The sequence below is a fragment of the Psychrobacillus sp. FSL W7-1493 genome, from assembly GCF_038004905.1.
GTDB lineage: Bacteria > Bacillota > Bacilli > Bacillales_A > Planococcaceae > Psychrobacillus.
Genome location: NZ_JBBOSB010000001.1, coordinates 2,326,615 through 2,441,957, shown reverse-complemented (window position 1 = coordinate 2,441,957; position 115,343 = coordinate 2,326,615). Strand labels below are relative to the sequence as shown.

The following is a 115,343-nucleotide window of genomic DNA, read 5'->3' as shown; positions in this document are numbered from 1 at the left end:
AGATGACAGTACCGAGCCTGTATTATCTTCTGGTAGATACTACTCTGATGAGGCAAAGGTGCCGGGTGTCGAAAGTGAATTTTTAGATGAAGGACATATCATTGCGGATTCTCTCGGAGGGGTATCCAATGCATATAATATTACCCCACAAGAAAGTACGCTCAACCGACATGGTGATCAAGCATATATGGAAGATGCCATTCGTAAAGCGGGTGGAGCTACTAATTTTGAAGCAATTATCACTTATCCAAACACAGAAACGCAGATTCCCTCAAGCTATCAGTATACCTATACGATAATGGGTAACAAAATCGTTGATACATTTGACAACGTTAACCCTGATGAAGTAAATGCATCCCTCGGTTTAACGGGTAATAAGCCTCCTGCTCCTACTAGTTCAAACACTAACGAAGATATTTCCAGTGTGGATACAAACGGTAATGGACAGGTGACGATTAAAGAAGCTAAAGCAGCAGGTTTTAGTATGCCAATCACGAGTGATCATTGGTTATACCCATACATGCATGATAATGATAAGGACGGTATGGTAGGTGAGTAACGCTATACGCCAATTAACTTATTGTTTTTGTTTTCCAGAGAGATACCCTTTATTAGGAATCCGTTAATTTGGGCTATCTTTTATGAGGTAGTTTTGAGCTGCAATCTGGTAACATTCAGGTTTGCAATATAAGCATTATAGTGAAACTTTAATAATAATTAGCCATCTATCTAAAAAAGGTAGATGGCTATTTGTCGAGCATATAAGGCTTATGTAAAATTCCAAAATAGTTCGATATTTTTGATCCGGCCTAACTAGAATCAGTTTAGTTTATAAGTTATTAGATACTTGCTATTGAAATATCTATTATCAAGCTTCCTTTTGGAAACATGTAGATTTTTAAATACCTTTGTTATCTCGAAGTTCTATAATAGTTCCTTCTGGAGCTTTTAGTTTGCATAAGCTACCATTCTCGACATGGTATATGTAATCATTGTTCTTTAACAAAAATTCGGTGCCTATTTCCCTTAGACGAGAGACTTCTGCATGCAAATCTTCAACCCATAAACAAAAATGAACTAGACCTTGTGAATTGGTGTTTCCATCACTAAGTATTTCATCTTGCTTTCCAGTTTGCAGTTCAATATAAAAATTTCCTAATTGTATCCAAGTGTTAAAGCTACGCCCAAGAAAATTGGGTGATTCTTGTACTAGCTTGAAACCTAGCCCTTCCGTATAAAACTTTAATGTTTCTTCATATGTATTCGTTTGTATGCACAAATGATGAACAAAACGTTCTGCCATGAAAACACCCTCTTTCCAATAAGCTATTTCCTTTAACTAATTGTACCAATTAAATCATTAAAATAAATACACATTAAATGACTTAAACCAATGCTAGTAAAGGATTTTTCCTAGGACGTGTCACTAGATTTTGTGACACTATAGAATCAAAAAATAACCTCTTAAAAAGAGGTTATAGCAAGCCTTTCATTCATTAACAGTCGTATGATTTCTGCTGCTTCTTCTAGGTTATCAATTAAAGTGACAGTATTATATGTTAGGTTAGTAATCTCAAACGTATTTGTATTTTCTAAGCAACGAACTTTCGCTACTTGTTTTGATTTTGAACTAAACGTCTGTGTAATTTGAACTTTATTGAACTCACAAAGAGTTTTCAGTGTTGTTATTAGAGTTTCATCTGACATATAAATGTCTCCTTCCTTATAGTGGAAGTGACTAATAGAAGTCGAATGGTTTCCAAGATGAATTTTAGTGAGTTTCAAGACTAACACAGTATGAAGCGAAATTACATTAATATGTTTTACATAAAAGTGTCGTTTCATTGGTTTCATAAATAAAAATAGTAAGAGACTGGGGTACTATCTCTTACTTCGCTCAATTTTATCTAACTTTCTTGTTAATTCATTAAGTTGTTTTTGCATTTGCTCAAGTTGTGCTGATTGACTGTTTTAATCGGTTGAATTTTGGCTTTTTGACTTTTCCAATTCTTGAAGAGCGATACCTGCTGCTAATGCTGCTATGCCATCACCTTTCGTAGTAAGGGTCGCCCCAAAAAGAGCTAGTTTGGCTACTAAAACATCTACGGGTACTTGATTTTGATTATTTTGCTCGTTATTTTTCATAAATATGCATCCTTGTCTATATAGTGGTTCACATTTTCTTCGATCTATCAAAAATGAGGATAAGAGCTACAGAACTCTATATCATATTATTCATTTTTTTAAAACAGGTAAGGGCGATTACCCTGGCATGGAAAAATTATTAAAAAGTACCCTCTTATATAGATGTCTAAAACAGACGATAAACTAAATGACAGGGTTTAGACAATAGTAATAAAACTATTTGTTCACCACCTTTTATTCGAGTGTTATTTTCTAGTGAAAGAATTTTAAGTATATTAGACGAAATTAAAATAATTGAGTGTGTTAGTTTGATAAAAACAGAGTTAAAAGTTTAAAAGTATGAGGTGTTAAAAATGAAGTTCCATCTGTTAGGTGAAAAAACTAAAGTAGAAATAGATGTCTTGACTCGTGAATATCCAAATAGTTCAAGTTATTGGGATGTAAACTGGGTTATTTCAAATGTGAAAGTCGAAATTCCAGGGTATTATGTCAATTTTACAGCCAGTTTAAGAACAGATGAAATAAGGGATTTTGTTAATGAATTGAAATCAATGAATCGATATTTAACAGGTAAAGCGATACTGAAAAATTTAGATAGTTTTATACATTTTGAAGGTGAAATGGATAAGTTAGGTCACATAGTCTGGTCTGGAGAGACTTGTTATCCAGCAGGAAGTGGTGCAGTACTAAGCTTCGAATTTGTATCAGATCAATCACATTTAATAAATTTAATAAAAGAATTAGAGAATATAATCTATGTATTTCCAGTAATAGGTTAATTATAATTATTTTTAAAATAGGGTGCAATTTTATCGAGAATTGTGTGTTTTCTTATCTTTAGGTCTATAGAATACAGGTGAGTAATAAATTATGTAATATATGGTAAAATGTAACTTAAAGTAAAGGGGGGCTAATAATGTTTAAAGAAATCTTTAACGAGATAATTACAATTACCAATCATGATTATGCTGGATGTGTGGATAAGGAAGGCTGGGATCGACCTGATAAGTATTTAAACAAAATAGAACTCTTAGAAAAAGAAAATACACTAGATGATATGACATTTAGTCAATTGGTTAATGAATACTTATTAGATTTCAATGATAAACATATTTATTTTACTGTCAATCAAGCGTATACATCACATAATAAAACATGTGGTTTTCGAGTAAAATGGTATGATGATGCATTATATGTAATTACAAATATAGAAGAAAAAAGTTTGAAAATAGGCGATAAAATTATTTCAATTGATGGTAAAACAATCAAAGAAACAAGTGAATCTGAAGAAAAAATTCTTCGAGGGTCCATTAAAGAACGCCAACAATGGGAAACTCTATTAAATTATGCTAAATCTATAGAATATGTAAATGGTCAAAATGAAATTAAAACTTTTACATTAGAAAAATATGATATTCAAAAAACAGAAGCAATTTTTGAAAACTATCTAATGGAAGAAAATATATACTATATAAAAATTTCTAATTTAACGGAACAGCAAAAAGTAGAAAATTTATTAAAAGGTTCAATCGAAGATATTAAAAAAAACAAAAATTTAATCGTAGATTTACGGGGGAATGGAGGGGGAAATGCCACCTTGTTGTCTCCTCTAGAACCCATTATGTTTGCGGTTGGTGAAAAACCAAATACAGAATTGCAACCAAGACTTTTCAATTGTACCGAACGAAATGCTGATCTATTTCTTAAAATTTGTAATCAAGTTCGTCATTTAGAAGTGGATTCTAACACAAAAAAGATGCTTGATTTTGCAGAAAATATTTTTAAACATAATACAGGCAAAGGTTTTGTAGAAGTGGACTTTTCTCAAATCCTTGAAACTTTGCAAAAGGACTTTAAGGGAACTTCTAAACCTGAGAAAGTGATTATATTAATGGACGAATATACGGCTAGTGCTGCAGAATCTTTTATTGAAGTATGTGCTGAGTCGTCAAAAGTTACCACAGTTGGCCGATCTACTATGGGGATTAATGATTATAGTGATTTAGTAATGATGGAATGGGAAAATAAATATGCACTTTCATATCCGATATCTAAATTAAAAAGCCAGTCGACTTATCACTCAACTTTTGGTACAGGTATAAAACCCGATATTTATATCAAATGGACACCCGAATTTGTTCTAAAAGATAAGGATATAGAAAAAGCTTTGGAATTAATTCAACAAAAAGTGAATTCATAAAAATTAACAGAAATAAAAAAAGCCTTGTAAGATAGACTCTTTAAAAGTTTATCTTATTTTTTTAGATGATCTAGAAAGTTCATAAAATTAAAGCACTTGATTGTATATAAATATCCATAAATGAAGCTTTACGTCAGATTACACAGTTTTTAGAACAAGCCAAGAAATAATGAAAGCAATGTATATATAGTTTTTGATTAATCTGATGTGTTTCGCCCACGCATCAAGCACTGTCCATTAAGCTGGTGTAAATAACAAACTATTTCAAGAAATATTTAACGGGATGTTAAATAAGTAATAAATGAAAGAACAAATGGTGTATCAAAAATTATTTATAAAATGGATTAGAGGTGTAATTTAGATGGCAGTAGGTATATTAGTAGATTGTTTTTATTACGAATTAGGGCAAAGCGATTTTGTACATACCTTCTTTTCGACAATCTCATATAATCTAGAGAAAGATGGATGGGGAACGAAATACCCATTATTGATGAATGATTTATATCATAACAAATTAAGTTGGAATGATGTCAAGGTTGCAAGAACTAATTTAATTGAAATTGAAAAGCAATTATCAAAGCTCTCGCCAGAACATATTGTATGGGATATTGTTGATATATCAAAAAAACCGCCATGGGGCGAGACAATAAGTCCAAAAGTAACTAATCTAGCTAATTATTTTGCAACAGCTGATGGGGAAACGTTTATTAAAGTAATATTCAAATCGATGGGTGTAGCAGTAGAAGATAAATATGATATGAAACTTAAGAAAATATAACTAAGTTTAAAACATGGGGGAACTTTCTCATGGTTTTTATGATAGGATGGTCGACTAAACAACTACATATTGAATCAAGTCTAGTTACTATTATTATCGAGTGTTATATATCTTTAATATAGAGAGAGTTAGATTGTGGGTCAGAAATCTTCTAGAGAGGGTAAAGTATGAAAACTGATATAAAAGAAATTACTATTCTATTAGAATCACACCGACTTTGGATTGAAACTCTTGGAGAACAGGGAGAGAAACTGGGTATTGATAAAATTGATTTACGGAAATTGAATTTGTCCCATTACCCGCTAGACCAAGCAAATATAACAGATTGCATCTTTGATGGCATGGATTTAAATAACAAGAATCTCTCATCATCTTTATTATGTTCATCAACTTTTATATCTGCAAATTTAGAGGGAGCAGATTTTGGTAAATCTAATGTCTCGTATGTAGATTTCACAAATGCCAATATTAAGGCTTCTAGACTTGCGGATAGTGAATGTATTCAAACAGTATTTATTAAAGCTGATCTATCAGACGCTAATTTGGTAGCTGGACTTTTTGACGAAACTGATTTTCGTAATGCAGTTTTTTTAAACGCGGATATACGATTAGCAACATTTGAAAGTGTATTGTTAAACGGAGCAATATTAACTGGAATTCGTGGAATAGAAGAGGCTTTTATAAAAAGTATCAATATAGGAAGCCCAGAACATCCAATAATTCTAACGGATGAAGAAGCTAGGATATGGTTGCGAAATAAAAGTATGAACAATGAGTAAAATTTAAGGAAAGCAATATGTGCGGAGCAGGAATTGACACTTATTGTCCAACTTACCGCTAGTCTAACAAGGCTATTACAAAGTCCAACTCTGTAATTATTTATAATAATATAACGGGCATTATTATTTGCTACTTTATTTTTATACTACCATATAATCCTTCTACTCAAATTAATATAATATATTTTACTTTGCTAATTCCTGTGGGGATTTTTGAATATTATAGAGAACTTAAAAAGCAAGAATAACATCATTCGTTAATAGGGGGCCACTGTTTTATGATAACATTGGAAAATTATTCGAAGTGGGAGTCGTACATTATAATCGAGCATAACAATTATTCAATCATCGAAGATCAGGATAGACATAGAGAAAGACAGGGTGTAGGAGGGGTAAGTGAGGATGGTCAGGTGGTTGGTATATATGCAGAAAATGAAGAGTTAAATTTTTTCTATAATAATCATTCATTTTTGACTCGTCCTGACAACATAGTCTGTAAAAATGAATATGTTTCTAGTTTAGAAAGATGTTTTAATGTAACTATAGAAGGTAAAGAGATTTGTAACATAATTTATAAACCTTATATTGATCCAGGTATGATTTATTATGATGCTGATCCAGAAGAATTTGATGTTTTGTTATACTTGAGTAGACTGATGAAGGATAAAGAGTCTTTAAAAGAATTTATGAATGGAATGAAATTAATTAAAGACCGAAAGAATCCTACAAATAATTAGGCTATACGGTGCAATTAAGAAGAGATATTTACTTACAGGGTTATACAAATATTAGTGGACTTAAGCTAATGATAGAAGAGAAACACCATCTTAATACTAAGTGGTACTTGAGTGGCGATTGAAAAATACGTCAACAAGACTTGGGAGATGGGAGAATAGGTATTTGGGTTTCTATTCAAAAATTCAATGTTTGTTTTACGATGATAATGTATGATTTTATTGAATGGTGCTAGGTATTGGATATAGATTTAGAGTTTGATTTAACTTGGAAAAATCATAGAGGGTATTCATAATATAAAATCAAACCTATTTTTCTAATGAGATTCCATTCTCTTGGAGAGGTATGATAGTATTGCATCAAAGTAAACACAGAAGTGCCTAGAAGGATTTTCTCTCTATTTTGACGAATTGTGGAGGGAAGAGGGAGGGTTTTTAAATGTTTGATTATATTCTTAGTGTAAAAAATGATAAAGAGTGGGAAATTATTTCAAGTATTCAAACTAACTTATTTGATATGAAAGACCATTGTTTTGTGATTAATGATAATGAAAAAAACATATTGTTAGATTATAAAAATAAGCCTCTTCGTTTAACTACATTAATTACAGATACACAAAACCAGGAAGTTTACGGTTATGACGTAAAGGAATTCGCTATTTGGACTATAACTGCTAATAGGGTTTACTGTTTAAATCCTAATACAAACTACAAAGAATTTAGATTACCACTTAATGAAAATTAATATCAAAAACTGCACATCCATGTGGATGTGTTTTTATTTATATAAAAAGGATACACAAAAAATGTATCCAGAAATGAGGAAATAAAATGAATGATATTTTTGTTAAATCACTTTATGAGTCTATCATTAAAGAAAATCTTGAAATATACAAAGACTTGTATGAAACTACGAATGTTACTTCTAAAACAGATGATTATTGGAAAAAAGCTATTGGTTTTTACGATAGTTTAAATGACGAAAATAAAGTTACATTAATGAAGATAATTGAACAAACTATGATTGATACTATTTCAAACATGCTAGGAGTAATTGATGGAAGTTCGACTTTAAAAGATTGTTCGATAGAACCTAAATTACTTCTCGATTCTATTGATACAGAAGGAGAACTGCAAGATTCGTTTTTAGAATTCATAGAAGAAAGAGATAGTAACAGCTAATTGTTTTTTTATTTGTATATCGCAACCCAATAGGGAACCATTTGTTAACTGAGCTATTGAGCCACTTAAAAATTAATTATGCGGACAAAAGAATAAACAGGTGGTCAGTATTACTCGTTGGATAAAACAGGTTGCTACAGTACGGTAATAACTAATGGTTAAAGATGGCTTATTGCTTAAATACTTAGAATGGGCTTCCTAAAACTACACTCTCTATGCCTATAACGATATATATTCATTAGACCCGACATCTTAAGTAGAAAGTACCCTCAATCAAAGAAGATTTAGTAATGAAATGTTATATTCGCCACTAGCTATTCAACCGTTTATTTTCTTGGTCAGTAGTAAAAGAGTATCAGGGGGTTTTATACATACTAATACGTAAGGTTTATTTTTATGGTTATTGTAGATAATCTCTTTACCTCTTCGTGTAAAAATGGAATATTATAACTATTGGTAGTTTGCTAGAGGGGGAGAAGAATGTTCACCTATGGGGCATTATTGTATACTAAAGGTTATAGTGAAATGAGTTTTTCTAAACATGTGATGAGGACAATCCTATGAAGGTATTGGATGTAGATTTATTACAAGATGGGCTTCAGCGAAACATTACAATGTTAGAAAGATTAAATACTGAAATACAAACAATCCAACGAGGAGTCGAAGGACTAGTTCAGATGGAGGAACAATTAAAAGGAGAAGGAGGAGGTGCCATTCGCTCCTTTTATGAGGAATGTCATTTGCCATTTCTTCAGTTTTTTCAATTGTTTTCCTACGATGCTCAACAAGTGCTTTATCAAATTGGCAAAGCGCTTAACTCTCTCGAACCAGACCTATCAGGTTACATATTAGAAGAGTTTTTAGAGGGCGAACTGGAGCAGGGATTGACACTTATTGGCCAACTTACCGCTAGTCTAACAGACGAAACAAATAGCATCATGGATCAGGTGAGTGACATTGTAGCACTGCCCCATCTAGATGATAGTGCAGTGCAGGAGGGGGTTATTAGTTCTAAGAGAAAACGTGATGATACCCTCTCGCAGCTGTATGAATTTGATGCAACACAGACGACTGCTTTAAACACCATGGAACAGGATATTCGGACAATGGAAACATGGCTCTCTGATATAGAAGGGATGTTTAAAAGTGGGCTAACGGATGTTCATTTCCAAGCAGATAACTGGGGAGCATTGACAGCTAAAAATCAGTTGACGACAGAATTGGCATCTCGTACATCTCCTGTTGCTGTACTTTCTTCCATAGTGAATAGAGAAAATCAGTTGACGACTATGCTCCAGGCATTTATAGCTGGTAATGGTCCCATACGATTTGGCTATGGTGGTTTGATTGAGATACACAATCCTTTTGTGGGTACAGATATGCTTGTCTTATCCTGTCTTAAACCTGAGCTAAATGGAACGGAACAAGAAGATATTGATCAAAACATATTTGTGAAATCCTTCCATAGTTTCAAAGGAATTGCTCAAGACTTTTGGGATGGTGTACGGATACGCCGTGAAAAAGCACTAGATTCTCCGTATGATTTTATTAACTATTGGACTTTTGGTATTTCAGATGGAATTGTGTCAGGATCCAATGATAGAAGTGCCAGGATGTTTGACTCAAAATTAGACTTTTTAAATTATGCTACATTTGGTTTGAGTGGAATGGTTAAAGAAGCAATCTTACCAGATGATCCTTTGTCCAAAGAACATTGGCAAAATAGCTTTGAATTTGTAGGAAGCATAATTGGACTTAGATTGGCAGCAACTACGTCACCGGTTAAGAAACCTGGGAATGCTGCGGGGGATAGTAAAGTAATAGATGATGGGAAAAATATTAATGAAAGTATAAGGAATACTGATGAAGGAACATATAAGGGCACGAATAATGCTGGACAGCAACCCAGTGGAGCTACTTCTAAAGTAATTGAAGAACTTAAAGGTCCTGTTATAGATGGAAAACGAGTTGGAAGTGGTAAAAAGATTGATAAAGTAAACCCAGTTTGGGGAAGAGACGAAAAAGGAAAACCCTTTATAGAAAAAGAGTTCCCTCATGTAGTAAAGGAACATGGTTTTGCTGATGTTGTTGATAATTATTCGGGATTTGCGGAGGAGTTTTCATTAGTAGGAGGGGACGATATTAAAAGAGATTTATATCAAATAACAGGTAGTAATAATGGCAAAAAAGGAGTTTTTGAATGGATTATTGAGCCAAATGGTGATGTGAGCCACAGGAGGTTCATTGAAAACGGTATTATAACGGGTAAACCAAATCAAATTCCAAAAAAGTAGGACGTGAATAATATGAACTTAAAAGATTTAAAAAATAAACATATTAATTATGATTGGAAAACTATTTTTGTAGGTGTCAAAGAAAATTATTTTAGTAAAGACGTTATATCAGACTATGCTATAGAGTTGATGGAAAATGGTGATGAAACTATGATTGTCAGTGAACTAGCATGGGGAGTATCTGATGAAGATTTAGATAAAGTAATGGTAGAAATAAAAACTAATTATTTTCCCCATTTAGATGGAGAAAGCACACTATTATTAGAGGAGAATAGAAAACTCAGATTTATTTGTTTATCTGAAATAAAGGAAAGATGTAAAGAAGAAAACGAATTACTAAATAAAATTGCAGAGTTTTATGGAAATCATCACTATCCAGAAGATATGGTGAGTTTCGTGAATTATATGCCTCAAGATGTCCCGACTACGACGCAAGATTTAGTAAATAGGTTTGATAAATTTTTAGAGTTAGAGAGAGTGAGATTTTGTTAGACATTTTACTTGACTCTAAGAGCAGAGCTGTTCAGTCACAGTTGGCTTTAAGATATTAGTTAGAAGGTCTTTAGGACTGGAACATATTGTGATTGGTGTTGTTGGCTTATCCCCTGGAGAATTTATATATGGAATACATTCTTCGGAAGTTGGTGGGTTGAAAATTTATATGTCTAAAGACTATTTCCTTATAGTAAGTTATCATACTAAGTTATTGAAGCTCAAAGATATTGCGAGTTGGGGAGAAATTTCTTGCGATAATAGTCACCCATTATTAAAAGATTTAGAATTAGGAATTGGAGCAACAGGTTCATATTAGGATGCAGCAAAATTTGAAGAGATTTCCTTATATTATTCAATTTGCAATTACGATAAAGCTTATATGTTGATTGGAACTTAATTTTTACTAACAGCATAGGATTTGTTGGTGTAGTTCTCGGTGTTAAAGGGACAAGCATAGGTCAAATTATATTAAATAATAAGCAATATAATAGAGAAAACACTTGCCCAGCAGGTAGCATCTTTTTTGGGAATTGATAAAACCATTTACAATGAGCAAGCGACAGATTTGTTTAACACAGTACTAGCAATTCTAGGGTTACTTGGTATTGTTTCTGACCCTACTACTGAAGGTGTGTCAGATAGAAAGCAAGCTATGTTTTTCAATAAACCACGTGATTCTTAATTGTATTATATGCTGATATTTTTCACATCTTGGTTTACAATAAACTATTCATATAGAATCCGTTGGAACGAGTGTCACTTGTTCCAATGGGATTCTGTTTTTCTATAATACAATACACACTATGGAACTTTCCATTGATGAATATCTAAAGCAACTTGATAAAGCAGAAGAGATGTATGAATCCTTTAGAAAATCCAAAACTGATGTGCAGTCTCAAGGTAGGAGATGAGTTTTTGCCACCAGGAAAAGGAGGAGGCTTTAACTATAATACTGGGGAACTGGTATTGAAAAGTAACCCCACACAATATGAAGTTTGGCATGAATTGTCACACTATATCCAATATAAACAAATTGGGAAAGAGGCTTATTCAAAGTTGCCTCGTACAAGCGGATCAGTTCCAATAAATGATTTAACAAGATTCAATGCTCCTAAGCAATTTGTTTATGATATGTTATCAAATAACCCCAAAAGATAGAATTATTTAAACGAAGCTGAGCAACTACATGCAAACTTGTATATAACACAATATGGAGGTATTCGATAATGAAGTTATCTAGAGAAAGAGCAGAACAACTTGCACTTGAATATGTAAATAAAGATAAGAATCACAACTTCAAGTTAGAACTAATTGAAGTTGAAGTTTCTAAAATTTCCCCAAAATATTGGGCCGCCACTTTTGAAGTTAGAACGTCAGAAGGCGATATTTTAGAGGGTCCTTTACTTATACTTGTAGATGACGATTTTGAAAAAGCAATGAGTTTAGATGAGGCTGTTGAATCTCACATGGCTGATAGAGAATAAGTGAAGTATCCTTTTCAAATCCAAATTGAATGAACCTTGATTGGCTTTATGCCTTTCAAGGTTTTTACTTTTTTTTTAAAGAGGGCTGATAATTGATTGTGACAATAAAAAAATGAATTGTTTGAGAATCGAGAGCTCAAGATGGTAGTTACCCTTACGGAATATCATGTTAATGCCTGGTTTGGTGGAGTGGAACGATAATTAGGCGAGTGCTTACTTCAATAAGGAGAAGTCTATTTTTCATATTGAGCTAACGGACAGGTTAGTTGGAACAAGGACTAATTAGCTTCTCTATTGAATGAATTATAAGGAAAAGAATGTAGCATTAATCGTAACATTATTATTATGGAGAACTATTCCTTAAACTTAATTTGTTGGAGGAGAACTAATGAAAGACTGGGAGTATAATGAATTATTTGATGCAATTCAAGAGACGTATGAAGAATTGTTAGATGAAAATAGGGGAAATAGGTATGCTATCGCAAAATTAGCAGATGAATTTGATAACTTAGGTAAGATAGAAGATCTTATAGTTGATACCGCTATTGGAGAAATTACAATTAGCCATGATAAAGCTTTTATTGGACATATTGAAGGAATAACAAAAAGGTTAAGCATGTTCAATCAACAAGAAGTAGTAGGTTCATTAACATTAGAAGAAATTAAAGACTTACAAGATCGAATAAATAAAGTGGTTGAGGGACTAAAAAATATAGAGGTTGAATATAATCCTTCAGCAGAATAACGATATCTATAAAGGATTGGTTACAACAGTGCATAATATAAGAATTAAAACATTCTGATGGTTCTAATATTAAAATAAAAGAAAACTTCAGAACGGTTTTGGATAGGGGGGATTTTTTAACTGGTTTTAATTCTCTCTAAACAAACCAAAAGTATTCAAACTAACTTATTTGATATGAAAGACCATTGTTTTGTGATTAATGATAATGAAAAAAACATATTGTTAGATTATAAAAATAAGCCTCTTCGTTTAACTACATTAAAGCTGTAGGTTATCATCATGAAAGTATGATGGGTGGAAAAATACTCGAGATAACGGACCCTCCTAATAAATATGCGGTATACCGTGCAATAGTTGAAATTGAAGGGAAAAATAAAAAGGTGCCTTCAACACTTTTTCCGAGTGATTGGAATAGAGTTCAAGTTACAGATGCGATAAAACAGGCTTACAGTAATAGAAGAGTGATAAAGGATAATTTATATGAAGGTATTTTACCTAATGGTATGAAAATCCAAATGAGGTTAGACCCTGAAGGAAAAATTAAAACTGCTTACCCAATCTATTAAGGAAGTGTACAAATATGAAATATGAAATCAAGTTTAGGGAAAACGAAAGAGGTATTGAAGTGGAGGTTCCAGATGCTATTTCCGCAGTAGCAATACTTCTAATGGGCGATGTTCAAAGCAACAGTCAACCATGGTTAAAATTAATAAACAAAGTAATAAGAGGCGAGTCAAATTATGAGGAATGTACAGGAAATAATTGTACATTGGAGATTAATCAAGATATAACAAAAATACTTGATAACTATAGTGAGGAAGAAGATGAATGTGTAATTGAAACAAATGAGTTAAAGAAGATAATAGAATTGTGGGCAGAAAAGATAAATAGTACTGTTGAGTAAATGATAAAAAACCTTGAATGGCATTATGCTAGCAAGGTTTCTTTTTTTTGAGGGGCTACCCAGTGCCGAATAACTTCGATTTATTAAGAGAAAAAGTAATAACACGGTTACGTCATCCGCTTTAATTGCAGAGATTGGTGACATTCATCGGTTCGCAAACTCTGATAAACTCGCAAGATATGCGGGAATAGCCCCTATCAGAATGGGATCGGGCGGTAAAGAGAAGATGAAGAAAACAAAGCAAGGTAATCGAAAGCTATATGACATCTTTTACAACCTAGCTGTCCAACAAGTTCAAGTATGTCAAGGAAGTAAAGTTCCAGTGAAGGAACTAAGAGGGAAATTATCGAGTAAATATAAGAAGTCTGGTAATTTTGCTCTTGCAGAGGTGGAAGTTAATAGTTTAAATATAAAGGAGTTTTTTGCTTCAAGTAAAATAGATGAATTTAAAGGAGATTTAGAAGAAAAAGTTCCTGAAATTTCATTAAAACCAAATGAGCCAATTTTTGAGGCATCTTTAGCACCTGGTAAAGATGGAAAACCTTTTATGCGAGATTCTGATACTGAATATAAGATTTTGAATGAAATTGCTTTAAAACTGGGTGATAATGTAAATGCTACTGGTAAAGTTAAGTTATTCACAGAACTAGATACGTGTGACAGTTGTAGCAAAGTAATAGCTGAATTTGCTAATAAATATAAGAATATCGAATTAGAAATTATTCACAATAACGATGAAAGACTTAAACCATAAAAGAGGAGTGATATCTTGGAAGACTGGGAATATAATGAAATATTTGAGGCTATTAATGAAGACTACAATGATTATTTAAAATTAAATAGAGGACATGAGTATGCAATAGCAAGAACTGTTAATGATTATATAAATCTTGGAAAAATAGAAGACTTTATTGTTGATACTGCTATAGGTGAAATATTGTTAACTAAAAACAAGGTCTTTAGTGGTTATGTTGAAGGGATAACAAAGAGATTGAGTAGGTTTGAAGATTTAGAAGCTATAAGTGAACTGACACATGAAGAAATAGCAGACTTGACTAATAGGATAGAGAAAGTACTAGATGGTCTTAGTAAGGTTGAGATAGATTATAACCCATACTCCGAGTAGTAATTTGCGAAGTTTGATGATGAAATTATTTATAAGCACTTGATGTCCTTTTAGGGCATTAGGTGCTTTTTTTGTGAAATTTATGCTTTGCACAAAATGAAAATGTCTTACATAGCTCATAAAGTTTGTGTCGTCTAGGCGTTCTGTTTTAATGCTTGATTTGTCAAAATAATAATGATAAATAGGTGAAATGAAATTTGATGTTTTGATTCACATAAACAATCCTTTTGTGGGTGCAGATATGCTTGTCTTATCCTGTGCAAGACCAGAGAGCAGTGGGATTGTACAAAAAAAATAAATATCCAAAAGAACAGCAATATTTTTCAAGACTTCTATGATCTAGGAATAGGTACGTTAAAATCTGTAGCAGCAATAAATCCATTCGATGATAAGTCATTCGGAGAAGCTATGCTAGAAAGAGCGAATGATGTTGGTCAAAGACAGACGGACGATTTTGTCAAGGTACAGCGATTTACCCATCGGACAGCTAATACATCTCTTTTAGGTCTACCTTCAGAATTGCACAAGGCTGGAACAGGAGAGGAGCATTTTTCAGAGACTGAACGTGAGTTCGGTGAAGGGGGAGGAACTGATCTTATAGCTGATTCCCTAGGCTATTTAATACCCGGTGTTGGTGCTGTTAAAGCTATTAGAGGTACATCTTTAGGTGCGAGAGGACTTACAACCGGGATCTCTGCACGCAATTTAGGGCAATTCGCTAAAGAGGGTGCATCCATTGGTGGTATTGTGTCCATTGGAGAAATTGGAGGTCGGGAGTTACTAAATCCAGAAGACACTAACTGGAAACAGAATGCATCAGAGTTAGGTCTAAATATTGCTGCAGGGGCTACTGGATCCCTTATTTTCATTGGCAGTACCTTTTGCTAATTCTGTAAAGAAGATGGTAAATGAGAAATCAATTGTAGCAGCTGGTAATCCACCATCGAAAACTGGTGAAGTGATACCAAAGGGTATGGGGAAAGTATATCCTACTAGACAAATTGATTCAGGAGCAGAAGCATATATAATTGATAGAGTGAAGGAGTTAAGAGGGAATTTGACCAGTGGGTATAAAAAATCTGGAAACTTCGCTTTAGCAGAAGTTGATGTTAATGGTATTGATAAATCAGAGTTTTTTGCTCAAAGCAGCATAGATCAGCTTACAGATAGTATAAAAGAAAGAGTTCCTAATATCTCTTTACAACCCCAAAATCCCACGTTTAAGGCCATAGAAGCACCAGACCGAAAAGGAAGTATGTATTTAAGAGATTCTGATACTGAGTATAAAATATTAAATGATATTGCTTCTCAGCTTGGAGATAATACCGAGGCGACAGGAAGGATTAAGCTATTTACAGAGCTAGATACGTGCGTTAGTTGTAACCATGTAATAGGAGAGTTTGCAAAAAAGTATAATAACATTGAATTAGAGGTAATCCATAATAACGGAGAAAGACTAAAACCAAATTAATAAGTAATGGGGAGATTTTAAATGGAAGATTGGACATACAACGAGTTATTTGAAACAATTGAAGAGGTATATAAAGAGTTTTTATCTCAAAATAGAGGACATAGACATGCAATAGCACGAATTGTAGACGATTTCAATAACTTAGGTAAAATAGAGAATATTATTGTAGATGTTGCTATAGGAGAAATTTTAATTAATCATGATAAAGTTTTCATTGGTTATGTTGAAGGTATAACAAAGAGTTTAAGTGAGTTTAACCTAAAAGAAGCGGAAAATGAACTTACATTAGATGAAATAAAAGACTTATCGAGACGAATAAATACAGTAATAGAAGGACTAAAAAATACAGAAGTTGATTATAATACTTCAGCAGAATAGTGATATTTTGTGGAGGATGAAAAAAAGCTGACGATATTAAGCGGCTTTGCTGAATTCGAACGAGATATGATCGTGGAGAAGTTGGCGGAAGGCAAGGCGATAGCAAAGCAGAAGGAAGGCTCCCGAGAAGGACGCAAACCAACGTACTCAAAGAAGCAACTCGACCATGCTATGTCGTTACTAGAGACGAATAGCTACTCGGAAGTTGAGCGTATGACTGGCACAAGTAAAGCGACGTTGACTCGATATAAACGTAAGACGAAGGCATGACCGGTGATAGTCGTGTCTTTTTTAGTTCGCGCTTTTTTAACCCCCCGGGCATGGCGAAAAACACGCGCGCTTTCCAGGGGGCTCAAACTTGCGAGCAAAAATTTTTCACTTTAATATTTAAAAAAGTTATTATCCAAATTTTGCATTAATGTTATTTGAAACAACTTCATCCTCTGACAAAATAAACTTACTTACTTTATCATTATACCTCTGTTCATCAAAATCACTGGAAATGAATTTTATAAAATCAAGCCCATAAGTCGTTAACTTCTATGAAGGTATTGGATGTTGATTTCAGTCCCGTTTTTCCCATCATCTATTACTTTACCATCCACTGCAGCATTACCAGAAAAGAATTACTTATTGTAAACGACGGAAAAATTACCCGAGTATTTGGAGAGGAGAAATAAATGCATTACGAATTGTTTTTAAAATCTGATTTAAGTTGTAAATCCCTGGCCGAAATTATTCAAAGTATAATAGTTGAATCTATGAACGAAGAGATAACTGTTCACATTAGTGAAGAAGAGATAGTTATTGGGATAAAGTTTTTTTCATTAGCTTTAGAAATTGAGGATATATCTGACATAGCTTTTATTAGAAGGCATTACGATATAGATGTAAATGTAAGCATTAGGGTTCAATTATTTGGTAACACTTTCTATCAAGGAATAGAAGTTTTGTTTAAAGTTATTGGAAATCTTATGAGACAAGTTGGCGGAAATCTATTGTTTTTAGAAAACGGTTCGGATCAATTACTTAGAAAAGAGAATGGTCAGTTAATTATCAATAGTGATTTAGATCAATACCAGTTAAAATATATAACCAAGGGTTTGCTTAGTTTTCTTGAACATTCTTACATTAAAGAAAAATTGCCGAACTAGGCATTTGGTTATTATGAACGAATAAATCATTATAATTATAGAAGAAGTTAACATAACATTATGGGTGAAAGAATGTTAAATAGTACTTCGAAATTTACTGGTACTAACGGAATAAAACATTTATAGAAGAATTTATTTAGAAAAAATTAGTTATCTCTATTACATGAGTTTAGAAAAAATAGGTACTGGGGGATGTGGGTTTAGGTTGCTTTTAGGAGATTATATTGAAGAAATTGTGGATAAATCTTATGAATATATTGGAAGATATTAGAAATTACAACAATGAAATTGCTAAATTGTATAAAAAGATATCTTATAAATTGTATAAGATTAGTAAGGGGAAAAATGAAGAACTTATAAATGAACTCTATTTATTAATTTCTATTTTACTTGAAAAAGAAAAAACGTTCTGGAAATATATTTTAAATATTAAATTTAGAGGCTATACTTATGCGGAATAAATTAACAATTCCTGTTATTTATACTATTTTTATTTTAATGTATTTACAAACATTATCTCCTCTTGTTTTTATACAAGGGGAGCTTTTCAAATATAAAGACTATTTTTATATTGTTTTAGGAAGTTGTATTTTGATTAGTGTATTTTTTTCCCTTCACAAAAAAAGTTCTCCTTGAAAACTTAAACGTAAAGGATGCATTTAAACTTAAAAATATTCTAATTTCAATAATAACATTATTAATATTATTTTTTTCTATGGAATCAATTATATTACTAGCCCCGTTTACTAACGATAATGTAAAGAATAATATAAGGTTTAATTTTACTACAAATTATTCACTAATTTTAATTCTAGCGTAGATTTCAATTGGGTAAATATGGGAAGAAGTATATTTTAGAGGTATATCAGGTGAGTGACATTGTAGCACTGCCCCATCTAGATGATAGCTCAGTGCAGGAGGGGGTTATTAGTTCTAAGAGAAAACGTGATGATGCTCTCTCGCATCTGTATGAATTTGATGCAACACAGACGACTGCTTTAAACACCATGGAGCAGGATATTCGGACAATGGAAACATGGCTTTCTGATATTGAAGGAATGTTTAAAAGTGGGCTAACGGATGTTCATTTCCAAGCAGATAACTGGGGAGCATTGAATGCTAAAAATAATTTGAAGACAGAATTGGCGACTCGTACATCTCCTGTTGCTGTACTTTCCTCCATAGTGAATAGAGAAAATCAGTTAATGACTATGCTGGAAGTATTCATAGCTGGTAACGGTTCTATACGATTTAGCTATGGGGGTTTGATTGGGATACACAATCCTTTTGTGGGTACAGATATGCTTGTCTTATCCTGTGCAAGACCAGAGAGCGGTGGGATTGAACAAGAAAAAATAAATATCCAAGAGAACAGCAATATTTTTCAAGACTTCTATGATCTAGGAATAGGTGCTTTAAAATCTGTAGCAACAATAAACCCATTCGATGATAAGTCATTCGGTGAAGCTATGCTAGAAAGAGCGAATGATGTTGGTCAAAGACAGACGGACGATTTTGTCGAGGTACAGCGATTTACCCATCGGACAGCTAATACATCTCTTTTAGGTTTACCTTCAGAATTGCACAAGGCTGGAACAGGAGACGAGCATTTATTTTATACTACACGGGGGAGTTTGGTGAAGGCGGAGGTACTGACCTTATAGCTGATATGCTGGGCTATGGAGTCCCTGGGCTTGGTTCTGTTAAAGCTATTAGAGGTACATCTTTAGGAGCGAAAGGACTTACAACCGGGATCTCTGCACGCAATTTAGGACAATTTGCTAAAGAGGGTGCAGCCGTTGGTAGTATCATGTCAGCAGGAGAAATTGGCAGTCGGGAATTACTAAATCCAGAGGACACTAACTGGAAACAGAATGCATCAGAGTTAGGTCTAAATATTGCTGCAGGGGCTACATTGGATCCCTTATTTTTAATGGCAGTACCTATTGCTAAGTCTGTACAAAAGATGGTAAATGAGAAAGCAATTGTAGAAGCTGTTAATTCACCATCGAAAATTGGTGAAAGGATACCTAAGGGTACGGTTAAGATTGAAGGAATGCCTCCTCTTGTTCAGTCTAGAGTAAACTTAAGAAATGGAAGTGCAGCAGAAGGAGCAGGTTTTAATCATGTATTAGATAGGCATTTTAATCCTTCAAAGAATGCTTCCCAATTCTCAATTACACCTGACGTGCTTAAGGGAGTTCTTCAAAGTAAAGAAGTTGTGAACACTCCAGTTTCAAAAGTTTTATACTCAGATATAAAGTTAGCAGATGGGACAATCGAGAAGCAGGCTAGATATGTAAGGGAAGTTACATTAGACTCAAACATAGGTATTGATAAGTTTAGTGGTTCTCCTACAAATATTATGACAGTACTAACCGATAAGTATGGAAATCTAGTTACTACTACACCAGGGGTGATAAAATGAAACTAAACGGAAGCAAACAGGAACAGGATTTCAGAAAGGAGTTAGAAGGTTCGAACATTGTTACGGCTCAAGATGGTAAAGCAGAAGCAATATTGAATGTGTTAAGAACTACTTTTGGAGAAGTAAAAAGTGCATATATTTTAAATTGGACACCTGACCAAAGCGAAGACATATTCACTATTTTAGTTGACCTTGATAGAATTGCTAAAATTGAAATTAGTAGAGTCAATCATTCGGAAGTTCCTATAATTGAAACTTTTAATCTGAAGGATTTTCAAAGAGGGTTAAGTAAAATTTTTCAAATTAAATTAGCCGTAGCGATTGATTTAGCGAAAAAGGAACATCAAAACGGTTAAATCAGTATTGTGAAACCTTGATTGGCTATATGCCTTTCAAGGTTTTTTACTTTAAGATCTTTACGGTTAAAAGCAAGATGACTTTTGAATCAAAAACTCAGATTGAGGCAGGAGTTGATCCAAAAACTGCCCGTAAAGCAAGGGGAGATGAATTCTCGAACCAGCGCCCCCCCACCTTGTCGAATTTGTAAATAGTAATGATAATAGTAATGAAATGTAATATTTTCCACTAGCTATTTAATTGTTGTTTTTCTGTGACAGTAGTGAAAGAGTATCAGGAGTTTTTATGCATACTAATACGTAAGGTTTATTTTAAAGGTTATTGTAGTTAATCCCTTTACCTCTTCGGGTGAAAATGGAATATTATAACTATTGATAGTTTGCTAGAGGGGGAGAAGGATGTTCACCTATGGGGCATTATTGTATACTAAAGGATATAGTGAAATGAGTTTTTCTAAACATGTGATGAGGACAAGCCTATGAAGGTATTGGATGTAGATTTATTTCAAGAAGGGTTGCAGCGCAACATTATTATGTTAGACAGGCTGAGCAGTGAAATGGAAGCTATCAACGATGCAGTGAAGGGTCTAGTTCAGATGGAGGATCAATTAAAGGGAGCAGGAGGTAATGCCATACGCTCTTTTTATCAGGAATGCCATTTACCACTTCTTTATTTTTTCCAGTCGTTTTCTGAACAGTTTAAACAAGTCCTTAGCCAGATGGAGGCAGCACTTCATTCATTGGAACCTGATTCCTCTGGTTACATACTCGAAACTTTCCTAGATGGAGAGCTAGAACAGGGACTTACGCTTATTGGCAAAATCACTGCTAGATTAACAGATGAGGCAAATAGTATCATGGATCAAGTCAGTGATATTGTTGCCCTGCCTCATTTAGACGATAGCGGAGTGCAGGAGGGAGTTATTAGTTCTAAGAGAAAACGTGATGATACTTTAAACCAACTTTATGAATTCGATGCTACCCAGACATACGCACTGAATCCAATTGAACAAGGTTTACAAATGATGGACACGTGGTTGACAGAAATCTATGGACTATTCCAATCAGGGGTCAAGGATATAAACTTCTTGCCGAGCCAGTGGAATGTCCTTACGTTTAGAAGTGAGATAAGAACAGCATTGTTCCCAAAAATATACTTAAATCCAAATGACTTATGGATAAAAGAACAGGAACAACTGATGGGTACAGAAATTACTCCGGGAACTTTTCGGGCACTCGAGGGTAAAAAGACCAAAACAATCAAGAGAGGTACTTATGGAAGCTTTACCCTCTTAAAATTCCACCTGTACGAAAATGGTCTGATCGTCAAAGAATACCAGCTTGGGACAAGAAAGCCAATTCAATATGAAGTGGTAAACAAAGTAGAAGAGGAATTCGATGATGGTGGTTTCCGCGAGCTCGATGGGTACTTTGAGGGTACAAAACTTGCATTTGTTGATTATTTAAGACCGCACGCGATTGTCAAAAAAGGGGTCAAACTCGCTTTTTCCTCGGGGTCCAAACTATTTAAATATAAAGGCGATCTATCTGTAAAGAAAACTCCTACGGTTGAAAACAAGTCACCTAAGTATAGTGTGAATGGTAGTCAAGAGGCTGGAAACCCTAATAATGGTATGGTTAAAGATGTACCTTCTTATGGAAAGAATTCAGTACCTATCGGACCTTATAGAGAAGTCAATGGATTCCCTGTTAAAGTAAAGCCAGGTGCTCAAGAAAAGCATATTCCTAATACGCCAAATTTCAAACAAGAAATAGCAAATGGAAAAAACAAGAGTATTTTCTATGGCGATAATAAAACAGCACAAGAATTGCTTGATAAGTTTGCAGGGAAAGGTCAACTACTGCCAAACGGTAAAAAAGAAAGAGTAGACTTTGGTAAAACTATTGGGAATTACTATGATCGAAATACCGGTGAATATCTTGATACTACTAATGGATTGATACATTATGGGAAAGATGGAGCTCATATAGTACCGTCAAGGCCGTAAAAACAAAAGAAAAGAGGATGAATATGGGGTATGACTCTTTAATAGGAACATTAATAAAATATGAACATAGTGACATGATACTAGAATGGGAAAATGGATTAAGGATTGTTGGTGTACTAGATACAGTTTTTGAAACAGATAATGGGTTAGATGACGACGATGTAAATTATACCGAATTTGATGCAGCTGTTTTTCAAGTAAATGATATTTTAGCGCATCCTACTAATGAGGAAAGTTGTTTATATAAATGGTTAATACAAAAGAAAGGTTCATTAGTTGAAATTTCACTTTATGATGATCCGCCAAGTGCAGTTTTTTTAACTGAAGGAGAAAGTGTATGGAAAAGGGATAGTAAAAAATAAAAACGTTACTTTAAACATAACCTTGATGGGCTAAAATGCCTTTTAAGGTTTTTTTACTTTAATTTATATTAAGTCTGCTGATATTAGTGAGAATCAAATTGAAAATGATTAGATTGTAAGGATGTTTCTAGTAATGGCGGAGAAGTCCATCATATACCAGTTTATTCTGTTAGTCCGAAAAGTAGAGGTAACAGTCCTGGTGTAAGAATGAAACCATAGACCATAGACAAACAGCGAGTGGGGGTAAAATCTTTAATAGAACAAGGGAAATTAAATGAGGCTCAAAATATGGACATTAATGATTTAAGAAATAAGTTTGGTAACAAATATCATGAAGGTATTAGACAAATGTTAGAATATACTAAAAGATTAAACAAATCTGGGTGGGGTAAAAAATGAATGAACTTATAATAACTCCTAATAAGGGAGTAGGTCCAATTAGTTTTGGCATGACAAGAGAGGAGGTTAGAAATGTTTTAGGAGGAAATGTAGTAGAATATAAAAAAATGCCTATGTCTGATACTTTTACAGATGCATTTAATGATCATGGAATACACATATATTACGATAGTAACGATACGTGTGAAGCAATTGAAATGGCACTACCAGCAGACCCAAAATTTTCACATAAACACATGATTGGAAGGCCTTTTAGCGAACTGAAGTCAACTATTATTTCACAAGATAGTGATGTTGAATTGGATGGGGTGGGAATACTAACTCTATATTTATGAAGCACAACTGAAAATAGAAGAGTATATGAATTTGAAATAGATGGTAAGAAAAAAATATATCATAGAGCACCGAGTGGATAAATTCGGGAGAGGTCCTCACTTTCATGGTGCTGACGATTTGAAGGGAAGTCAATGGAAAAAGGAAGATATAATCAGTATCCTGGACATTCTCCAGAAGATTTTGTTGGTTAGAAAAAGAATGGTCGACCATGGAAAGGTGCTTAATTTGAGTGACGAAAGAAAAACAAAAATGGAGCTGTTAAAAAGAAAAAGTAGAAGAAAGAATCTATTAAAAGAAATAAACTTCATGAATCTTTCAGAGGAACCTTTTTTAAATATCGAAGATAATGATTTATTTTGTAAGAATGTGTTTTCCCTACTTAACAGAAAGGAAAATAAGATTCAATTGCAAGGAGAAAGCTATAAAGAACATATTCAAAAATCAATACAATTACTAAATGATACTATTGATAATATGGAAGTAATACCAAAGCAAGGAAGACTATTGTTTTTTAGAGAAAATGAAATAGAAGCAGTGTTGGTTAATGTTAATGAAGTATTTAGTCACTTAAATAAAATGATTGAGTTAACAAAGTTTTCAGTTGGATATGGAGATTTTATTCTAGTTGCAGAAGATTTTAATTTTGGTTTGTGTATTGAACGAACGGAATATTTTTATGAGTTAAGTGTTTGGGGACTATCATAAGGAAAAATTTAAGAACCTTGATTGGCTAGATGCCTTTCAAGGTTTTTTACTTTAATTTGTTTTAAACTAAAAGAAATCCCAGACTTTATATATGATAACTTGGCTATTTATATTAATAAAAAGAAATTTGACAATGCTACTAATAACGAACCGGGATCTCTGCACGCAATTTAGGACAATTTGCTAAAGAGGGTGCAGCCGTTGGTAGTATCATGTCAGCAGGAGAAATTGGCGGTCGGGAAATACTTAATCCAGAAGACACTAACTGGAAACAGAATGCTTTAGATTTAGGTCTAAATATTGGTGCAGGTGCTACATTGGATCCCTTATTTTCAATGGCAGTACCTATAGCTAAGTCTGTACAAAAGATGGTAAATGAGAAATCAATTGTAGCAGCTGGTAATCCACCATCGATAAATGGTGGAGGAATGCCTAAGGGTACGGGTAATTCTATACAATATGCTGAAACTGGTGGAAGAAATATATCCCGAGAGCAGTTCTTTAAGGAAGAAGCTATTGCAGAAGAAATGTATGAAAAATTTAGAAATATAGGAACAGAAGATGTGAATGCAATTGCTAAAAATACAGGCTTTTCTGTTGCTAGAATACAAAAGATTAAAGATCATGTTTTTAATAATTCTCATATAAAGGATCATGGAGTTGGAAGATTTGATCCGGACTACGAACTAGCTCAAGCATGGCAAAGATTGATAGATGGGAAACAAGTAGATTCTGATATACAATTATTACATCACGAGATTTTCGAGTCAAAATTTGAGGGTATATTCCAGACTAATTATAGAACAGCTCATGAAAAAACTATAGAATCTGGAAGACCATGGAATTGGGAGAAAAACTTTGAGGAGTGAAGATTTATGGCAGTTTTTGTTTTAATGTTGAAGGAATTTGAGGATGAAGAGAGGGTGGTTTATCAATATGGACCGAATGAAGATTTAATGGGACGAATTGAATATGATAAAATAAATGGAGTTATCAACCAACTAGCGCAAATTGATTCACAAGAGTTCGCTGATGAATTCTTCTTTAAGAGAGCAGGAAGACGACTTTCAAGAATGATTATTAAAGAAAATCAAAATTTTGTTGATCGAACAACTATTGAATCTTAATTGCCTGCTTATGATTTTATAAATTTTTATTAGATATAGGTATTTAAGAGATATAGCACAATATAAGGACCTTGATTGGCTAAATGCCTCTCAAGGTTTTTTACTTTAATTTATATTAAAACAGTTGATAATTGAGTGAGATAATAAGAAAATGTTTTGCTTGAGAATCGAGAGCTCATGATGGTAGTACCCTCATGGAGTTTGGTTTGATTCTCGGATAGAGTGACAAGTACGATAAATAGGTGAGATGACATTTTTACAAGGCAGGGGTAGTTATTATATGGAGTGGGTATGTAACGGGAGGGTGAAAAGTTGAACGTTGTTGGGTATATACGAGTCTCAACTTAAGGGCAGGCAAGAGATGGATATAGCTTGAAATATCAAGAAAAGGAAATTAAAGCATAATGTAAGGAACAAGGCTTAAACTTGATACATATTTTTAGAAATGAAGGAATTAGTGGCGCAAAACTAAATAAATGAATGAACTTATAATAACTCCTAATAAGGGAGTAGGTCCAAAGAAGCGACGCTTATTGGCCAACTTACCGCTAGTCTAACAGACGAAACAAATAGCATCATGGATCAGGTGAGTGACATTGTAGCACTGCCCCATCTAGATGATAGTGCAGTGCAGGAGGGGGTTATTAGTTCTAAGAGAAAACGTGATGATACCCTCTCGCAACTGTATGAATTTGATGCAACACAGACGACTGCTTTAAACACCATGGAACAGGATATTCGGACAATGGAAACATGGCTCTCTGATATCGAAGGGATATTTAAAAGTGGGCTAATGGATGTTCATTTCCAAGCAGATAACTGGGGAGCATTGACTGCTAAAAATAAGTTGAAGACAGAATTGGCATCTCGTACATCTCCTATTGCCGTACTTTCCTCCATAGTGAATAGAGAAAATCAGTTGACGACTATGCTCCAGGCATTTATAGCTGGTAATGGTCCTATACGATTTGGCTATGGTGGTTTGATTCACATAAACAATCCTTTTGTGGGTACAGATATGCTTGTCTTATCCTGTGCAAGACCAGAGAACGTTGGAATTGAACAAGAAAAAATGAATATCCAAAAGAACAGCAATATTTTTCAAGACTTCTATGATCTAGGAATAGGTGCGTTAAAATCTGTAGCAACAATAAACCCATTCGATGAAAAGTCATTCGGTGAAGCTATGCTAGAAAGAGCGAATGATGAAGGTCAAAGACAGACGGATGATTTTGTCGAGGTACAGCGATTTACCCATCGGACATCTAATACATCTCTTTTAGGTTTACCTTCAGAATTGCACAAGGCTGGAACAGGAGATGAGCATTTATTTTATACTACACGGGAGTTTGGTGAAGGCGGTGGTACTGACCTTGTAGCTGATATGCTGGGCTATGGAGTACCTGGGCTTGGGGCTGCTAAAGCTATTAGAGGTACATCTTTAGGAGCAAAAGGACTAACAACCGGTATCTCTGCACGCAATTTAGGGCAATTTGCCAAAGAGGGTGCATCGATTGGTGGTATTATGTCCATCGGAGAAATTGGAGGTCGGGAGTTACTAAATCCAGAAGACACTAACTGGAAGCAAAATGCTTTAGATTTAGGTCTTAATATTGGAGCAGGTGCTACATTGGATCCCTTATTATCAATGGCAGTACCTATTGCTAAGTCTGTAAAGAAGATGGTAAGTGACGGATCTATTGTAGAAGCAGGTAATACACCGTTGAAAAATGGTGAAGGAATGCCTAAGGATACGGTTTTACTTAAGCATCCAATTTTAGATAGTCCACGAGTAGGTAGTGCACTAAAAGATGATTTTTATCATAACTTCAATGATATAATTGATAATTATGCAAAGGATGCTCAAAGATTTGATTTGCCAAATAAAAAAGGACATATGGATTCACTGTATCAGATAGAAGGTTCAGTGGTTAAGTATGAATCGAAGTATGTAAAGGTTAAGAATAATGCCCCTGAACTATTACAGACGAAAGAAACAAAAGATGGAGTGTTTGAATGGGTGGTAGATCCTACAGCTAACACAGTAACCCATAGAACATTTATACCTGGTGGCAAAGTTACAGGAAAAATAAATCAGTGGGGGAAATAGTAAATGTATAAAATTGAATTAGTTGAGAAATATGGATTTGACTGTAATTGGAAGACTTTGTTTATTGGTAGACAGTTTAAATTAATATCTTCCTTAGAAGTAACAAATTACGCTATTGAATATCTAAAAAATAATCCTCACGTAAATAATGAGTTCATCCTTGAATTAGCATGGGAACAAGTAGAAGATAAAGTAGATGATATACTTGACAGAATAATCGCTGACAGTTCTTCGGAAGACATGACTAAAGAGTATCATAAGTGGTTATACAGCATTATAAGAGAGGTATATAATAATTCTTCAGATGAAAATATCTTTGAAGAAATTGAAAATATTTTTTCAATGTTTGATACTCCCCCAAATATGTATGACTTTTTTAGAGAAGTATCGAATGCATTTTATTATCCAGCTGATTCAAAACTAACAATTAAAGAACTTGTTGAGGATTTTTTGGAAGCAGAGAAGCGACTAATATTCAAATAACTAGAGTGTTTAAAGAGAACGATGTACTAAAATGCCATCGTTCTTTTTTAAGTAGAGCTCGACACTCAAGAAAGACGAGTCTCTTAAATATAGAGTTACAAACAAAAGGTCTACAGCTTGAAACCATGCCAGGAATTTATACAGTTACTTCAATTGGTAACGTTCATGGGTTCCCTAACTCTGACAAACTAGCATTATATGCAGAAAGTTGGCCTATTAGAATGTGGTCGAGGTGGTAAAGAGTCATCGAAGAAAACAAAACCGTAATAGAAAGCTATATGATATTTTTTGAAACTTAGCCGTCAAACAAGTGAAGTTAATAGATTCTCTCTTAAAGTAAAGACAGGCGCTCATGAAAAGCATATTCTTAATACGCCAAATTTCAAAAAAGAAATAGCAAATGGAAAAAACAAAAGTATTTTCAATTGCAGGATAAGTTTGCAGGGAAAGGTCAACTACTGCCAAACGGTAAAAAAGAAAGAGTAGACTTTGGTAAAACTATTGGGAAGTACTATGATCGAAATATCGGTGAATATCTTGAGACTACTAATGGATTGATACATTATGGCAAAGATGGAGCTCATATAGTAACTAAGTTTAAACCATGGGGAAATTTTCTCATATAGTGTGGAGGATGAATATGGATACTGTAAATAAAATGAGAGTTATATTAAATAAAAGGAAGAAATTAAATATAAATGATGACTATGGGATACAAAGTAGTTGGGATGAAATAGTACAAGTTCTCGGAGAGAACGAGGAAAATACTTTAAACTATTTAGATAATTGTAGTGCTGAAGATTTGTATTGGATAAGTGAAGTTTTTGAGGATATAGCAGAAATAATACAAAGTAAAGAACTAATTAATTGCCTAAGAAATTTAGATGAAAAATTTCCGGAATTAGAGATGACAAATGATATAGATATAGCAGAAAGTTTTATAGAAAATCCTTAAAAGCATCTCTTTCAGAGGTGCTTTTTTCTTACTAAAATTTTCAACTTGTAAAATAGATATTTATTCGTGTCTAAAAACCATTAGAGAAGAAAAAGTACCTGGATAGTTTGGTAAAGATGCTGATGAACCAGCACCAAAAATAAACGATGTAGTGATTGATATAGAAGCAGAGCGTAGGAGAGAGGATGTTAACATGAACTATATCAGCTTTGAGAAACTAGGTGAACCAATAGCACAAGGAATACCAAGGTCAGGGAAATTATGGGCAGGTAAAAGGTCCCCTATGATTCTGATAAGTCTAGGGACTTTAAACAATACATAAAATTGGTATATGGTCAATACACTTCAAAAGAACTTATAACAGGACCGATTGATTTAGCTATAGATATTTTTATAGGGCAACTCCTAAAAAGTATCAGACATAGTCAAAACAGGCTCTCATAGAACAAGATGAATTAAGGTTACCAATAAGCCAGATGTAGATAATTATGTTAAGGGTGTTGAGGACGGTTTGAACAAGACTATATGGCAGGATGATAGCCAATTAGTGAAATTAACAGTTCAGAAATTCTATAGCATGTAGCCGGGGGTGGTAGTGATGGTGGCTTTTTGACAGTGGGATACTATAGACAAAATACAAAACAAGAAGTATAGAAAATATGGTTAGTAGAAGTTCTTATTGATTATTAATCTATAAAAATAAAAAAGCCTGAATTCACAGGCTCATAAATTTAGTCTTCAGTATTTTCTTTACCTTCATCATTTTGTCGCTTTTTTTCAATATCTTTATCTATCGAGCTAACATCCTCTAAAGCATTTTCTCCAAACCAATCTACAATTTTATCTTTTGCTAGTTGTTTTGTTTCGGAGTCTATATAAGCAGCTACAATTAATAAAGCTACAAGTAGAGCGCTTAAATCGTCAGTATATCCGATGACTGGCGTAAAGTCCGGTATGAGGTCTATTGGAAGAATGAAATATCCTAAGGCGCCAAAGATAGTAGTTTTAGCTTTTAACGGAGTTGTTGGTTTTTTGGCTGTGTAAAAGAGTAGTAATGTGGCATAAGTAACTTTAACCCCAGCTTTTTTTCCGTACTTTAGAACCTTTTTCCAAAAACCATCTTCCGAAAAGTGTTTTGAATAATCTTCCTCTACGTTAGTAATAGTAATCACCTATTTTCGATTATTTGTTATTTATTTAGTATTAATTGTTTTATTCGACAAAATGTTTGGAAATTCCTTTTTAATTATGCACAGCACCTAGATAAGCGCTCCTAAACATAAAAATAAGACAAGATTCCTCCTGTCTCTCACAAGAAAATTATAACACATTGGAGGGAACTTGTTGAGCATGGAAAATTTAGAAATAGATACTAGAACAATGCAACTAACTGTCGATATAATGGATATACCTACCAGTTGTGTGATTGTAATCTGTGACGGAAAAGCAAAACTCAGAGAGCTTCCAACGCAGGGGAATATAAGATTGTTACGCATCAAGGAAAAGTTAAGAGGATGCGTAGGGAAGAGGGAGAAGAGTTTTGAATTGATAATATTAATTATTTATATTATTTTAGATACGTTTATTGTAAGTTTTATTTTAAATGGATCTCTATTAGATAGAATCATTTTGCATTTTTGCTTTCAACAAATGATTAGTGGATTGAGTCTACTCTCTTCATCTCTTATAATAGGTTCCATAATTGCACTAACACAAGCAAACGGTTTACTGGAGAGATATTTTAAATATTTACTAGATATAGCTGTAGGTGATATTTCACAAGTCGGAGGTAATATTATATTACAATTAATATTTTCCATTTGTGCTTTGGCTTTAATAATTTATTCATTATTTTTCTATCTTTTTGAAAAACACTTACTGAGAATAGGTATTATTAGCTTAAATAACTTGAGAATAATTCGTTCAATCTCAGCAGGAGATCATCTAAATAACATATATACTATTGCAATCTTTTGGTTAGGTTTTATTCCATTAGCAGCAGAGGTTTTAGGGAATAGTCAATATAAAATCCAACCCAATATATTCCTACTTGCAACTATAGCAATAAGTATTCCTTATACTCATCTAAATATTGTAAAACGATTCTCTCGAATTAGTATATCAAATTAGTTTCATAAAGTTTAGGATAGAGTGATTGGGTATATAGCGCCATTAATAGTTAGAGATATCGGATTGTTCAGCATCAAAGAAAAGTCTAATGGATGCTTAGGAAGTGGGGGAAGAGTTTTGAGCGAAATAGTTAAATGTATTTTTTGTTTAATGGAGAGAAAAGGTACAGTAGAACACATATTCCCGGACTCTTTAGGAGGACTTTTAACAATTGATGAAGTTTGTAAAAGTTGTAATGATCAATTAGGAAGTAAGGTAGATCAGGCATTGGTTAACCATGAGTTGATGCAGTTAGCTAGATTTACAAAAAAGATTAAAGGAAAAACGGGGAAAATTCCAAATCCCATAGGTGTTGGAAGATTAAAGGATGGAGGGGATATAGTTCATAATAGAGTTAATAAAAATGGGGATCCAGATTCTTTATATATCGTACCTAGACAGGTCGAAGAAGATGATGGTAAAACATTAAAGTTCAGTGTCGATGTGACTGATAAGAAAAAATTGCCCCAAATGGTTAATAAGGCTTTATTAAGAAGAGGGAAGCAGGCCATGTCTGAAGAGGAGATTTTCAGTAAAATCCAGAATGGAATAGTTGACCAACCCGAAATTACAATAGAAATGTCATTTGATCTTATTTTATATAAGTAAGCCCTAGCAAAAATTATTTATGAAATGACTTTTTTTTGGTTAGGAGAAAAATATTTAATAGATCCAATAGGTGGGGAATTACGTCAGTACCTATTAAGCGACAAGATTAAAGTAGATACCCTTATTGGGGGGGCAGATCTTGTGGACGTTTCAGACAAAAATGGAATGGCGGCTATGTTTGGCGATAAAGATACTCATTTTTCCATTCTAGTTATCGACGGAAATAAAATAATTTGTTATGTGAACGTATTTAATCAATTTGAGGCCAAACTATTGGTGAGTGAAAATGCTCAAGAGTATGAAATACTTGAATCAATGTATTTTGAAAACAATACAAAAAAGAAGTGTATGGGGAATTCTACCTTAACACAAGAGATTATTAGAAGAAGCCAAATAATAAAGTAGTTACTATATTTTTACTTCCTTTAAATATTTATGTTCATCCAGCCAACCGGAGGACAATATTAGATTACAGCAACTGCTGTGTAATCTATTTTTCCTAAGAGAATTGGTAATTATATTATTGATATAGATTTAATATGGCTGTATTTGTTTAAGAAATAATAGTACTACTATAAATACTAGATTGTGGCATCAAGAAATGCTGACCGTACTGGAGGAAAAGGTTTGAGTTCAGAGGACGAGGAAATTAAAAAGGTATCATGGTATAAAAAAACTGAAAATTGGTGGATAGTTGTTGGATTTATTATTGCAGGAGTAGCGATAAGTCTACCTTTTGCTATTATGTGCTTAGCGGGATTAGGTTATAAAATGAGTAGCTTTCAAGATTTAGGTGTTGTAGGTGATTTCTTCGGTGGGACTACTGTGGGGTTACTATCTTTCGCTAGTATAATTCTTGTTACGGCTGCAATGATTATGCAAAAACAAGAACTTGAAATCCAACGTAACGAAGTTACTAAAACTCGTGAAGAGTATGAAATAACTAATAAAACAATGAAAAGACAACAATTTGAAAGTACCTTTTTTAATATGATTAATCTCCACCAAACTATATTATCTAATCTAAAAAGAAATGAAATTGTAGGGAGAGAATTAATTGCGGTCCTTTTCGCTGAATTTAAAGAAAAGGCTATTATTGATTACAGAGAATTCAAGTTTCTTAAATATTTATCAGATAAAGAAATTACACAAATTTTTAACAGGATTTATCCGATAGTGGAGAAAGAAAAATTAAATGAAGAATTAGACAAAATATTTAAACAAGGAGATTTAACTACGGTTCAATATGTACATCTACAAGAAAGTATTGAAGACAGAGAAGAAGGCTTGTTGGAGTATTATCCTTCTTTACTAAAGATACTGGAAAAACATCCTGATATTGTTAGTCAAATTCAAGGGATAGAAATCTCATTAAGACATGAAATAATGAAATTTCCACAACATTATTTTTTAAATAGTGATGTTTATAAGTTAAACGATAAGTACGTTATTGAAGATATTTTAAAATGGGAAAAAATAAAAAAGAATTCCTATGAAACCTTCTATAAAAAATATGAATATATATTTGGCCATTATTATAGAAATTTGTACAGGATTGTTAAGTATGTTAATGAATCAGATTTGCTTGATGATTTGGCAAAGAAGGAATTTAGAGGAATTTTAAGAGCCCAACTATCTTCCTACGAAATAATGATGCTATTTTATAATGTTATGTATTCAGAGAAGGGTAAGAAGTTTAAAGAACAGTTATTAGAAAAGAATTTTTTTGATGATCATTTATTACTGGAGGAACTTGTTTGGAATGACGAGGTAAAATATATAGAAGAGATTAAATAACTAATCCGCCCAGCCCACTGGAGGACAACATTTGATGACAGCATATGCTGTGTCATTTGTTGTCCTCTTTTTTATTTCACAAAAAAGGAGAGACGGAAATGGGAACGTTACAAACGGAGCTTTCTGAAAAAGGGCTAAAACAGCCTGTTAGACAAGAGATAGATAAAAAGAATACTAGAGACAATCAAACAGAATAAAGAACGTTTTTCTCGTAGGGAAATTGAAGATTTAATGGGGTGTAATAGAGCGATTTATGTAAAAAGAGGCGGAACAATACGACAACGATAGAGGAGTGGGATTATGAACGAACAAAATAACTTAGATATTGGATACATGGTAGGTAATTATCGATTCTGGAAGAAAGAGATTGAGAGACTAGAGAAAGTTTTATTCGGGTTCTCAGTTGCTATGAGTTCCTGGGGAGTAGCACATGGAATAGATGCTGCAATGCCTAAAGGTTCCTCAATCCGAAGTGCAAAAGAGTTGAAGAAGATGGATGTAAGAGAGAAGAGCCAGCTGATGAGACTAGAACGAATCCGAAGCTATGTGTACGCATTAGAGAAAGCTTTGGATCTAATAGAGGATGAGCAACTATATACCATCTATGACTGCCTATTGGAAGGAATGACTCACAGACAGATTGCAGCTCATTTATCAGCCTCAAAGGATTATGTACGATATAAGAAACAAGAGGTTTTTAGCCAGATTAGCCAAAATAGCCAGAGTCGTACACTTTTGACATTACAAAAATCAGTCGTGTAAACTGGAAGGAGGGTCGGCTAGGTAGGTCCCCTGGTAGGAAAATAATTTTCGTTAACCATCTTACGATGCTTGTAAGAGGAGTTTTCACTTTCTATGACGAATATTATCATTGGGGGTGATGTCATGGCGAATGATACAAAGGATATTATATTAGCGATATTAAAGTATCTAGAAGATTCATTAGATGAAGAAAGAATAGACTTTAATAAAGTGAATCATAAAGCACTAGGAATTTCTGAGCCAAGGCATAGTCGAATCTTGGGAATGATGTTAGAAGAAGGCTATATAGATGGCTTGAAGAAATTTAGTGTTATGGGTGCTACTTATAGTACCTACAAAGCATTAGAGCCTCGAATAACTCTAAGAGGAATTGATTATTTAGAAGAGAATAAACCTTCTGCAAAAGTTTATGCAATTTTAAAAGAAATAAAAGAATGGATACCAGGTTTATAGAATAATTTTAGCACCTCTAATATGGAGGTGTTTATTTATTTTATAAAAGCAAATAGCATAAAGAGGTGATTGAAAATTTAATAGATCTCGGAGGTGGTGTTATGTTAGGTGGCTGAGAAATATGAGCTAGCAGAAAAAGATTATATAGCTGGCATGAAGTATAAAAAGATTGCAGAAAAATATGACGTATCCATTAATACCGTGAAGTCTTGGAAAACTAGACATAAATGTCTAAGGATGCAGTTGAAAAAGGTATGCACACAAAATCAAAAAGGGTGCATACAAAAAAGGAGAGTAAAGAGTCTGTTGTTGAGTCGGATGAACTGACTGAAAAACAACGACTTTTTTGTATTTACTACATTAAGTATTTCAATGCTACAAAGGCTTATCAAAAGGCTTATAAGTGCGCTTATACTACAGCAATGACAAATGGCCATGGGTTACTTAGAAATACTAAGATATCCAATGAAATAGACACAATGAAGTCTGAACAAGCAAATGAGCTCAAGTTAGATGCTAGAGACATCATCCAGAAATACATTGATATAGCTTTTGCGGATATAACAGACTTTGTTTCATTCAGCTCTGAAACACTTGTAGCTAAGGGTGAGCTAGGAAGAAATATGAAGGACGATGAAGGCAACAACATTACTTACAACGTTAATCATGTGGATTTCAAAAACTCAGAAGATGTTGATGGAACTATAATATCTGAAGTTAAAAAAGGTAAAGATGGCGTGAGTGTGAAGCTTGTAGACAAAATGAAAGCTTTGGAGATGCTGTCTAAGTACACTGATTTACTAAATGATAACCAATTAAAGCAACTGCGAATTGAAAAAGCGAAAGCAGAAATTAACAAACACGAAAAAGGCGATGGGTCTACAGGGCAAGAAAGCGAAATTGCCAAGATGTTACGTAAGATGGCTGGTGATGAATACTGGCTGAACTTACACCGAAGCAACAAGAAGTTATGAATAGTTTCATTCATGAAAAACCTAAAATCTTATTAGCTAGTGGAGCAAAAAGGGTAGGTAAAACATTTGTATTTATACTGCTTTTTCTTATGCACATTGCTAAATACGAAAACCAAGGCCTATCTTTCATTATTGGTGGAGCTACCCAAGCAAGTATTAGACGGAATATCTTAAACGATATGGAAGTCATCTTAGGTAAAGACTTGAGGCTTAATAAAGCGAATGCGATTACTGTATTCGGAAACAAGTTATATTGCTTCGATGGTGCTAATGCAGACGCTTGGAAAAAAGCGCGTGGATTTACAGCAGCTGGTGCTTTATTAAACGAGGGAACTGCTTTACATGATTCATTTGTAAAAGAGGTTATTTCTCGTTGTTCCTACAAGGGAGCTAGAGTATTGATTGATACTAACCCTGAGAATCCAGCTCACTCAGTTAAAACAAATTACATCGACAAAGATGGACAAGTTCTGGATAACGGTAGATTGAACATCAGAGCCTTTCATTTTGCATTGTTTGATAACATCTTTCTGGATCCCGAGTATGTTGAAAGTATTATCGCATCGACTCCAAGCGGGATGTTCACAGACAGGGATATACATGGTCAAAATGGGTATCTGCAAAAGGGGTTATCTATAAGGACTTCAACAAGGATATCCACTATATAAGCAAAGAAGAATTCGAGAAGGTCAATATAGTTTCATAGTTTGCATAATGATTTAGCAGATATTTTTGAAAAAGCACTGAAAAAAAGCTGTGACCAATCCGTGACCATTTGCAGAAATACGAGGTTTTGTACAAATAGTTTCTAAAATAGAAAAAGCCCGCAAACGTTGCTTTATCAACGTTTGCAAGCCTACTAAACTGATGGTCCCGACTGGTCTCGAACCAGCGACCCCCACCTTGTCGAGGTGGTGCTCTCCCAACTGAGCTACAAGACCGGATTTTGAAGTTAATCTGATTTTATCATATACCAGAGTTGGTAGTATATAATTTTTTCTTTTTCTCTTAAGTGGAGTGTCATAAATTCCTCACATATCAGTTAGAAGTGGTACTTGTTTGGGACTGCTCCCTTCCACTAAGATGGAAGAGATAGTGGGAGGGACTATGATCATGTTAACTGAAGCGCAGGAGTTTATAAGACTTTATTACATAGAGACAGGTAAAGAGGAACGTGAGATGGTTGCTCGACTGGAAGAAATAGAAGATGAAATTAATCGCAGGGGCACATATGTACATACATCGCAGGAGCTGGAGTTCGGGGCTAAAGTTGCTTGGCGGAACAGCAATAAATGTATTGGTCGTTTATTTTGGCAAAGCCTGACTGTTTTCGATAAGCGGGATTTATGTAAAGAAGAAGACATTTTCGAGGCATTGCTTGACCATATCGAGTACGCAACGAACGCCGGTCGAATCAGACCGACGATTACCATTTTTTCTTCATCAGATGTTCGTGTTTGGAATCACCAACTCATACGTTATGCTGGCTATGAAACTCAGGGGGGAGTCATTGGAGATTCAGATTCCCTTGCTTTCACGAAAGTTTGCGAAGGGCTTGGCTGGAAAGGGGAGGGGACAAACTTTGATGTGCTCCCCCTTGTCATTCAAGTGAATAATCATCCTCCTAAGGTTTTTAATGTACCTGATTCGTATATTTTAGAGGTTCCATTCCGACATCCAGAGATGGATTGGTTTTCAGACTTGCAGCTTAAATGGTATGCCGTTCCGATGATTTCTAGTATGAAGCTAGAAGTAGGAGGCATAACGTACGGAGCTGCTCCATTTAACGGCTGGTATATGGGAACAGAAATAGGTGCACGCAATCTTGCGGATGATTATCGTTATAATATGCTGCCAGCTATTGCTGAGCAAATGGGCTTGAACACGAAGTCAAATGCTTCTCTTTGGAAGGACCGCGCATTGGTCGAACTGAATACTGCTGTTTTATATTCCTTTAAGGAGGATGGGGTGAGTATCGTGGATCATCATACGGCAGCTCATCAATTTAAAAAGTTTGAGGAAATAGAACGAGATGCAGGCAGAGACGTCACTGGAAACTGGGCTTGGCTCATCCCACCGATGTCACCTGCAACAACTCATATCTTTCAAAAGCCTTATAACAATGAAAAGGTAACGCCAAACTATTCCTACCAGCCAAACCCATATTAATAGCTAGTTAAATTAGAAGAGACCATCCATTTTCAATGCGGATGGTCTTTCTTTATGAATAAAAGTATAGAAATGAAAAACTTAAAAAAGTTTTAACCATTAAAAATCCAGAATAAGTTATCTATTTAAACTTTATAATTATGATAAGTAGTCGGAAGAAAATGGTCCACAATGAGGGTGTGGAAGATGGTTGGCCCCCAGTATATAATCACCTTTTTCTAAAGTAGTCAATTATGCTAGCAGTGATAGTAAGGGTAAAATAAGTCACACTATACATAAATGAAATGTTATACGGGATGAAAAATACGAAGTAACAGAGAATGATCATTAAGAACGTATTGTATATTAAAATATCATTCCCGGTGCTTATCGTCTGGATATTCCATTTAAACAGATTATAAATTATGGTACCAGCCATGATAGCAATCGTGAGTACTGGGGTCCAGGTGGGATATTCATATGGCATCAGTAACATAGTTATTGCTAAAATGACCGTTACTACTAAATATCGCTTGACCCTTTCCTTATAAGTCATTGCTTGAAATTTGTTCATTTCCTTCCCCTGTCTCATCGTATTTTTATTATCCTGCAATGCTTTTTATTATTCCTCTGATACAAACCGATCTCTTCCGGCATGCATTCCGGCAAAGAAAAGCAGAATAACTGTCACGATGAATAATAGTATTGGAGTATCCCAGCTTCTAGTCGTATCATGAACAAATCCAAAAACTACTGGTCCGACTGCAGCAAGTAAATAGCCGATGGATTGCGCGACACCAGATAAGTCTGCAGCCTCCATCGGTGTTCTTGATCGAAGAGAGAAGAACATCATTACTAATCCAAATGAAGCCCCACCGCCTAATCCTAGGAATACCATCCACAGTATTGCTAGAGGAAGACTACCGTACAACAACCCAATAAACCCAATCAAATAACAAATCGAAAAGACTGCGACTAGTATTCTTTGATCCTTCAGCCGTCCTGCAAGGATTGGTATAAGAAAGGTCATTGGTAGCTGAGAAAATTGCATAGTGGATAGCATCCAACCTGATTTTCCAGCCTCCATCCCTTGCGTTTGCAATATTTCTGGGATCCATGCAGCAGTGGTATAAAAAATCAGGGATTGGAAACCCATACATAAAGTAATAGTCCATGTTAAAGGAGATTTCAAGATGGATTTAGCTTTTATAGGGTTAGTATCGGGAACATTAGGAACAATCTGCTGCCTCTGTTTAATTTGAGGTACCCAAACAAGGCAGGCGATGACAGCTAAAATAGACCAGATTCCTAAAGCTCCCTGCCAACCAAGGAATGATCCTTCTGCAATGGGATAACTAATGCCTGCACCAATGCCAGCAGAGAGATTCATAGATACGGTGAAAATACCTGTAAGCAACCCGATTTGTAAAGGGAACTTAAGCTTGATGAAGCTAGGGATTAACACATTACCAAACGCAATGGCGATTCCGATTAAAGCAGTGCCAAACAATAGGAAGAAGGGAGTCCCGGTGGACCGAATGGCAATTCCGAACGCCAACAGTAAAATAGCAAGAAATAAAGTCATTTCCATTCCAAAACGGCGTGCTACTCTAGGTGCAAATGGAGATATAACAGCAAAGGCAAGTAATGGAATCGTTGTGATAAAACCAGCCAACACATTAGAGATATCAAGCCCATCCCTAATGTAGGATATAATTGGCCCCACTGCGGTAAGTGGTGCTCGCAATGTAGAGGAGATGAATATAATCCCTATGATTAATAAGGCGATTGATTTTTTATTGGTTTCGGAAGTAGGCAACAAAGCAATTTCTCTCCTCACAGCTTTTTAGACATTGATATTAGAAAATCCTACACACTTTATCTGAAAAGTACAACAGTTGTTCAAAACTAAAAAAGATGGTCATCAATTATGAATAATAATATGCTACAATTTAATTGTAAATATTTTGAATAATTACATTCTATTATACTAGTGGGTTGGATAGATGCAAGTTAGTTAAACGTTTGAAAAGGTAATCATGGAAGACATCCAGCCAATAGCACCAATCAATTACATGTCTATAAAATACAGGGGGAATTAAATGAAAGCGCAAAAAATTTTATCCTTAGTAAATGTTTCGAAGCAGTTCGGGCACAAAACAGTGCTTAGCGGGGTGAATTTAGATGTCTATGAGGGTCAGATCATCGGGTATATCGGACCGAACGGAGCAGGTAAAAGTACAACTGTAAAACTAATCCTAGGCTTGATTGATGGTTACTCCGGAATGATTGAAATCTTTGGTGAAAATATTAATAAAAACAATTATACATATAAAAGGAGAATAGGCTACGTGCCCGAAACGGCAGAGCTTTATGAAAATCTAACGGCTTATGAATATCTTGTTTTTACTGGTGAAATGTATGGACTAACAACCAAGGAGGCAGAAGTGAAGGCTTTTACGCTTATGAAGGAATTCGGCTTAGAGGCTGCCTTCCATCAAAGACTGTCCTCTTTTTCCAAGGGAATGAAACAAAAAGTATTAATCATTTCGAGCCTGCTACATGACCCCGATTTATTATTTTATGATGAGCCACTTAGTGGACTGGATGCGAACAGTGTGATGGTCATAAAAGAGATACTTGCAAAGCTTGCAGCACAAGGGAAAACTATATTTTACTCATCTCATATAATGGATGTCGTTGAGAAAATCAGTAATCGGATTGTACTTTTAGTAAATGGGGAGGTAGTGGCGGACGGAAGCTTTGAAGAGCTTAAGCAACAAAGTCAAGAGGGCTCCTTAGAGGGAATATTTAATCAGCTGACTGGCTTTAACGAACATGAAGAGATTGCAGAACGTTTTGTGCAAACGGTTAGTGGGGGAAACTCACATGAATGATTTTGCTTCGCTTAGAGTGCTGGACCGGTTTCGGAAGATATTTTTAAAGTTTGATATTGATTATGACTTAATGAGGAGAATTTTACAGCTAAAACTGACAATGGATAGCCGGAGGTTGCCTCCTATATTTAATGGCTCAAAAGAAAAAAAGGATGGAAACCAATTTACGAAGTCCTTATGGGTTTATGGTCTTTTTGGACTTCTTCTGTTAACCCCTTTTCTTTTTTTAGGAGATAACTTTCTTTTTTCTCTCACAATCATGTTCAGTTCTATGTTTGTAATACTCATGACGTCCATGATCTCAGACTTTTCTGCTGTGCTGCTTGATATTCGGGATAAAAATATACTTCAGCCAAAGCCTATTAGCAGTCGTACGATTAATGCAGCCAAAATAATGCACATTTTGATTTATATTTTTCTATTGACTGGTTCCTTCGTGATTATACCGTTAATCGTAAGTATCTTTAAGTTCGGCCCGTTATTTGCCCTTTTATTTTTCGTGGAAATAGGGATGATTAGCTGTTTGACGGTTATTTTCACAGCTTTTATATACTTATTCGTTCTTCGTTTCTTTAGTGGAGAATTTTTGAAGGACGTCATTAATTATGTGCAAATTTTCTTGGCAATAGGGATGGCTGTCAGCTACCAGTTAGTAGGACGCATTTTTGATATTGTCAATCTGGATATCGACTACAGCTTTGCCTGATGGCATTTATTCCTTCCGCCGTTTTGGTATGCAGCCCCTTTTGAGTTGATTTTTAATAATAATTATTCCTTATATATCATTCTTTTTACTATACTTGCACTAATCATTCCAATAATAGCTGTTTTGCTATATGTACGACTAATGCCTACGTTTGAAAACTACTTGTCTAAGCTGCAAAGTGATTCGAATAGAAAAAAGAAAAAAGCTCGAAGACTGACCTCATTTTGGTCCAGTGTTTTGTGTAGAACAAAGGAAGAAAGAGCTTTTTATAAATTTTCCTCGATGATGCTGAAGGAGGAAAGGGAATTGAAGCTGAAAGTATATCCGATGCTGGGATTTGCCGTTATCTTCCCCTTTATCATGCTTTTCAATAATTTAAGAATGAGCAGCTATGAGGAATTGGCTAATGGAAATTCTTTTATAATCATTTACTTTTCACTTATTTTTGTTCCATCAGTAGTTCTCTTGCTGGAGTATTCTAATTACTATAAGGCGCACTGGGTATTTTACGTTGCACCTATGCGTAGTAGAGGACTAGTATATAGTGCCACCTTGAAGGCAACAATCATTAATTATTTTTTGCCTATATTAATACCCTTAATCTTAATTTTTCTTTGGATCTTTTCCTTCCGCATATGGCTGGACCTAGTAATAGTTTTATTAGTGGCAGTGATCCTTACTATTGTTTCCTATTGGATGTTCATTAAAGATCCTTTTCCTTTTTCCAATGAACCGAAGCAAGCGCAGGAAAGTTCTGTGATTAAAGTGTTTGGTTCGATGTTTTTAGTTGGTGTACTTGCTGTTATTCATATGATGATTGCGGTGGTTGGCCTCGAATGGTTATACATTTTGGTGCTCATCATTAGTATTTTTATAAGCTGGAAGCTCACATTCTTTCGGAGTAAGGGGGAAGCCAATGTTTAAGATGGATATTCATACGGAGCAAGGGATAATGGCCCTAATAGAAGATGACAAATGGATGATGGATTTACTGAGAGTCGCAGAGCAACTAAATCTTCCCGATTGGTGGATTTGCGCTGGCTTCGTTCGGTCAAAAATATGGGATACTCTCCATGGTTACGATATTCGTACCCCCTTGGGCGATATTGACGTGATTTATTTTGATCCGCAATGCTTGGATGAGGCAGAGGAGAAAAGACTTGAACAGCAGTTAGTGGCTTGGAAGCCAGGTATCCCTTGGTCTGTGAAGAACCAGGCGAGGATGCATACGATAAACAATCTACCACCTTATCAATCAGCAGAGGACGGGATAGTAAATTTCCCGGAAACAGTTACAGCATTAGGAGTTAAGCTAGGAGCTAACGGGTTAATATTAACGGCACCTCATGGTATCGAGGACGTAATTCAAATGCGCGTCCGTCCGGTACCTCGATTTGAAGCGAGCAACGAGCTCAAAGCTGTTTATACAAAGCGTATGGAGAGTAAGAATTGGAAAGTTAACTGGCCAATGGTTACTGTGTAACAAAAGATTATTTAAAAGGAATTTTGAAGTAGAAGGTTTTTTGGGCAAATCCAAGCTTAAAAATGAAGAAATTAAGAACGTGCTAAGAAAGTAAAGTAAAATAGACCTCATATCTAAAAACTGATTATTAGCAGAAATACTAGTCGTTTGGATTGAAGGCGGCGATTCCTAGGGGAACAGCACGAGGGAGAGACTACAGGCTCGAGCCGTGCCCCCAGGAAAGCGACCGTCGAAACGGAGAACAACTGCTAAGAAGTAGTTGAACTGCTTTATTTAGGGATGGGTTATGTCCCCACCTCCTTGTCGAATTCTAACGAGAAATGAAATTCTTTCTCTTTTAATCTACACAACATCTTCAAACGGATGAACCGATTGGGCAAACGGTGCATATGATGTTATGACTTGATTACAAGGAGGAAGAACATGAAATATTTGCGACATATCGTGACGAAAGCAGTAGTTGCTAAGGGTAAAAAGAGAACGGAATCTTGTGAGACACTTCGACCACCAAACACACCTTCTAGCATTTTAGGGTGCTGGGTTATCAATCATACGTACCAATCTAAAAAACACGGGAAATTTGTAGAAGTATCTGGGAAATTCGATATCAACGTGTGGTACGCCCACCACGATCACTCTAAAACATCTGTATTTACGGAGACGGTGAACTACAAGGATCGCATTAAACTAAGCTATAGAGACAAAGATGCAACTGGTGAGGAAGTTCATGTACGTGTTATTCAACAGCCAAATTGCACAGAAGCAATTATTGTAAAAGGCTGTGAATTCCAAGTGACGGTAGAGAGAGAGTTACTTGCAGAGGTAGTCGGAGAAACAACTGTTTGTATTCAAGTTTATGATGAGGACTTCGAGGAAGAATGGTCTTACGAGGATGAGAGTTCATCTAGTTCTTCAAGCTCATCTAGTTCATCCAGTTCATCCAGCTCATCTAGCTCTTCAGACGATTTCCACGATTCATCTTCACTTTAATAAGCCGGCGCTGGCCGGCTTTTTTTTTGCTTTAAAGTCTAGATGGGTTTGAGATACCATAAAATTCATTCACTGGCATGGTCATGTAGCTCTTCTAACTAGTCCCTTCTATTGATTGCAATAGGTCTCCTCTAAAGCTAGTTTTTCCCACAAGAAACATCTAAAAACAAGTCATATTATGTCTGCGGTGATTATTTAATTTGTTATAATAGGGGGAGTAACAATGAGAAGAGGGAAACAATGACTACAATTACTCCAATGATGCAACAATATTTAAAGATTAAAGAAGACTACATAGATGCTTTTTTGTTTTTCCGTCTCGGCGACTTTTACGAGCTATTTCATGATGATGCGATTAAGGCGGCATCCATCTTGGAAATCACGTTAACAAGCAGAAAGGATGGCATTCCAATGTGTGGAGTGCCACATCATGCTGCACAGAGCTATATAGAGACCCTAATTTCGAAAGGGTATAAGGTAGCAATATGCGAGCAGGTGGAGGATCCGAAGGTTGCTAAAGGTGTGGTTAAACGTGAGGTTGTTCAACTGGTAACTCCAGGTACTCTGATGGAGGGAAAGGCATTACAAAATAAAACTAATTATTTTATTGCCTCAGCAGATTTATTGTCTACGGAGGAGGTTGTCTTTTCCTATTTGGATGTGTCCACAGGTGACGGGTTTACTACTATTATAAAAGGGGACGAGAAGGAAGTCGTTCAGCAGCTCTTGGCGCTACAGGCAAAGGAGTTAATCGTAAGCGAACAATTATACTTAGTGATAAATGACTTATCCTCTATTCACGATTTCACGTTATCCATCGAGCAAGAGGAATTGTCGGATGAGGAAGCTGTGAAGTATGTAGTAAATCATCCAGCAGAGACCTATCGTACGGTCAAGCGTTTGTTAAAATACATACAGAAAACACAAAAACGATCATTGCTTCATATTCAACCGTTTAACTTCCAGGAAAGAGAAGCATTCCTTGCAATGGATTACCATTCTAAACGTAATTTAGAGCTTGTTTCCTCGATAAGAAGCGGAGATCAAAAAGGAACGTTGTTATGGCTTTTAGATGAAACGGTCACTGCTATGGGCGGTAGAAAGCTAAAGCAATGGATTCATCAGCCACTTGCCAATAAAAGCGCGATTGAATCTAGGCTCAATATAGTTACCAGCTTCTTAGATGACTTTATGCTAAGAGAGGACATAAAAGAGCTTTTCAAAGAGGTTTATGATTTAGAACGGTTGGTTGGAAGAATCGGCTTTGGAAGTGCTGGAGGACGAGACCTTGCCCAACTTAGACAGTCTCTTTCTAAAATTCCACAGATCAAACAGCTTTTATTGGAGACACAAGACGAAACGCTTCAAGTATTAGGAGGAGCAATTGAAGATTGCCAGGACATTTGGAGAAAGCTAGAGGATGCGATTAGCGAGCAGCCACCTATTTCTGTCAAAGATGGCGGAGTCATAAAAAATGGTTACAATGAACGTTTAGATAAGCTTCGAGATGCTTCTGTTAACGGGAAAAAATGGATTGCAGAGCTGGAGAGAAGAGAACGAGAGATCACCGGGGCAAAAAATTTAAAAATAGGCTATAACCGAGTATTTGGATATTATATTGAGTTAACTAAGTCGAACATTCACTTGGCAGATGAATCGAGATATGTTCGAAAACAGACTTTAGCAAATGCTGAAAGATATATAACAGATGAGCTAAAGGAAAAGGAATCTCTTATCCTTTCAGCGGAGGATGAAAGCCTAGTTTTAGAGTATGAGCTTTTCTCCGAGCTGCGAGAAGAAATTAAACAATACATCCCACTAGTGCAAAAGCTAGCGAAGCAAATTAGTGAGCTAGATGTGTTCATTTCGTTTGCAGAGGTCGCTGAAAAGCATCGTTTGACAAGACCAATGTTCCATGACTCGAATGCGATGATTATTAAAGAGGGAAGACATCCAGTTGTAGAGAAGATGATGAATAATCAGCTGTATGTCCCAAATGATTGCGTATTGACTGAAAAGGAAAACATGCTGCTTATTACTGGACCGAATATGTCCGGTAAGAGTACCTTTATGAGACAGGTAGCCATCACTGTCATAATGGCTCAAATTGGCTGCTACGTGCCTGCTAAATCTGCTGAGCTGCCGATTGTGGATAAAATATTCACTCGAATAGGAGCAGCAGATGACCTGGCAGGGGGACAAAGTACTTTCATGATTGAGATGATGGAATCTCAGCATGCCATAGTCAATGCCACAAACAAAAGCTTACTATTGTTCGATGAAATTGGACGTGGGACTTCTACTTATGACGGTATGAGCTTAGCGCAGGCCATGATGGAATATATACATGACCATATTGGAGCGAACACTTTGTTCTCCACTCATTATCATGAGCTGACAGAACTAGAGCAAACGTTATCAATGCTACGAAACGTCCATGTGGCTGCAACTGAAAAAGATGGTAAGGTAGTTTTCCTACACAAGCTAAAAGAAGGACCAGCTGATAAAAGCTATGGAATACATGTCGCGGAGCTTGCACAGCTGCCAGAAGAGATTATCTCAAGAGCTCGAAATATCCTGAAGTCGTTTGAACAGCAGGAGAGAAAAGAATCAAATGAGAGAAATGGGGCAAATACTCAGCTATCATTTTTTGATGAGGCGTCCTCTTCTGAAGCTCCAGTAACCATCGTAAAAGCGGAAGAGACTAATGAAAAAGAAAATGACACTGCAAAAATGATTATGAAAAAGCTTAAAAAGGTTAACATTTCGGGTACAACACCTTTAGAGGCCCTTCAATTATTATACGAGCTACAAAATGAGCTAGACTAAAACATATAGGTGGTGAGCAACAATGGGGAAAATCGTCGTAATGGAAGAGCTCTTATCTAACAAAATAGCTGCAGGGGAAGTAGTAGAAAGGCCAGCCTCTGTAGTGAAGGAGTTAGTAGAGAATGCCATTGATGCAGAAAGCACCTCCATCGAAATTATGCTAGAGGAGGCAGGGTTAGCTAAAATTCAGGTGACAGACAATGGTAAAGGAATGGATGAGGAGGATGCTTTGCGTTCCTTCTCCAGACATGCCACTTCCAAAATAATGACGGAGCACGATCTGTTCCGTATCCGCTCCTTAGGATTCCGTGGAGAGGCCTTAGCCAGTATCGCTTCTGTCTCTAAAATTGATCTTTGGACATCAGATGGAGAAGAGGTAGGGACTAAGGTTATGCTAGAAGGAGGAAGAGTGATCTCCTGTACTCCTGCCCCAATCCGAAGAGGGACGGACATTGTAGTAAAACAGTTATTTTTCAACACACCTGCTCGACTAAAGTATTTAAAAACGATTCAAACAGAGCTAGGACATACCATTGATTTGATCAACCGTCTAGCGCTTAGCTTTCCTGAAATAGCATTTAAGCTATCTCATAACAATCAAACAATCTTACAAACGAGCGGCCGTGGAGACTTAAGGCAGGTGCTAGCTTCGATATACGGGGTGTCTAATGCTAAAAAAATGATAAAATTCGAGGCAGAGTCATCGGATTTTAAAGTTTCAGGCTATGGAACACTACCTGAGATTACAAGAGCGTCTAAAAACTATATGACGATCTTGGTTAACGGGCGCTGGGTCAAGCATTACGGATTAAATAATGCCATTGTAGAGGCGTATCATACTTTACTACCGATAGGGCGCTTTCCAATTGTCGTTCTAAATATTGAAACAGACCCAATGCTGACTGATGTTAACGTACATCCAGCGAAGCATCAGATTCGTTTGAGTAAGGAAAAGGAACTGATGGAGCTGGTGAAACAAACCATCCGTAAGGTGATGCATCGCGCTCAACAACCACTAGAGATTAAAGAGAAGCCTGTAAAGCCAAAACCTCAGCCAAGCTTCCAGTTTGATTTTTTCAAACAAACATATGAGCCTGTAAAGCAGGAGGTAACGGAGCAGGAAGCTATGTCTGTCACTCCTCCTCGAAGTGATGATCATCAACCTGAAATAGAGTCGACTAAATGGGATGACAACACAACAGTAATGGAAGAGAGCTTTCCGACTAATGAGGAGCCATATTCTGAAACGGAACTCGACCTAAGAGACCCGTTTCCCGATTTACATGTGGTCGGCCAAATCCATGGTACATATATTGTTGCGCAAAGTGAAGATGGATTTTATTTGATTGACCAGCACGCAGCACAGGAACGAGTGAAGTATGAGTATTACAAGGAAAAGGTAGGGGACGTAGATGTAACGGAGCGTCAAGCACTTTTACTGCCACTCACCTTCCATTATTCTTTAGATGAGGCCTATCGTATTAAAGAATCCATCGATGAGCTGCACAAAGTAGGGATATTTTTGGAGGAATTTGGTTCGTCTAGCTTTGTTGTGAGAGACCATCCAGTATGGTTTCCAAAAGGACATGAAACTAAGATTATAGAGGGACTAATCGAGCAAGTATTGACGAATCGCAAAACAGATATTAAAAAGCTCCGGGAAGAAGCAGCAATCATGATGAGCTGTAAGCTATCGATTAAAGCAAACCATTATTTAACGTTACATGACATGGAGCAGCTGCTAGTCAGTCTAAAAAATGCGAAGCATCCTTTGACGTGTCCGCATGGAAGACCTGTCATTGTCCATTTTTCTACGTATGAAATTGAAAAGATGTTCAAACGAGTAATGTAGGAGGGGTTATATGGGAAAATATATTTTATCCATCGATCAAGGTACTACTAGTTCAAGAGCTATTCTATTCGATAAAAAAGGTAATATCGTTCACTCTGCGCAAAAGGAATTCAAGCAACACTTTCCAAAGTCTGGCTGGGTTGAGCATGATGCAAAGGAAATTTGGGGAACGGTACTATCGGTATTGGCAGCAGTATTAACAGAAAGCGGCAGTCAGCCCGGAGACGTCCATGCCATTGGGATTACTAATCAACGCGAAACAACCGTGGTATGGAACAAGCGCACGGGAAAACCTATCTATAATGCAATTGTCTGGCAATCGAGGCAGACTCAATCTATTATTGATGAGCTGAAGAAAGAGAACCTGGAATCCTTCTTCCAAGAAAAAACGGGCTTAAAGCTAGATCCCTATTTTTCGGCAACCAAAGTGAAATGGATATTAGATAATGTCGAGGGGGCAAGAGAACAGGCAGAGGCTGGCGAGCTACTGTTTGGAACCATTGATACATGGCTAATCTGGAAGCTTTCAGATGGAAAGGCTCATGTCACAGATTACTCCAATGCCTCCCGGACAATGCTCTATAATATATTCGAACAAAAGTGGGATCAGGAAATTTGTGAAAAGCTAAATATTCCAATGGGGATCCTCCCTACGGTTGCTTCCTCCTCTGAGGTTTATGCGAAAACCGATCCTTCTGTATTTTTCGGTAAGGAGATAGATATAGCAGGTGCTGCAGGTGATCAGCAGGCTGCCTTGTTCGGACAATGCTGTTTTGAAAAGGGAATGGCTAAAAATACGTATGGTACTGGTTGCTTCATGCTATTAAATACCGGAGAGGAAGCGGTAACCTCTGAGAACGGTTTATTGACGACCATTGCATGGGGTATGAATGGGAAGGTGACCTATGCATTAGAGGGAAGCGTTTTTGTCGCCGGTTCTGCCATACAATGGCTTCGTGATGGGCTTCGTATGCTAAAGCATGCGAGTGAATCGGAAAGCTATGCGAAGCGGGTGGATTCAACGGAAGGTGTCTATGTCGTCCCTGCCTTTGTAGGATTAGGAACCCCTTATTGGGATTCTGATGCAAGAGGATCTATATTTGGTCTGACCCGAGGTACGACCAAGGAACACTTTATCCGTGCAACACTTGAGTCTCTTGCCTACCAATCGAAAGACGTTTTAGATACGATGATTAGTGATTCTGGTGTCTCTGTGGAAGTGTTACGCGTAGATGGTGGTGCAGTAAGTAATGAATTCCTCATGCAATTTCAAAGTGATTTGTTACACTTACCCGTAGAGCTTGCAAAACTTAACGAGACAACCGCACTAGGAGCCGCCTTCCTTGCCGGCTTGGCGACAGGGTTCTGGAAGGATGAGCAGGAGCTTTCCGATCTAAGGGAAAGCCAGCGCTTATATGAACCTCAAATGGAGGAAGAAAGAAGAAACCGATTATATAAAGGCTGGAAATTGGCCGTTGAAGCAACGAGATTATTTAAATTTCAGGACGAGGAGTGGAATAAGTGAAATCTTCAGTAGAACGTGAACAAATACTTAATACATTAAACTTTTACGAATTCGATGTTTTAGTTATCGGAGGCGGAATTACAGGAGCGGGCATAGCGCTTGATGCGGTAACAAGAGGGATGTCCGTAGCCTTAGTGGAAATGCAGGACTTTGCAGCTGGTACATCAAGCAGATCGACCAAGCTAATCCATGGTGGTTTGCGCTACCTTAAGCAAATGGAAATTAAAATGGTAGCTGAAGTAGGGAAAGAAAGAGAAATTGTATACGAAAATGCAGTTCATGTTTCTAAACCTACTGGCATGCTACTTCCATTCCATAAGCAAGGAACGTTTGGTCCTGTAAGCACATCCGCTGGATTAAAGCTATATGATTATTTAGCCGGTGTAAAAAAAGAAGAGCGTCGTCTAATGCTCTCTGCTAAGGAAACACTAGAAAAAGAGCCTTTAGTAAAAAGTAAGGACCTTCTTGGTGGTGGCTACTACGTTGAGTATGTAACGGACGATGCGCGACTAACAATAGAGGTTGTAAAAAAAGCGATTGAAAAAGGAGCCGTATGCTTAAACTATGCTAAGGCAAGATCTTTCCTTTATAGTGATGATAATAAAGTAGTTGGTGCTGAAATAGTAGACATGGTCACAAACAAGAGAATCGCGATCCATGCTAAAAAAGTAGTGAATGCAACTGGACCTTGGGTAGACGGCGTAAGAGCGCTAGACGCAATCGAAAATAAAAAGAAGTTGCGACTAACTAAAGGTATCCACGTAGTAATCGACCAATCTATTTTCCCATTGCACCAGGCTATCTATTTTGATACACCTGATAAACGAATGGTATTTGCGATACCTAGAGATGGCAAAACATATGTTGGTACAACCGACACCTTTTTTGAAGGAAAAATTCAAAATCCAGTAGCGACTTTACAGGATGTTGAATATCTATTAGATGCCATCCATTATATGTTCCCTGGTGTCCAAGTAGGAATTGAGCATGTTGAATCTACATGGGCAGGTGTTCGTCCTTTAATCTATGAGGATGGCAAGGATCCTTCGGAGATTTCACGGAAAGATGAAATTTGGCAATCGGAGGCGGGACTATTAACAATAGCAGGCGGTAAGCTGACTGGCTATCGTAAAATGGCAGAAACAATCGTCGATAAGGTATCCAAACAACTTGGGGATGAAAAGTATGGCCCTTGTGTAACGAAGCATTTGAATTTGTCTGGTGGTGAAATTGGTGGCTCCGAGCAGTTCGAAGGGTTTGTTGCATTAAAAGAGCAAATCGCTCCTTCCTACGGGTTGACGCAAGAAGAGGGTAGAAGGTTGGCTAAGCTCTATGGCTCTAATGTCGATAAAGTGTTCCAATACGCTCATATCCTCTCTACTGTTCCATCCAATTTGCCATTAGGTTTGCTAGCGCAGATTTACTATGCAGTGCATGAAGAAATGACGTACTCGCCGGTAGACTTCTTGGTAAGAAGAACGGGTATGCTTTATTTCCGTATTGACCAATACAAATTGTATAAAGATGAAGTGCTGAATGTCATGAAGCAATTGCTCCAGTATTCAGAGGAAGAGACCGAAAGTTTTTCGCAACAATTAGAAGAAGCTTTAATGGATGCTATGTTTTCGAAAGGTAGTGTTGTGGAGTGAAGCAAATTTTAGAAGCAAAGATGTCAGACGGGCACCTCGTTTATGTGATGAGATGTATACCAACTGATACACCAATTGGCCATGTTCACCTTATGCATGGATTGGCTGAGCATATTGAGCGTTACGATGAGTTTGTCGATTTTCTGGTTGATAAGGGTTTTATCGTAAGTGGTCACGATCATCGCGGTCATGGAAAGACTGCAGTAAAGAATGGTCAGTTAGGCTATTTTGCAGACCGTGCTGGCTTCGAAAGAATTACGGAGGATGTACGTGAAGTGCTGTTAACTGTTCGAGAAGGATTAACGAATCTTCCACTTATTTTATTCGGACATAGCATGGGCTCGTTCGTCGCTCGTCGGTATATGCAAAAATATAGTGATTCTCTATCTAAAGTCATCCTAAGTGGTTCAGCATATGATCCTGGCGTATTAGGCAACATTGGAAAACTAATTGGTAAAGCAGCTTCTAAGATTAAAACACCACAGGCAGAAAGTCCTTTGCTTAACTCGCTAGCATTTGGCGGATTCAACAAGAAAGTTGCTCATCCGGAAACTCCTTTCGACTGGTTAACTAGAGACGGGGAGGAAGTAAGGAAGTATATAGAGGATCCTCTATGTGGTTTTATCCCATCTAACCAGCTATATGTCGATATGTTTGGTGGCATGAGAGCTATTCATAAAGAATCAGAGATCATGAAAGTTCGTAAGGATCTACCAGTACTAATGATAAGTGGAGCAAAGGATCCTGTCGGAAAAGACGGCAAGGATGTATTTAAAGTAGCGGAAGGTATGAAAAAAGTAGGTATGAAAAATATAACCGTGCAATTGATAGAAGATGCAAGGCATGAACTTTTAAAAGAATTAGGGAAAGAGCAAACAATGGAATTTATATATAAGTGGATGATGAAGGATGAATAGTAATCCAGCAGTTATTGCGATTGTAGGACCAACTGCAGTTGGTAAGACGGCATTAAGTATAGAGCTGGCAAAGTTTTGTGACGGGGAAATCATTAATGGGGACTCTATGCAGGTCTACCGAGAGCTTAACATTGGAACAGCGAAAATAACAAAAGATGAAATGGAAAATGTTCCACACCATCTGTTAGATATCAAAGATCCGACCGAGGGCTTCTCTGTGGCGGAGTATCAAAGGCTCGTACGAGAAAAGATAAAGGATATTGCCTCTAGAGGAAAAGTGCCTATTATTGTGGGGGGGACTGGGCTTTATGTTCAGTCGGTTTTATACGATTTCCGCTTTTCAGAGCAGCCAAAGCAAGACAGCTCAAGGGTGAAGGAGCTGGAAGGTATGTCCTCTGAGGTATTATATTCGATGCTGCAGGATGTAGATCCAGTGGCTGCGAAGGACATTCACCCGAACAATGTGCAAAGAGTCATCCGAGCAATCGAGAGGCAAGAGCTAACTGGAAAGCAAAGAGACGAGATTGAGCAAAATCAAGGCAAGGAAAAGGTTTTCCCACACTATATCATTGGTCTGACAATTGATCGTGAGATACTGTATCAGCGTATTAACAAGCGAGTAGATCTGATGATAGAACAAGGACTGTTACAAGAAGTAAAAGGTCTATATGATAGAGGAATAAGAGATGTTCAATCCATTCAAGCCATAGGGTATAAGGAAATCTATGACTATTTGGATGGGAAATCGACCCTTGAGGATGCCGTGGACACACTAAAACAAAATTCTAGAAGGTATGCTAAGCGACAATTAACCTATTTCCGTAACAAAATGGATATACAATGGTTCGATCCAGTTAAAGACCGTGAAAGTATTTTAGAAGAAATTAGTAGGTTCTTGCAGGAAAATCAATAATTTAAGCGAATAGTTAAAGTGATACGTTTTTAAGCGAAATTGCAAACGGGGGTATTGGGATGAAACCAATGAATATTCAAGACAACTATTTAAATCAGTTAAGAAAAAACGAAATCTTTGTAACAGTCTTTCTGTTAAATGGCTTTCAACTAAAGGGGACAGTGAAATCCTATGATAATTTCACTGTATTGTTCGAATCTGATGGGAAGCAACAGCTCATTTATAAACATGCGATTTCTACATTTGCTCCATCTAAGCCTGTAAAGCTATCAGAAGAGTAAAATCTAATTCATTGACAGTTCCACTTGCTCCAATTATTATTTGATAGAATCTTTAAATGAAGTGGAGAGGTTATTTATGAAAACTATTACGACAGATGAACTTCTAAAAAAAATAGATGCGGGCGAACAAGTCAACATTATTGATGTGCGCGAACAAGAGGAAGTAGATGCAGGAATTATTCCTGGAGCTAAGCATATTGCTTTAGGTCAAGTGGAAACGAGCTTGGATCAAATCGACCCGTCCGTTCCTCATTACATAATTTGCAAAGCTGGTGGCCGCAGTGCGATGGCTTGTGAAGTCCTTGAAGAGAATGGTTACGATGTAACGAATGTAACAGGTGGAATGATGGCCTGGGACGGGGAAGTGCAATTCTAAATATTTAATGCAATAAGGGGCTAATTTCATTTATTGAAATTAGTCTTTTCTCTTTTATCAAAAAAACGAGTTTAAAAGTATAATTCTTCAAACAAAATACAAAGTACAAAGAATAGAATTAGGAGATGCATCATGGAATTTACAACTACCTTATCAGAAAAAGTATTGGCTCTGGCAACTTCGGCAGAAGCCAAGATTGCAGATTATCACAAAGAAGTAGAACGTATCGCGTTTCACAATCAACAAAAAGTCCTTCATGCCTTCAAAACACATCATGTGAGTGATCATCATTTTAATCCTTCGACTGGCTATGGCTACGACGATGAAGGTCGGGATACGTTAGAACGAGTATATGCAACAACCTTCGGAGCAGAGGCAGCTCTAGTTAGACCGCAAATCATTAGCGGGACTCATGCAATCTCTATCAGTTTATTTGGTGTTCTTAGACCAAATGATGAGCTGTTATACATAACCGGCAAACCGTATGATACTTTACAGTCGATTGTCAGTGGCGGAGAAGAGGATACGGGCTCTTTAGCTGATTTTGGTATCAGTTATCAGCACGTTGACTTGCTAGAGGAAGGAGCGGTGGATTGGGAAGCAGTTAAAAATGCAATACATGACAAAACCAAGGTGGTCGCCATCCAACGTTCAAAGGGCTATGCTGTTCGTCCTTCTTTCACAGTGTCCCAAATCAAGGAAATGGTAGAAAAAATTAGATTGATTAAGCAGGACGTCATTATTTTTGTAGATAATTGCTATGGAGAATTCGTGGAATCCTTAGAGCCAACTGATGTCGGAGTAGATTTAATGGCAGGTTCTCTGATTAAAAATCCTGGTGGTGGGATTGCTAAAACTGGTGGGTACATTGCAGGAAAAAAAGATTTTGTTACAAAATGCGCTTACAGAATGACTTCTCCGGGTATAGGTTCAGAGGCGGGTGCTTCACTGAACACATTATTAGATATGTATCAGGGATTCTTCCTAGCTCCCCATGTTGTCTCACAGGCAGTTAAAGGCGCAATCTTTACTTCCGCAGTATTGGAGGAAGTAGGTATGTCAACGGAGCCACATTACACTCAAAAACGTACGGATTTAATACAATCCGTCTCCTTTCAGACACCTGAGCAAATGATTCAATTCTGCAAGGCAATCCAAATGCATTCACCCATTAATGCCCAATTTGCCCCAGAGCCGGCCTATATGCCAGGCTACGAGGACGATGTTATTATGGCTGCGGGTACATTTGTGCAAGGCTCAAGCATGGAGCTGACTGCAGATGGTCCGATCAGACCTCCATTTACGGCGTTTATACAAGGTGGGTTAACATACGAACATGTCAAATATGCGATTTTAGGAGCAGTTCAGTCCTTGAATAAATAACAAAAAAATACCACTTTCTGAATATAGAGAGTGGTTTAATTTTTTTGAAAATTTTATGTAAGTTTTTCTGACATGGTGTTGACATGTTAGCTAACATCACATATACTATGTTTATAACCTACATAGGAGGTGCAGCGATGGAAAAGGAATGGAGACGTTCCATGCCACTGCTATCGATGAATATTGTCATGCAGCTAACTGGTTTAACCGCTAGACAAATTCGCTATTATGAAGAGCAAGAATTAGTTCAGCCTGCACGGACGGAAGGTAAGCAACGCATGTTCTCACTGGATGATATCGATGTCTTGTTAGAGATTAAAGACCTTCTGAAATCGGGTGTGAACATAGCCGGTATTAAACAAATTTTTGAAATGAAGAAAAATCCTGCAACCTCTAAGGATGTTCGACAAGTAATTTCTGATCAAGAGTTACGCGCCATTGTAAAGGAAGAGATGCGACTGGCACAAAGTCAGCAACGTGCTTCTTTAAGACAAGGGGACTTATCCCGCTTTTTTCGTTAAGTAAGCTTCAACAAAAATATCAAATATTTAGGAGAGTGGAAAAATGAGTAAGTATACTAAAGAAGACATCAAAAAGTTCGTTCAAGAGAATGAGGTGAATTTTATTCGTCTTCAATTTACAGACATACTAGGTACGATTAAAAACGTGGAAATTCCAGTGAGTCAGCTCGATAAAGCTCTTGACAATAAAATGATGTTTGACGGATCCTCAATTGAAGGATTTGTTCGTATAGAAGAATCAGATATGTTTTTAGTTCCAGATTTAGATTCATGGGTAGTGTTCCCTTGGATTACAGGTAAAGGGAAAGTAGCTCGTCTTATCTGTGATGTAAATAAAGCAGACGGTACTCCATTCGCTGGAGATCCACGTAGTAACTTAAAACGTATATTAAAAGAAATGAAAGAGTTAGGGTTTACTAGCTTTAACTTAGGGCCAGAGCCAGAATTCTTCCTGTTTAAATTAGATGCTCAAGGCGAGCCGACACTTGACTTAAATGACCATGGCGGTTATTTCGATTTAGCTCCAATGGATCTTGGGGAAAACTGTCGTCGTGATATCGTACTTGAATTAGAAGAAATGGGCTTTGAAATTGAAGCATCTCATCATGAGGTAGCTCCTGGACAGCATGAAATCGACTTCAAATATGCAGACGCTGTAACTGCTTGTGACAACATCCAAACGTTCAAGCTTGTAGTTAAAACAATTGCTCGTAAGCATGGTCTACATGCAACATTCATGCCAAAACCATTGTTCGGTGTGAACGGCTCAGGAATGCACTTTAACGTTTCATTATTCAAAGGGAAAGAAAATGCATTTTTCGATGAGTCTGCAGATATGCAAATGAGTGAAACAGCAATGCAATTTATGGCTGGTGTATTGAAGCATGTACAAAGCTTCACTGCAATCACTAACCCAACTGTTAACTCGTACAAACGTCTTGTACCAGGCTACGAAGCACCTTGTTACGTTGCATGGTCAGGTCAAAACCGTAGTCCTTTAATTCGAATTCCTTCTTCAAGAGGTTTAAGCACACGAATCGAGGTTCGTTCTGTAGATCCAGCAGCAAACCCATACCTGGCTATGGCAGTTATTCTTCAAGCGGGATTAGATGGTATTAAAAACAAATTAACACCACCACCAGCAGTAGACCGTAACATTTATGTTATGTCAGAAGAAGAGCGCATTGAAAATGGTATTCATAACTTACCACCATCATTACATGCTGCAGTTCAAGAGCTAGGCAAAAACGAAATCATTCGCGGAGCACTAGGTGAACACATCTACGCTAACTTCGTAGAAGCAAAAGAAATCGAATGGGATATGTTCCGTACCACTGTACATCCTTGGGAACGTGAGCAGTACTTGAAGATGTACTAAGCTTAATTTAGCGAGGATTGTTGACTAGATTTATGGGGTGGTTTTAGTAGAATTATTGGTAAAAATTATTTTCACCCCATAAAATAGGTAAAAAAATATAATTTGAAAACATCGTTCAGTCGTAAGTTGACTTGTTCGGTGTTTTTTTTTTATTTTGTTTGATACATGAGTATATACATCAGCAGTTATTTGGTTACTACCATGCCCTAGTTGTTTTTGAATATATTTAATATCAGTTTCAGCTTCCATTAATAAAACTACATAAGTATGCCGTAAGGAATGTATAGGCAAAGACTTTATTTCTGCCCTTTTGAGGATTCGTTCAAAGGCATCAAATAGAGAAGACTTTGGCATAGGTTCTCCGTCTTTTCTACAGAGTATTAAGTTGAGATCATGTCGAAATACATCTTTCAATATAAGTTTGTTTTGATTTTGAATGATAAAATGAGTCTTTAAAGTATTGATTGTTGTATCGGCCATTCATTGTTTCTCATTTTACGTATCTTTGTTTCACCGATCAGTTCATCTTCGGCAATAAATATTTGAATTAGAATCTTTACTTCAATTTCAGCAGAGAGGTTTCCCGAAATCTGGAATATAATTTGAATTCTACCCATATTATATACAAACAAGCCATCCAATAGCCGTCGTGCTTGGTGTAGAAATAATAATGAGGAGGCCAGACTTAAAATATGTTACGTTCTCAAAGCACTAGGAAGCTGAAACGGCAGTGGGGTACGGAGCGTCACTCAACGCCCCTGTCGATTTTTCATGACAAGCCGTCTACTAGGAAAATGGCATATGGCGGCTTAGCAATAATAATGACTATTGGATTCTGGATTGCTTATGTAATATCGACAATTATAAAGGAGTATTTCAAGGGTCCGATTACATATCAGTTCGTGATGGAGTCACTCGGATATCTGTTAATTGTCACACTTCTAACTTTTTCAGCTCTAATGTATCTCATAGCACGACAGGGTGCCTTGCAGCGTTTTAGTAAACATGTACGTATACCTCGTGCTGATATTGATAGGTACTTGGAGAAGAATCAGCCGAAGGTTACTGTATTGATACCGTCTTACGATGAAGAGCCGGAAGTTGTTCGAAAGACCCTGTTATCTGCTGCTCTACAGGAGTATCCCCATATCCGAATTGTTCTCCTTTTGGATGACGCCCCGTACCCGAAAGATCCAGCGGCTTCAGATCGACTCAACGCCACTCGGCAGTTGGTTAAGGAAATCAATGATTTATTTGCTGCCCCCCGTCAGCTATTTGAGTCTAAACTTACAGAATACCTAAGCGAGCTGGAGTCGTCATCGCATATCAGACCAGAGATTACGAAGGAACTGGCTGAACACTATGCCTGGGCGGCGGATTGGTTAGATCAGTTGGTCAATAAGGAAGAGATTGGTGACCATGTTGGGGAATTTTTTGCAGATGAAGTGGTGGGCGGTTTATCAAGTGAGTTGCGCTTGGTTTATAAAGCTTTGCTTGCTTCCTACAATGAAAAGGTAAGTATTCCCGTTAACAGGATCAGTCAACTCTATAAACGTTTGACCTGGATATTTAATACGGAACTGGATATTTTCGAACGGAAAAAATTCGCTTCATTATCTCACGAGCCCAATAAAGCCATGAATCTTAATTCTTATATCGGACTTATGGGTCGCACGTTTGATCAGGTAGAAACACCGGATGGTCCTATACTGGTGCCCGCGACCGAAATTCAGAACGGCAGGAATATTACATTTCCGGATAGCGAATTTGTACTTACATTAGATGCAGATTCCATACTGCGTCCGGGTTATTGTTTACGCTTGGTCTATTTCTTACAGCAACCGGATAATGTACGTGTTGCGGTGGTTCAGACACCGTATTCTTCATTTCGTGGAGCCGCTACCCGCATTGAGCGGATTGCTGGAGCTACAACTGACATCCAACATATTCTACACCAAGGTATGACTTACTATAACGCAACATTCTGGGTCGGAGCCAATGCTATTATACGGAAGTCTGCATTGGAACAAATCAGTGAGACGGAATGGGTGGGTAACTTTGAAATACGAAGGTATATTCAGGACCGCACTGTTATCGAAGATACGGAATCTAGTGTCGATCTAGCCAAACATGATTGGACGCTTATCAACTATCCTGAACGTCTAAGTTACAGTGCAACTCCGCCTGATTTTGGTTCACTTATTGTACAAAGACGTAGATGGGCAAATGGGGGTCTTATCATTTTGCCGAAGCTATGGTCACTGGTTCGAAATCGTAAAAAACAAGGAAACACGGTGTCTAAAACCGAAATATTAATTCGTGTGAATTATCTGGCTTCCATTTCTTGGGCGAGCTTTGGGCTATTATTTATGTTAGCTTACCCCATAGATGGGCGTCTCCTAAGTCCATTAGTAATTTTTGCGGCGTTGCCATACTTCTTAGCGATGTCCAGCGATTTAAAATATTGCAATTATAAACGGAGCGATGTCTTCAGGATTTATGGTTTCAACTTGATACTCTTACCGGTGAATTTAGCTGGTGTGCTTACATCAATACAGCAGGCTCTTAGTGCCCAAAAAATCCCCTTTGCTCGCACACCTAAAATAAAGGACCGTACAGTATCTCCAATGTTGTATGTTATTTCACCACATCTCATTATTGGAATCTCACTGGTTATTTTGTGGCGTGGCATCATGCTGGAAAACTGGGGAAATGCTGCTTTCGCAGCATTCAATGTAATTACAGCCACATGGGCTGTAGTGGAATTTATTGGTATCAAAAATTCAGTTGTTGACGTATGGCTCGGCATCAAAAATTGGTTATACGTTCCGGTAAAGAAAAAACAGAAAAATCAGGAGAAGGAGCATGCACAAAGTCTTGACTGGCAAGCAATTCTTTATCACGGCGATGCCGGGATGCGACTGTCTAATAATGCCTCCAATCAGAGTACATTGACTACATTAACACCACACGTAGAAGAAAAAGAAGTGGTGCACTCATGACCAGAGTCACGAAGATACAAGTAGAGGAACGGAGATTATCACTATTTCGTTTGACAATTCTATGTATGATTATTGCTGGTCTTTTCACCGGTGGTTTCCTCGGTGCAACTGGCAAGATAGGGAATTTGTGGGTCTCTCGGGCTGCAGCGCAGAATCAATGGTTTGCACCATATGTAGACGTAACTGCTACCCCAATGTTTATGTTTCAGAATCTAGGGTCCACCGAACATAAGGACGCTGTTTTGGCATTCATTGTTTCTGATCCGACAAATCCTTGTGCACCCTCCTGGGGCGGGGCTTACACATTGAATCAAGCTAGCGAAACTCTCGATTTAGATCGGCGCATTGCTCGCTTACATCAACAAGGGGGGAGTGTAGCCGTTTCCTTCGGCGGTGTAAAAAACAATGAACTGGCAGTAGGGTGTACATCCACGGATGAACTCTTATCCGCATATCAATCAGTTATTGACAGATATAATTTGACTACAATAGACTTGGATCTTGAAAATTCTGGACTTACAGATACTGCTGCTGGCAACCGTCGTGCTGAGGTAATTGCTAAACTACAGTCAGAAAGACGGGCAGTTGGCAAGCAACTGGCGGTATGGGTGACACTACCTGTCTCACCCCAAGGATTGAGTCAGGATGGCACGAATGCTGTTGAACAACTGCTTGAGAATGGCGTAGATTTAGCGGGAGTAAACGTGATGACGATGGATTACGGTTCAAGTCTATCGTCTGATCAAACGATGCTGACTGCTTCAGAAAACGCTTTAATACAGACTCAACGACAATTGAAGATACTTTACAAACGGGTAGGTATCCACTTAAGTGATAAAACCTTATGGTCGAAGATTGGTGCAACGCCGATGATCGGCCAAAACGATTTTAGAAACGAAGTCTTTACCTTGAATGACGCTCAAGCCCTAAACGAATTTGCTCATTCCCGTGGTGTTGGCCGAATGTCCATGTGGTCGGTTAATCGAGATATTATGTGCGGAAGTAATTATGTTGACGTCGGTATAGTTTCAGACGCCTGTAGTGGCGTGGAACAAACGCAGTTCGGCTTTTCTGATTTGCTAGGTATGAATTTTAAGGGGGATATTGTTACGAGTGCTGGTCTCATAACAACGTCCGATCAAGTGTCAGCCAGTGAACAGGAACCTGATAACCCGGAAACAAGTCCCTACCAGATATGGTCACCAACGGTCATGTACCTTGAAGGTGACAAAGTCGTTCGGCACCATAACGTCTACGAGGCTAAGTGGTGGACAAAGGGTGATGTTCCTGACAATCCGGTTCTTCAGTCATGGGAAACGCCATGGAATCTCATAGGCCCCGTTATGCCTGGTGAAAAACCAATTCCACAGCCTACATTACCGAAAGATGTCTATCCTTCCTGGTTAGAAACGGCTAAATATGAAGCCGGTCAGCGGGTCATCTTCGAAGAAGTGCCCTATCAAGCCAAATGGATGAGTCAGGGGGAAAGCCCCGCATCAGCGTTATCCGATTCTGATAGCTCAGCATGGGCGCCACTCACACAGGCACAGATAAACGCTGTATTATCAAAACTGGAGGGAAAGGAATAGCATTTAACATTTCTCTCTTAATTAATTAACAATTCCAACAATCTGATTTGGAGAACTTGTTGATTGTGCTGCTAACGCGTAATTCGGTGTTTTAGTTAAGTAAGACCATCAATTTGATCTGCCCCGTAAATGTTAGACACCAACTAACATTTACGGGGTGTTTTTATGTTATTTGTCTGAAGCAAATACAAAGAGTTTTTTTCTTGAATGTTGTATATTGATTACTGAGGAGTGATGAGCTTGACTAACGAAGAAATAAATAAAATATCGGATATTTTGTTACAAAGTCTGTATGATTATCATTTTGCTAATAATGGCGCGAGCTATGTATTACCTAAAGCTATGGTAAATACTGACCTTAATAGTAAACAAGCGATTGAATACCTGATCAAAATGGAATATGCAGTGGATAGCGGGCAGGGTTCAGATAACCTAGTTTTAGGGATCACTGCTAAAGGTATGGAGTATCTTAAAAACAAATAAGATTCACCATTGGTAAGTCCAAGTTGTTAAATCGAACCGATTAATAAGGTAAATAAAGCATCGTTCAGTTGTTGACTGGAACGGTGTTTTTTTATGTATAGAAAAAATGAGTAGTGTATAGACGTCTAACTTATTTAATAAGAAAAAATAGAGGGGAATTGGTAACTGAAGTCGAAGTAGTAATGCTTAAAGCTTAAATGAGGTGAGCCGTTTTTATGGAATTTATAATAGATAGTGCATGTTTTAACAAGGCAATTTCAGAAGTGAATAGAGCAGTTTCTTTAAAAACACAGTTCCCTATTCTCTCAGGAATTAAGATAACTGTTGATCACAATCACTTAACTCTTGTTGGAAGCAATTCTGATATTATTATCGAAAAAGTTATTCCTGTATGGAAAGATGAACTGGAAGTTTTGGAAGTCTGTCATACAGGTAGTATTGTAGTTTCAGCCCAACTTCTAAGTGAAATTTTAAAGAAGCTACCTGGAAAAATACATATAAAAGTAAATGAAGAAAAGCACGTTACCATTCAAGCGAATGAAATTGTAACTACTCTATATGGATTCAACGCAGATGAATATCCTAGTCTTCCACAAATGGAGGAGACTGAATCCATAAAAATTCTGAGTGATGAGTTGGTAGAAATTATTAAACAAACAGTGTATGCAGCCTCGAAGAATGAATCTAGACCTGTCTTAACAGGAGTTAATATGTCTTTCTATCAAAACCGGCTCACGTGTATTGCAACAAATTCACAGCGTTTGGCTTTAAGGGAGCTTACCACAAATTCATTTATTAATGGTTCTTTCAATGTTCCAGCCACAAGTTTAATTGAGCTATCCAATCTAATTAACAAGGAATCTAGTGTAATAAACATATTTGTGACAGAAAGGTACATAGTATTTAAGTCAAATACCATCTCCCTCTTTTCTAAACTAATTGATGGAAATTATCCTAACATATCCGGCCTACTATCAAATAATTTCAGGACAACCATTATACTTAATACAGTTCAGCTATTAAAAGCAATAGATAGAGCTTGTCTTTTTGCAAGTGAATGGAAAAATAACAATGTACAGCTAGAAATTAACGATGGTGCTAAAATCAAAATCTCCTCTAATTCTACAGAAATAGGGAAGATTGAAGAAACACTAAGTATTAAAGCAATCACTGGGGACAATAATCTAACTATTTCACTTGATGCGATTTTTTTGTTGGATGCTTTAAAGAAAATAAAAGATGAAGAGATAAAAGTTAGTTTTAACGGATCAATGAGCCCAATTTTAATTGAGTCTATTGAACAGTCCTCTTATCTTCAACTCATTTCCCCGGTCCGTTCTTATTAAGAAACAAATAACTAGTATAGAAATCAAAAAACGTGAAATCAGCAACTTGATTTCACGTTTTACGGGTCCTTATTTATTCAAAAACGAGCTTTCAAAGAAATCTAGAAGGTGCTCTAAAGTTATAGGGTCGCTGTAGGTAGAAGCCTTTGTATTGATTTCATATACTTGACTATTCTTAACTGCAGGGATGTTTTTCCATAGATCTGTTTCTAGGAAAGAGTTATCTACGTCTGGATTTTTGCTTAAAATTACATAATCACCTGCGTATTCTGGAAGTAGTTCAGTTGAAATAACGTAGATCCCAGATTCAAGAGCTGTATCCTTTACCTTTTCGGGCATATTCAACCCCATTGCTTGGTACAAGATTTCTGTTCCACGTGCATAATTATTTCCAAACACATAAAACTCCTTGTTTCCACTTTCAATCACAGAAACTGTTGCATCTTCACCGATTTTAGCGCGAATAGCCTCGCCAATCGATTCAGCGCGTGATTTGAAATCCTCTATCCATTCTTTCGCTTCTTTTTCTTTGTTCAGAAGCTTCCCAATTTCAAGCTGCTGTTCTAAGTAATCTAGTTTTCCCCACGTAAAAACAACTGTAGGGGCAATTTCATTTAACTTTTCAATGTTATTCATATGAGAACCTGCAATTATCAAATCTGAATCAAGTTCGATGATTTTTTCTAAGTTCTCCTCGGTTACAACTTCCACCCCGTCTAATCGTTCTTCAAAAAGAGGGTTCATCTTTGTCCAATCATCAATTCCAACTACATTTGCCTCTAATGCCAAAGCATTTGGCCCGTTTGTAAGAGTAATTATTCTTTGTGGATCTGCCGGAACCTCGATAGGGCCAGTTTCTGATTGGTATGTAATCGTATCTGATTTTGTTTCTTCTTTTCCTTGCTCCTTATTTGTTTCCTTGTCTCCACATGCAGCAAGGATAAGTACAAAGAACAGTAAGGATATCATAAATAGCTTTTTCATCATTTAAACTCCTTCTTCATCATTAAAATTTGAAATAAATTGAAGATTAATTAGTAATGATAATCATTTTCAATTAACTCTATTAAATGTTAATTCTATTAGTTTAAAATGTCAATGGAATAATTGTTTGGATGCGTATCATTTATAAATTATATGGTCCCACAAATCAAGTGAGTCTAAGATTGGTTAAAAGATAAACCTAGTTATGACTAATTTGATTCATGTATAAAAGCATTAATTGCGGTGAAAATCATGTTTTATACGAATGAATCAGTAAACGAGCATATTATATATTTTTCTTTTTTTAGGGCAAGCTATTCATGTGGAATAATGGAGGAGGAATCAAAATGGAAATACTTTTAAATAGGCTGCACGAAGGAATTGAATATCTTACTTCACAAGGCAAGCAAGTTACTTTAATCAGAATGAATCCTGACATTTTTGAGTCTTTGACACAAGATGAGCTTTCGAATGTTGAAACGACTATTAACGCAGCAACTGTATTTGGTGTACCTCTGGAAGCAGATGAAAATGTGGAAAAGTATGAGTTTATCATATCAAGACCACTAAATTAATTATAATTGAAATGCAAATAGGGGATCTCAGTCCAGAGAAATGCCCCTATTTTTTTAAGTATTATAAAGCTAACCTTTCTAAATTATTTATCGTTTGTTGAATGCCTTCCTCGATGCTATTGTCTAAGTCCTTTTCATATACATAAAAGATTAAAACATTTTTCACTTCGTAAACACCATGAGATACAGTATTCATACTTTCTGTTTGTTTCTGAAAATCTTTAAGACCTTTTTTTCTATTTTCTTCAGAGTCGAAAATATAGATCAATAATGATTTGTCCTGTAGCGTATAATTGTTTGGCTTTATACCATTCAGCTTATTATTAAAAATCTTATCCGTAGATTTCCTTGTCTCTTCTACATCAAGATGTTGATTTTCTAGTGAAACAATCACATCATTTAAAGTAATGTTTGCAGCTTGAACTTGGCATGCAGTTAACACCAAGACGAAGATTAAGATTATACAAACTCTCCTCATGTTAAAACTCCTTTTCACAAGCTTTTGTAAACGTACTTCAACATCCAAAATCCTATCTAGCTGAATATGTATTCCACATATATTTCCAAAAACCTTCTTCTCGCAGTTACAATAGAGTATATGAAAAAAAGACAGAGAACATCACGTTGTTCTATTTAGTTCTTCCAGAAGGTGATATTAAATGAATTCAATAGTGATGCATTGGGCTGTTCAGTTATGAAGAAACAACTAAAAAATTTAAAAACTGTGAAGGTGAAATCATTTGGACCTTGAATAGTAATAATAGAATGGGTGCAAAGCAATTGTTAGTTTTTGCAGAAAGGCTGTTTTTTTTATAGAAATTTTCCAAAAACAAGTTAGAACTTCTGTGACTGCATATTTACTCGAACTATAAAAATGACTTTTGACCTGAATACGATGAAAATGATCTGACTCTTAGTTGGGAAGCAGTAGATGCAGGTGAATACAATATAACTTATGAGAAGTTTGTATCTTCAATGATGGTGATTTATTTGGCGGGCATAGAATTCATGCAACGTTATCAATTGATTTAAAATTCTAGAGGCCTATTTAAACTAAATCGAAAAGGGTGAATGTATGGGGAAACCTAATGAGGAAAAGAAGAGTAAAATTGAAACGGATGACGCGTGGAATCGGGCTCTGTATGGTAGCCCTACCATCGGAGGGATGGTAGTAGTAGGAATCATTTTGATAGTCATTATTATCAATATTTTTAAAAATTAATAAGTTATAGCTAATAGTTTTGTCTTATTACCCTGATAATTATTTTCCTTATGGGCACAATATTAGGAAAATAATAAAGGTGTGAATAGGATGAAAAAAGCAGTATTCCTAGACCGAGATGGTGTTATAAACGAAGTGTTGTCTAACCGAGTAAAGTTTGTGAATAAGCCAAAAGATTTGTATTTTCTTCCTGGTGTACCAGAGGCCATAAAAAAATTAAATACTGTATTCGATTATATTTTTGTGGTGACGAATCAAGGCGGCGTTGGCTTAGGTTATATGCAGGAACAACAATTAATAAAAATCCATGACCATATGGCGAAAGCTTTAAAGAAAATGGGGGCAGTTATTCATGAGGTAGTCTATTGCCCACATAAGCCAAAGGAAGGCTGTACTTGTAGAAAGCCCAACAGTAAATTAATTGAGGACCTTGCTAAAAAATACGACATAATATTAGCTGAGTCTTATATGGTGGGAGACACCGATACGGATATAATAGCAGGAAAAAAAGCTGGTACGAAGTGTGTATTTCTTGGGAAAAGGGATCCGCTAGCTGATGCCATCTTTCCAGACTTAGCAACAGCTGCTGGATGGATCATTAAAGATAGTCTTAAAGGTAAGTGAGATGTATACACCTAGTTAAGGGGGATGGGAATGGAAATACAATGGATAAATGGTCAATACGCGGAGGATAATAGGATTTTCGATATGGAAATGGAAGTATACGAGTGGTCCGATTCATTGTATGTAGATTTCTTGGATTGCTTAGTAAATAAAAAGAATGTTGGATATGCCACTCCCGATGAAAAGGTGACCGCTAGTCTCAGTGAACTTCTACCAAAATGGGCTGATTACCTAAATGTGAAGGTTGCTGTGCACAGAGATAAAATAAATGTAAACGATAAAATTTTATATAGAGTTTGGACTATGAATGATTAAAATGGGAGGAAACCTTTTGTATGAGGATAGATTGTTAGAAACACTAAAAAAAAGCAAATCTATGAGTAGTGTAGTGTATTGAGAGCTCTCATGCAATTAGATCCGCCATTTGAATATTATGTGGGAGCAGGTAGTGTTACAAATACTATATGGAACGAAATATCAGGATATCCAAATAAATTATTTTTTCTGATTGTTAATATATTCTTAGTGTTAAGTATTGAAATATAAGGATGTGTATTTGGCAATGAGAATTATAAAAAGTATTTATTTTTTAGTTTTTTTCTTGATACTGTTTCTAGGAGCATGTGGAACTGAGAAAAAAATTACACAAGGAGAAGCTGAAAAAATTGCTTTAGAGGATGCGCCTAAATTTAAACCAAATTTTAAAGACTTTGAGATTTGGGATACAGAAGAGACAGATCGAGGTTGGATTATCATGATTATCTCTAAAGAACCAACTTTCGAAAAACCATTACCAAATATTTATTATGAGATAGATAAGAATGGAAGTATATTGGAACGTTCAAACTTTGCGGTAGCAGAATAAATACGTTAATTTACGCTACTCTTATAAAACATAGATTTTTAAAATAGCGCTATATGTAAAAATCCCGCTTCCGATTAAGGTAACGTGACTCTTTTTTGTTTAATCTTCTGAATGATGACTTGCTACTTTTTGGATCTGGAGTATGGTATTTCAGACATCGACATTATATATTACGATAAATATAATTTAGATGCACATCATGAAACAAAGCTAAAGAAAGAATTAGAGAGAATTCTTGGTGATTTTTCTTTTAAGTTAGACGTAAAAAATCAAGCAAGAGTACATTTTTGGTATGAAAGTAAATTTGGTTTTCCTATTAAACCATATATGTCGATTGAGAAAGCAATTGACAGCTGGCCGACGACAGCGACTGCTATAGGGGTTAGGTTAGAGCATAATGGATTGTACACCATATATTCTCCGTATGGTTTAAATGATTTGTTCGCGATGGTTGTTAGACCTAACAAACTATTAGTTACTAAAGAGATTTATGAGAACAAATCGACGAAATGGAAAGAAAAGTGGCCATTACTGGAGATTATAGCTTGGTAATACATAGGGGAGGAGCATCCATAAACTTTTATATTATTCAAGCTTTCAGAAGTCCAAGTAACAAAATAAAACGTTACAGAAGTATGGCTGTCAGTAAATAGATGGAATTATGTTACCTTAGGTCGATTGTGAGTAATTAATAGGACAAGGCCAATGATTAGCGGAAATAAAAACATCCAAATTAAATATTCATTTAAATCATTAGTCATAGGACTATTAAAAGTTGTTTTATCTTGAAAATAATAGCCTGTTCTTACGGCTGTTAACAAAGCTAAAATGACTAAGTTTATTTTTAGAAATCTATCGGAAAATAATAAGAATACGACTAGAATAAAGGAGGAAAGTAAAACTAGAAAGAAAAAGTTATCCAATTCATGCATTTTGTAATTAACAGGAATATCTGCTAGCATGATAGCCTTTCTGATAAATAGAAAAGTGAATAAATACACGAGTAAAATGAAGCTTACAGACAATCCAATAATATTTTTCGGTTTCATAGAGTTTCCTCCTTCATAATGGGTTATTATACACTTATTTCTTGGTGATATTTAAAGGGTCAAAAAATAATTCATAATTTTTATAGTGTACGGAAATCCCAAAACGTTGCTTATAAACCTTTAATGCATCATTTAAAAAGCCTGGAGTAATCTCAAGATGCAAGCAAATTTCTTCTGCAGTCGTATACCCGTGAAGATAACATTCGACTAGATGATCGAGAGAGACTATTTTTTCGTACCCCCATCTTCTTGCAATTAGCTCATGCTTTTGATTGTTAGTATTATTTAAATCCGTAATGTTCCCAACAGTTGTTTCATAATGACCAAGCTCTTCAGCCAATATGCAATGTTTTTCATAGGAGGACTGTGACTTATTAATTTCAATATTATTGTCATAGTATAGCCCTGAAAGTCCTTTTGGCAAATCCTTTTCTATAATGCAGATTTGTGGATATTCCATCAAAAGCTTTTCATAACTCATGCAAATACACCCCTATAATAAGAGAATTTATTTTCTTTGGGACTTGATAAACTCAATATATTTTTTAATATCTTCCATCTCTTCCTCAGTGACATCCTCATCTATATGCGCAGCTATGGTTACGATGTTTTTTTCTTTTTTAGATTCCAATGGTGGGAAAAACTCATTAATGGACACATTTAAGATTTTAGCTAGCTCATATAGTATTTCTTGATTGGCCTTCCTTTCTCCTTTTTCGTAACGGGAAATAGTTTGTTTTGTCGTATGCAACTTTTCAGCCAATTCTTCTTGGTTCATATTTCTCATGATGCGCCATTTTTTAATCTGTTCTCCTACGTAATTAGTCAGTTCCATATTCTGTTTTTCCTCCTGCATTAGTGATTATTCAATTATATAATAAAGTCACCAAAATGGGAATTAAATTTATAAGTAATGCTATTCTACCATTTACAAGTAACCAATATGGTGATATATTATTTCCACAAGTTCGATTAAGCAATTTGGTAAGTAGCAAAATAAAAAATTTTAAGTTAAAGTCACCAAAATGGTTACTTTAATGAAGGGAGAAATAATATGAAGCAAGACGCCTATTTGTTAGATGTATGGTATTTCAATGATGGGAAGCTGAAGGATCCTTATGAAATGTGGTTTGTCGTTTCAAAAAGTAGGGGGTATGAGGAATATCTTAAAGTAAAGGAACAGTCGGGGGAGGCCAAATTTAATCACTACCATAAAAGCCTGCTAGCAAGTATGTTTAGTCGATGGTAATAAGAATCTTTGAATAAAATCATTGTTTATAAGCCTGCCATAGTTAGAGGAAGGGAGGAGATATGTATGAAAAATGAAGAGAAGAGTCAAGTGGAACAAGCCGTATGTCTGATTAAGGACGGAAAGATGAAGTTAGTGGAAACCCCACAATATGGGTTCGGTAAACAAATTATCACATGGCAAAATGGAAAGCCTACCCATATTGAGATTCAATCAACTAAAAGAATATAATCGTTACTGGAATAACCAGGACACAAACTTGAATCCAAGTTTTGTGTCTTTTTTTATTGTCTAGCTTCATCGCCTTGCCCCTCGGGGTCAAATGGATAAAAGCTCCGGTGGCTGAGGAACTGCCTCCTCGCTTTTCTCCATTTGCCTGTCGGGGCAGTGACAGGCGATTACGCTTTTCTTATTGTCTAGCTTCATCACCTTGCCCCTCGGGGTCAAATGGATAAAAGCTCCGGTGGCTGAGGAACTGCCTCCTCGCTTTTTCCCATTTGCCTGTCGGGACAGTGACAGGCGATTACGCTTTTCTTATTGTCTAGCTTCATCGCCTTGCCCCTCGGGGTCTAATGGGAAAAATGATTTTACTATTTTAAAGGAGGGTATTTAATATGAACTCACAAATAGATTCTAAAAAGACCAAAAAGGCAGTAGAACGTTCTATTGCAGAATTCAGGATGTATATGCTTCAATCTTCTCTTGATAATCTGCCTACTATCACAACTCAGTATTCTCTAGTCCCTCCCTCAGGTGGTTTTAATGGTTCATCCACAGAAAAATCTGCTTTGAAAAATGTTGATTATGCAAGAAAAAGAGAAAAAGTGATGGAGAAAACAATAAGTGCGGTTAATAAATTATCCTATAAAGAAAGATCGATCATCACGATGAAATATTTTGGTAAGGAAGAGGTATATGATTATGAAGTTTACACCGAACTACATCTGTCTCATCGTCAGTATTACCGTATTAAAGCATCTGCCTTTCAGAAGCTTGCAATAGCTATGGACATAGTTGTATGGAAAGAAAAAAGGGAGAGTTTAAATAATGAGTTGAGTGTATTAAAAGGAGAATTAGAATGGCACTTTTAAGGCACACTATTTTGTTTAAAGTATGATTTAATATAACCTATAGAATATTTGACAAAAATCCTTTGGGGGATGATAGATTTTTAGAAATAATTATCCTGTTGAATTTTGACTAAAAATTTTGCTTTTATCATGACCGTAACCAGTACAAAGGTACAATTCAAATGTGATCAGAGTAAGCTATTCTTTTCTTTTTATGTAAGATAATTTTATAAATGGATTCTATGAATGAAGCTTGCGTTCCCCATTTATTGATTGGAGCGAAAGACGGCGACTCCTGTGGGATGAGTGAGACAGTTAAGACATCACATCCGCGCGCGTAAGCGACGGGTGATGGCTTAACGCTCACCCCACGAAAAAGCGTCCGGCTGGCGCGGAAATCAATTCTGCTTTCTGATATAGAAATTTTTTTGAAATCCTTCCACAAAAGATGGCACATTGATGGCACAAATTTTCGATATTAATATGTTTTAATATAAATTAGGAAGAGATAAAAAAATAACGGAGAAACAAAAAGGACGTTCCTATTTTGGGAACGTTCTTTTTCTTTCCCCAAAAGGAGTGAGGGAATGGAATTATTTATCGGGATGGGATGTACAGTATTAGGTTTTCTTGTAGGATTACTCACTTATAGCCGCAACAGAGACAAGGATGTGAAGGCGGAGGCTGCTAGAACTGCGGTGATTGAAACAAAGCTCGATACGATCAGCAGGGGAGTGGAGGTAATTCAAAGAGAAATAAAGGCGTTGGAAAAGCAACGGGAGAGTTTATCGGAAAGATTAACTCGAATAGAGGAAGGTAATAAACTAGCGAACAGACGAATCGAAGAATTGTCGCTTATACAGGAGGTGGCAAATGTATGAACATTAACTGGAAGGTTCGTTTGCAAAATAAGATTTGGGTCATGGGCTTCCTATCCCAATTGTTTATTTTAACAGAGCTCTTGCTTATTGCTTTCAAACACCTAAAGATTACAGAATATACTTTATCTCATGAACTAGAGACGTGGATGCTAGCAGTTGTAAATGTAGTGTTTGGTCTGTTTTCTATGATTGGGTTGGTACAAGATCCTACGACACAGCATTTATCTGATAGTAAAAGAGCATTAACATATAGAAAACCAAATTGAGCTGCCCTCTATGGGTGGCTCTTTTTATTGAAAGGGGTGATTCCATTGGTGTAGTAAAAGGTAAGAAAAAATGTCTTTGATAAAAAACAAAAAAAATTAGAAGAGGTGATTGATTATGGTAAAAATTTTTATTGATCCAGGTCATGGAGGAACAGATCCAGGAGCAGTGGGGAATGGCTTACAGGAGAAAAATTTAACGCTGCAAATTGCGACACGTGTAAAAAATATCCTTTTGGCAGAATACAACAACGTAAGTATTTTGATGAGTCGGACGGGAGATTCATTTTTGTCTTTACAGGAGCGCACGAACCAAGCAAATGCTTGGGGAGCCGATTATTTTGTTTCAATTCATATTAATGCTGGAGGTGGGACAGGCTATGAGGATTATATATATCCAGGTAGCGGCTCTCCTACTACTACGTATCAAACGAATATTCACTCTGAAATATTGAAGCTTGTTAATTTTTCGGATAGAGGAAAGAAAACAGCTAATTTCCATGTCCTACGTGAATCGAATATGCCTTCGATTCTTACAGAAAACGGGTTTATTGATAATGCCAACGATGCAGCTAAGCTCAAGACTTCCTCTTTCATTGAATCTTTAGCTAGAGGTCATGTAAATGGTATCGTAAAGTCCTTTGGGCTTCCTAAAAAGGCTACAGCTGTTTATCACACGGTTGTAAGCGGAGACACTGTCTATGGACTTAGCCAAAGATACGGTAGTACAGTTCTGCAGATAAAAGATTGGAATGGTCTAGACTCCAATTATACGATTTATGTTGGTCAAGTATTAAGAGTAAAATAAGAAGGATGCATCAAAAAGAAAAAGCGCGGGGTATATTTACTCCACGCTTTTCTTCCTCTACTTTGTATTAATGGTTACACCTTGCAGCTTCAAATACTGACCATCTGAAACAGTTAAATAAGTATCAGCTTGTACATTTTCATTCGTTACGATATCTTCCAGCTGATGAGAGCTGCTCTTAGATACTTCGTAATAACCTAATTCAGAATCTGTACCTAAAGTGATCTTATATTCTCCTGCAGGGAGATCTTTTCCAATCTTATACATACCATCCGTGTAGACATTGTCTTCTGGAATAACTGAAGGTGCCTGGTCTACCGCATACATTTCTCCATCCTGGAATTTAAAATATTCCCCATCTTTAAGAGTCACATAGGAATTTGCACCCTTACTTAAGTTATCGTTGAAAATAATACTTTCCAATGCTCCGGAGCTATCTTTAGAGCTCTCGATATACGTGTAGCCTTTTGCAAACACTATATATTCTCCAGCTGGAATATCGGTCCCAACCTTGTAAGTCCCCGATTTAATCTTCCCGTCATCCTTCTTTTTGGTTTCCTCCTTTTCCTCTGTAGGTTTGTCAGAGGTAGTGGTATCATCCGTTTTGTTTGTAGTTTGATCGGTTGCGGTATCATTTTTAGCGTCTTCATCTCCGCCACCTGTAGTTAATACAATGATTATAATAATGACGATTACCCAGAACCACCACTTTTTATAAAACGGCTTTTTTGACTTTCCCATATATTTCTCCACCAATCATAAGAAAAGATTTGTTTAAACATTAAGAGGTTGCCCAATAATGTTATTTTTTATGAGTTATGATAGAGATTTAATTACTAAAAAAGGAAAGATAAAGGAGTTCATTGTTAGAAAGGAGAATAGTGTATGAAGACGTGGCGAGAATAAAATTATTTTGGTGATTTTTTTACAGGGGATATATGAAGTGTCTACTTCTATAGATTAGGGGAGAAAGATACATTCCACTATAAATATTATGCGTAATAGATATTGCAGCAGGTAGTGTAAAAGGTTTATCAGGAATGCGACAAATGAAGAGATACATTGATGTTAGAAAAAATAAGAGTAACCTTGTTGGTATGTGCAATTGTATTTGGAGTTTTAGATTTACTAACCGAACTGAATTTATTACCTTTTATGGCGTTGTTCATAGGTGCAAATTGTTTTCTATTAGGGTTAAACGATTTAAAAAAAGTGAACAAAGTATTTATGGGTTATACATTTATGATGATCTCTTTGATACTAGTTTTAATGGCTATAATCAGTTTATTTAAACCTTATTAAACTAAGTTTGTACTATATTAAAAAATGAGCTTGGCAAAATGTTTACCAGCCCATTTTTTATATTCTTTCTTTATTATAGCTATATTAATCTATTCCATATTCCTTGATGAGTGTCTCCATTTTTCTGCCGAACTCACGATCCAATTTTCGTACTTCATTTAAAATTTCATTTGCCTTTGTAATTTTATCTGGGTCGTTGGCATCCATGCCGGCTGCAACCTCACTAAATGCAATGTGCTGCTTGCTAATGGCATCTATTAGTAACTCATGGGTAGCTGCAATATCATCATTAGGGGGAATGATTGCTTCTATGTTTTCTAGTACAAACATATTTTGCGGCAGTATTTCTTCATAAATGGCAGTAGCAAATGTATAGCTATCGATTTCACCATTTGATGCACCCATTCTAAGTTCATCCCACTGTACCGCTAAGTCAGATACCTGCATATAAGCGTCTCGTACATCATCAACATAATACTGTATCAATTCCTTGTCGGCTGTCACAACTTCTGTTTTTTCTTCTTCCTTCGTAACTTCTTTTTCTACTTTAGTTTCAGACTCTTCTTCCTTTTTGACGACTTCCACCGTTTCCTTCTCGGGCTTTGCTTCCTTTGAAGATGGAGAACAGGCAGTCACTCCTAGAATAAGGGAAGTTAACCCTATCATGAACCATTTCTTCATTTTATTAACCCCTTCCTGTAATTGGAAAGTACTATATTTTTAGTACACGGATCTTTCATACATCTTTTAAACGGGCTAACAAATGCGATACCAGTGAAGGACATACTAAGACCTTCCTAAGCTGATTTCTTTTTATTTTCGATGAATAAAAAATCACTTACTTAATATATTCAGATGAAAAAATGAAGTCACTGCTATTTGGTTAATGATCGCTTGTAAAATAGCTTTTGTGTGTTGGTAATAGGGTGTTTTAAGGGGATATAAAAATATAAATAGCATAATCCTGATTAAACGCTAACATTTACAAATAAGTGATTGTAGCAGCAGGTCACGACACCAGGATGATGGCTTAACCTAAACAACTGAAAGCGTCTGTCAGAAGTTATATTCACTCAGATGTTTTGAAATAGGGAAGGAGGGTCTTGGAAATAAAAAAAGATGGACATGAATATATCATGCCATCTTAATGTCTTTTGGTGTATATGTGATTTTTTTACAAATCAATCTATATTATATTCAAGTAGTAAATTCTCCATCTCTCTTCCAAATTCGCGATCAAGTTTTCTTACCTCACTCAAAATTTCGTTCGCCTTAGTCATTTTATTGGAATCGTATGTGTCCATAGCAGTAGCAACCTCACTAAATGCTATATGCTGTTTATTGATTGCGTCTATGAAAAGTTCATGGGTACGAGCAATTTCATCATTCGGAGGGACTATTGCTTCAATTACTTCAATAATAGCCATGTTTTGGGGTAACAAATCTGTTCTGATTACTTCAGCGAATTCTGGAGGAGTTACCTCTCCTGTGGAGGAGCCTATTCTTAGAGCATCCCACTGAGCTCCTAAATTAGTAGTCTCCATATAAATTTCCCTAACTTCCGTGACATACGTTTCAACAGCTTCTCGATCTTTAAAATTTTCAGGTACTTTAGTAGATACCATTTCTGCCTCTGTTTTACTAGCTTTAAGTTCTATTGGTCGTTTTTCCTTGTCAGCTATTGGGGGAGTAACCTCTTCATTTGAATTACAGGCAACTAAGTAAATAGTGCACGAAAGTAAAAATAATAATTTTAGTCCTTTCCTCATATTTTCTCTCCTTTTCTTATTTAGGTTGTAACACACATATATGGAAGGTTTTTCTTGAACTATAAAACTTTACCCTTCGTCGCAAAAAGAAAAACCAAAAAAGGAGAAAATTGTATAAAATAAATGAAAAATAGAGTATTTAATATTTTTTAGTAGAAATGTATGTAATAGTTGTTAGAATAATGGTTTTTCAAATTGGTTCAGATGGGCAATCACAGCTAGTTGACCAATATGGTAGGCCTCGTGACCATACACATGCTGAAATACCCAACCAATTGTCGGAACTGATGGAGGGATCCACCCGTCAGAAAATGATGGCACGTCTATAAGCTGGTCAAATTGTAAAACATCCAAAGAGTTAAGAATAAAATCAGTTTCCATTCTGATTTCCTCGTAAGCTGTTAAGATTTCTCGAGGTGGTGAATAAGCATCAACAGTAACTTTAGGTTTCTTTTTAAAAGCTATTTCATTGATCCAGAAATCCTCACTTGTGGCTATATGAGATACTACCCAGGCTACATTATTAGAGTAATTAGGGTGAACTTTCACCCAATTTTCAACAGACAAATTTTTAAGGTAAGGTATTAAGGTTTTTCGAAAATCGTTACGATAAGGAAATTGCAATTTGAATCTTCCTTTCCACGGTTAGTAGATTATGATTCTCTTTTGTTAAGTTCTTTCATAAAAAGACGAGGGGGAAGTGTAGACTTAAGGTGTAAAAGCAAGATAAGAAATTATTAGTAAAAACAAAACCCCCTCACATATAAATGTGAAGGGGTTTTTCGATGATCTAAACAGAAATGTCCACTTTCTAGTTTAGATATGATATCGGCTCTACGTAATCATACTATGATACGGAAATAAGTCAAGAGATTATTAGTGGATATGTCGGTAAACTCCAACTACTTTTCCTAAAATCGAAACTTGGTTCACAATAATAGGGTCCATAGTCGAGTTTTCTGGTTGTAATCTAAAATATGTTTTTTCTTTAAAGAACCGTTTCACAGTAGCTTCGTCGTCCTCAGTCATTGCAACTACAATATCCCCATTATTAGCAGATTGTTGTTGTTTAACCACAACATAATCTCCATTCAAGATTCCAGCTTCAATCATACTGTCACCCATAATTTCTAACATGAATAGATGGTCGTCCGATGTACCAAACGTTTCAGGTAAAGGAAAAAATTCTTCAACATTTTCAATAGCTGTTATAGGCATACCGGCAGTAACTTTACCAACCAAAGGAACATGCACAACACCCTGTCTTTCCACAGAAACTTCCAAACCGTCCAATATTTCAATAGCGCGTGGTTTTGTAGGATCTCTCCGAATTAACCCTTTACTCTCTAATCTTGCTAAGTGACCATGCACTGTAGAGCTTGAGGCAAGTCCAACAGCCTCGCCAATTTCACGTACGGAAGGTGGATAGCCTTTTTTACGAACCTCTTCTTTTATAAAAGCTAAAATATCTTCCTGTCTTTTCGACGCTTTCTTCAATGAGTTCACCTCTTTTAGTAATAAATTACCTACTATATTAATACTTGTTAATAGTATAACAGTGTCCTATACAATATGCAAACATAGGTTCTAAAATATGTTGACAAAAACAAATGTTCGCATTAGTATTAAAATATAGATACGAACAAACATTCTTATTTGGAGGTTTTAACATGAATTGGGTAAAAAACAATTATTTTTTAGCGTTATTTTTAGGACTTAATCTAATTTTCATAACAACTATGGCTATTACACATACAATCTCGGCAGAAAAAGATTACGAAATTCATATAGAACAAGGAGATTCCCTTTGGGGACTTGCTAGTGAATATGGAGTAAAAGATTCAAAAGAAGACTGGATAAGTAAAGTTATCGAAATGAATAATTTATATGATACCTCTATTAAACCAGGAGATGTTATAGTAATTCCAAAGGTAAGTGAGAACTATCACTTAAATTATGGAACAGAGGTAGCAGGAGAATGAAATCAGTTATTTATTGTCGGGTAAGTACAGACAAGTCTACTCAAGAAACTTCACTAGAGAGACAAGAAGAAGAGTTAATAGATTTTGCAACAAAACAAGGTTATGAGGTTTCTCAAGTATTCTTAGACCAGCATAGTGGGTACGATGTGGAGAGAGATGGCCTACTAGAAATGCTTAATTATGTGAAGGAAAATGATATTAAAGCTGTATTTGTCCAAGATGAAACTAGAATCGGCAGAGGAAATGGGAGAATGGCAGTCCTTCATATGCTGCAGAAAACGAATACTACCGTATTTACATTGCAAGATAAAGGGATATTAAACCTTAATGAAATGGATTCTATGCTTTTAGAAATTCTTGCCCTAGTTGAGGAGTATCAACGCAAAATTCACAACGCCAAAATTAAACGTGGGATGAAACGAGCAATCTCGCAAGGTTATAAGCCAGAAAAGAATTTAAAAACTCGAGGGAATCCTGAAGGAAGAGATCGTATAGATATACCGGTTGATGAAATAGTCCGGTTAAGAAATGCAGGACTAACTTATGAGGAAATTACATCTACTCTCAAAGGGTTAGGATTTCATATAAGTAAAGCTACCGTACATAGAAGATATATTGAATATAAAGAAGCACACGAAGAGTAAAGACTTGCACTTCGTGTGTTTTTTTCATACCTTTATATAAGAGATAGCTGAAAGGATGAAATTAAATGTTAAGTAAAGAAAAATTAGCACGTATAAACGAGCTGTCAAAGAAATCTAAGTCTAGTGGATTATCTATTGAAGAGGCAAAAGAACAAAGTGCACTACGCAAAGAATATTTGGAAACATTTAGAGCGACGATGAGAGATACAATTGAACATGTGAAAGTTATTGACCCTTCTGGAAATGATGTAACGCCAGAAAAGGTCCAGCAAGCAAAAAAGGGTAAATTTCTGAATTAACTAATCATTTTAGAAACCTTGATAATACAGAGATTGTTGTCTACACTAATAATATAGAAAAAAATTTGTTCGAGAGGATGTCATTCATGTCATTACAATCAGATTTATTAGCAATTACGACTATACGTACTCTTTCTATCGATGCAATCGATAAAGCAAACTCTGGTCACCCTGGTCTTCCAATGGGGGCTGCACCAATGGCTTATACGTTATGGACAAAACATTTACGCCACAATCCGAGCAACCCTAATTGGTTTAACCGCGACCGTTTTGTTTTATCTGCTGGTCATGGCTCTATGCTGTTATACAGCTTGCTACATCTTGGCGGATATGATCTTCCAATGGAAGAGATTAAAAACTTCAGACAGTGGAACTCTAAAACTCCCGGACATCCAGAATTCCGCCACACTGCTGGGGTAGAAGCAACTACTGGTCCATTAGGACAAGGAATTGGTATGGCTGTAGGTATGGCAATGGCCGAGGCTCATTTAGCTGCCACTTATAATAAAGAAGGACACTCTGTTGTTGATCACTATACGTACGCGTTATGTGGCGATGGGGATTTAATGGAAGGTGTAGCTGCTGAAGCTATTTCACTAGCAGGCCACTTGAAGTTAGATAAATTAATCGTATTGTATGATAGTAATGATATTTCATTAGATGGAGATTTACATAAATCTTTCTCTGAAAATATAGCTAAGCGTTTTGAATCTTATGGATGGAATCATATATACGTAGAAGATGGAAATGACATCGAAGCTATTTCTGCTGCTATCGATAAAGCTAAATCACAAAATGATAAGCCAACTATTATCGAAGTTAAAACAGTCATTGGATTTGGTTCACCAAACCGATCAGGTAAAGCAGATGCGCATGGTATGCCACTTGGAAAAGAAGAATCTCTTTTAGCTAAAGCAGAGTACAAATGGTTATTTGAGGAAGATTTCTATGTTCCAGAGGAAGTATACGAGACTTTCAAGGAAGCTGCAGAACGTCAAGGCGTTCAAGAAGAAGCATCTTGGAATGATAAATTTGCAGCATATGAAAAAGAATTCCCAGAATTAGCAGCAACTTTAAATCAAGCGATTAAAGGAGAAATGCCTGCAAACTTTGCAGATGCTCTTAAATCATATGAAGAAGGTTCTTCACAGGCAAGTCGTGCTGCTTCAGGAGAAGCAATTAACGCAATTGCTCAGAATCTACCTTCATTCTTTGGAGGAAGTGCTGACTTAGCTGGTTCTAACAAAACTACTATTAAAAATGCTGGCGATTTCTCTGCTGAAAACTATGCAGGTAAAAACATCTGGTTTGGAGTACGTGAATTTGCAATGGGAGCTGCACTTAACGGTATGGCATTACATGGTGGTCTTCATGTATTTGGCGGTACATTCTTCGTATTTAGTGATTATGTTCGACCAGCAATTCGTCTATCTGCCTTAATGGGATTACCAGTTACTTATGTATTTACACATGACAGTATTGCAGTAGGAGAAGATGGTCCAACTCATGAGCCAGTTGAGCACTTAGCATCACTAAGAGCGATGCCAGGTCTATCAGTTATACGACCAGCTGATTCAAACGAAACTGCTGAAGCATGGAAGCTAGCTGTTTCTTCTAAAGATCAACCGACTGTATTAGTTCTATCACGTCAAAATCTACCAACACTAAAAGGTTCTGTGGAACAAGCAAGTGAGGGAGTTGCAAAAGGTGCTTATGTCGTTTCTCCAGCAGAAAATGCAGAAGGTATCTTATTAGCAACTGGTTCAGAGGTTGGGCTAGCAGTAGAAGCTCAAAAAGCTTTAGCGGATGAAGGAATCCAAGTTTCTGTAGTTTCTATGCCTTCATGGGATAGATTTGAAAAACAAGATGCTGCATATAAAAATGCAGTACTACCTTCTAATTTAACAAAACGTCTTGCGATTGAGATGGGATCTTCTCTTGGTTGGCATCGTTATGTTGGATTCGAAGGGGACGTAATTGCAATCGATACATTCGGTGCAAGTGCTCCTGGTGAAATCGTTATGAAAGAATACGGATTTAATGTAGAAAATGTTGTTTCTAAAATGAAAAACTTACTACAAAAATAATATTCTTATGTGCAATTCGAATACTTGGTCTTAAAAGTATTCGAATTGCTATTTTTTAAAAGAAATTATATAGAATGCCTAGCCAATTTATAGTATAATTTCAATTGGTGTCTTGTACACGTAGAGAAGTTGGTAAAGGAGGAAAAACATTGGATACTTGGATATGGGTTGTTATAGTAATTGTCGCTTTAATCGGTGGTGTTGTAATTGGATTTTTTGCAGCACGTCAATATATGATGAAATATTTGAAAGAAAATCCACCAATCAACGAACAAATGCTACGTATGATGATGGCACAGATGGGTCGTAAACCATCCGAAAAACAAGTGAAACAAATGATGAACCAAATGAATAAAATGCAAAATAAATAATAAAGCCACTTAGCAAAGTGCTTTCTGACTATAGACAACTCATTTATATTTGAGTTGTCTATAGTCTTTTTTTATGAACAATCCGGCCAAATTATAGAATAATTATGTAGTTGAAACTTAATATTGCTTAAATCGTAATAAGTATTAGAGTGAGGGATATAAAAAATGTATAACCATGAATAAGCCACTGAGAAAGGTGAGATACAAATGAAACAATATCAATTCAATGATGTGTTATACATGAAAAAAAAGAATGCTATTCAAGTGGAAAACAGGGAGAAAGAGAGTGTTGGAACCATTGAAGAAGCAGATATTTCAAGATGTGAAAAGGGAAGTGTAGTGTCATTTACTGCTCACAAGGGATCCGAAATTAAGATCGGGATTAAAAAACGAAATATCAAAAACTTTCTTGTTGCTACATACATCATTGAAACAGAAGAGAAGACCTATTTTTTGAAAGATAAGCAAGGGAATAGCCTACTCTACTTTTGTGTTTTAGGAAATATTGATGAACAAGACATACGAATTGAGGAAAATTGGAGCAACGAGATAGAAGTGAAAATAAATCAAATTCATATCGCTACTATTAAACCAAATGAATTCACGCTTAAAACAACTATACTCACTGAGGACCACATTTGCGAATCATCTTTACTTTTTGCTGTTATTATTTTGATGTACTTTATGTATAAAATTTATAAGAATGAATCCGAATCTATTGAAAATATATTTTTGGATTAATATAGGTACAACTAGGTACTCAAGTATAATCTTAAAGTCTTAATATAGAAGCATTCAATTGGATTCATTGAATTTTAGGATTAGTCGATTGTTTTTGTATTTTCTACTAGTAAAGGTGTTACTCTGCGTATCGAGTAATGTCGAACGATATTTACAAATCCAATAATGCTTTTCTTAATTTCGCTAATTCGAAGTACTCTGCATCATTTCATACCTTTCAATATCATACGGATTATGTGTATATTCTATCCCGAACTGAGCTGTCGAGCGAACATGTTCTAATAACTTTAATTTATTTTCCATATATAATCCTCGCCTTATTAATGCAAAATCCCCAATTGATATAACTCCTTTTATTACATTATTAAATTGGAATATTTTTTTATACTATCTAAAAACCAAATGGAAATGATTTCTAAGCTTCTAGCGGACGTTTTCCATGAAATGAGCGTTAAGATCATCATGTTCAATGTCCAGCTACATTAAAAGAAGATGACCCAAGTATTAAAGGTCATCTTCTTTATCTGTTAGAAAAATTTAGAATCAGTTATTCGTAAAAGTTTGTATCGGATTCTCTTCTCCTAGCAGGTCATATTGCTTTAAGAAATCAGAGACGATTTCCTCATATTCCTTGCTATTCTCATTAAACGATTTAGCATGAGCCCCAATATCAAATAGCTTTAACATCTTTGGACCTCTTTTCTTTTCATATAAGTCCTCAGTCATTTTCGGTAGTATAAAATCGTCCTCCAGGCTATGAATAAATAGGACAGGCTTTTCAATTTTGTCTACTACATCAATGGGGGATACTAAATTCAGGGTGTACCCATCTCGAAACTTTAAGAAAAAATTTGCAAATCGGATTGCTAAGCTTGAACGAAGAGGGGTTGTTTGAGTCATAATGTGATACACTTGCTCTTCAAAGTTGGAAAATGCACAATCGGAGATATAGAAATCTGCATCATCCACAATGGAACCAGCATAGAGAAGGGTGGTGGCTGCGCCCATGGATTCTCCATGTATACCAATAACTGCATTTTCACCTGCCCTTTCTCTAACGGCTTCCACAATAGCCTGTAAATCCATTTTTTCATAATAACCGAAGCTTGTCGTTTTTCCACCAGAATCCCCATGTCTACGGTGGTCATATACAACACTATTAAATCCCAGTCGTTCAAACATCCTAACAAATCTAAGTGAATTGATCTTGTTCTCTGTAACGCCATGACAAATAATAACGTAGTTACTCGTTTCTAATGGCTCGATGAAAATCGCTTTAAGTGAGTATCCGTTTTTAGAGGGGATCCATCGCTCTAATTTATTTACTGCTGTATACCAAGCTTCATCAAATCGTTTGGATGTAAGCTCCCGGTTATAAATAAAATCATCTTCTTTTTTCTTCATATACATAAGTTTGTTTGTAAGAAAAAAGCCGAATATAGTAGCAACAGCAGAAATAATACTTGTAAAAATACTCGTCCAAACAATTACTCTTTTTCTCAAGGTCAACACCTACTTGCTTTTAAATAGTTTATACATACCTGTTTCAATTGGTCTGGACACATAAGGAGAAATTATGTCGACAGCGTTTAATAATTCATCTATGTCGATATTAGTGGTAATATCCATTTTATGTAGCATATTCACGACATCCTCAGTTGCTACATTGCCTGTTGCACCCGGTGCAAAAGGACACCCCCCTAAACCACCAGCCGAAGTATCGAATCGAGATACACCTGCTTGTAACGCTGCAAATATATTGGCAATACCCATTTTGCGAGTATCATGAAAATGGGCAGTAATTAATGTATGAGGAAACACATTTATTAACGTATGGAAAAGTGCGTAGCTTTCTTTTGGATTCGCCATTCCAATAGTGTCCGCCACGCTAAGCTCTTGTACACCCCATGACACAAATTCCTTACATAGTTCAGTTACTTTTTCCGGATCGACTGCACCCTCAAAAGGACAATAAAAAGCAGTGGAAATACATGCACGGACAAAATATCCGTCTTCTATTAATTTTTCTACAAGAGGCTTTAATTCATTCATACTTTCTCTAGTAGTTTTGTTAATATTTTTTTTATTAAAGCTATCTGAAACGCCAACAAAAACAGCGACACTTTTAGCTCCATTTTCCAATGCTAGGTCTATTCCTTTTTTGTTTGGTGTTAGTACAAATTGTCTACCCACTTTTTTCGCATTTGTAACAATTTCTTTTGCATCACTCATTTGTGGTACCCATTTAGGTGACACAAAGGAGCTTAGTTCCATTTCCTCTACCCCAGCTTGTTGAAGTTGCTCGATAAATAACAGCTTTACATCAGTTGGTACTACATTTTTTTCATTTTGTAGACCATCCCGTGGACCTACCTCGATAATTGTCACTTTTTTTGGTAAACTATACATATTCATCCCTCCCTCTTTTATTGTAAAGAAAGGTTGGTTGAACAAGCAAATTTTAAAATTTTTGTTTCATAGTTTTATTGAAAATAGGGGATATGAAGGAGGAAATTCACGTGACAAATGAAGTTGTAATCGTAAGTGCAGTTAGAACTGCTATTGGTTCTTTTCAAGGCGCACTAAAGGATGTTCCGGCAACAAAGCTTGGAGCAATTGTAATTGATAAGGCTTTAGAAAAAGCTGGAGTTTCTAAGGAATCAGTGGATGAAGTAATCATGGGGAATGTGCTTCAGGCTGGTCTTGGACAAAACCCTGCTAGACAGGCTTCTATACAAGCAGGTTTACCACAATCCGTTTCGGCTTTAACCATAAATAAAGTATGTGGTTCAGGTCTTAAAGCAATACATTTGGCAACACAAGCGATTATTGCTGGAGATGCAGATATAGTTGTTGCTGGTGGTATGGAGAATATGAGTCAAGCTCCATATCTATTAAAAAATGCTAGAGAAGGGTTCCGAATGGGCGATCAAAAAGTAGTAGACAGTATGGTTTCTGATGGTCTATGGTGTGCTTTTAACGATTACCATATGGGAATAACAGCAGAAAATCTTTGTGACCGCTATGACATTTCACGTGAGGAGCAGGACAAATTTTCTGCTCGGTCTCAAGCAAGAGCAGCAGAAGCTGTAGAGACTGGCAAGTTTAAGGATGAAATAGTTCCTGTTGAGATTCCTCAAAGAAAAGGCGAGCCTGTTATCTTTGATAAGGATGAATATCCGAAAAAAGGGTCAACAGAGGAAAAGCTAGCTGGTTTGCGTCCTGCTTTTAAAAAGGACGGTTCAGTCACGGCTGGAAATGCTTCGGGTATTAACGACGGCGCAGCAGCTGTTGTCGTAATGTCCAAACAAAAGGCTGAGGAACTAGGCTTAAAACCATTAGCTACAATTCTTGCTAATGCATCTGCTGGAGTAGATCCAAGCGTGATGGGAATTGGACCTGTGGAAGCAGTGAAAAAAGTGTTGAATAAATCAAAACTATCCTTAAGTGAAATCGAGCTAATTGAAGCAAATGAAGCTTTTGCTGCTCAATCTATAGCAGTAGATAGAGAGCTTGCCTTCAATCATGATATACTAAATGTAAATGGTGGAGCAATTGCTTTAGGTCATCCAATCGGTGCAAGTGGTGCTCGAATTTTCGTTACTTTACTTCATGAAATGGAGAAAAGAGATGCTAAAACGGGGCTTGCGACACTTTGCATAGGTGGAGGACAAGGAGTAGCCACTATTGTGAAACGCTCATAAAGTAGGTGAATAATATTGGCTAAGAAGAAACAAAAAAGACAGCAACAGCCTAACTTTAAATCTTCAGCTGTAAAAGAAGATGGGAATTCTCTTTCAGATCAGCTTTCTATGGATGTGCTTGCTAAGTTAAAAGAAACTAAGAAGCAATTAGTAACAGCTGAGCAAGAGAAGGAAGAAGAAAGACAGGCACAGCTTGCTTTTGAAAAGAAACAAAAAGAAAAAAACAAATCCTTCGAAGAATTGCTCGATGAGTATGGCTTTGGTGGTTCTAAGTTCTAAAAAAAATGAATGGCCCCTAGAATTTTGCGGACAGCAAAATTTTAGGGGCTATTTTTGAATCATAATGAGTGAAAATTTATAACGATACTGACCAGGTAATTTACTTCAGAGGACTAAAGTTATTTAACTTATGAACTAGAAATTGATTATATGAACTTATATTTATCTCCACTTTAATGTAAGAAATACTTTACTTTATGTCTGGTTTACTTTACATTAAAAGTAATTAACAAGCAGCGGAGGTAATAAATGGAGATAAAGAATCGATTAAAAGAACTGAGAGCAAGGTCCAACCTTACGCAAAAGGACTTATCAGAAAAAGTAGGTGTAACACGTCAGACTATTGTCTCGCTGGAGAAAGGAACCTATGTGCCATCGCTGTTACTCGCGATGAATATAGCGGAAGTGTTTCAGGAGCCAATTGAAAAAATCTTTTTCAAGGGGGATGGCAAATGAAGATTGTTCTATTTGAAAGTATCAGCAAAATCATTATTATAGGGGTGCTTGCATTTGCAATGGGGTTTGCTTATGAAAACATCTGGTTGATGGATGAATTTGATAGAGGGTTGTCAAACGGTGAAGTTATAAACGTGGAAGTAAAATTTAGTTGGTGGCCATTTATCCTCAGTATTTTATTAATGATACTTCAATCAATTCTGTCTCTAAGATTGAAGTCAAAAAAAAGGGCAGACATCCTTTTGAAGTTTGGAGAATTTCAAGATGGAGATGAACGGGAGCTGAGCATCACCAATAAAGCATCCAGAGCTTCTCATGTTGCTTTTACATTGAGTGCAATTACTGCAATGTTGATTATGGTTCTTTCTACAAATTACATTTATCTACATCCTGCATTTCCTATCTATTTATTTGCAGGAACAATAGTTGCTTCCAGCATAGCTTATGCTATAGCATGGTGCGTTGAATATTATAAGTGAATGAGGTTGAGAGAAAAATAAATTAAAGAACCGTGAAATCTGTAGCTTGATTTCACGGTTTATTTATTTAAGAAGCCAGCTGATTCTTGTAAGACAATCTTTTTGTTCGTAGAGAAGGTTGCGACTCCTAGCGCGTGGGAGAGACTACAGGCTAAGGCCACGTGCCCCCAGGAAAGCGTCCACCGTAGCGGAGAACTACTGGGTTCGAATTTCTTCTCTATTATGAACTTTCAATTAAGCAAAAAATACAGCATTAAAATCTATTAAGCTTGGAGATATATTTCTAAGCTCTTTTTTCTGTTCCTTTTTAAAACCATCTGTAGCTAACGTCATCCTACGACTATAAAAGTTTATAAAATTTTCAAATAACTAATTGATAAAAATACCCAGTTATACTATGATTATCATAACAATATTATAGACAGGTAATATACATGTCTTTTTATAGAGGAGTGACCGTTAAATGAGGATGGCAAAAGTGGGGATTCTTTTAGATAGAGAGGAAACCGAAAAACAGTGGAAGAAAGGGGAAAATGTATTTGACCGCTATTTGGAAGAGATTCTTGATCATGTAAGACTGCCTTATAAAAAAATAGATTCAATCGAGGAGCTTGACTCCTTTGATTTAATGATGGTGGCTTGTTGCCCTAATACAGAAGCTGCTAAAACTAAAATTTTAGATTATGTAGAAAATGGAGGTACAGTAATTTCATATGGCGATCTTCATTGTCTAAAAGAAAGGTTAGGCTTCAGTTCCCATTCTATTCCTGCTATAGGCTATGCAGAGCTTTCTTCTTTTCTTAACCAGTCAACGTCTCTTCGTTATTTACACGCGGATCCATGGGTCTATTTTGGAGATCAGTTAGAGATCCAACAATTTGGAGCGTTACTAGAGGGCAATGGAGATGCCCTTCTTCAAATTAAATATGGAAAAGGGACCATTGAACGCTGGGCCGTCTCTATTCCCCAAACAATTGTAGGCTTACAGCAAGGTACTGCTCCTATAACAGAAGACGGAGTTCCTGCTCCCGACGGAAGTGCAAACTTGGATGAGGAGATATTAAAGGCGGACGACGGCTTTATGCTCGATTGGGACCTAGACCGAACGGTTACTGAAACAGGTATGCCTTATTTTCCCCATCCGTATGCTGATTTATGGAGAGAAGCGTTAATAGAGCATTTGGTAAAGTGTGCTCTCGATAAAAATCTTACGCTTCCTTTCATTGATTATTGGCCAGCAGGAGTAGAACATGTTGCTTTAATCTCTCATGATAGTGACTTGAACGTGGACGAATCAGCACAAATAACGTTAGATACCCTAAAGGAAGAAGGCGTGCAATCGACTTGGTGTATGATTGTGCCTGGATATAATCCTTCTATTTACAATCAAATCAAGGCAGATGGGCATGAGCTAGCTCTACACTATAATGCATTAGAATCAGATAATGGAATTTGGTCAGAAAGTGCCTTTCATGCACAGCTTACTTGGTTGCAGCAGACAGTGGGTATAGAACAAGTGACGTCCAATAAAAATCACTATACGAGGTTTGAAGGCTGGGGAGAATTTTTTACTTGGTGTGAGAAATATGGAATACAGGCTGATCAATCGAGAGGTCCTAGCAAAAGAGGAAACATAGGCTTCTTATTTGGCACGTGTCAGCCTTATTTCCCTATCGCTTGGGCCGATGAAAAAAATCGAATGTATGATGTGCTAGAGATTGGTTTTCTGACCCAAGACTTGAACCATAATACGTTAGCGGATGCGACGGTTATCGAACCATTTTTGGAAGGAGTCAAACGAGTGAATGGAGTTGCTCATTTCCTATTTCATCAAATCCACATCTATCAGCAACCGCCAGTACGCGAAGCGATTATCCAACTAATCCGTATGGCAAGGCAGCAAGGCTTCTCGTTCTGGACTAGTAAGCAAATTAATGATTGGGAAAGAGTAAGACGTCAGGTTAAAATTATAGAAGTATCTGAAGAGAATGGTGTGGTACTTAGTGAAAATTCGGTTGCCGATAAGCTCGTTATTCTAATGCCCGTTCCAAAAGAAGATGCACAAACGGTCAAACGTTTTGGGCTGCATTGTAAGATGGTTTCTGCTACAAATCACCTTTTAAAGGAAGCGTAATGTTGGAGGGTCTAAAAATGAAAAACAACACTTTAGCGATTTTAGGTGGGCAAAAGGTTAAAACGACTCCATTCGGAACTGGGAAACGCTTTGGGATGGAGGAAGCAACGGAGCTACTAGAGGCACTAGAGCAAAATACACTCTTTTATCATTTCGGTAGCAAGGTTAAGAAATTTTTAGCAGATTTTAATGATTTATATCATGTGAAGTATAGTGTGGCTACCTCATCTGGAACTGCTGCGCTGCATGTTGCTCTAGGAGCAGCTGGTATTACAGTCGGTGACGAGGTCATAACTAGCCCAATTACAGACCAGGGTACTGTAATTGGTATCTTATATCAGAACGCTATACCTATATTTGCCGATTTAGAGCCAAATAGCTATAACATGACAGCTGAAGCCATTGAAAAGGTAATCTCACCTAAAACAAAGGCGATTATTGTTGTTCATCTTGCTGGAAACCCATGCGACATGGATTCCATTATGGAACTTGCTAGAAAGTACAATGTAAAAGTGATAGAGGATTGTGCCCAAAGCTATCTCACTACTTACAAAGGGCGCTTAACTGGCACAATTGGTGATTATGGATGCTTTAGTACAAACGACTTTAAGCATATATCTACAGGCGATGGCGGAATTGTTACTGTAAATTCCGGGGAAGAGGAAGATTACTTTACCACTCATGCATTTGCAGATAAAAACTATAAAAGACATGACAAGGAAGTTGTAAAAGATATTCAATATCTGGCACCTAACTATCGTATGACAGAACTTCAAGGTGCTGTTGGTATTGCGCAGATAAAAAAACTGGATTGGATATGTACGCGAAGAAATAAGCTTGGAGAACGATTGAGTAGTGGAATACAGAATACCAAGGGCATACGGCCAATGAAAATAACAACTGGGGGATGGTGCAGCTACTGGTTTTATATGCTAACGCTCGACTTAGATGTGTTAAGCTGCACCCGTGAAGAGTTCTCAGCGGCACTTACAGCAGAGGGTATTCCAAATTCACCAGGGTACATTCCACAAGTGTTATACGCACAAAGCCTATTCCAACAAAAACAGGCTTACTTAAATAGCGAATATCCTTTTAGTCTAGGTGAGTATAGTTATCAAGCCGGTAGCTGTCCAAATGCTGAAGAAATTTTGAAGACAGCGATACGGTTAGATATAAATGAGTTTTTTAGTGATCATGATATAGAGGATATGATTACTGCCTTAAATAAGGTAGCTGCCCATTATTGCGTCTAAAGGAGAGCCTATATGTATAACAAACTTATAGATCATGGAACTCCGGTTGTCGCGGAGGAGGAGCGAACAGCTGCTATATGTACGAAGGAACAAGCGAGTAAATTAGTAATTGCGGCCAAGGGCTTTGTGTTAATAATCGACTTAGAAAAAGGAACAAGCAAGCAAGTTTTCTTTCCACTGGAAAATAAAGAATACCCTTTTGCCTCATTTAATAGTGGAGGCTTATTTTATACGGGGGCAGGTAAGATGCTGCTCGTGTTAGACCCTTTCAAAGAGTGCTTTGTGGATTATCAAGTAATAGAGAATGGTGAGGAAATAGTCGGTTTTAGCTTTGCAGAGGACAGTGAGGGAATGATTTATTTCACTACATACCCTCACTGTCACTTGCTTTCCTATGATAGCAAATCGCAGCATGTTGTAGATTACGGCTCTATGCATGCCGAGGAAAAATATCCAGGAACAGTAGCTCTTGATACGCACGGATGGGCTTATATGGGAATTGGAACTGAGAAAAGAGATATAATAGCCTACCATTTAATAACTGGCCAGAAAAAGAGTTTGCTTTCCTCTCATCAAAGGCAGAAGGGAGCAGGCTATGTATATCTTGGAAACGATGGTACTGTCTATGGACACATAGAGGCATCCGACTTAAAGAATGTGTTAACGGCCTCTCAGTGGCTAAAGTTTTCTCAGGGAGAATGTAATCCAGCAGCGGACGTTGCACCTTCTAGTTTTATAGGAACAGGATTTCAAAAAGTCCACATTCCAAATGAATCAAATTATCAGATCGAGCACTACAGCTTATCTGAAGGGCTTGTTCAAATTAGTCATAAGGATAGTGGGATACAGAAAACGATTCATTTAATATACCATTCGGAGGGAGCGGAACTTTCAAGTCTTTTTCTCGCTCCAAACGGATTTATCTATGGTACGTCCATGCACCCTCTACAATTTTTTCGGTATGATCCAACCAAAAACTCTCTTCAAAATTTTGGAGCACTAGAAAAGGGAGGGGGAGGAAATATTTGTGCCTATGCTTCCCATGAAAATCTGTTAGTGGGAGTGGCATACGCAGGTGGAAAGCTATATGTTTACGATTTAGATCAGCAATCTTCTATTCCTCGTTTAGTTTTAGAAGAGGATCAGATTCATCGACCTCGCTGTGCCCTTGCCTTGAGTGGAACGAAAGAAGTAATATGGGGTGGGTTTCCGGGCTATGGACTAGTTGGTGGTGCCTTGGCAATTTATAATATGGATACAGAAAAGCAGGTCGTAATACGCAATGAAGATATATTACCCTTTCACAGTACTATTTGTCTTAGTGAGCTCAGTAACGGAGATATTATAGGGGGCACAAGTGTAGAGGCACCTGGAGGAGCAGTATCAAAAGAACAGGATGCACGCTTATATGTGCTTGATCGAACAACCATGCAACTAAAATGCAGTTTCGTACCCTTTAATGGAACACGAGAAATTATTGCTATTTATACAGATATGTATAATCGGGTGCATGGTGTTACTGGGCTAGGAATGTACTTTATATGGGATACTGAAATGAATTCTATTCTTTCCGGAAAAGATCTATCCAGTTATGGGGAACCTATTCGTTCAGGCTTCGTTTATGACGAGCCTAATCACACGCTTTACTGTCTTATGTCAAACGCACTTATTGCGATTGATGTTAAGCAACCATGCCCCGAACCAATACTTAAGAAAGGGTTAGAAGCTAAAGCGAGCAGTGGTACTGTTCTATTTAATGGAAGAGTTTACTATGGTAGTGGCAGTCATTTATATAGTGTAAGTATAGAATGATGGGGTGAAGAAATGTATGCATTGTCCACTTTACATCAACAGGGTGCGCCTTCTCTTTTGCGATTAATGGAACGTAAAAGAGATTGGGAGAACAAAAGAGATGCAATCGAAAAAATTTGGTTACAATGTATTGGTGGGGTCCCACCTTTAGTACAAACACATTTTGATATAATCTCTTGGAAATCGTATGAAGATTACTATTTAATAAAGATAAGGTACGACACTGTTTTCGACGATATGGTTCCAGCAAACCTGCTAATACCGAAAGGAAGTAACAGCAAAAAGGTTTCTACTAAAGATGACGCCATAGAGGTTTTGAACTCTAGTCACAAACAATATCCCTCCGTTATTGCGCTTCATCCAACGAGCGACAACGGGAAGGATGATGTAAGTACAACAGAGGGACGGCAAAACAGACAATATGGACTTGAGCTTGCTAAGAGAGGCTATGTAGTACTTGCCCCAGATACGATAACAGCTGGAGAACGGGTGCGACAGGACGAAAAGCCTTTTCAGACAGCAAGCTTTGACGCCGCATATCCGAACTGGTCTGCAGTAGCTAAAATGCTTGTGGATCATCAGCAGGGAATAAGTCTATTAGAGAGCTTAAATTGTGTAGACAGCGATAAAATAGGGGTGATCGGACACTCACTTGGAGGCTACAACGGTTACTTTTTAGCTGGCGTAGACCGTAGAATAAAGGCAGTAGTATGTAGTTGTGGATTTTCAACATTTGCAGGAGATCCGGAGTTACATCGTTGGGGAAAACGAGATTGGTTTAGTCATATCCCCCAGTTAAGTAACTACATAAATGATGATAAGGTTCCTTTTGAATTTACTGAAATAGCTGCATTAGTGTCACCTACTCCTTTTTTTCTATGGATGGGGCAAAATGATTCTATTTTCCCCCATTGGAAACCAGCTGCTGAAGGACTTTTTGAACTAAATTCATTGTATAAGTGGATGGATTGTACAGAAAAAATCCAAACATTAATAGGGAACTCGGGTCATGACTTTCCCTATGAAATTAGGCAAGCAGCTTACTTATTTTTAGATAAATGGTTAATGAAATAAAACTACCAACCTTGCACATGTTATGATAGATTCATATCTTTATATAGCGCCAATTTTGGCAGGGGAGTTGTAAGCATTGATAAAACGACAAAGTGACTTTGAAAGTCGTTATAACAAGTTTATCCATGAGGTAAAACAAGAGATTATTACAGGGAAGATTAAACCTGGGGAATTTATATTGCCAGAAAATACATTAAGTAAAGAATATGCGCTTAGTCGAGTTTCCATAAGAAAAGCGTTAGCAGAGCTAGTGGAAGAAGGGCTTATAGAAAAAATAGCAGGAAAGGGAAACCGGGTAACCCTGCCTGATGATACACAAAAGCAAACATTAACGCTTGGTTGGTTTTCAAACTCCTATGAGATTGAGGTTATTAAACAAATCATTCAGAGATTTGAACAGTTGAATCCTTATATTAAGATAAATCTCGAAATCTTACCTAATGATCAGTACGTTTATAACCTTATGCAGTCGTTTAAACATGGTACTGGCCCGGACGTTTTTATGGTTTCAGACTATCATTATAGACAGCTGATGGAGACGGATCACTTAGATCTTATAGACCCCTATTTACCAGCACATATAGATCCGATGAAGGATAGTTATCACCAAGTTTTTCGAATGTTTTCAACGGAAAACAAAATGCATGTTACCCCGTTTGTTTTCTCGCCAGTAATGATCTGCTACAACAAACGCATATTTGAAAAAGCAGGCGTCCTAAACGATTTTCATATAGAAGATTGGAATGATCTGTTAGAGGTGTCCAGAAAAACAACACATGAACTAAATGAGGATAATTTAGTGAATGAGTATGGTTTTTGTTTTTCCTCCTCTACTAACAGATGGCCAGTTTTTCTATTACAAAATAAAGGAAGCTTTAAAGATTCAACCGGAACTAAGCCGGTGATGAACAGTAAGGAAAATATAGAAGCGTTAGAGTTTTGTGTAGATTTAATGTACAAACATCAGGTTTCCCCTATTTTTTCACATGGTAGCAATGACCTCGCTGAGAACCTGTTTATGCGAGAAGGGGCAGCGATGATCTTAACTACCTATTATTTTATGAATGAATTCAGAGACCATAAGATACAATGGGATGTAATTCCACCGCCTAAAAATAAAGATGTAGGCACACTTTTACTTGGAGGGGCACTTGGTGTCCATGTAGATAGTCCAAATAAGCCAGCCGCACATGCACTGATCGATTTTATGGTTAGTGAAGAGGCACAAATATTGATAAAGAAAAATGGATGTACGATTCCAATGCTGCGAAAGGTTGCAGAAGACAATAGAATCCTCCAGCCGGATATTCATCCAGAGCATTACAATGCCTTTATTGAAACGATGCCAGACGCTAAAACGATCAAGGATTTACACCTAACGATTGAAGAATTTGAGTTAATTGAACGAGAAATGCATTTTTTATGGGCAAATATGGAGAAACCAGAGGAAACATGCCAAAGAATTCAACAGCTTTTAGAATAAGATTAAGTAGTTTTAAAGGTAAATAATCATTTATTGGTACAAGAGGTGGAATTGAAATTCTCAAGCCACTAGCCTAAGAATATGAATTCTATTGTATAAAAAGTATGATTCTTTCAATGAATTCATAAAGTAATAAGAAATAAATTGAGATGAATGAAGATTTTAGATTGAGAAGATTTAATCTTTAAAAGGTTAGATAAACAAGAGGTGAATGGTATGGAGCTGACAGGCTGGAGAGGAACGCTATATCGATACATGGACTGGGGAATGCGGCTTGCCTATATAAACATCCTTTGGTTAGGCGGAATCATCTTAGGACTAGGCGTTGTAGGGTTTTTCCCAGCTACAGTTGCTATGCTATCGGTTATACGCAAATGGAGCTATGGTGAAGAGGATATAAAAACCTTTCGTTACTTCAAGGATATATATAGAAAAGAATTGTTGAATTCTAATATCTATGGTTATATTTGGTTTATTATAGGCGTTATTCTTTTTGTAGATTTGCAGTTTTTTCGTAGCCTTCCAAATATACCAGCCTTAATAGCATCATTTTTCTTCTTTATATTAGGTATAATTTATTTGATCGCTTTATTGTATGCTTTTCCACTTTATGTCGGTTATCAGATGAAGCTTTCCCAGTACTTCAAGGATTGTATTTATATCGTTTTGGCTCATCCTTTGTTTGCGGTGTTCATGGTTTTAGGTTTTTATTTCCCCTATTATTTAGTCATGAAAATTCCTGGACTCATACCTTTTTATAGTGGGAGTTTAATAGGCGTTACTTTAATATTTCTATCCAATAAACTGTTTAAAATTATTGAATCAAAACAGCAAGAGCCAATTGAATATAAGAAATAAATAATTTTAGAAAAATATTGAATAAATGTAAAATTTAAACTAAAATTGGTAAAATAAATACAGGTATTATACAGGTAAACAAATTGGTAAATAGCTTTAAGGAAAGGGGAAATAAGTTATTGTTACTCAAAATAAAGACGCTGAGACAGTTGTTCCGACAGTAGCTCACGTCAAGGAAAAACCAAAGCCCCCAAATAAAAATTCTATTAAGCAAAAACTGTGGCGGGATCGGTATCTATTGCTACTTCTTTTGCCAGGTGCCCTTTACTTTTTAATCTATCGATATATTCCTATGATTGGATTATTGTTAGCATTTAAAGATTATAGTCCATTCCAAGGATTTCTTAAGAGCCCTTGGGTTGGATTAAAACACTTTCAATCCATTTTTGAAGACTCGGAGGTTATACAAGTAATTTGGAATACACTTCAGATTTCCATGTTACAAATTATTTTTGCATTTCCTATTTCCATTATTTTAGCACTTATGCTGAATGAGTTAAGAAACCAAATGTATAAACGATTTCTGCAGTCTGTTGTATATATGCCTCACTTTCTTTCTTGGGTTGTGGTAGTTGGAATAACTGTTATCTTTCTACGAAGTGAAGGTTTAATAAATAACTTTCTTGGATCTTTTCTAGATATGAATCCTATCCCTTTTCTAACAGATCCGGCGCTGTTTAAACCGATTGTTGTATTGCAGGTCATCTGGAAGGAGTCTGGATGGGGTACCATATTGTTTCTAGCTGCCTTATCCGGCATCAGCCCTCATCTATATGAGGCAGCTGTCATGGATGGTGCGAGTCGCATGAGACAAATTTGGCATATAACATTGCCTGCATTAAAAAGTACGATTGTTATTTTATTAATCCTTCGTTTAGGAAACGTGATGGACAGTGGTTTTGAACAAATCTTTCTAATGCTAAATCCTTTTAATATGGAATCGGGTAATGTTCTCGATACGTATGTTTATTTTAAAGGAATACAGCAGGCGAATTTTAGTTTTGCAACAGCTGTTGGTCTATTTAAAGGAATAATTGGCTTGATTTTAGTGGTTCTTGCAAATAGGCTTGCTAAACGATTTGGTGAGGAAGGTCTATATTGACCATTTGAAAGATTCAAGTTGACGTGTCTTTATGGAAGACTATCATCTGGAAGGGGGTATGTTCATGTTTAGGTCTTCAGGGGAAAAAGTAATGGATTTTTTCAATGGTACAGTTCTCTTATTAATCGCAGGAGCCATGCTTTTTCCTTTTCTATATATTTTCTCGGTTTCGTTTTCTAGTGTTAGTGATGTATTAAATAGTGATTTCTTGTTATGGCCAAAGGAATGGGTGACTGATGCTTATACGTATATATTAGGCTCTGATCAATTTATTCGTTCGTTGTTCGTAACGGTATATATTACTGTCGTTGGAACATTAGTAAATCTATTTTTTACTACGACGATGGCTTACTCGCTAACTAGAAATATTTTAGGGCAACGAACAATTCTATTTCTAGTATTGTTTACGATGCTATTTTCAGCAGGGATGATCCCTACCTATATTATTGTAAAGGAAACGGGATTATTAAATTCCTTATGGGCTCTTATAATTCCTGTGGCGATTAGTCCATTTAATCTGATCATTATTACACAGTTTTTTAAAGGAATTCCAGAGGAACTGACAGAGGCGGCATTAATAGACGGTGCAAACGATATCCAAATATTTACTCGCATTATTTTACCTTTGTCGAAGCCAGCCTTGGCAGCATTCGGTTTATTTTACGCAGTAGGTCATTGGAACAGTTATTTCTCAGGGGTTCTATATTTAAATGATCCTGCAAAATGGCCGATTCAAGTAATTTTAAGGCAAATTGTAATAGTCAATGAGCCTAATGCGGCACTAGGGGGGCATGCAGCAATGCTGGAAAATCTTCCACCTCCCGAAACCGTTCAGATGGCTGCTATATTGTTAGCTACTTTACCGATTTTAATCGTCTATCCATTCTTACAAAAACACTTTGCTAAAGGAGTGATGCTTGGATCTGTTAAGGGGTGACTTTCTATCGCAATGGACATCGAGAATTTATTTACACCAGACAAAATAGTAATGGAGGGGTTAATGTGAGAAGTAAGCAGTGGTTTTATGGTTTTCTAATTCTTATCATTGGTCTAATTTTAGTAGCTTGTACCGATGAAAATGCCCAAACTGAACCAGCGAAAGAGCCGGAAAAAGAGACAAATAGTGCAGAACCAAACAAAGAGGAAACGGCAGTAGATCCGTTTGATCATACAGAAAAGTACACGATTACGGGAATGACATTTCGTTTCGGTGATCCACCACCACTGAAAAGCCCGGGTCTTGATATGATAAATGAACGCTTTAACGTGGACTATAAGCCGGAAATTATTCCTCAGGGGGACTATATTGAAAAGTCGTCTGCTATAGTTGCTTCTGGATCTATGCCAGACCTAATCGGATTTCCAGGAACAGACACTCGTTTTTATCAATGGGCAGAGCAGGGAGCATTCCTGCCTTTAGATGATTATCTTAAGCATTATGACACACTAGGGAAAATCCCAGAATACGTTTACAACTCTTTTAAAGTGAACGGGAAGATCTATGGTATTCCACGTTACTCTCAACCGTACCCTGTAACACCAGTTATTCGTAAGGATTGGTTAGATAAGCTTGGTTTAGAAGTTCCTACTTCTTATGAAGAACTGGAGAAGGTAGCGATAGCTTTTACGAAGGAAGATCCAGATGGTAATGGAAAAGATGATACTTACGGCGTTGCAATTGGTGAAAATATTAACCCGAACTTTAATATGGGAACTTACTGGGACTTTAACGCTTGGTATCACCAAGATAAAGAAGGAAATTACATCCCAGGAATTATTTCTGACGGTAGAAAAGACTTGATCCAATTTTTTGCTAACCTTTATAAAGAAGGAGCGATGACGAAGGATTTTGCAGTTCTTGATTGGGCTAGCACGAACACGGAGTTTTACTCTGGAAAAGCTGGAATCTTTGTTGGGGGAGTTTCAGGTATGTCTGAAGCCTATTTCGAAGGTCTTTTAGCAGCAAATCCAGATGCACATTTAATAGCAATACCTCCTTTTGAGGCTCCAGATAAGTCCAAGGGCTTCACTATTGGATCTGGTTATTCAGGTATTCTAGCTTTAAATGCTAACATGGCTGGAGACGAAGGTAAGATTTTCCGTGCTTTAGAAATGGTTGACTTTGGTAAAACATATTACCCAAGGGATACAAAAAATCCGGATAACGCCGATTTCGATTTCTATTTAGGTGGAGAAGGAAAAGGGTATAACATGGAAAATGGGCAGGCTGTTCAATTGCCAAATTTCTCATCTGATGGACTTTCACCTTCGACTTACTTCTTAGACAATCGTGAGCAAGTACCAGAAGATGCAAATATCACATATGCAGATGATTACAAAATGCCAGAAATGAAGGAAATGGTTCAATCTCTTCAGGAAATGTTTGAATCTAACAAGCTTTATGTAGATCCTTCATACGGAGTAATGTCTCCTACAAATCAGGAGAAAGGCACTGATTTAACACAATTCATCATGAACGAGCAAGCAAAAATGATTGCTGGCCAAAGACCAATCTCTGAATGGGATAGCTTGGTTGAGGAATACATGAAACGTGGAGGAGAACAAATTATTAAGGAAACAAACGAAGGAATTAAGGCAAAGGGCTACACAGAAAGAGAATGGAAATAATATAAAATAGAAGAGCAGCTCCAAAAGTCATTTAAAGACTTTGGGGCTGCTTTTTTTGAAATAGCTATGTAAAAGGGTATGGTTGATTAATGTTGCAAGGAATCTTTAAATCAGAAAGTAGAATTGATTTTTCGTACCAGCCGGACGCTTTTTCGCGGAGTGAGCGATAAGCCATCACCCATCGCTTACGCGCGTGGTTGTGATGTCTTATCTGTCTCACTTATCCCTGCTTATGTCGCCGTCTGGTGCTCCAATCAATAAATGGGAACGGCTCTTTAATTCATCGATAAAATGCTTATAAATTTACTTGCATAAACAAAATTTATGTTCTTAATAGTCATTTGAATGTCACTTCTGTAATGTTTACAATCACTATAAAAAAATGAAGTTTTAATCAAATTAACCAATAACTTTAACGAAGCTTTAGAAATTAACAAATATTGACTTCGTTTAAGAAATTTAACTTTCTAATGCTGAACTCTAATTTATTTATTGAATATTTTGAAACTAAAATTCTAGATATACGTAAATTAATGACGAGAAAGTTATTATATACTTTCATATAGCAAAGGGGGGAATGATTAATGAAGAAAAAATTACTTTTGGTTTTTATAGTGTTACTGCTACAGACAGGCTGCTCATATACTTTTAGCATAAATAGTACGGAGGACTTTATAGAAAGCGTTCCACATCCAAAATCAACTGAGATATTGGATAAACTGCAAAAGGAAGATTATGAAGTTGTGTTTTATGAAGATGAAACAGGATTCCGTATTGGATATAAAAAGTCGGTTGATGAATATTGGACACATACTGGAAACGGTGAGATAGATCCTGGTGACGGTATGGACTGGGCAATGTTTAATAATCCAAAAGTACCTTTAACATTGGTTGGAGGAATTATCACAAATGATCAAATTACAACCGTGCTTGTGAAGCAAAAAACAATAGAGAAGGGAGCTACAATTGTTGAGATTTCTGAAGGATTAAGATGTTGGTTTGTTACCTTTGATGCTTTAGAAGAAGCAGATGCTGGGGAACCAGACCCATTGAAAATCGAAGCATTTGATAGTAATGGAAATGTTTTATGGAAAGAGGGTGTTTATGAAGGTGGGCATTTTAGTGGGAAAATAACTAATTAAATTTTACTTTCTCATCCAATTACTTATAGAACTAATTAAAGAGCCGTTATACGATGTTATGGGGGACAAAACTAGTGAAAATACATATATTTGGTGCTTCTGGATCTGGGACAACTACCTTAGCGAAAGCATTATCCGATGAACTTTGCTGGACCCATTTGGACACAGATGATTATTTTTGGTTAACAAAATATACGGAGATAAGAGAACTGGAAGAAAGAAAAGACCTCCTGGAAAGAGATTTAAACTCACATGGAAATTCAATCTTATCTGGAGCAATATGTGGTTGGGGAGACGATTTAAAAACTTATTTTGATGTAGTCATTTTTTTATGGATTCCTTCAGAAATTAGATTAGAAAGACTAGAGAAAAGAGAATTTCAAAGATACGGAAATGACATTTTAGCAGGTGGACCCAAGCACGAACAATACAAGGAGTTTATGGAGTGGGCTGGGTTATATGATCATGCGGGATTGGAAGTGAGAAGTAGAGCCTTACACGACGATTGGTTGAAGACATTGACTTGTCCAGTTTTGCGGATAGAAGGAGATTATACTGTCCAAGAACGTGTAGATATGACAAAGAGCTTTTTGCAGAAAAAATAAGGATTACTACAATAATCTACTAGATTACGACAATGACAAAGTAGTTTACTACAATCAGAAGCTATTTTACGACAATCAACCAATTATTTACGATAATCCTCCTTTTCATAAGAAAAGCTCCTTGATTTGAACAAATTCAAGGAGCCTAGTGCTATTTTTATATTCGATGCTCTGAATAAGTAGTTTTTCTCGTTATTTCAGAAGCTTTTGCTAGTAAGTCATCAGGTATCTTAGCTTGATACGCCTCGATTGTTTCCAATAATTGCTCGGGTGAACTCGCTCCAACGATTGCAGCGCCACTTTGCAGGACATAGTGAAGAGCTATGCTAGTTAGTGATGCATTTAAAGACTTTAGTTCCCCTATAGTGTCTAGTAGCTCCTTGTTTGTATAAGAGAGGTAGTCGCCTGCTTTTTTAGCACGAATAAGACCTTCATCTTCGGTCAGCATACCTTTTGCAAGCGAGCCTCTACTAAGCAGGGTAGTCTCGTTTTGTTCCAGTAAGTGTAACCACTCCTCTGGTCTTCTATCTAGCAAGCTATATTGCATCATAACCGATACTGCATTGCTTTTTTGTAGGAAGCGGTTAATAACATTCGGTCTGATAGAAGAGATGCCGTATTCTCTAATTAGGCCTTCCTTTTTTAAAGATTCCATCGTATCGATCACTTCATCCACATTGTCATCCATTGTCCCGCCGTGTAGCTGGTACACATCAATATAATCTGTTTGAAGGCGTTTTAGGGATTCATGTATCGCCGTTTGAATCCATTCTTTTGAGGCATCCCAATGCCAGCCATCACCATTTTCGTTTAGTCGATTACCGACCTTAGAGGCAATAACTATGTCCTGACGATGAGGTTTAAGAAGAGTACCTAGAATCTTTTCGTTTTCTCCACGGTCATACAAATCTGCCGTGTCATAATACGTAATACCATGTTCCATTGCGGTTTGAATAATCTTTTCGGCTTCTGTAATGTTTGTGGGTAGTGACATACAACCAAGTCCGATTTCTGAAATAGAGATTTCACTTTTTCCTAATTGTCTTTTTTCCAAGATTATCACTTCCTTTCCTACATGGTACAATGAGAATTAGATAGATTCAAATGAGAGGAAGAAAATTAATGAAAAAATTTGAAGAAAAAACAGTTACAACTGATTTAAAATATACTGGTCGAATTATTACATTACAGGTAGATGATGTTCTTTTACCGAATGGGAAGCAAGGTAAAAGAGAGATTGTGAAGCACCCGGGAGCAGTTGCAGTAGTAGCTGTAACTGACGATAAAAAAATAATTTTAGTAGAACAGTATAGAAAAGCACTGGAACGCTCTATTATTGAAATACCGGCTGGTAAAATTGAGCCAAATGAGGCCCCAGAGCTTACAGCAATGCGAGAGCTTGAAGAGGAGACAGGCTATACTTGTAGTAATCTGAAGTATATACAATCTTTTGCAACCTCACCTGGATTTGCTGATGAGATTATACACCTTTACTTGGCTGAAAATATTGTAAAAATGGAGAATCCAGCTGATTTAGACGAGGATGAGTTCGTTGAATTATTACATGTCAGTCTTGAAGATATGGAACAAATGGTAATCTCTCAACAGATCTTTGATGCAAAAACAGCTTTCGCCTATATTTGGTTAAAAGATTATTTAAAATAAGCATGTTTGAACCTAGTACAAGCATAAGATGAAAATAGATAGGGGGGATTCCAAGTTGAACCAGTCTTATACTATTTTCGTATCTTTTTGTGTACTAGTTGTTAGTTTTATAGGAGGATTAATACTTTTTGAACGTAGCTCACCAGAACAGCAGCAGTGGATTATCAACCTTTTGGATGCACGAGTCTTATTGGAAGGGCCACCTAGTTTCCTAGAGACGATTTTTCCTCACTTGATGATTGCAGTCGTTTTTTTCTTGTTTTATCAGCATCGCTACTTACAAAGATTCATCTTAGTCATTTGCGCATTCAAAATTACCTTTTATGGATTCTGTTCCAGTTTTTTGCTGCAAACTCAAGAAAGTACTTTTCCGTATGTATTTTGGTGGTTCCCATTTCAACTCGTCTACTGTATCCTATTACTTGCATTGGCAAGAAGAGTAAATCTCTTTACACTTGGCTTCTATATAATTACTATTATAATAGAGTTTATTCTTTTACCATTTATCGTATTTAATAATTAGTATTTATTAATAATTATTATTATGTGAATCTCTTGTAATGAGAAAACACTTCTTGTTATAATAGTGGTAGTTAAGGAGGCGTCATATGGAGAGCCGTATTGATCGTATTAAAAAACAATTATCTGGTGCGGGCTATAAACTGACGCCACAGCGTGAAGCGACAGTTCGAGTATTGCTTGAAAATGAAGAAGATCATTTGAGTGCGGAGGATGTTTTTCTACTAGTTAGAGAAAAATCACCTGATATAGGACTAGCGACTGTTTATCGAACATTAGAGTTATTAAATGAATTGAATGTAGTAGATAAAATTCAATTTGGAGATGGCGTATCACGCTATGACTTAAGACAAGAAGGCGCTGCACATTTTCATCATCATCTTGTATGTATCGAATGCGGAGCTGTGGATGAAATTCAAGAGGACTTGCTAGAGGATGTAGAGGCAATCGTGGAAAAAAGATGGAATTTTATTATAAAAGATCATCGTTTAACGTTCCATGGGATCTGCCATCGTTGCCAAGATAAATAACCAAAAAGGATAGCTAAAATATGCTATCCTTTTTTTAATTGCATAATTATTTAATAGGAGGTTTTTTGATGAAAGAGGGTCTGCTTCATTTAGAAGATTATTTGCATTTCCTCCGCATAGAACGACAGCTAGCAGAGAATACATTAGTTTCCTATAAAAATGATTTAACGGAATATTTAAAGTCTATATTTACCATACAGCAATTAAGTAGTTTATCAGTCGTTGAACGGCATCATATCATTTTACATTTAAGAGATTTAAAGGAACAAGGCAAATCAGCTCGAACAGTTTCTCGACATATTTCGTCTATCCGTTCCTTTCATCAGTTTTTGTTGCGGGATAAAGTGACAACAACCGACCCTACTATTCATTTAGAGCTTCCTCAACTAGAGCAGAAGCTACCGAACTTTTTGTCAGTTGAGGAGTTGAACACCCTTTTAGCGAGCATTGATGTGTCCAAGCCGCAGGGAGTGAGAGACCTCGCAATGTTTGAACTTATGTATGCAAGTGGTATGCGTATAAGTGAGTGTCTAAATTTAAATTTAGAGGATTTACATTTGTCGATGGGATTTGTCCGTGTGTTTGGTAAGGGAGGGAAGGAACGTATTATTCCACTTGGTGGAGCAGCATTGCGTGCCTGTAGCAATTATATCGAACATGCACGACCTGCACTACTCAAAAAAGAACGTACAGATGCTATTTTTATCAATCAAAGAGGGAAACGTTTAACAAGACAGGGAATATGGAAATTACTAAACAAGCATGTCCTTGCTGCTGGCATTAAAAAAGAAATTACACCACATATTTTACGGCATTCTTTTGCCACTCACTTGATTGAGAATGGGGCAGATCTAAGAGCTGTTCAGGAAATGTTAGGACATGCTGACATCTCTACGACACAGATTTACACCCACGTAAGTAAAAAGCGATTAAAAGAAGTTTACAAACAATACCATCCTCGTGCATAATGTCAGAGGTCTGACATTTATTTTCGGAGATTTTTTGGTACACTAATAAAGAACAAGTAGGAGGTAGAAATTATGGGAAAATTTAAACGTATACATGTCATTGTGATGGACTCTGTCGGAATCGGTGAAGCACCAGATGCTGCAGCCTTCGGTGACGTGGGCTCACATACACTTGGACACATTGCAGAAAAAATGAATGGATTGAAAATGCCAGAAATGCAAAAGCTAGGGCTAGGAAATATTGAAGCTATTAAAGGTATTGCTCCAGCAGATCAACCAACAGCTTATTACGGGAAGATGCAAGAAGCTTCTGTCGGTAAAGATACGATGACTGGCCACTGGGAGATTATGGGGTTAAATATCGACAAACCATTTAAAGTATATCCAAACGGATTTCCTGAAGAGCTTATCACTGCTTTAGAGGAGAAAACAGGGCGTAAGGTAATTGGTAACAAGCCAGCGAGTGGTACAGAGATTTTAGACGAGCTAGGGGAAGAGCATATGAAAACGGGAGCAATAATCGTTTATACTTCCGCTGATCCAGTTCTTCAAATTGCTGCACACGAAGAAGTGGTTCCATTAGAAGAATTATACCGAATTTGTGAAATCGCAAGAGAATTGACGTTGTCTCCTGAATTTTTAGTTGGTCGTATCATTGCACGTCCATTTATTGGAGAGCCAGGAAGCTTTGTTCGTACTTCAAATCGTCATGACTATGCTCTAAAACCGTTCGCTCGTACAGCAATGAATGAATTGCAAGATGCTGGTTTAGAAGTAATGGCGATTGGTAAAATTAATGACATTTTTAATGGGGAAGGTATTACTTCCACAGTTAGAACAAAAGATAACATGGATGGTATGGACAAATTTATCGAAACGTTGGATAAAGACTTTACAGGTATTAGTTTCTTAAACCTAGTAGACTTCGATGCTTTATATGGTCACCGCAGAGATCCAATTGGCTACGGTAAGGCTCTAGAAGAGTTCGATGCTCGCTTGAAGGAAGCGCTTCCTAAGCTAACAAGTGATGATTTATTAATCATTACAGCTGATCACGGAAACGACCCTACAATGCCAGGAACAGACCATACGCGTGAATTTGTTCCATTAACTGTTTATTCACCTAGATTTACAGAAATTAAAGAATTGCCTTTACGTATGACATTTGCAGATATAGGAGCAACAATTGCAGATAATTTTGATGTAAAGCCAACTGCATTTGGTGAAAGCTTCCTATCTTTATTAAAATAAAGGACGTGTATGAAAATGAGAATGAATGACATTATTGAAAAGAAAAGAGACGGTCATGCTCTAACAAAAGAGGAAATCAGTTTCTTTATTGATGGCTATACAAAAGGTTCTATTCCTGATTATCAAGCTAGTGCATTACTAATGGCAATCTACTTCAAAGATATGAATGATGAGGAACGTGCCAACCTAACGATGGCTATGGTTAACTCAGGAGAACAAATTGACCTATCCGCTATCGAGGGTGTAAAAGTTGATAAGCATTCTACTGGTGGGGTAGGCGACACAACTACTTTAGTTTTAGGACCTCTAGTAGCTGCTTGTGGCGTTCCAGTAGCAAAAATGAGTGGGCGCGGTTTAGGTCACACTGGTGGAACAATAGACAAGCTAGAAGCAATTGAAGGTTTCCATGTAGAATTATCTTCTGAGCAATTTGTAAAGCAAGTAAATGAAATAAAAGTGGCTGTAATCGGTCAAAGCGGTAACTTGACTCCAGCAGATAAAAAATTGTATGCACTTAGAGATGTAACGTCAACAGTTAATAGCATTCCGCTTATTGCAAGCTCTATAATGAGTAAAAAAATTGCAGCAGGTGCTGGTGCAATTGTGCTTGACGTTAAAACTGGTGATGGGGCATTCATGAAAACGGCTGAAGATGCTCGTAAGCTAGCAAAAGCTATGGTGCAAATCGGTAATAGTGTTGGACGTCAAACAATGGCAATTATTTCTGACATGAGTCAACCACTAGGCCGAGCAATCGGAAACGCTCTAGAGGTACAGGAAGCGATTGATACGCTTAAAGGAAATGGCCCAGAGGATTTAACGGAACTGTGCTTAACTTTAGGTAGTCAAATGGTTGTCGTTGGAGAAAAAGCAGAGACGTTAGAAGAAGCTCGAGCAATGCTGAAAAAGGTAATCGACGATGGATCTGCTTTAGAAATCTTCAAGCAATTCATCAAATGGCAAGGCGGAAATGAAAATGTAGTCGATAACACTGATTTGCTACCTAAGGCTGCTTTTGTTACAGAATTAACTGCTAAGGAAGCAGGCTACGTAACTTATATGGAAGCGGATGAAATTGGTACTGCAGCTATGTTACTAGGAGCTGGCAGAGCAACGAAAGAGTCAGTAATCGATTTAGCAGTAGGAATTATCCTTAACAAAAAGGTAGGAGATCGTGTAGAAAAAGGCGAATCACTAGCTACCATTCATGCTAACTCTGAAGATATCCAAGATGTTGTCAATAAATTGCACAAAAACATCCAAATTGAAGCAGCACAAAAAGATGCACCGCCTTTAATTTATGAAGTAATCACAGAATAACAGTAAAATCTTTCTCGAGATTGATAAGACCCTGATAACTTTACTAACGTAGGGTTTTCAGGGTCTTATTTGTCTTATACTACAATTCTTCGTGATGGTTTCATCGGTTGAACTACAGAGGAGTGAAACTTTGTTGCGCCTAGTTTCTGTCGCTGTTATGAAAGAAGTTGACGCTGATTGTAGAGTTGAAGAATTATATAATAGAACGCTTAACGTTATTGATATTAGGCGGTATTTCGAGGTGAGTTTGAAAAGGTTTTAATGGAAAATAGATGCTCCCCTTATTTCATTTAGTCTGGATTTCGGTCTTCCAAGAAGGGATTAATACCCCTTTTGTTGAACCTGTTTACTAAGTGAACAGCTTAGTGGAAAAAGGAACGATGATAGGGGGTAATTATAGCAAAGCGATGGGGATTTACATATATATTTTGTAACGACTTGGAGAAAATGAAGTGGTTTTACTCAGACATACTTCAGTTAATACTCATATGGGATGATAAAGGTTCCATAGCTTTTAAAATTGGTGAACACCAATTAAGTATTGATTACAATGAAGAATTTAACCCACCATCAAGCAAGTTTTCCATTCAACCAGGATGGAAAGGTGGAACAGAACCAAGGATAGGTTGGTCGTTAGAATGTGATAAAGATAATTATAAAAAAATTGTATATTCTGTATTAAAAAATGATATAACAAAATATTACAATAAGCCCATATGGAAGGGATATTGGAGTTTTCCTATTTTAGACCCTATGAATAATACAATAGAAATTACATGTACTGAAAAGATTATCCACTAAAAATTACGACATGAATTATTTAACATAGCCATTTTCTTCTAGAGGATAATTTATGTATTTACCTTGAATGGTCAAAAGTTAATTGTAAGTCAATCACCTTGAGCTCATTTAACCCTGCAGCTTATTTTAGGAAGAAGAGAAATTTATTCATTCATTTATATTTTTAGAATCACTTTCATAAATTAGTGATTTACCATTCCCATACAACATATTCTCCTGTTGATTGAAGCGGCAGGCGGCGACTCCCTCTTAAAATGTAGTCGTACCAATGGTTTCATTACGTATTTTAAAGTGAAAAAAATTTTTTTAACTCGTCTTACTGATGTTTTGCACCCTTATTAAACCACTTATTAAAAATATTGGAAACGAAGGCTGTGCTCCGCTAAATATCCTGGTTAAAAATTCCATAAATATACTATTCTTGGATGCACTCTGTTTCTCTGCAGAACTTATGATGACGTACCCTCCCATATCTCTTTGCGTCGCACGCATACATTCCTTCGTTCGGTCTAGTCATAAGGCAGAGGCCGGCTATGCTCCAGCAGGGACTTGAAGTCGAATGTCGCGGTTGTGCCAGCTCTCTATGTCATCCAACTAAGTTAAACAACTAATGAAATGGTTCACGCTGCCGTTTGAAGAACAGTCAGGTCTTGTATCATGCGTTCTGACTGAAACATCTGTTTCTTCGTACAGAGGCCATGTGCGATTTTTAATAGTTTGCCACATAAGACCACCATGGCTTCTTTCTTTCTTAAAGGGTTTACTGGGCGTTCAATATAATAATGATACAGTGCCTTAAAGGCAGGATTGTAACGAATCATAGGCAAGATGGCTCGGAAGAGGGCTGCACGCAATTTTCTGCGTCCTCGTTTAGAAATCTTCTTTTGTCCCTTTTGTTCACCCGAGGAGTTCTCCCGTAATGTCAGTCCCGCTAGTTTGATAATTTGGCGTGGACTATGAAAGTTAGTGAACGGCCCTACCTCTGATAACAGCTCGACGGCTGTATTGGGGCCGACCCCCTCGATAGATACCAAAAAGAGATAATCGGGCATATTCTGAGCGATTTCTTGTAACCGTTCTGCCAGTAATTCATACTGTTGTTGAACGAGTCTATATTGCATAACCAAGGTATGAATCTCAAATCGAGCCATCTCCAGGCCTTCGGTCAACCCGATCGAGATTTCAGCGGCTTCCTTGAGTTTTATTATTTTGGGAGAAGAGACACACTTTAACCCATCCACCTCTTTGTAGAAAGGGAGTAGCTCCGCCACTTCTTTTTCTCGAAGGTCCTCTGGTAATGGTGTTTTCTCCAGCACTGCTAGGCCGGTTTTCCCGATGTCTTTAAAGACATGTTGGAATTCTGGGAAGAACCGATCTGTCCATCGAATGATTCGATTGGTAATGATGCCAAGCTCTTTCTGAAGCAAGGCGCGATGGGATGCACCATTGCGCAGTTCCGCTTCGATACCTTCTAAAATGCGTGGGAAGCTGAACCGCCCATCGCGGATTAGCTTGGCGATGACCATCGCATCCTTCACATCGTTCTTTGTCTGTAGATTGTCATCCAATTCTTTGGATTTCTTCACGTGACTAGGATTCACAAGCACATAGCGGATGCCATGCGCTGTTAAATGGGCCGCTAGGTTCATCCAGTAGTGTCCCGTTGGTTCGAACCCAACAAGGATTTCTGATTTCTCGTGTTTGTTTTTTAATGCGAGTAGCTGTTCATAGAAGGTCGTAAATCCTTCTGCCGACTGTCTGATAGGGAATGACTTATGCAATACTCGTCCACGGTCGTCTACAGCACATGCGTAATGTTTGCGCTTGGCGATATCGATCCCAATGACCAACGTCTTTTCACTCACTTGATTAATTTTATGATTCGTACTATTATTCATAAGAGGCCCTCCTATATATGTTTTGAGTATTCAATTGGTTGTTGTTACTCTAGCATCATATAAGAGGGTTCTTTTTTTTTCAAGAGCCTGTAAAGTAATCATACAGGAATGCTCCAGCGGGAGGAGGGAGACTGATAAGACATCACAACCGCGCGCGTAAGCGACGGGTGATGGCTTATCGCTCCCCCCCGCGAAAAGCGTCCGAGATATGAGCGAAAATCAATTCTACTTTATATGTTAATTGCTTAATATGTCCTTATTCAGTCCTGATATTTCTTTAAAAATAGCATAATAAAATTGATTCATATAAGCAGCAATCTAAGATTTAAAAATATCTTAAATTGCTGTCTTTTTATTGTTTAAAAAATGTTTAATTTACCCATACTTGATGTGTATAGACCTTTTGTCGAAAATCTTCTAAATTGCGATGATTTCTTCTACTTTTGTCAGTTGCAAAGGATTATAGAATTCTATGTGGAATTGCGTTTTATGAGGAGGCGATTTTATGAAACACGATGTTGAAAAAGTAGGAGACGAAATTGTTATTATTCGATTGAAAGGTGAGCTAGACCATCATAGCACGACAGAAATAAGAAATGAGATAGTACCAATGATTAAGAATGGCTCTATTAAGGTTCTTGTTTGGAATTTAAAAGATTTAAATTTCATGGATAGCTCAGGTATTGGACTCATTCTAGGTAGAATGCGAGAGTTAGCTCCAATTGATGGTCAAACCATCATCGTTAATCCATCACCAACTATGCGCAAAATTTTTCAGTTTGCAGGTTTAAGCCCATACATTTACAGCGAATCAGAAATTGAAATAATTTCAAAGTTAGGGGGAATAGTTTATGGACAATGAAATCACATTATCTTTTATTGCCAAAAGTGAGAATGAAGCATTAGCAAGAATGGTGATGTCCAGTTTTATATCTGCGATCGACCCAACAATTGAGGAGCTGTCAGAGTTTAAGACAGTTATCTCGGAAGCAGTAACTAATGCTATTGTGCACGGTTATGAAGAGGATGGCGTAGGAAAAATCGAAATACATGCACAACGTAGTGGAAGAGAGATAGTCGTTTCTATAGTAGATTATGGTCGTGGCATAAAAGATGTCACCCAGGCAAGAGAACCTTTATATACAACCAAGCCTGAGCAGGAACGTTCTGGTATGGGCTTTACTATAATGGAAAGCTTCAGTGATGATGTGGATATATACTCCATTCCTGATAGGGGGACAACCGTAACCATCACAAAGAAATTTGTACCAATTCAAGAATCAGTTAGGACCGTCTAATGATGAACAATAAGCCAACAATTTTACTGACCCAGGAGAAGATGAGAGAGCTAATAGCCCTGTCACAAGAGGGTGATAAGTTCGCCAGACAACAAATGATAGAAGGAAATACAAGATTGGTTTGGTCTATTGTTCAGCGTTTTGCTTCTAGGGGGGCGGACCTAGAGGACTTATTTCAAATTGGATGTATTGGTCTTATGAAATCGGTTGATAAATTTGACTTGTCCTATGAAGTGAAGTTTTCGACGTATGCTGTTCCTATGATTATTGGAGAAATTCAGAGATTTCTTCGAGATGATGGAATGGTCAAAATTAGTCGTTCCATTAGGGAGTTGAACTTTAAAATTCGTCACGCAACGGATGACTTTCTTAAAACGCATGAGCGGCAGCCAACCATTTTGGAGCTAGCAAGTATTTTAGAAGTTTCTAGAGAGGATATTGTCATGGCGACCGACGCTCTTAGAGATCCAGCTTCCTTGCAGGAGCAACTCTATGAAAATGACAGTGGAGATGCTTTGACTTTGATGGACCAAATGAAAGATGAACGTTCAGAAAAGTCATTCGATCATATCCCACTAAGAGAACTAGTAGAAAAATTAGAAAAACGAGAACAGATGATTATTTATCTGCGTTATTACCTAGACTGTACTCAAAGTGATATTGCCGAAAGGTTAGGGATATCCCAAGTTCAAGTGTCGAGACTAGAAAAGAAAATTTTGACACAGTTAAAGAGCTGGTTGGTACCTGTAGGCAGTACTGCTAATACAAAAGCTAGAGATAGGTGATTATTACGAAGACACTATTTAAGGATATGACCGAGGCAGAAGCGTATTTAAAAGAAAAGTTTGGGGAGAACGAGTCCTATGATTTTGGACTCCTTCATACCCACTTGTTTAAATTCCCGGTATTACTTGTTTACATTAATGGTCTCATTGATGGACCGACATTAACAGATTTAATGACGGGGACTATGAAGAATCCTCCAGAAGAGGATGTTTCTCAAAATGAAATCATGAATCACTATTTTCCTTACTACTCGATCACGCAATATGACTCAAAAGAAAAGTGGATTTCGGCACTACTAAGTGGCCAAGTGACGTTCATTTTGGAAAATGGATCAGTTTATACGGTAGATGTACGAAGTTACCCCGGTAGAACACCCGAGGAGCCAGACAATGAAAAAGTGGTACGTGGATCTCGGGATGGTTTTACGGAGAACATTGTTTTAAACACCGCACTTATTCGTAGACGAATAAGAGATACCAACCTCCGTTTCGAACTACATCAAATTTCCTCGATGAGTAAAATGGATATCGCGATTTCCTATATTAAAGGAGTGGCGAACGAAGAAAATCTAGAACTCATTCGGAAGCGTTTAAAAAAAATCAAGCATGATGGATTTACAATGAGTGATAAAGCACTAGAGGAATGGTTATTCGTGCAGGGCTTTCATCCAGTGCCTTTTGTTCGGTTTACCGAAAGGCCGGATATAGCAGCAGCTCATTTACTTGAAGGTCATATTTTGCTTGTTGTAGATACCTCTCCATCTGTTATTATTGTCCCTACAACCCTATTCCATCACTTACAACATGCTGAGGAATATAGACAAGCTCCAGCAATCGGAACCTTAGTAAGATCTATTCGTTTTTTTGGAGTTTTCTTCAGTTTATTTTTATTGCCATTTTGGTATTTAATGGCTAAAAATACCGATTATCTACCGAAAGCCTTAGATTTCTTAGGACCTAATGAAACAAGTGAGATACCACTTATACTCCAATTGATATTTGCCGATATTGGAATAGAGTTTTTAAGGCTAGCCGCCATACACACCCCTACTCCGTTATCCACTGCAATGGGAATTATAGCGGCTTTAGTCATCGGACAGATGGCTGTTGATGTAGGGCTATTCGTAGCAGAAGTTATTTTATATACAGCTATAACAGCCATATTTACGTTTGCTATTCCTTCCTATGAACTAAGTATTGCTACTAAAATATTTAGGATGTTCCTATTGCTGAGCGCAGCTGCTTTTGGTGCAAATGGACTGTTTATAGCAACAGTGTGTTTAGTATGGTATATATGTAGCTTAAAGCCATTAAATGTACCTTATCTGTGGCCATTAATACCTTTTTATCCGAGAGCGTTTGCTCGTATTATTATCCGTTTTCCAATGCCAACTAATGCGAAGAGACCTTTCATCACGCGATCACCTGTTCGAGATCGTTCCAAATAGCATTGCAATCCTCATATTTAATATGGTAAAGTTCATATAGAAAATGAGGAAAAGAGGCGAGGATACATGGTAATGGTATCAGAGCATAATGTGAACGAAAAGGGCCACCTGTTGATAGGTGGTATTGACTCATTAGAACTTACTAAAACATATGGAACTCCGCTATTTGTATATGATTTGTCTCTTATCAGATCAAGAGCAAGAGCCTTTCTAGCTACATTCCAGGAAGAAAATATAGGTGCTCAGGTAGCTTATGCAAGTAAAGCTTTCTCTTGCATTGCAATGTATCAAGTAATGGAGCAAGAAGGCTTGTCTTTGGATGTTGTATCAGCAGGAGAACTATATACAGCAATACAAGCGGGATATCCTCCAGAACGAATACATTTTCATGGTAATAACAAAAGTGTTGATGAATTAATGTTGGCAATGGAGCATAAGATTGGCTGTATAGTCGTAGACAACTTTTACGAGATTGAATTGCTAAAAAGTTTAACTACAAAGCTAAACCAAAAAGTAAAAATATTACTAAGAGTTACTCCAGGAGTAGAGGCTCATACCCATGATTATATTACAACTGGTCAGCAGGACTCTAAATTTGGTTTTGACTTAATGAATGGACAAGCTGATCAGGCATTTCAACAAGTTTATAAAGAAGAATTTATAGAATTGTTAGGATTGCATTGTCATATTGGTTCTCAAATTTTTGAAACAGTTGGTTTTAAGCTGGCAGCAGAAAAGCTTATCACTAAAATGATTGAATGGGATAACGCGTTTGGCTATGCCTGCAAAGTATTAAATCTTGGTGGTGGCTTCGGCATTAAGTATACCGAGCAAGACACTCCACTGGAACCTTCTACTTATGTGAAGGAAATGATTAGTGCTGTCAAACAATTAG

General features: G+C 36.7%; 134 protein-coding genes, 1 tRNA gene and 5 pseudogenes (2 of these 140 only partly in view). 116 read left to right on the top strand and 24 right to left on the bottom strand.

Annotated features, from left to right (window positions below; genetic code table 11):
- A protein-coding gene (locus tag MKX96_RS12475) for a DNA/RNA non-specific endonuclease (protein WP_251556780.1) crosses the window boundary here: on the top strand, positions 1–559 show its 3' portion. The gene continues 374 nt to the left of window position 1, outside the view; only the last 559 of its 933 coding nucleotides appear in the window; its start codon lies off the left edge, out of view; it ends in the stop codon at positions 557–559.
- Between the two features lie 339 nt (positions 560–898).
- On the opposite strand, the gene MKX96_RS12470 is transcribed toward MKX96_RS12475, so the two are convergent.
- From MKX96_RS12470 to MKX96_RS12460, 3 genes are all read right to left on the bottom strand, one after another.
- A complete protein-coding gene (locus MKX96_RS12470) occupies positions 899–1,303 on the bottom strand; it encodes a VOC family protein (protein ID WP_251556781.1) in 405 nt (134 codons plus the stop codon).
- 161 nt (positions 1,304–1,464) lie between these two features.
- Entirely contained in the window at positions 1,465–1,707 is a 243-nt protein-coding gene (locus MKX96_RS12465) for a hypothetical protein (protein WP_251556782.1), read from the bottom strand.
- Between the two features lie 264 nt (positions 1,708–1,971).
- Entirely contained in the window at positions 1,972–2,145 is a 174-nt protein-coding gene (locus MKX96_RS12460) for a hypothetical protein (RefSeq protein WP_251556783.1), read from the bottom strand.
- A gap of 353 nt (positions 2,146–2,498) precedes the next feature.
- Between MKX96_RS12460 and MKX96_RS12455 the strand changes: the two genes are divergently transcribed.
- The 39 genes and pseudogenes from MKX96_RS12455 to MKX96_RS12265 all read left to right on the top strand — a co-directional run bounded on the left by MKX96_RS12455 (position 2,499) and on the right by MKX96_RS12265 (position 29,722).
- Positions 2,499–2,924: a WapI family immunity protein gene (locus MKX96_RS12455; protein ID WP_298473541.1), complete on the top strand. Its 426-nt coding sequence runs from the start codon at positions 2,499–2,501 to the stop codon at positions 2,922–2,924.
- A gap of 137 nt (positions 2,925–3,061) precedes the next feature.
- A complete protein-coding gene (locus MKX96_RS12450; protein ID WP_298473544.1) occupies positions 3,062–4,345 on the top strand; it encodes a S41 family peptidase in 1,284 nt (427 codons plus the stop codon).
- A 361-nt stretch (positions 4,346–4,706) separates the two neighbouring features.
- Entirely contained in the window at positions 4,707–5,123 is a 417-nt protein-coding gene (locus MKX96_RS12445) for an immunity 70 family protein (RefSeq protein WP_251556786.1), read from the top strand.
- A 167-nt stretch (positions 5,124–5,290) separates the two neighbouring features.
- Entirely contained in the window at positions 5,291–5,902 is a 612-nt protein-coding gene (locus tag MKX96_RS12440; RefSeq protein WP_340883835.1) for a pentapeptide repeat-containing protein, read from the top strand.
- A gap of 278 nt (positions 5,903–6,180) precedes the next feature.
- Positions 6,181–6,639, top strand: a complete 459-nt coding sequence (locus MKX96_RS12435; protein WP_340883833.1) for a hypothetical protein — start codon at positions 6,181–6,183, stop codon at positions 6,637–6,639.
- Between the two features lie 436 nt (positions 6,640–7,075).
- A complete protein-coding gene (locus MKX96_RS12430) occupies positions 7,076–7,381 on the top strand; it encodes a hypothetical protein (protein WP_340883831.1) in 306 nt (101 codons plus the stop codon).
- An 86-nt stretch (positions 7,382–7,467) separates the two neighbouring features.
- Positions 7,468–7,818 carry a transposase gene (locus tag MKX96_RS12425; RefSeq protein ID WP_340883830.1) on the top strand — a complete coding sequence of 117 codons (351 nt, stop codon included), beginning with the start codon at positions 7,468–7,470 and terminating at the stop codon, positions 7,816–7,818.
- Between the two features lie 560 nt (positions 7,819–8,378).
- Positions 8,379–10,112, top strand: a complete 1,734-nt coding sequence (locus MKX96_RS12420; RefSeq protein WP_340883829.1) for a ribonuclease YeeF family protein — start codon at positions 8,379–8,381, stop codon at positions 10,110–10,112.
- A 12-nt stretch (positions 10,113–10,124) separates the two neighbouring features.
- The gene (locus MKX96_RS12415; RefSeq protein ID WP_340883827.1) at positions 10,125–10,604 is read left to right on the top strand and encodes a DUF2247 family protein; all 480 of its coding nucleotides are present in this window, start codon (positions 10,125–10,127) and stop codon (positions 10,602–10,604) included.
- Between the two features lie 88 nt (positions 10,605–10,692).
- Positions 10,693–10,923, top strand: coding sequence for a hypothetical protein (locus MKX96_RS12410; RefSeq protein WP_340883826.1), 231 nt, complete (start codon positions 10,693–10,695; stop codon positions 10,921–10,923).
- A gap of 156 nt (positions 10,924–11,079) precedes the next feature.
- Positions 11,080–11,289: a phage holin gene (locus MKX96_RS12405; protein ID WP_340886024.1), complete on the top strand. Its 210-nt coding sequence runs from the start codon at positions 11,080–11,082 to the stop codon at positions 11,287–11,289.
- A gap of 176 nt (positions 11,290–11,465) precedes the next feature.
- Complete coding sequence (locus MKX96_RS12400; protein ID WP_340883825.1) at positions 11,466–11,765, top strand: zincin-like metallopeptidase toxin domain-containing protein; 300 nt, start codon at positions 11,466–11,468, stop codon at positions 11,763–11,765.
- Positions 11,766–11,833: 68 nt separating this feature from the next.
- A complete protein-coding gene (locus MKX96_RS12395) occupies positions 11,834–12,091 on the top strand; it encodes a hypothetical protein (protein WP_340883823.1) in 258 nt (85 codons plus the stop codon).
- Positions 12,092–12,479: 388 nt separating this feature from the next.
- The gene (locus MKX96_RS12390) at positions 12,480–12,836 is read left to right on the top strand and encodes an Imm3 family immunity protein (RefSeq protein ID WP_340883822.1); all 357 of its coding nucleotides are present in this window, start codon (positions 12,480–12,482) and stop codon (positions 12,834–12,836) included.
- A gap of 257 nt (positions 12,837–13,093) precedes the next feature.
- A complete protein-coding gene (locus tag MKX96_RS12385; RefSeq protein WP_340886022.1) occupies positions 13,094–13,402 on the top strand; it encodes an EndoU domain-containing protein in 309 nt (102 codons plus the stop codon).
- 14 nt (positions 13,403–13,416) lie between these two features.
- Positions 13,417–13,740 carry a hypothetical protein gene (locus MKX96_RS12380; RefSeq protein WP_340883821.1) on the top strand — a complete coding sequence of 108 codons (324 nt, stop codon included), beginning with the start codon at positions 13,417–13,419 and terminating at the stop codon, positions 13,738–13,740.
- 106 nt (positions 13,741–13,846) lie between these two features.
- A pseudogene (locus tag MKX96_RS12375) lies at positions 13,847–14,062 on the top strand (IS110 family transposase); the annotation flags it as partial.
- Positions 14,063–14,494: a deaminase domain-containing protein gene (locus MKX96_RS12370; RefSeq protein WP_340886020.1), complete on the top strand. Its 432-nt coding sequence runs from the start codon at positions 14,063–14,065 to the stop codon at positions 14,492–14,494.
- Between the two features lie 15 nt (positions 14,495–14,509).
- A complete protein-coding gene (locus MKX96_RS12365; RefSeq protein WP_340883820.1) occupies positions 14,510–14,866 on the top strand; it encodes an Imm3 family immunity protein in 357 nt (118 codons plus the stop codon).
- A gap of 408 nt (positions 14,867–15,274) precedes the next feature.
- On the top strand, positions 15,275–15,754 hold the full coding sequence (locus MKX96_RS12360; protein WP_340883818.1) for a hypothetical protein: 480 nt from the start codon (positions 15,275–15,277) through the stop codon (positions 15,752–15,754).
- Positions 15,735–16,337 (top strand): deaminase domain-containing protein, encoded by a 603-nt coding sequence (locus tag MKX96_RS12355; RefSeq protein ID WP_340883816.1) that lies wholly within the window; start codon positions 15,735–15,737, stop codon positions 16,335–16,337. The genes MKX96_RS12360 and MKX96_RS12355 overlap by 20 nt, the downstream gene beginning before the upstream one ends.
- A 21-nt stretch (positions 16,338–16,358) precedes the next feature.
- Positions 16,359–16,715, top strand: a complete 357-nt coding sequence (locus MKX96_RS12350; protein ID WP_340883815.1) for an Imm3 family immunity protein — start codon at positions 16,359–16,361, stop codon at positions 16,713–16,715.
- A 33-nt stretch (positions 16,716–16,748) separates the two neighbouring features.
- Positions 16,749–16,985 (top strand): annotated as a pseudogene (locus MKX96_RS12345) (recombinase family protein); the annotation flags it as partial.
- Between the two features lie 410 nt (positions 16,986–17,395).
- Positions 17,396–17,869, top strand: a complete 474-nt coding sequence (locus MKX96_RS12340) for a hypothetical protein (RefSeq protein WP_340883814.1) — start codon at positions 17,396–17,398, stop codon at positions 17,867–17,869.
- Between the two features lie 224 nt (positions 17,870–18,093).
- On the top strand, positions 18,094–18,330 hold the full coding sequence (locus tag MKX96_RS12335) for a hypothetical protein (protein ID WP_340883813.1): 237 nt from the start codon (positions 18,094–18,096) through the stop codon (positions 18,328–18,330).
- Positions 18,331–18,738: 408 nt separating this feature from the next.
- Positions 18,739–19,533, top strand: coding sequence for a T7SS effector LXG polymorphic toxin (locus MKX96_RS12330; RefSeq protein WP_340883812.1), 795 nt, complete (start codon positions 18,739–18,741; stop codon positions 19,531–19,533).
- Between the two features lie 5 nt (positions 19,534–19,538).
- A complete protein-coding gene (locus MKX96_RS12325; protein ID WP_340883810.1) occupies positions 19,539–20,297 on the top strand; it encodes a hypothetical protein in 759 nt (252 codons plus the stop codon).
- Positions 20,294–20,653: a hypothetical protein gene (locus MKX96_RS12320; protein WP_340883809.1), complete on the top strand. Its 360-nt coding sequence runs from the start codon at positions 20,294–20,296 to the stop codon at positions 20,651–20,653. Before MKX96_RS12325 ends, MKX96_RS12320 begins: the two co-directional genes overlap by 4 nt.
- Before the next feature lie 479 nt (positions 20,654–21,132).
- Positions 21,133–22,662, top strand: coding sequence for a T7SS effector LXG polymorphic toxin (locus MKX96_RS12315; protein WP_340883808.1), 1,530 nt, complete (start codon positions 21,133–21,135; stop codon positions 22,660–22,662).
- 23 nt (positions 22,663–22,685) lie between these two features.
- Positions 22,686–23,024 (top strand): hypothetical protein, encoded by a 339-nt coding sequence (locus tag MKX96_RS12310; protein ID WP_340883807.1) that lies wholly within the window; start codon positions 22,686–22,688, stop codon positions 23,022–23,024.
- A gap of 395 nt (positions 23,025–23,419) precedes the next feature.
- The gene (locus MKX96_RS12305) at positions 23,420–23,758 is read left to right on the top strand and encodes a hypothetical protein (RefSeq protein ID WP_169361425.1); all 339 of its coding nucleotides are present in this window, start codon (positions 23,420–23,422) and stop codon (positions 23,756–23,758) included.
- Between the two features lie 40 nt (positions 23,759–23,798).
- Positions 23,799–24,464, top strand: coding sequence for a YxiF family protein (locus MKX96_RS12300; RefSeq protein ID WP_340883805.1), 666 nt, complete (start codon positions 23,799–23,801; stop codon positions 24,462–24,464).
- Positions 24,465–24,676: 212 nt separating this feature from the next.
- Positions 24,677–25,333 (top strand): hypothetical protein, encoded by a 657-nt coding sequence (locus tag MKX96_RS12295; protein WP_340883804.1) that lies wholly within the window; start codon positions 24,677–24,679, stop codon positions 25,331–25,333.
- A 6-nt stretch (positions 25,334–25,339) separates the two neighbouring features.
- A complete protein-coding gene (locus MKX96_RS12290) occupies positions 25,340–25,591 on the top strand; it encodes a hypothetical protein (RefSeq protein WP_298473563.1) in 252 nt (83 codons plus the stop codon).
- A gap of 532 nt (positions 25,592–26,123) precedes the next feature.
- Entirely contained in the window at positions 26,124–27,701 is a 1,578-nt protein-coding gene (locus MKX96_RS12285; protein WP_340886017.1) for a T7SS effector LXG polymorphic toxin, read from the top strand.
- A gap of 3 nt (positions 27,702–27,704) precedes the next feature.
- Positions 27,705–28,184: a DUF2247 family protein gene (locus tag MKX96_RS12280; RefSeq protein WP_298473566.1), complete on the top strand. Its 480-nt coding sequence runs from the start codon at positions 27,705–27,707 to the stop codon at positions 28,182–28,184.
- Positions 28,185–28,496: 312 nt separating this feature from the next.
- Positions 28,497–28,810: pseudogene (locus MKX96_RS12275) on the top strand (polymorphic toxin type 50 domain-containing protein); the annotation flags it as partial.
- A 14-nt stretch (positions 28,811–28,824) separates the two neighbouring features.
- Complete coding sequence (locus tag MKX96_RS12270; RefSeq protein ID WP_298473571.1) at positions 28,825–29,139, top strand: hypothetical protein; 315 nt, start codon at positions 28,825–28,827, stop codon at positions 29,137–29,139.
- Positions 29,140–29,593: 454 nt separating this feature from the next.
- Positions 29,594–29,722, top strand: coding sequence for a RusA family crossover junction endodeoxyribonuclease (locus MKX96_RS12265; protein ID WP_340886015.1), 129 nt, complete (start codon positions 29,594–29,596; stop codon positions 29,720–29,722).
- A gap of 148 nt (positions 29,723–29,870) precedes the next feature.
- On the opposite strand, the gene MKX96_RS12260 is transcribed toward MKX96_RS12265, so the two are convergent.
- Entirely contained in the window at positions 29,871–30,311 is a 441-nt protein-coding gene (locus tag MKX96_RS12260) for a YkvA family protein (RefSeq protein WP_298473574.1), read from the bottom strand.
- A gap of 208 nt (positions 30,312–30,519) precedes the next feature.
- Between MKX96_RS12260 and MKX96_RS12255 the strand changes: the two are divergent.
- The 9 genes and pseudogenes from MKX96_RS12255 to MKX96_RS12215 all read left to right on the top strand — a co-directional run.
- Positions 30,520–30,683: pseudogene (locus MKX96_RS12255) on the top strand (XtrA/YqaO family protein).
- Between the two features lies 1 nt (position 30,684).
- Positions 30,685–31,269, top strand: a complete 585-nt coding sequence (locus MKX96_RS12250; protein ID WP_298473580.1) for a hypothetical protein — start codon at positions 30,685–30,687, stop codon at positions 31,267–31,269.
- A gap of 117 nt (positions 31,270–31,386) precedes the next feature.
- Entirely contained in the window at positions 31,387–31,917 is a 531-nt protein-coding gene (locus MKX96_RS12245; RefSeq protein WP_340883800.1) for an HNH endonuclease, read from the top strand.
- A gap of 24 nt (positions 31,918–31,941) precedes the next feature.
- Complete coding sequence (locus MKX96_RS12240; RefSeq protein WP_340883799.1) at positions 31,942–32,322, top strand: hypothetical protein; 381 nt, start codon at positions 31,942–31,944, stop codon at positions 32,320–32,322.
- Positions 32,323–32,544: 222 nt separating this feature from the next.
- Positions 32,545–33,714, top strand: a complete 1,170-nt coding sequence (locus MKX96_RS12235; protein ID WP_298473586.1) for a putative phage abortive infection protein — start codon at positions 32,545–32,547, stop codon at positions 33,712–33,714.
- A 300-nt stretch (positions 33,715–34,014) separates the two neighbouring features.
- Positions 34,015–34,476, top strand: coding sequence for a sigma-70 family RNA polymerase sigma factor (locus tag MKX96_RS12230; protein WP_340883797.1), 462 nt, complete (start codon positions 34,015–34,017; stop codon positions 34,474–34,476).
- 123 nt (positions 34,477–34,599) lie between these two features.
- Positions 34,600–34,929: a YjcQ family protein gene (locus MKX96_RS12225; RefSeq protein WP_340883796.1), complete on the top strand. Its 330-nt coding sequence runs from the start codon at positions 34,600–34,602 to the stop codon at positions 34,927–34,929.
- A 227-nt stretch (positions 34,930–35,156) separates the two neighbouring features.
- Positions 35,157–35,903 carry a terminase small subunit gene (locus MKX96_RS12220; RefSeq protein ID WP_340883795.1) on the top strand — a complete coding sequence of 249 codons (747 nt, stop codon included), beginning with the start codon at positions 35,157–35,159 and terminating at the stop codon, positions 35,901–35,903.
- Positions 35,900–36,600 (top strand): annotated as a pseudogene (locus MKX96_RS12215) (PBSX family phage terminase large subunit); the annotation flags it as partial. The gene MKX96_RS12220 and the pseudogene MKX96_RS12215, both read left to right, overlap by 4 nt.
- Before the next feature lie 171 nt (positions 36,601–36,771).
- On the opposite strand, the gene MKX96_RS12210 reads toward MKX96_RS12215, so the two are convergent.
- Positions 36,772–36,844, bottom strand: a tRNA-Val gene (locus MKX96_RS12210).
- A gap of 166 nt (positions 36,845–37,010) precedes the next feature.
- Between MKX96_RS12210 and MKX96_RS12205 the strand changes: the two genes are divergently transcribed.
- Positions 37,011–38,072, top strand: a complete 1,062-nt coding sequence (locus MKX96_RS12205; RefSeq protein WP_340883794.1) for a nitric oxide synthase oxygenase — start codon at positions 37,011–37,013, stop codon at positions 38,070–38,072.
- Between the two features lie 208 nt (positions 38,073–38,280).
- On the opposite strand, the gene MKX96_RS12200 is transcribed toward MKX96_RS12205, so the two are convergent.
- Both MKX96_RS12200 and MKX96_RS12195 read right to left on the bottom strand, forming a co-directional pair.
- Positions 38,281–38,625 (bottom strand): hypothetical protein, encoded by a 345-nt coding sequence (locus MKX96_RS12200; RefSeq protein ID WP_340883793.1) that lies wholly within the window; start codon positions 38,623–38,625, stop codon positions 38,281–38,283.
- A 48-nt stretch (positions 38,626–38,673) separates the two neighbouring features.
- The gene (locus tag MKX96_RS12195) at positions 38,674–39,870 is read right to left on the bottom strand and encodes a CynX/NimT family MFS transporter (RefSeq protein WP_340883791.1); all 1,197 of its coding nucleotides are present in this window, start codon (positions 39,868–39,870) and stop codon (positions 38,674–38,676) included.
- A 283-nt stretch (positions 39,871–40,153) separates the two neighbouring features.
- On the opposite strand from MKX96_RS12195, the gene MKX96_RS12190 reads away from it, so the two are divergent.
- The 16 genes from MKX96_RS12190 (at position 40,154) to glnA (ending at position 57,751) form a co-directional block, all read left to right on the top strand.
- A complete protein-coding gene (locus tag MKX96_RS12190; RefSeq protein WP_251557249.1) occupies positions 40,154–40,948 on the top strand; it encodes an ABC transporter ATP-binding protein in 795 nt (264 codons plus the stop codon).
- Positions 40,941–41,654 carry a hypothetical protein gene (locus MKX96_RS12185; RefSeq protein ID WP_340883787.1) on the top strand — a complete coding sequence of 238 codons (714 nt, stop codon included), beginning with the start codon at positions 40,941–40,943 and terminating at the stop codon, positions 41,652–41,654. The genes MKX96_RS12190 and MKX96_RS12185 overlap by 8 nt, the downstream gene beginning before the upstream one ends.
- A gap of 306 nt (positions 41,655–41,960) precedes the next feature.
- Entirely contained in the window at positions 41,961–42,578 is a 618-nt protein-coding gene (locus MKX96_RS12180) for a hypothetical protein (RefSeq protein ID WP_340883785.1), read from the top strand.
- 1 nt (position 42,579) lies between these two features.
- Positions 42,580–43,137, top strand: coding sequence for a nucleotidyltransferase family protein (locus MKX96_RS12175; RefSeq protein WP_340886012.1), 558 nt, complete (start codon positions 42,580–42,582; stop codon positions 43,135–43,137).
- 423 nt (positions 43,138–43,560) lie between these two features.
- Positions 43,561–44,127 (top strand): outer spore coat protein CotE, encoded by a 567-nt coding sequence (gene cotE, locus MKX96_RS12170; RefSeq protein WP_340883784.1) that lies wholly within the window; start codon positions 43,561–43,563, stop codon positions 44,125–44,127.
- 240 nt (positions 44,128–44,367) lie between these two features.
- Positions 44,368–46,956 carry a DNA mismatch repair protein MutS gene (gene mutS, locus MKX96_RS12165; protein ID WP_340883783.1) on the top strand — a complete coding sequence of 863 codons (2,589 nt, stop codon included), beginning with the start codon at positions 44,368–44,370 and terminating at the stop codon, positions 46,954–46,956.
- 22 nt (positions 46,957–46,978) lie between these two features.
- Positions 46,979–48,808: a DNA mismatch repair endonuclease MutL gene (gene mutL / locus MKX96_RS12160; RefSeq protein WP_340883782.1), complete on the top strand. Its 1,830-nt coding sequence runs from the start codon at positions 46,979–46,981 to the stop codon at positions 48,806–48,808.
- 10 nt (positions 48,809–48,818) lie between these two features.
- The gene (gene glpK, locus MKX96_RS12155; protein ID WP_340883781.1) at positions 48,819–50,333 is read left to right on the top strand and encodes a glycerol kinase GlpK; all 1,515 of its coding nucleotides are present in this window, start codon (positions 48,819–48,821) and stop codon (positions 50,331–50,333) included.
- Positions 50,330–51,982, top strand: coding sequence for a glycerol-3-phosphate dehydrogenase/oxidase (locus tag MKX96_RS12150; RefSeq protein WP_340883780.1), 1,653 nt, complete (start codon positions 50,330–50,332; stop codon positions 51,980–51,982). The genes glpK and MKX96_RS12150 overlap by 4 nt, the downstream gene beginning before the upstream one ends.
- A complete protein-coding gene (locus MKX96_RS12145; RefSeq protein WP_340883779.1) occupies positions 51,979–52,899 on the top strand; it encodes an alpha/beta hydrolase in 921 nt (306 codons plus the stop codon). The genes MKX96_RS12150 and MKX96_RS12145 overlap by 4 nt, the downstream gene beginning before the upstream one ends.
- Positions 52,892–53,812 (top strand): tRNA (adenosine(37)-N6)-dimethylallyltransferase MiaA, encoded by a 921-nt coding sequence (miaA, locus tag MKX96_RS12140; RefSeq protein WP_298472222.1) that lies wholly within the window; start codon positions 52,892–52,894, stop codon positions 53,810–53,812. The genes MKX96_RS12145 and miaA overlap by 8 nt, the downstream gene beginning before the upstream one ends.
- A gap of 59 nt (positions 53,813–53,871) precedes the next feature.
- Complete coding sequence (gene hfq / locus MKX96_RS12135; RefSeq protein ID WP_144541813.1) at positions 53,872–54,093, top strand: RNA chaperone Hfq; 222 nt, start codon at positions 53,872–53,874, stop codon at positions 54,091–54,093.
- Between the two features lie 76 nt (positions 54,094–54,169).
- On the top strand, positions 54,170–54,469 hold the full coding sequence (locus tag MKX96_RS12130) for a rhodanese-like domain-containing protein (RefSeq protein WP_169361157.1): 300 nt from the start codon (positions 54,170–54,172) through the stop codon (positions 54,467–54,469).
- 132 nt (positions 54,470–54,601) lie between these two features.
- Positions 54,602–55,852: a methionine gamma-lyase family protein gene (locus tag MKX96_RS12125; protein ID WP_169361156.1), complete on the top strand. Its 1,251-nt coding sequence runs from the start codon at positions 54,602–54,604 to the stop codon at positions 55,850–55,852.
- 137 nt (positions 55,853–55,989) lie between these two features.
- Positions 55,990–56,373, top strand: coding sequence for a MerR family transcriptional regulator (locus MKX96_RS12120; protein ID WP_169361155.1), 384 nt, complete (start codon positions 55,990–55,992; stop codon positions 56,371–56,373).
- 43 nt (positions 56,374–56,416) lie between these two features.
- Positions 56,417–57,751, top strand: coding sequence for a type I glutamate--ammonia ligase (glnA, locus tag MKX96_RS12115; protein ID WP_169361154.1), 1,335 nt, complete (start codon positions 56,417–56,419; stop codon positions 57,749–57,751).
- A gap of 30 nt (positions 57,752–57,781) precedes the next feature.
- Here the strand turns inward: glnA and MKX96_RS12110 are convergent, their stop codons facing one another.
- Positions 57,782–58,231 carry a site-specific integrase gene (locus MKX96_RS12110; RefSeq protein ID WP_340883776.1) on the bottom strand — a complete coding sequence of 150 codons (450 nt, stop codon included), beginning with the start codon at positions 58,229–58,231 and terminating at the stop codon, positions 57,782–57,784.
- Positions 58,204–58,392: a hypothetical protein gene (locus MKX96_RS12105; protein WP_340883774.1), complete on the bottom strand. Its 189-nt coding sequence runs from the start codon at positions 58,390–58,392 to the stop codon at positions 58,204–58,206. The genes MKX96_RS12110 and MKX96_RS12105 overlap by 28 nt, the downstream gene beginning before the upstream one ends.
- 51 nt (positions 58,393–58,443) lie before the next feature.
- On the opposite strand from MKX96_RS12105, the gene MKX96_RS12100 reads away from it, so the two are divergent.
- The 4 genes from MKX96_RS12100 (at position 58,444) to dnaN (ending at position 64,171) form a co-directional block, all read left to right on the top strand.
- A complete protein-coding gene (locus MKX96_RS12100; protein WP_251557120.1) occupies positions 58,444–60,753 on the top strand; it encodes a glycosyltransferase family 2 protein in 2,310 nt (769 codons plus the stop codon).
- Complete coding sequence (locus tag MKX96_RS12095) at positions 60,750–62,342, top strand: glycosyl hydrolase family 18 (RefSeq protein WP_340883772.1); 1,593 nt, start codon at positions 60,750–60,752, stop codon at positions 62,340–62,342. The genes MKX96_RS12100 and MKX96_RS12095 overlap by 4 nt, the downstream gene beginning before the upstream one ends.
- 240 nt (positions 62,343–62,582) lie before the next feature.
- Positions 62,583–62,825: a hypothetical protein gene (locus tag MKX96_RS12090; RefSeq protein ID WP_169361150.1), complete on the top strand. Its 243-nt coding sequence runs from the start codon at positions 62,583–62,585 to the stop codon at positions 62,823–62,825.
- Positions 62,826–63,040: 215 nt separating this feature from the next.
- Positions 63,041–64,171 (top strand): DNA polymerase III subunit beta, encoded by a 1,131-nt coding sequence (gene dnaN, locus MKX96_RS12085; RefSeq protein ID WP_251557127.1) that lies wholly within the window; start codon positions 63,041–63,043, stop codon positions 64,169–64,171.
- Positions 64,172–64,240: 69 nt separating this feature from the next.
- Here the strand turns inward: dnaN and MKX96_RS12080 are convergent, their stop codons facing one another.
- Complete coding sequence (locus MKX96_RS12080; protein WP_340886011.1) at positions 64,241–65,155, bottom strand: iron-hydroxamate ABC transporter substrate-binding protein; 915 nt, start codon at positions 65,153–65,155, stop codon at positions 64,241–64,243.
- Positions 65,156–65,502: 347 nt separating this feature from the next.
- On the opposite strand from MKX96_RS12080, the gene MKX96_RS12075 reads away from it, so the two are divergent.
- Positions 65,503–65,730, top strand: a complete 228-nt coding sequence (locus tag MKX96_RS12075; RefSeq protein WP_251557133.1) for a lactate dehydrogenase — start codon at positions 65,503–65,505, stop codon at positions 65,728–65,730.
- Positions 65,731–65,791: 61 nt separating this feature from the next.
- On the opposite strand, the gene MKX96_RS12070 is transcribed toward MKX96_RS12075, so the two are convergent.
- Entirely contained in the window at positions 65,792–66,208 is a 417-nt protein-coding gene (locus MKX96_RS12070; RefSeq protein ID WP_251557135.1) for a hypothetical protein, read from the bottom strand.
- A 597-nt stretch (positions 66,209–66,805) separates the two neighbouring features.
- On the opposite strand from MKX96_RS12070, the gene MKX96_RS12065 reads away from it, so the two are divergent.
- The 5 genes from MKX96_RS12065 (at position 66,806) to MKX96_RS12045 (ending at position 68,993) form a co-directional block, all read left to right on the top strand.
- On the top strand, positions 66,806–66,952 hold the full coding sequence (locus MKX96_RS12065; RefSeq protein ID WP_251557136.1) for a hypothetical protein: 147 nt from the start codon (positions 66,806–66,808) through the stop codon (positions 66,950–66,952).
- A gap of 90 nt (positions 66,953–67,042) precedes the next feature.
- Positions 67,043–67,576 (top strand): D-glycero-alpha-D-manno-heptose-1,7-bisphosphate 7-phosphatase, encoded by a 534-nt coding sequence (locus MKX96_RS12060; protein WP_169361145.1) that lies wholly within the window; start codon positions 67,043–67,045, stop codon positions 67,574–67,576.
- 30 nt (positions 67,577–67,606) lie between these two features.
- On the top strand, positions 67,607–67,891 hold the full coding sequence (locus MKX96_RS12055) for a hypothetical protein (RefSeq protein ID WP_169360784.1): 285 nt from the start codon (positions 67,607–67,609) through the stop codon (positions 67,889–67,891).
- 241 nt (positions 67,892–68,132) lie between these two features.
- Complete coding sequence (locus tag MKX96_RS12050; protein ID WP_340883769.1) at positions 68,133–68,441, top strand: hypothetical protein; 309 nt, start codon at positions 68,133–68,135, stop codon at positions 68,439–68,441.
- A gap of 129 nt (positions 68,442–68,570) precedes the next feature.
- On the top strand, positions 68,571–68,993 hold the full coding sequence (locus MKX96_RS12045; protein WP_340883767.1) for a nucleotidyltransferase family protein: 423 nt from the start codon (positions 68,571–68,573) through the stop codon (positions 68,991–68,993).
- A gap of 107 nt (positions 68,994–69,100) precedes the next feature.
- On the opposite strand, the gene MKX96_RS12040 is transcribed toward MKX96_RS12045, so the two are convergent.
- From MKX96_RS12040 to MKX96_RS12030, 3 genes are read right to left on the bottom strand one after another with little or no spacing between them, the layout of a single operon-like run.
- The gene (locus tag MKX96_RS12040; RefSeq protein WP_340883765.1) at positions 69,101–69,490 is read right to left on the bottom strand and encodes a hypothetical protein; all 390 of its coding nucleotides are present in this window, start codon (positions 69,488–69,490) and stop codon (positions 69,101–69,103) included.
- Between the two features lie 34 nt (positions 69,491–69,524).
- Positions 69,525–69,971, bottom strand: a complete 447-nt coding sequence (locus MKX96_RS12035; RefSeq protein WP_340883764.1) for an ImmA/IrrE family metallo-endopeptidase — start codon at positions 69,969–69,971, stop codon at positions 69,525–69,527.
- Positions 69,972–69,998: 27 nt separating this feature from the next.
- On the bottom strand, positions 69,999–70,325 hold the full coding sequence (locus tag MKX96_RS12030; protein ID WP_169360789.1) for a helix-turn-helix domain-containing protein: 327 nt from the start codon (positions 70,323–70,325) through the stop codon (positions 69,999–70,001).
- A gap of 219 nt (positions 70,326–70,544) precedes the next feature.
- Here MKX96_RS12030 and MKX96_RS12025 point away from each other — a divergent pair, with 219 nt between their 5' ends.
- From MKX96_RS12025 to MKX96_RS12000, 6 genes are all read left to right on the top strand, one after another.
- Positions 70,545–70,739 (top strand): hypothetical protein, encoded by a 195-nt coding sequence (locus MKX96_RS12025; RefSeq protein ID WP_169360790.1) that lies wholly within the window; start codon positions 70,545–70,547, stop codon positions 70,737–70,739.
- A gap of 66 nt (positions 70,740–70,805) precedes the next feature.
- On the top strand, positions 70,806–70,970 hold the full coding sequence (locus MKX96_RS12020) for a DUF3954 domain-containing protein (protein ID WP_169360791.1): 165 nt from the start codon (positions 70,806–70,808) through the stop codon (positions 70,968–70,970).
- Between the two features lie 383 nt (positions 70,971–71,353).
- Positions 71,354–71,830 carry an ArpU family phage packaging/lysis transcriptional regulator gene (locus MKX96_RS12015; protein WP_340883761.1) on the top strand — a complete coding sequence of 159 codons (477 nt, stop codon included), beginning with the start codon at positions 71,354–71,356 and terminating at the stop codon, positions 71,828–71,830.
- A gap of 566 nt (positions 71,831–72,396) precedes the next feature.
- On the top strand, positions 72,397–72,690 hold the full coding sequence (locus MKX96_RS12010) for a hypothetical protein (RefSeq protein WP_340883760.1): 294 nt from the start codon (positions 72,397–72,399) through the stop codon (positions 72,688–72,690).
- Positions 72,687–72,956: a phage holin gene (locus MKX96_RS12005; RefSeq protein WP_169360794.1), complete on the top strand. Its 270-nt coding sequence runs from the start codon at positions 72,687–72,689 to the stop codon at positions 72,954–72,956. Before MKX96_RS12010 ends, MKX96_RS12005 begins: the two co-directional genes overlap by 4 nt.
- A 115-nt stretch (positions 72,957–73,071) precedes the next feature.
- Positions 73,072–73,761, top strand: coding sequence for an N-acetylmuramoyl-L-alanine amidase family protein (locus tag MKX96_RS12000; protein ID WP_169360795.1), 690 nt, complete (start codon positions 73,072–73,074; stop codon positions 73,759–73,761).
- A gap of 57 nt (positions 73,762–73,818) precedes the next feature.
- On the opposite strand, the gene MKX96_RS11995 is transcribed toward MKX96_RS12000, so the two are convergent.
- Positions 73,819–74,502, bottom strand: a complete 684-nt coding sequence (locus tag MKX96_RS11995) for a hypothetical protein (protein ID WP_340883757.1) — start codon at positions 74,500–74,502, stop codon at positions 73,819–73,821.
- 324 nt (positions 74,503–74,826) lie between these two features.
- Here MKX96_RS11995 and MKX96_RS11990 point away from each other — a divergent pair, with 324 nt between their 5' ends.
- Complete coding sequence (locus tag MKX96_RS11990; protein WP_340883756.1) at positions 74,827–75,063, top strand: hypothetical protein; 237 nt, start codon at positions 74,827–74,829, stop codon at positions 75,061–75,063.
- An 84-nt stretch (positions 75,064–75,147) separates the two neighbouring features.
- Here the strand turns inward: MKX96_RS11990 and MKX96_RS11985 are convergent, their stop codons facing one another.
- From MKX96_RS11985 to lexA, 4 genes are all read right to left on the bottom strand, one after another.
- Positions 75,148–75,744 carry a hypothetical protein gene (locus MKX96_RS11985; protein ID WP_340883755.1) on the bottom strand — a complete coding sequence of 199 codons (597 nt, stop codon included), beginning with the start codon at positions 75,742–75,744 and terminating at the stop codon, positions 75,148–75,150.
- A 500-nt stretch (positions 75,745–76,244) separates the two neighbouring features.
- Positions 76,245–76,832 carry a hypothetical protein gene (locus MKX96_RS11980; protein WP_169360799.1) on the bottom strand — a complete coding sequence of 196 codons (588 nt, stop codon included), beginning with the start codon at positions 76,830–76,832 and terminating at the stop codon, positions 76,245–76,247.
- 174 nt (positions 76,833–77,006) lie between these two features.
- On the bottom strand, positions 77,007–77,456 hold the full coding sequence (locus MKX96_RS11975) for a DinB family protein (protein ID WP_340883754.1): 450 nt from the start codon (positions 77,454–77,456) through the stop codon (positions 77,007–77,009).
- 252 nt (positions 77,457–77,708) lie between these two features.
- Positions 77,709–78,329 (bottom strand): transcriptional repressor LexA, encoded by a 621-nt coding sequence (gene lexA / locus MKX96_RS11970; RefSeq protein WP_169360801.1) that lies wholly within the window; start codon positions 78,327–78,329, stop codon positions 77,709–77,711.
- Positions 78,330–78,502: 173 nt separating this feature from the next.
- On the opposite strand from lexA, the gene yneA reads away from it, so the two are divergent.
- From yneA to MKX96_RS11940, 6 genes are all read left to right on the top strand, one after another.
- Positions 78,503–78,814, top strand: a complete 312-nt coding sequence (yneA, locus tag MKX96_RS11965; RefSeq protein WP_298472269.1) for a cell division suppressor protein YneA — start codon at positions 78,503–78,505, stop codon at positions 78,812–78,814.
- Positions 78,811–79,458, top strand: coding sequence for a YneB family resolvase-like protein (locus MKX96_RS11960; protein WP_298472271.1), 648 nt, complete (start codon positions 78,811–78,813; stop codon positions 79,456–79,458). The genes yneA and MKX96_RS11960 overlap by 4 nt, the downstream gene beginning before the upstream one ends.
- A 65-nt stretch (positions 79,459–79,523) precedes the next feature.
- Entirely contained in the window at positions 79,524–79,757 is a 234-nt protein-coding gene (locus MKX96_RS11955) for a DUF896 domain-containing protein (RefSeq protein ID WP_169360804.1), read from the top strand.
- An 86-nt stretch (positions 79,758–79,843) separates the two neighbouring features.
- Positions 79,844–81,844: a transketolase gene (tkt, locus tag MKX96_RS11950; RefSeq protein WP_340883753.1), complete on the top strand. Its 2,001-nt coding sequence runs from the start codon at positions 79,844–79,846 to the stop codon at positions 81,842–81,844.
- A 149-nt stretch (positions 81,845–81,993) separates the two neighbouring features.
- Complete coding sequence (locus MKX96_RS11945; RefSeq protein ID WP_144537029.1) at positions 81,994–82,215, top strand: YneF family protein; 222 nt, start codon at positions 81,994–81,996, stop codon at positions 82,213–82,215.
- Between the two features lie 207 nt (positions 82,216–82,422).
- Positions 82,423–82,956: a hypothetical protein gene (locus tag MKX96_RS11940; protein WP_340883752.1), complete on the top strand. Its 534-nt coding sequence runs from the start codon at positions 82,423–82,425 to the stop codon at positions 82,954–82,956.
- Positions 82,957–83,139: 183 nt separating this feature from the next.
- On the opposite strand, the gene MKX96_RS11935 is transcribed toward MKX96_RS11940, so the two are convergent.
- The 3 genes from MKX96_RS11935 to MKX96_RS11925 form a co-directional block, all read right to left on the bottom strand.
- Positions 83,140–83,259 carry an NUDIX hydrolase N-terminal domain-containing protein gene (locus tag MKX96_RS11935; RefSeq protein ID WP_340883751.1) on the bottom strand — a complete coding sequence of 40 codons (120 nt, stop codon included), beginning with the start codon at positions 83,257–83,259 and terminating at the stop codon, positions 83,140–83,142.
- Positions 83,260–83,499: 240 nt separating this feature from the next.
- Positions 83,500–84,459: an alpha/beta hydrolase gene (locus MKX96_RS11930; protein ID WP_169360808.1), complete on the bottom strand. Its 960-nt coding sequence runs from the start codon at positions 84,457–84,459 to the stop codon at positions 83,500–83,502.
- 9 nt (positions 84,460–84,468) lie between these two features.
- Positions 84,469–85,365, bottom strand: coding sequence for a hydroxymethylglutaryl-CoA lyase (locus MKX96_RS11925; RefSeq protein ID WP_340883750.1), 897 nt, complete (start codon positions 85,363–85,365; stop codon positions 84,469–84,471).
- A gap of 110 nt (positions 85,366–85,475) precedes the next feature.
- On the opposite strand from MKX96_RS11925, the gene MKX96_RS11920 reads away from it, so the two are divergent.
- From MKX96_RS11920 to MKX96_RS11850, 15 genes are all read left to right on the top strand, one after another.
- Positions 85,476–86,660, top strand: coding sequence for an acetyl-CoA C-acetyltransferase (locus tag MKX96_RS11920; RefSeq protein ID WP_340883749.1), 1,185 nt, complete (start codon positions 85,476–85,478; stop codon positions 86,658–86,660).
- Between the two features lie 15 nt (positions 86,661–86,675).
- The gene (locus tag MKX96_RS11915; RefSeq protein WP_169360811.1) at positions 86,676–86,939 is read left to right on the top strand and encodes a YqkE family protein; all 264 of its coding nucleotides are present in this window, start codon (positions 86,676–86,678) and stop codon (positions 86,937–86,939) included.
- Between the two features lie 249 nt (positions 86,940–87,188).
- The gene (locus tag MKX96_RS11910; protein WP_093496836.1) at positions 87,189–87,395 is read left to right on the top strand and encodes a helix-turn-helix transcriptional regulator; all 207 of its coding nucleotides are present in this window, start codon (positions 87,189–87,191) and stop codon (positions 87,393–87,395) included.
- Positions 87,392–87,874: a hypothetical protein gene (locus MKX96_RS11905; RefSeq protein ID WP_340883747.1), complete on the top strand. Its 483-nt coding sequence runs from the start codon at positions 87,392–87,394 to the stop codon at positions 87,872–87,874. The genes MKX96_RS11910 and MKX96_RS11905 overlap by 4 nt, the downstream gene beginning before the upstream one ends.
- A gap of 463 nt (positions 87,875–88,337) precedes the next feature.
- Positions 88,338–90,008, top strand: a complete 1,671-nt coding sequence (locus tag MKX96_RS11900; RefSeq protein WP_340883746.1) for a hypothetical protein — start codon at positions 88,338–88,340, stop codon at positions 90,006–90,008.
- Between the two features lie 17 nt (positions 90,009–90,025).
- Positions 90,026–91,261 carry a DegT/DnrJ/EryC1/StrS family aminotransferase gene (locus MKX96_RS11895; protein WP_298472289.1) on the top strand — a complete coding sequence of 412 codons (1,236 nt, stop codon included), beginning with the start codon at positions 90,026–90,028 and terminating at the stop codon, positions 91,259–91,261.
- 12 nt (positions 91,262–91,273) lie between these two features.
- Positions 91,274–93,073 (top strand): hypothetical protein, encoded by a 1,800-nt coding sequence (locus MKX96_RS11890; RefSeq protein ID WP_340883745.1) that lies wholly within the window; start codon positions 91,274–91,276, stop codon positions 93,071–93,073.
- Between the two features lie 12 nt (positions 93,074–93,085).
- Entirely contained in the window at positions 93,086–94,147 is a 1,062-nt protein-coding gene (locus MKX96_RS11885; protein WP_340883743.1) for an alpha/beta hydrolase, read from the top strand.
- Positions 94,148–94,223: 76 nt separating this feature from the next.
- Positions 94,224–95,630: an extracellular solute-binding protein gene (locus MKX96_RS11880; RefSeq protein WP_340883742.1), complete on the top strand. Its 1,407-nt coding sequence runs from the start codon at positions 94,224–94,226 to the stop codon at positions 95,628–95,630.
- Between the two features lie 216 nt (positions 95,631–95,846).
- On the top strand, positions 95,847–96,488 hold the full coding sequence (locus MKX96_RS11875) for a YesL family protein (protein ID WP_340883741.1): 642 nt from the start codon (positions 95,847–95,849) through the stop codon (positions 96,486–96,488).
- 205 nt (positions 96,489–96,693) lie between these two features.
- Positions 96,694–97,590 carry an ABC transporter permease gene (locus tag MKX96_RS11870; protein ID WP_169360831.1) on the top strand — a complete coding sequence of 299 codons (897 nt, stop codon included), beginning with the start codon at positions 96,694–96,696 and terminating at the stop codon, positions 97,588–97,590.
- A gap of 64 nt (positions 97,591–97,654) precedes the next feature.
- Entirely contained in the window at positions 97,655–98,527 is an 873-nt protein-coding gene (locus MKX96_RS11865; RefSeq protein WP_298472299.1) for a carbohydrate ABC transporter permease, read from the top strand.
- Between the two features lie 65 nt (positions 98,528–98,592).
- Entirely contained in the window at positions 98,593–100,218 is a 1,626-nt protein-coding gene (locus MKX96_RS11860; protein ID WP_298472301.1) for an extracellular solute-binding protein, read from the top strand.
- 584 nt (positions 100,219–100,802) lie between these two features.
- Positions 100,803–101,360 carry a hypothetical protein gene (locus MKX96_RS11855; protein WP_340883740.1) on the top strand — a complete coding sequence of 186 codons (558 nt, stop codon included), beginning with the start codon at positions 100,803–100,805 and terminating at the stop codon, positions 101,358–101,360.
- Positions 101,361–101,434: 74 nt separating this feature from the next.
- Positions 101,435–101,965 (top strand): ATP-binding protein, encoded by a 531-nt coding sequence (locus MKX96_RS11850; protein WP_445678192.1) that lies wholly within the window; start codon positions 101,435–101,437, stop codon positions 101,963–101,965.
- Positions 101,966–102,122: 157 nt separating this feature from the next.
- On the opposite strand, the gene MKX96_RS11845 is transcribed toward MKX96_RS11850, so the two are convergent.
- The gene (locus tag MKX96_RS11845) at positions 102,123–103,019 is read right to left on the bottom strand and encodes an aldo/keto reductase (protein WP_340883737.1); all 897 of its coding nucleotides are present in this window, start codon (positions 103,017–103,019) and stop codon (positions 102,123–102,125) included.
- Between the two features lie 68 nt (positions 103,020–103,087).
- Here MKX96_RS11845 and MKX96_RS11840 point away from each other — a divergent pair, with 68 nt between their 5' ends.
- The 7 genes from MKX96_RS11840 to MKX96_RS11810 all read left to right on the top strand — a co-directional run bounded on the left by MKX96_RS11840 (position 103,088) and on the right by MKX96_RS11810 (position 109,019).
- On the top strand, positions 103,088–103,630 hold the full coding sequence (locus tag MKX96_RS11840; RefSeq protein ID WP_340883735.1) for an NUDIX hydrolase: 543 nt from the start codon (positions 103,088–103,090) through the stop codon (positions 103,628–103,630).
- A 55-nt stretch (positions 103,631–103,685) separates the two neighbouring features.
- Positions 103,686–104,153, top strand: coding sequence for a hypothetical protein (locus MKX96_RS11835; protein ID WP_169360825.1), 468 nt, complete (start codon positions 103,686–103,688; stop codon positions 104,151–104,153).
- Between the two features lie 85 nt (positions 104,154–104,238).
- A complete protein-coding gene (gene fur, locus MKX96_RS11830) occupies positions 104,239–104,679 on the top strand; it encodes a ferric iron uptake transcriptional regulator (RefSeq protein WP_169360826.1) in 441 nt (146 codons plus the stop codon).
- 68 nt (positions 104,680–104,747) lie between these two features.
- Entirely contained in the window at positions 104,748–105,647 is a 900-nt protein-coding gene (xerD, locus tag MKX96_RS11825; RefSeq protein ID WP_169360827.1) for a site-specific tyrosine recombinase XerD, read from the top strand.
- Between the two features lie 72 nt (positions 105,648–105,719).
- Complete coding sequence (gene deoB, locus MKX96_RS11820; RefSeq protein ID WP_251555962.1) at positions 105,720–106,898, top strand: phosphopentomutase; 1,179 nt, start codon at positions 105,720–105,722, stop codon at positions 106,896–106,898.
- Positions 106,899–106,913: 15 nt separating this feature from the next.
- Positions 106,914–108,218, top strand: coding sequence for a pyrimidine-nucleoside phosphorylase (locus MKX96_RS11815; RefSeq protein WP_340883733.1), 1,305 nt, complete (start codon positions 106,914–106,916; stop codon positions 108,216–108,218).
- A gap of 393 nt (positions 108,219–108,611) precedes the next feature.
- Positions 108,612–109,019: a VOC family protein gene (locus MKX96_RS11810; protein ID WP_340886008.1), complete on the top strand. Its 408-nt coding sequence runs from the start codon at positions 108,612–108,614 to the stop codon at positions 109,017–109,019.
- Positions 109,020–109,639: 620 nt separating this feature from the next.
- Here MKX96_RS11810 and MKX96_RS11805 read toward each other — a convergent pair.
- Entirely contained in the window at positions 109,640–110,917 is a 1,278-nt protein-coding gene (locus MKX96_RS11805; RefSeq protein WP_340883731.1) for an IS110 family transposase, read from the bottom strand.
- 505 nt (positions 110,918–111,422) lie between these two features.
- On the opposite strand from MKX96_RS11805, the gene MKX96_RS11800 reads away from it, so the two are divergent.
- The 5 genes from MKX96_RS11800 to lysA form a co-directional block, all read left to right on the top strand.
- Entirely contained in the window at positions 111,423–111,779 is a 357-nt protein-coding gene (locus MKX96_RS11800; RefSeq protein ID WP_169361316.1) for an STAS domain-containing protein, read from the top strand.
- Positions 111,769–112,215 (top strand): anti-sigma F factor, encoded by a 447-nt coding sequence (gene spoIIAB / locus MKX96_RS11795; RefSeq protein ID WP_169361315.1) that lies wholly within the window; start codon positions 111,769–111,771, stop codon positions 112,213–112,215. Before MKX96_RS11800 ends, spoIIAB begins: the two co-directional genes overlap by 11 nt.
- On the top strand, positions 112,215–113,000 hold the full coding sequence (locus tag MKX96_RS11790) for a SigF/SigG family RNA polymerase sporulation sigma factor (protein WP_169361314.1): 786 nt from the start codon (positions 112,215–112,217) through the stop codon (positions 112,998–113,000). The genes spoIIAB and MKX96_RS11790 overlap by 1 nt, the downstream gene beginning before the upstream one ends.
- Positions 113,001–113,002: 2 nt before the next feature.
- Positions 113,003–114,448, top strand: a complete 1,446-nt coding sequence (locus MKX96_RS11785) for a spore germination protein (RefSeq protein WP_251556024.1) — start codon at positions 113,003–113,005, stop codon at positions 114,446–114,448.
- Between the two features lie 66 nt (positions 114,449–114,514).
- Positions 114,515–115,343, top strand: partial view of a diaminopimelate decarboxylase gene (lysA, locus tag MKX96_RS11780; RefSeq protein ID WP_340883730.1) — the 5' portion only. 494 nt of this gene lie beyond the right edge of the window; 829 of the gene's 1,323 nt are visible here — the first part of the coding sequence; the start codon lies at positions 114,515–114,517; its stop codon lies off the right edge, out of view.

Bases quoted from the DNA above. Each gene is read 5' to 3' on its own strand.
- MKX96_RS12425 (WP_340883830.1), top strand. From the start codon at position 7,468: ATGAATGATATTTTTGTTAAATCACTTTATGAGTCTATCATTAAAGAA.
- MKX96_RS11925 (WP_340883750.1), bottom strand. From the start codon at position 85,365: ATGTATAGTTTACCAAAAAAAGTGACAATTATCGAGGTAGGTCCACGG.
- MKX96_RS12390 (WP_340883822.1), top strand. From the start codon at position 12,480: ATGAAAGACTGGGAGTATAATGAATTATTTGATGCAATTCAAGAGACG.
- spoIIAB (WP_169361315.1), top strand. From the start codon at position 111,769: ATGGACAATGAAATCACATTATCTTTTATTGCCAAAAGTGAGAATGAA.
- MKX96_RS12290 (WP_298473563.1), top strand. From the start codon at position 25,340: ATGGCAGTTTTTGTTTTAATGTTGAAGGAATTTGAGGATGAAGAGAGG.
- MKX96_RS12060 (WP_169361145.1), top strand. From the start codon at position 67,043: ATGAAAAAAGCAGTATTCCTAGACCGAGATGGTGTTATAAACGAAGTG.
- dnaN (WP_251557127.1), top strand. From the start codon at position 63,041: ATGGAATTTATAATAGATAGTGCATGTTTTAACAAGGCAATTTCAGAA.
- deoB (WP_251555962.1), top strand. From the start codon at position 105,720: ATGGGAAAATTTAAACGTATACATGTCATTGTGATGGACTCTGTCGGA.
- MKX96_RS11935 (WP_340883751.1), bottom strand. From the start codon at position 83,259: ATGGAAAATAAATTAAAGTTATTAGAACATGTTCGCTCGACAGCTCAG.
- MKX96_RS11980 (WP_169360799.1), bottom strand. From the start codon at position 76,832: ATGAGGAAAGGACTAAAATTATTATTTTTACTTTCGTGCACTATTTAC.
- MKX96_RS12325 (WP_340883810.1), top strand. From the start codon at position 19,539: ATGCTGGGCTATGGAGTCCCTGGGCTTGGTTCTGTTAAAGCTATTAGA.
- tkt (WP_340883753.1), top strand. From the start codon at position 79,844: ATGTCATTACAATCAGATTTATTAGCAATTACGACTATACGTACTCTT.
- MKX96_RS12305 (WP_169361425.1), top strand. From the start codon at position 23,420: ATGAATGAACTTATAATAACTCCTAATAAGGGAGTAGGTCCAATTAGT.
- MKX96_RS11940 (WP_340883752.1), top strand. From the start codon at position 82,423: ATGAAACAATATCAATTCAATGATGTGTTATACATGAAAAAAAAGAAT.
- MKX96_RS12025 (WP_169360790.1), top strand. From the start codon at position 70,545: ATGAAGCAAGACGCCTATTTGTTAGATGTATGGTATTTCAATGATGGG.
- MKX96_RS12070 (WP_251557135.1), bottom strand. From the start codon at position 66,208: ATGAGGAGAGTTTGTATAATCTTAATCTTCGTCTTGGTGTTAACTGCA.
- MKX96_RS12100 (WP_251557120.1), top strand. From the start codon at position 58,444: ATGTTACGTTCTCAAAGCACTAGGAAGCTGAAACGGCAGTGGGGTACG.
- MKX96_RS12200 (WP_340883793.1), bottom strand. From the start codon at position 38,625: ATGAACAAATTTCAAGCAATGACTTATAAGGAAAGGGTCAAGCGATAT.
- MKX96_RS12395 (WP_340883823.1), top strand. From the start codon at position 11,834: ATGAAGTTATCTAGAGAAAGAGCAGAACAACTTGCACTTGAATATGTA.
- MKX96_RS11790 (WP_169361314.1), top strand. From the start codon at position 112,215: ATGATGAACAATAAGCCAACAATTTTACTGACCCAGGAGAAGATGAGA.
- MKX96_RS12455 (WP_298473541.1), top strand. From the start codon at position 2,499: ATGAAGTTCCATCTGTTAGGTGAAAAAACTAAAGTAGAAATAGATGTC.
- MKX96_RS11900 (WP_340883746.1), top strand. From the start codon at position 88,338: ATGAGGATGGCAAAAGTGGGGATTCTTTTAGATAGAGAGGAAACCGAA.
- MKX96_RS11885 (WP_340883743.1), top strand. From the start codon at position 93,086: ATGTATGCATTGTCCACTTTACATCAACAGGGTGCGCCTTCTCTTTTG.
- MKX96_RS11890 (WP_340883745.1), top strand. From the start codon at position 91,274: ATGTATAACAAACTTATAGATCATGGAACTCCGGTTGTCGCGGAGGAG.
- MKX96_RS12440 (WP_340883835.1), top strand. From the start codon at position 5,291: ATGAAAACTGATATAAAAGAAATTACTATTCTATTAGAATCACACCGA.
- MKX96_RS12075 (WP_251557133.1), top strand. From the start codon at position 65,503: ATGGAAATACTTTTAAATAGGCTGCACGAAGGAATTGAATATCTTACT.
- MKX96_RS12415 (WP_340883827.1), top strand. From the start codon at position 10,125: ATGAACTTAAAAGATTTAAAAAATAAACATATTAATTATGATTGGAAA.
- MKX96_RS11855 (WP_340883740.1), top strand. From the start codon at position 100,803: ATGAAGAAAAAATTACTTTTGGTTTTTATAGTGTTACTGCTACAGACA.
- MKX96_RS12465 (WP_251556782.1), bottom strand. From the start codon at position 1,707: ATGTCAGATGAAACTCTAATAACAACACTGAAAACTCTTTGTGAGTTC.
- MKX96_RS11990 (WP_340883756.1), top strand. From the start codon at position 74,827: ATGTTAGAAAAAATAAGAGTAACCTTGTTGGTATGTGCAATTGTATTT.
- MKX96_RS12320 (WP_340883809.1), top strand. From the start codon at position 20,294: ATGAAACTAAACGGAAGCAAACAGGAACAGGATTTCAGAAAGGAGTTA.
- MKX96_RS12185 (WP_340883787.1), top strand. From the start codon at position 40,941: ATGAATGATTTTGCTTCGCTTAGAGTGCTGGACCGGTTTCGGAAGATA.
- MKX96_RS11955 (WP_169360804.1), top strand. From the start codon at position 79,524: ATGTTAAGTAAAGAAAAATTAGCACGTATAAACGAGCTGTCAAAGAAA.
- MKX96_RS11995 (WP_340883757.1), bottom strand. From the start codon at position 74,502: ATGGGAAAGTCAAAAAAGCCGTTTTATAAAAAGTGGTGGTTCTGGGTA.
- MKX96_RS12190 (WP_251557249.1), top strand. From the start codon at position 40,154: ATGAAAGCGCAAAAAATTTTATCCTTAGTAAATGTTTCGAAGCAGTTC.
- MKX96_RS12470 (WP_251556781.1), bottom strand. From the start codon at position 1,303: ATGGCAGAACGTTTTGTTCATCATTTGTGCATACAAACGAATACATAT.
- MKX96_RS12400 (WP_340883825.1), top strand. From the start codon at position 11,466: ATGAATCCTTTAGAAAATCCAAAACTGATGTGCAGTCTCAAGGTAGGA.
- MKX96_RS12445 (WP_251556786.1), top strand. From the start codon at position 4,707: ATGGCAGTAGGTATATTAGTAGATTGTTTTTATTACGAATTAGGGCAA.
- mutL (WP_340883782.1), top strand. From the start codon at position 46,979: ATGGGGAAAATCGTCGTAATGGAAGAGCTCTTATCTAACAAAATAGCT.
- MKX96_RS11815 (WP_340883733.1), top strand. From the start codon at position 106,914: ATGAGAATGAATGACATTATTGAAAAGAAAAGAGACGGTCATGCTCTA.
- MKX96_RS12125 (WP_169361156.1), top strand. From the start codon at position 54,602: ATGGAATTTACAACTACCTTATCAGAAAAAGTATTGGCTCTGGCAACT.
- MKX96_RS12340 (WP_340883814.1), top strand. From the start codon at position 17,396: ATGCATTACGAATTGTTTTTAAAATCTGATTTAAGTTGTAAATCCCTG.
- MKX96_RS12225 (WP_340883796.1), top strand. From the start codon at position 34,600: ATGGCGAATGATACAAAGGATATTATATTAGCGATATTAAAGTATCTA.
- MKX96_RS12130 (WP_169361157.1), top strand. From the start codon at position 54,170: ATGAAAACTATTACGACAGATGAACTTCTAAAAAAAATAGATGCGGGC.
- MKX96_RS12350 (WP_340883815.1), top strand. From the start codon at position 16,359: ATGGAAGATTGGACATACAACGAGTTATTTGAAACAATTGAAGAGGTA.
- MKX96_RS11910 (WP_093496836.1), top strand. From the start codon at position 87,189: ATGGAGATAAAGAATCGATTAAAAGAACTGAGAGCAAGGTCCAACCTT.
- MKX96_RS12095 (WP_340883772.1), top strand. From the start codon at position 60,750: ATGACCAGAGTCACGAAGATACAAGTAGAGGAACGGAGATTATCACTA.
- MKX96_RS11905 (WP_340883747.1), top strand. From the start codon at position 87,392: ATGAAGATTGTTCTATTTGAAAGTATCAGCAAAATCATTATTATAGGG.
- MKX96_RS11800 (WP_169361316.1), top strand. From the start codon at position 111,423: ATGAAACACGATGTTGAAAAAGTAGGAGACGAAATTGTTATTATTCGA.
- MKX96_RS12230 (WP_340883797.1), top strand. From the start codon at position 34,015: ATGAACGAACAAAATAACTTAGATATTGGATACATGGTAGGTAATTAT.
- MKX96_RS12020 (WP_169360791.1), top strand. From the start codon at position 70,806: ATGAAAAATGAAGAGAAGAGTCAAGTGGAACAAGCCGTATGTCTGATT.
- MKX96_RS11840 (WP_340883735.1), top strand. From the start codon at position 103,088: ATGAAAAAATTTGAAGAAAAAACAGTTACAACTGATTTAAAATATACT.
- MKX96_RS12010 (WP_340883760.1), top strand. From the start codon at position 72,397: ATGGAATTATTTATCGGGATGGGATGTACAGTATTAGGTTTTCTTGTA.
- MKX96_RS12450 (WP_298473544.1), top strand. From the start codon at position 3,062: ATGTTTAAAGAAATCTTTAACGAGATAATTACAATTACCAATCATGAT.
- MKX96_RS12065 (WP_251557136.1), top strand. From the start codon at position 66,806: ATGGGGAAACCTAATGAGGAAAAGAAGAGTAAAATTGAAACGGATGAC.
- MKX96_RS12120 (WP_169361155.1), top strand. From the start codon at position 55,990: ATGGAAAAGGAATGGAGACGTTCCATGCCACTGCTATCGATGAATATT.
- glpK (WP_340883781.1), top strand. From the start codon at position 48,819: ATGGGAAAATATATTTTATCCATCGATCAAGGTACTACTAGTTCAAGA.
- MKX96_RS12000 (WP_169360795.1), top strand. From the start codon at position 73,072: ATGGTAAAAATTTTTATTGATCCAGGTCATGGAGGAACAGATCCAGGA.
- MKX96_RS11985 (WP_340883755.1), bottom strand. From the start codon at position 75,744: ATGAAGAAATGGTTCATGATAGGGTTAACTTCCCTTATTCTAGGAGTG.
- MKX96_RS12055 (WP_169360784.1), top strand. From the start codon at position 67,607: ATGGAAATACAATGGATAAATGGTCAATACGCGGAGGATAATAGGATT.
- MKX96_RS11805 (WP_340883731.1), bottom strand. From the start codon at position 110,917: ATGAATAATAGTACGAATCATAAAATTAATCAAGTGAGTGAAAAGACG.
- MKX96_RS11960 (WP_298472271.1), top strand. From the start codon at position 78,811: ATGAAATCAGTTATTTATTGTCGGGTAAGTACAGACAAGTCTACTCAA.
- MKX96_RS12380 (WP_340883821.1), top strand. From the start codon at position 13,417: ATGAAATATGAAATCAAGTTTAGGGAAAACGAAAGAGGTATTGAAGTG.
- fur (WP_169360826.1), top strand. From the start codon at position 104,239: ATGGAGAGCCGTATTGATCGTATTAAAAAACAATTATCTGGTGCGGGC.
- miaA (WP_298472222.1), top strand. From the start codon at position 52,892: ATGAATAGTAATCCAGCAGTTATTGCGATTGTAGGACCAACTGCAGTT.
- MKX96_RS12175 (WP_340886012.1), top strand. From the start codon at position 42,580: ATGGATATTCATACGGAGCAAGGGATAATGGCCCTAATAGAAGATGAC.
- MKX96_RS11875 (WP_340883741.1), top strand. From the start codon at position 95,847: ATGGAGCTGACAGGCTGGAGAGGAACGCTATATCGATACATGGACTGG.
- mutS (WP_340883783.1), top strand. From the start codon at position 44,368: ATGACTACAATTACTCCAATGATGCAACAATATTTAAAGATTAAAGAA.
- MKX96_RS12280 (WP_298473566.1), top strand. From the start codon at position 27,705: ATGTATAAAATTGAATTAGTTGAGAAATATGGATTTGACTGTAATTGG.
- MKX96_RS12040 (WP_340883765.1), bottom strand. From the start codon at position 69,490: ATGAAACCGAAAAATATTATTGGATTGTCTGTAAGCTTCATTTTACTC.
- cotE (WP_340883784.1), top strand. From the start codon at position 43,561: ATGAAATATTTGCGACATATCGTGACGAAAGCAGTAGTTGCTAAGGGT.
- glnA (WP_169361154.1), top strand. From the start codon at position 56,417: ATGAGTAAGTATACTAAAGAAGACATCAAAAAGTTCGTTCAAGAGAAT.
- hfq (WP_144541813.1), top strand. From the start codon at position 53,872: ATGAAACCAATGAATATTCAAGACAACTATTTAAATCAGTTAAGAAAA.
- MKX96_RS12310 (WP_340883807.1), top strand. From the start codon at position 22,686: ATGGGGTATGACTCTTTAATAGGAACATTAATAAAATATGAACATAGT.
- MKX96_RS12240 (WP_340883799.1), top strand. From the start codon at position 31,942: ATGACTTTTTTTTGGTTAGGAGAAAAATATTTAATAGATCCAATAGGT.
- MKX96_RS11865 (WP_298472299.1), top strand. From the start codon at position 97,655: ATGTTTAGGTCTTCAGGGGAAAAAGTAATGGATTTTTTCAATGGTACA.
- MKX96_RS12080 (WP_340886011.1), bottom strand. From the start codon at position 65,155: ATGAAAAAGCTATTTATGATATCCTTACTGTTCTTTGTACTTATCCTT.
- MKX96_RS12460 (WP_251556783.1), bottom strand. From the start codon at position 2,145: ATGAAAAATAACGAGCAAAATAATCAAAATCAAGTACCCGTAGATGTT.
- MKX96_RS12015 (WP_340883761.1), top strand. From the start codon at position 71,354: ATGAACTCACAAATAGATTCTAAAAAGACCAAAAAGGCAGTAGAACGT.
- MKX96_RS12030 (WP_169360789.1), bottom strand. From the start codon at position 70,325: ATGGAACTGACTAATTACGTAGGAGAACAGATTAAAAAATGGCGCATC.
- MKX96_RS12035 (WP_340883764.1), bottom strand. From the start codon at position 69,971: ATGAGTTATGAAAAGCTTTTGATGGAATATCCACAAATCTGCATTATA.
- MKX96_RS12315 (WP_340883808.1), top strand. From the start codon at position 21,133: ATGAAGGTATTGGATGTAGATTTATTTCAAGAAGGGTTGCAGCGCAAC.
- xerD (WP_169360827.1), top strand. From the start codon at position 104,748: ATGAAAGAGGGTCTGCTTCATTTAGAAGATTATTTGCATTTCCTCCGC.
- MKX96_RS12270 (WP_298473571.1), top strand. From the start codon at position 28,825: ATGGATACTGTAAATAAAATGAGAGTTATATTAAATAAAAGGAAGAAA.
- MKX96_RS12220 (WP_340883795.1), top strand. From the start codon at position 35,157: ATGTCTAAGGATGCAGTTGAAAAAGGTATGCACACAAAATCAAAAAGG.
- MKX96_RS12110 (WP_340883776.1), bottom strand. From the start codon at position 58,231: ATGGCCGATACAACAATCAATACTTTAAAGACTCATTTTATCATTCAA.
- MKX96_RS12420 (WP_340883829.1), top strand. From the start codon at position 8,379: ATGAAGGTATTGGATGTAGATTTATTACAAGATGGGCTTCAGCGAAAC.
- MKX96_RS12295 (WP_340883804.1), top strand. From the start codon at position 24,677: ATGTCAGCAGGAGAAATTGGCGGTCGGGAAATACTTAATCCAGAAGAC.
- MKX96_RS12360 (WP_340883818.1), top strand. From the start codon at position 15,275: ATGCTAGAAAGAGCGAATGATGTTGGTCAAAGACAGACGGACGATTTT.
- MKX96_RS11895 (WP_298472289.1), top strand. From the start codon at position 90,026: ATGAAAAACAACACTTTAGCGATTTTAGGTGGGCAAAAGGTTAAAACG.
- MKX96_RS12300 (WP_340883805.1), top strand. From the start codon at position 23,799: ATGGTAAGAAAAAAATATATCATAGAGCACCGAGTGGATAAATTCGGG.
- MKX96_RS12205 (WP_340883794.1), top strand. From the start codon at position 37,011: ATGATCATGTTAACTGAAGCGCAGGAGTTTATAAGACTTTATTACATA.
- yneA (WP_298472269.1), top strand. From the start codon at position 78,503: ATGAATTGGGTAAAAAACAATTATTTTTTAGCGTTATTTTTAGGACTT.
- MKX96_RS12005 (WP_169360794.1), top strand. From the start codon at position 72,687: ATGAACATTAACTGGAAGGTTCGTTTGCAAAATAAGATTTGGGTCATG.
- MKX96_RS12435 (WP_340883833.1), top strand. From the start codon at position 6,181: ATGATAACATTGGAAAATTATTCGAAGTGGGAGTCGTACATTATAATC.
- MKX96_RS12430 (WP_340883831.1), top strand. From the start codon at position 7,076: ATGTTTGATTATATTCTTAGTGTAAAAAATGATAAAGAGTGGGAAATT.